Raw genomic sequence first — 115343 nt, forward strand, 5'->3', positions numbered from 1 at the left:
TTTTATTAGTTATACTTTTATTGTCTTTCCAATTTCAATGGATTGCAGTATTGGCAATATTGGCAACACGTTACACCGTTGCGTGGACTGTAATGGGATTTTCGGCTGGAAAACTTAAAGAAAAAGATTTAAAAATTTGGTTTCCTGTTGTAGAGATAGTGCTGATATTCACACAAATTAATATCTTTATATCTAATATCTTTTCAAAACCGGTACATTGGAAATAAATTCTAAAATAGAAAAAGCAAAAAAAGGCGATCAGATCGCCTTTACTTTTTTATTAGATTTTTATTGGAATGAAGTTTACGGCTTTATGCTGAAACGCACCGAAAACGAAACCATTGCTGAAGACATTACAATTGAAACTTTCTCAAAAGCTTTCGACAAAATTGCCACTTACAATTCTGAATTCAAATTCAATACTTGGCTCATCAGTATTGCAAAAAATGTTTACATTGATATTCTTCGAAAAAAGAAATCAAGCCTTTTTATTGAAATTACCGATAGCGAAGATCAACAGGCATACAATATCGCCGACCCTACTCCATCTGCAGAAGATGCATTAATTAAAGAGCAAAATCTATCCCGTTTGCTTTTATGCATCAAAGAATTAAAACCCCACTACCAAGAAGTTATTCAGTTACGTTATTTTCAAGAAATGTCTTATCAGGAAATTGCAACTAAAATCGATGAGCCTTTAAGCAATGTAAAGGTAAAGCTTTTGCGTGCTAAAAAATTATTGGCAGAAATTATCGAACGTAACAGATAATTTATTATCTTTAAGAAAAGATTACAGTATTATCAAACTTTTTCTTAAAAAAATAATTATCTAACACACTAAAACAACAACTTCTACGTTGTTTGCTAAAACCCAAACCCTATTCGCGTATGATTTAAAGTTACTTAACCTTAAAATCCAAAAATCATGTCAAAATCAAGCATCTATGAAAGCAAGTGGACCGATCTTGTTTTCGAAAACAAAAACAAAGAGTACGGAGCGTATCAATTACGCCAAGAAAATCCTAGAACTACAATTAATGCCTTATTTATCGCATTGTTGTTAATAACCGCCTTAGGAAGCGCATCGATGCTGATTAATAAGTTAAAAACACATGAAATCGTCGAACATGAAATACCACCGGGACCTTTAACACCAGTTAAAATCACGCCAGATTTGGTAAAACCTGTACCACCTGCACCAGTTGCACCTCCAGCCCAAAGTGCTCCAGCTGCACCATCGATCAATACGCAGTTGGTAAACCCAGTGGTTACTGTGGCTTCTCAGGCTACACCAGACATTGCAACAAATACTGAAAACCATACAGTTGTAGACAACGCAACACCTGGTGATGGAACAATTTCAAATACACTACCGGGAAGCAACGGTGGAGAAGGAACTATTGCAGATCCTGCTCCGGTAGACAATAGCCCTGTAATTGCAGCAGCATTAGACAAAATGCCAAGTTTTCCTGGAGGAATGGACAAGTTTTACAGCTATGTTGGAAATAATTTTAAGAGACCAGAACTAGATGCCGAAATGACTCTTAAAGTGTATGTTTCTTTTGTAATTGAAAAAGATGGCTCAATAACTGACATCATGGTACAAAAAGATCCAGGTTATGGAATGGGTAAAGAAGCTATCAGAGTTTTAAAATCATTAAAAACAAAATGGACTCCGGGTATTTTAAATGGAAAACCTGTTAGAACAGCATATAATCTTCCGATCACAATTAAAACACAACCGGAATAAAATAATAATCAAAATACTGAAAGCAGAACTTAGGTTCTGCTTTTTTTGTTACTTTTAAAAACAGAACTCTTACATCAACTTAGAATGCCTTTCACTTTTTCGCATCCTGCCATTATTCTTCCGTTTAAGTATTTTCCAAAAAGATGGTTTTCAATGACTGGTCTTGTCATAGGAAGTTTAACTCCGGATTTTGAATATTTTATTCGAATGAAAGTTAAGAGCATTTACAGCCATACTTTTCTGGGTATTCTTTGGTTTGATTTACCTCTTGCAATTGTCTTGGCTTTTATTTTTCACAATATTGTCCGCAATAGCTTATTTATTAATTTGCCAAAACCCTTTCAAAAAAGACTACATTCATTTACAGAATTTAATTGGAATATTCATTTCAAAAAAAGCTGGTTCGTAATACTAATTTCAATACTGATTGGAATTATTTCGCATCTTTTTTGGGATGCTTTTACTCATGAACATGGTTATTTTGTGAGTCACATTCCAGATTTAAGTCATTTTATTCTTCTTTTCGAAAAGAAAATTCCGATTTGGAAAATATTCCAGCATTTGAGCACTTTTATTGGAGGACTTTTTATCCTTTTAGCTTTATTTAAACTTCCTAAAAACTCTATTTATATATCTTCCATCAACAAAAAATATTGGATTATACTTTCCATTTCAACAGTTGCAATTTTAATTGTAAGATTTTCAGTTTCTTTTGATATCAAAGCATTTGGAAATAGAATTGTTTCCTTAATTTCTGCAATTCTAGCTTCCCTGATTTTGACTCCACTTATAATTAAATCAAAAGTCAATTAGAAAAATTAACAAAATCAATTACTTTTGTCCTTCTTAAAAAAGGCAAAACATTTACACTAAAACTAAAAACTAAAAAATGGGAATATTTTCTGCTCTTATGGGCAACGCAGGAACTGTCAGTCAAGAAGATTTGTTTAAAAAATACGGACAGCTTTTAACCGATAACGAAGAAATTGAAATGGGTTTCAAATTGATTCGCGACACTTTTATCTTCACTAATAAAAGATTAATTCTGGTTGATGTTCAAGGAATCACAGGAAGTAAAACCGAATACAAATCAATTGCTTACAAAAGCATCACTCGTTTTAGCATTGAAACTGCCGGAACTTTTGATTTGGATGCCGAATTGAAAATCTGGGTTTCTAGCGAATTAAACCCTAGCATTGTAAAACAATTCAACAAATCTGTAAACGTATATGATGTTCAGAAAGTTTTGGCACATCACGTTTTAAGATAATCTATTTCATAAACAAAAAAGCGGCAAATTTTAAAATTTGCCGCTTTTTTTTATTTTTACAAAACCACTATTTCTTTTTAGTTGTTGTCGTTTTCTTAGTTGTCGTAGTTGCTTTTTTAGTTGTTGTTGTTTTTGCAACTGGAGCCGTATTTACAATTTTTTGTTGCACATAAGGTTTGTATAGACCATCTTTCTCTGCTCTTGCTTTTGCATCATCAGCTCTTTTTTTCGAATCAGGATGCGAACTCATCATTTGATCAATAAACGAAGCTTCACTTCCTTCACTCATTTTAGCCAAAATTCTAAAAGCAGATTCTTCAGCATTTACATTGTAACCGTTTTTCTTTAAGAAATTATACGAAAACAAATCGGCTTCAGCTTCTTGTTTACGGCTGAATTTGCTATCAATAATAGCACTTCCAATTTTCCCCAATTGGCTATCCGTTACAGCTGTAATTTTTGCAGATTGCGAAGATGCACCATCAATTAGCGCTTCTTTTTGATACGCCGCGCGCATTGCATCTCTTGAATCGTTGTTTGCTACGTGACCAATTTCGTGTCCAATAACCGCCAATAATTCATTATCGTCCATGATATCCATCAAACCAGAATACACACGCACACTTCCGTCAGCGGTTGCAAACGCATTTACTTCTTTTAATTTATAAACCTTAAAATTCAGTGTAAATCCTTCTCCTGTACTATGTTTTCCAAAAACTCGGTTTAATCTCAAAGTATAACCATCATTTGGTCCCGCTACTTCATTTGTCGAATCTAATTTACGAACTGCCTCTTTTGACAAAGCCGCGGCATCTGCATTACTCAATGTAAACCCTGTAACACCTTTTTGAAGAGCTCCTAATGCTTTATCACCTAAATTTATTTGCGCATTCATTTTAGTAAAACCCAACGTGGCAAATAAAACTCCAAAAACTAGTAATTTCTTTTTCATGTTTTTATTTATTACAATTTAACAACAAATGTACTACATTATTTTTCCAATTTTATTTCAAAAAATGCTATTTTATAACAATTAAAGGTATAAAATTTAAAGGATTAAGAACCAGTCGCATGTCATATTTATTTTTCTTAATCATAAATGCAAAGAAAAAAGAAGTATTTTGCCATCTAAAACTCAATAAAACCATCTTTTTAACATTTAAAATTCATTAAAATCAAAAGCTAATTAAGTCAATAAAACACCTTGGCATCAAATTAACCCCTAAACAAATCTTCAAATAAACTACATTCCGTATCTTTGTGTTTTGAATTTTGATATATGGAAACAGTCATTGAAAATATACCAACTGGAAAACCTAAATGGTTAAAGGTGAAACTTCCAATTGGACAAAAATATACTGAACTTCGTGGTTTAGTTGATAAATACAGCTTAAATACCATTTGCACCTCTGGAAGTTGCCCAAATATGGGAGAATGTTGGGGTGAAGGAACCGCAACTTTTATGATTCTTGGAAATGTTTGCACTCGTTCATGCGGATTTTGTGGCGTAAAAACAGGAAGACCTGAAACTGTTGATTGGGACGAACCTGAAAAAGTAGCGCGTTCTATAAAAATCATGAACATCAAACACGCTGTAATTACAAGCGTTGACAGAGATGACTTGAAAGATGGCGGATCTATTATCTGGATTGAAACGGTAAAAGCAATCCGAAGAATGAACCCAAATACTACACTAGAAACTTTAATTCCGGATTTTCAAGGAATTGAAAGAAATATAGACCGAATCGTTGAAGCAAATCCTGAAGTGGTTTCGCATAATGTTGAAACGGTTCGCCGATTGACACGTGAAGTTCGTATTCAAGCAAAATACGATCGCAGTCTTGAAGTTTTGCGCTATTTAAAAGAAAAAGGAATCAACAGAACCAAATCTGGTATCATGCTAGGTCTTGGCGAAACTGAAGAAGAAGTTTTTCAGACTATGAGAGATTTGCGCAATGCAAATGTAGATGTTGTTACTATTGGACAATACCTTCAACCAAGTAAAAAACATTTGCCTGTCAAAGAATTTATCACTCCGGAGCAATTTGCGAGATACGAAAAATTCGGACTTGAATTAGGTTTCCGCCATGTGGAGAGCGGTCCTTTAGTTCGTTCTTCATACAAAGCACAAAAACACATTTTATAATAAAAGTTAATCGTTTAATCGTTTAATTGTCAAACCGACTAAACGATTAATCGACTAAACAAATCAACTAAAAATTGAAAACAAGAATTGCTATTAATGGTTTTGGAAGAATTGGAAGAAATTTATTCCGCTTGCTTTTAAACCATCCTGAAATTGAAGTGGTTGCGATCAACGATATTGCCGACAACAAAACGATGGCACATTTGATAAAATACGACAGCATTCATGGTGTTTTGCCTTATACTGTGAGCCACGATGAAGAATCAATTATTGTAGACAACAAAAAGTATTTGTTTTTTCACGAAAAAAGCATTTCAAGTTTAGACTGGAAAAGCCACAATATTGATTTTGTAATAGAATCAACCGGAAAATACAAAACGCACGAAGAATTAAATGCGCATCTGGAAGCTGGAGCAAAAAAAGTGATTCTTTCGGCTCCTTCTGAAGTTGATACAATAAAAACTGTTGTTTTAGGTGTAAACGAAAATATTTTGGACGGAAATGAAAATATAGTTTCAAATGCAAGTTGTACGACAAACAACGCCGCTCCAATGATAAAAATCATTGATGAACTATGTGGCATCGAGCAAGCTTACATTACCACTATACATTCGTACACTACTGACCAAAGTCTCCACGACCAGCCACATAAGGATTTACGTAGAGCGAGAGGCGCAAGTCAATCAATTGTTCCAACAACTACAGGTGCAGCTAAGGCATTAACAAAAATTTTTCCTAAATTGCATCAAAAAATCGGAGGATGTGGCATTCGCGTCCCTGTTCCCGATGGTTCATTAACAGATATTACTTTCAATGTAAAGCGCGCCGTTACTATTGAAGAAATTAATAAAGCTTTTGAAAAAGCCTCAAAAACAAATTTAAAAGGGATATTAGATTACACAGAAGATCCTATCGTTTCTGTTGATATTATTGGCAATACGCATTCGTGTTTATTTGATGCCCAGCTTACTTCGGTAATTGATAAAATGGTAAAAGTTGTGGGTTGGTATGATAATGAAATTGGCTATTCATCAAGATTAATAGATTTGATTTTACTGATAAGAAAAACATAGATTCATTGTAAAAGCATTGCCATACATGAAATACCACATTCTTATTCTTATTTGTTTTTTAAATTCATTTTTGTATTCTCAAACCAAAAAGAATACAGATAGCGTTTCCTATTACAATAAATTAGCCAACTCAAATCTCGATAAACAAAAGTACACACAGGCCGTTTTTTACACCAAAAAATCTATTGATTTTTGCCAAACCAATAATAAAACCGAAAATTTAGCCAATCAGACTTTCAAGCTCGGGAAAATTTATTACAACCAGCAAAAATATGATGAAGCACTAAAAAACTTCCACAAAAGCGTTTCATTATTTGACAAAGTAAAACCAACTTGTACTAAAATTTTGGCACTTCATTATATTGGAGCCTCAAACACTGCACAGGGAAATTTTGAAATTGGCAATATCTATTACAAAAAAGCCGACAGTTTATTAAAAAAACTAAAACTTGTTGATCATGCTGAAATTTTGGATTACCAAAAGGCGATGGCGTTAAAAATTGGTAAAAATCTACCGCTTTCAGCAAAAACTTTTCAAAAAATAGTAAGCAAACCAGACAATCCAAAAATAATCAAAACCAAGGCTGATTCCTATTATCAGCTTGGACTGATCGAAACAATACTGAAAAGAAATGATTCGGCTTTAGTTCATTTTGACAACGCTTTAGATTATAGTGCCAAAAACAACAACTTGGCTCAAAAATCAAAAATTATACTTGCGATTAGCCAGTACTACAAAAAGAATCGAAATTTTGATCTTGCCTATTCCTATCTCGATGAGCATTATCAAATCGAAAACTATATTTTAAAACTGAAAAATGCAAAATTGGATTTCAATGATTTTGAGAAATTCAAAAAAACACAATCTATAAACAATACGCTGAAACGCGAAAGTGATCAAAAAATCCAGCTAAAAACCTACCGTTACTCTAAATTAGTGAGTATTTTGGCAATCGCATTAATTTCGATTTTATCGCTTTTGAGTTTGGCTTTATACAAAAACAACATTATTCGAAATCAGAATAATTTGCTTTTAAGAGAAAAAAACAAAGAATTGATTCTTGCTAAAAACAAAGCAGAAAAAGCATCAAAAGCCAGATCTGAATTTTTGTCGACAGTAAGCCATGAACTCCGGACACCATTGAATGCGATCAACGGAATTACGCATTTACTTTTGGAAGACAATCCAAAAAAGAATCAGCTAAAATACTTGGAATCTTTGAAATTTTCAGGCAACTATTTGACTACATTTATCAATGAGATTTTGGAAATCAATAAAATCGACTCCACAAAAGTCGAAGTTGAATACATCAGTTTCAATTTAAAAGAACTTTTATTCAATATTCAAAGTTCGCTTAAAGAATTGGCTACAGCCAATAAAAACTATTTCAATCTTGAAATCGACGAAGCTATTCCTGATAATTTGATTGGAGACCCAACAAAATTATCTCAAATAATACTTAATTTAATCAACAACGCTTTAAAATTTACCCAAAACGGACATGTAAATGTAATTGCAAAATTGTATGCAATTGAAGAAGAAAATGCAACCGTTTATTTTGAAATTGTTGATACAGGAATTGGAATTCCAGAAGACAAACTACAAACTGTTTTTGAAAGTTTTTCACAAGGTTCTATTGAAGTAAACCGCAAATATGGTGGAACCGGCTTAGGCTTGACTATTGTAAAAAAACTAATTGAGCTCCTTGGAGGCGAAATAAAACTTAAAAGCGAGGTGGGCAAAGGGTCAACTTTTACCTTTAAGCTGAATTTCAATATTAACACCGAGCCATTGGAGGTTGTCGAAGAAACCACCAAACTATACAGTGATACACAATTAGAGCATAAATCGATCTTATTGATTGAAGACAATAAAATCAATCAGATGATTACGCGTAAAATGCTGGAAAACAAAGCAATTTCTTGCGAAATAATCGATAATGGCGAAGAAGCTGTCGAACTTTTAAAAGTAAAGCGTTTTGATATGGTTTTAATGGATGTTCATTTGCCTGGCATTAACGGAACAACTGCCACAAAAATGATTCGAGAGTTTGACAAAACGACTCCAATTATTGCTTTGACTGCAATTTCGCTTGACGAAAACAGAGACATGCTTTTATCTTTTGGAATGAATGACGTGATTACAAAACCGTTTGTTCCAGATGAATTTTATAGCACAATTGCCAAGTTTTTTGATTAACTAAGATGCTAAGTTTTTAAGAAACTAAACTACTTTTTATGTACTCCAAAATTGTCGCATCAAAATTTTGCTGATGGTTTATAAAAGTGCTTTTTATTGGCAAATAATACAATTGAGAAACCAATTTTGAATCCTTCAAACGCACATAATCTTTCTCGGTTGTAATTATTTTTCTTCCTTTTGCTTTTTCTTGAATCGATTCTAAATCAGCATCAGAAAAATGATGATGATCAGGAAAAGTCAGGCATTCGTCATTTTCATTTTTTAAATAATCAAAAAATGGTTTCGGTTTTGCAATACCCGCTAAAAGCACTTTAGATTTGGGCTTAATTTTAGCAACCTCAACTTTTTCATTTTGCCCATAAATTACCTCATCATAATCTATAAAAGTAAAAAAGATTTGTTGCGAACAGCTTAATTTTAGTTTTAAACGAATTTCGGCTTGTTCTTCTTCAGATAAAATTTTAGGGCATTTTGTCACCACAACAACATTGGCTCTCGTTGCGCCGCTCCTGCTTTCGCGCAAATTCCCTGTTGGCAGCATAAAATCATCTACATACAAATCATCGTATGCGCTTAATAAAATATAAAAACCGGCTTTTACTTTTCTGTGCTGATAAGCGTCGTCTAGCAATACGATTTCTGGCTTTTCTTTCTGCGAAAGCAACTGCTGAATTCCATTTGTGCGATTGGCGTCAACTGCCACCATTACATTTGGAAATTTTTGATAAAACTGGAAAGGTTCATCGCCAAGAATTTCGGCAGTAACATTCTCATCGGCTAAAACAAAACCTTCTGATTTTCTTTTATAGCCACGACTTAAAGTTGCGATTTTATATTTATCAGTTAATAACCGAATCAAATATTCAATTTGAGGCGTTTTTCCGGTTCCGCCCACACTTAAATTGCCAACAGCAATTACAGGAATATCAAATGAAGTCGATTTTAAGATTCCTTTGTCAAAAAGAAAATTACGGATTGAAGTTATGAATCCATATATAATAGCGAAAGGGAAAAGTAATTTTCGGAGTAATTTCATTTTACGAAAGTATAATTTTTTTGTGCTATTAATAGAAATTGCTAAAATAAAAAAAATGGCAAAATTGTAAGTAAAAAAGCTTGCTTTAATTTTTCAAAAAGGCCAACAAACACAAGAGCTCACAAAGGAAAATCTGTACTATTTTTCTCAAATACAAACAAAAAAGAGGCATTTTGGCACTTAAAAATACGATAATTCTCATTTTATCATTAATAACATTTTATGATAGCTAAGAAATTAATCCTTAGCTTCTTTCATAAAAACTTAAAAAATTGTCAGAAAAAAATATAAAAACAAAAAATTATTATACTATTTTTAGAACGAATTTTCTTTAAACAATTTAAAACCCCAAGTGCACGTGGCAAAGTTTTAATGGCAAGAAATCAAAAAACCTAAAAACATTTATTAATATCAAAAATCGTAAAAGATGAAAAAATTAAAATTAGAGAACTTAAAAGTTAAAACTCTAACTAAAGAAGAACAAAAAACTGTTAAAGGAGGTCTAGAACAAGAGTTTTTATCTATTGGAGTTACGTGCAGTTTAAGAAATTCTTGCGAAAGAGTTTGCGGACCAATAATTGCTTAATAAAAAATATTTTAGCATTTAGAATAGTTATCTAATAACTGTTCCAACTCACACAAGGGCTATCCATTACAGATAGCCTTTGGTTTTTATTCTTCCAAACCAGCTTATTTAAGTGAATTCTGATTAGAAAACTAATAGATCATGAAATTTTTTTTTACGTTATGTTGCATTTTACTTTTAAATTTTACTTTTTCACAAAATATAATACCAGGCAAATATTCTACAATCAATAATAGCAACTACACTTTTTTAGACACAATTCTTAAAAATAAAAAAATCGTTTTATTGGGAGAGCAATCTCATGGCGACGGGGCTACTTTTGATGAAAAAGTAAATCTCATAAAGTATTTGCATGAAAAACAGAAATACAATAGTATTGTTTTTGAAAGTGGAATGTATGATCAATACAAAGCATTTCAAGAATATTCCAAAAAAAAGACTTCAATAGCAGTTTTCGACCAGAGTATCTTAGATATATGGTCTGATACCAAAGCATTTCAAAATTTGCTTCTTTATATTGAAGAATGCGCCCAAAAAAAAGATACTATAAAAATCTTAGGATTTGATACTCAAGAAGGAGTGTTTTTTTCGAATCATTTTATGAGTGATCTCACTGAATTGATTAAAAACAGAAAAATCAATATTGCAAAAAATAGCTTGACAAGAATAGAAAAAGCTTTTGTTTTTAGAGATTTGGAGCGCATTGCCAATAACAAAAAAGATTCTACTGATTTGTATCAGGATTTTCATTTTCTAGTAAATGCTCTGAAAGAAATAAAAGACCCGACTTTTCATGAAAAAATGATGAAACAGGTTATTATTAGCAAAATTTCGGATGTCGATTTTGAAATCATGCAATTACAAAACCAAAAAATTGCGGTTCAAAATCCAAGAGACGAGCAAATGGCAAAAAATTTGATTTTCTTATCTGAAATGTATCCAAATGAAAAAATGATTTGCTGGGGAGCTTCATATCATTTTTCAAAAAACATCGACCAAACAGAATATACTGAAGTCACTGAAAGCTATTTACAAAAGCAATCGAATATTGAACTTAAAACTACTGGTTTTACAGATTATATTCCCGGCGAAGGAGCGAAACTCCTTGAAGGCGCTTTACCAATGGGTGGCTTTTTAAAGAATTATTTTAAGGATGAAATTTATAGTATTGCGTTTTCTTCTTATGAAGGCTCATATGGACGCGTAGATGGCAAATCGTTCCCTATTCTTACTCCTCCTGAAAATAGCATCGAATTACAAAATGCAAACAAGGGCTATAATAAAACTTTTTTCGAATTTGACAAGAAAGACACGAAGCGATATTATTGCTCCGCATTTGGAAACATTCCTATAAAAGCGAGATGGAATGCTATTTTTGATGGCTTTTTTTTCATTAAAAAATCATATCAGCCTGAAGCAAGATTTTTTGAAAAAGAAAACTATGTACCAACCCTAAAAGATGCATTTGTACTAAATGGAAAAATAAATGATTTTAAAAATCATAAAATCATAGCAAATGCCGACATCATAATGCTTCAAACAAATAAAAGCATTCTAGCAAATAAAGAAGGTGCATTTTCTATCATTGTAGATAAAGCCAAATTTAACAACAAAATTATTGTATCGGCTTTTGGGTATATTTCAGATACGATTTCAATTAAAAATCTTGTTGATGCCAATAAACATTTTATAAAGGTAAAATTAAGACCATTTCAATTTCAAGCTATTAATTTAAATGAAGTTGTGATAAATTCAAACTCAAAATTATTATCTGCAGAAGAAATCGTAGCAAAAGCTCAGCTCAATATTGAACTTAATTACAATCAAAATCCTTACAATCAAACATTTTTCTTTCGCAATCAAGTGATCAAAAACAATGAGGTTATTTCGCAGGACGAATCAATTATAACGACTTATAATTCAATGGGAATGAAAGGCGTCAATAATCCTGATGAAAAAATATTTGGAGAAATATTGCAAACTCGTGAAATTGTAAAAAACACTTCACAAAATAAACTCGGCAGTATGAACACTTTTGCATTTTTGTTTGATCGTGACCTTATATTAAGCAAAGCCAATGTACTTTATAAACCGGAATCCTATACTTTAAAAAAAGAAGGCATTGTCCCTTATAATGACCAGAAAGTTTATAAAATAAGTTTTCAAAACAATGAACCTGGAGCTTATTCTACTGGTTATGGTTATCCGGCACCAAAAAAATCATCGGGCGTTTTATATATAGACACACAAACATTTGCCATATTAAAATATGAACATTGTGTGGCGAGAGAACCGTTTGAAGTAAAAAGCCAAGCGGGCAAAACTGCCCAAATGAATCATAAAATCACAATAACGTATAAATTATCAGAAGGAAAATATTTTATCAATTATCTAAATGTAATAGACAAATCAATCATCACCTCAACAGCTGACAATTCTTTTTTATACGACACTTATAATGTCAACAACTTAATGTCTACGGAAGTAAAAACAACAAATACTCAAAAACTTAATCGACCACTTTTAAAAATTGGTTTAAATAATACTGTTCAGGAAAATTTAGACTTTTGGAAAAATAATAGTTTTATCCTACCTGATGAAAAAATCATTTTCGATTTATGTTATTAACGAAAAATCAGCAAAAGAGCATGAATCCTATAATTACAAGAATAGAAGAAAAAATATGGCAATCTGTTGAAACAGAAAAAAGAATAGGTGCTCTGGATGGTCTGTCTGGAATTGCTTTATTTTATAATTATCTGCTGGAGATTGAATATCAGGAGGAATATCAAAATAAATTGTTTACGATAATTGACAAAATTGGCGATCTAATTTCTGAAGAAAGCTACAATTCATCTTTATGCTCCGGAATAGCTGGATATGCTTGGGTTTTAGCAAAAATGAAAAACAAAAACCTAGAAATTGAAGAAGATTATTTTGAAGCACTAGATGCTCTTTTAGAAGAAAGTCTGACCGAAGAAGCTAACAAGAATTATTATGATTTTTTGCACGGCGCATTTGGCATCGCTTTATATTTTATAGAACGATATAAAACTACAAAGAACAAAGACATCGAACATATTTTAGTCCAGTTTTCAAATAATCTGATAGACAAAATAAAGAACAATCCGAAAGACCTATTTTTAAGCAACTCTGAAAAACCAAATCTTAAATGCTATTATTTTGGCTTAGCACATGGTATATCGGGCATTCTAAATTTTCTGATTCATCTTCAAACAAATCTTGACAAAAATAGTCCAGATGTTCATACGGCAATTTATACCATAATTGAATTCATGGATACTTTTAAAATTTTTGATGAGGAATCTAAACAATATTATCCAAGTCAAATTTTTGAAGATAACTTATCTGTTACAAAAGCGCGACTTGGCTGGTGTCAGGGCGATTTAGGCATAGCAAATGCAATTCTTAATTCAGGATTATTTTTAAACAATTCAAACATACAAGAAGAAGCTGTTGCCTTAATCGATTCAACTAGAAAAATAAAAGTAAAAGAATCTTTAGCAAACGATTTTGCGATTTGTCATGGTTCAGCTGGCATAATATTGCAATATTATTTAGCCATGGCAAAAACAAAAGTACCAACTACGGATACAATGATGATTTGGCATGAAAATCTAAAAAAACAAACTAATGATTTTTCAGATTTTAAAAGTTTTTTTATTGATAAATACATAAATGAAACCAATATTTTGAACGGCGCCGCAGGTCTTGGACTTGCATTATTGACAATAGAAAACAAAATCCAATCAGACTGGACCGAATGTTTAAATTTATATTAGAGACTTTTCTATCCAAATTCAAAAACCAAACCGTGCATTCCATTTAATAGCCAAAACAAAATTTTAAAATGAAGTTTTTTAATACCATTATCAAAAGAACTGCGTCATTCCCTATTGAATCTTATACTGAAAACCGCAATAATATTAAGGCGTTTTTTTTCAACAATGATTTATTTCAATTATCTATTTTATTCGCTTCAAGAAGTTTATATAACGATGTTAAAAAAAACAAATCAGGCAAAACCAATCTTTCGCTAAACAAATATTTCTCGAGAGCTCATTTTAACCCAATTCCGTTCGGACTTTTTACCAGTGTTGGTTCTTCTGAATGGCGCGACAAAACGGTTTTATTAAAATCAAAACTTTTAGAACTTAAAGTAGAATTTGACAATTTATATATTTCTGAAAAAACCAACCTTATAAACGCTGAAGAGTGGAAACAATATAGGTATTTTACAAATCCTTCCGTTCACTTTTTAAGTCCGGAAAAAATTAGTTTTTATAAATCTCAAAAATTACCCATTGGATCTTATGAAACAAAATATGTAGAGCTCGATTATGACGAAGATATTCAGTGGCTGCTTGACCGATTCAAAAACGGAACTAGCATTAAAGATGTGACTAATGATTTACTTGAAAATGAATTCTCATTATCAGAAATTGATGCCTTTTTATTAGAAATTATTAGTGCCGGACTTATCATTAACGAAGTAACATTTCATCCCTATCGAGAAACAATCTATAAAAACTCGGTTCCTTCGACATTAATAAATCTTAGTACATATAAATTAGAATCAAAAAATGATTTCGATTACTTTACGACAAATTATATAGCAGAACAAGATATTTATTTGTCTGAAGAAGGAATACAAAGTAGTTACTCCCATTCTATTTCATTATTTGAAAAAGAATCCGATTATTTAGATTCTAAAATTCAAGAAAAACTATTCAAATACATCCAATTTAATGTAAATTATAATAGCGATTATACACCAATTACAAATTCAGTATTAGAATTTGGCAATAAATTTTATCATAGTTTTAGCGACGGCTACATTCCTTTGAGCAAAGTATTTAATCCTTACTCAGGATTAAAATATAGTACAACTGAATTCAAAAATGAGAACAAACTTCATTCGGATATATTATCGCAAATTTTGACCGCGTCCTCAAAAGAAGTTCTTCTTAAAAATGTAAAAACATCCATAAAAAGCAAAAACCAATTACCGGCAACTTTCAATGTTATTTTCGAAATATTGAATTGCAAAATTACCGGAAAAGAAATTGTGTATTGCAAATCAGTGACTGGAACTTCTGCAATAAACCTATTATCAAGATTCAATCACATTTCTGAAGCTGCATGTCAAGATATTGCAAATTTTGAAAAAGAAATCTATAAGGATAAAATCATTGCCGAAATAAACATGATTGCCAAACCACGAGCTACAAATATTATTTCCTCTCATCAATATTACGATTATAATATTCCTATAAATACGGCACATTCAGAAAATTCAAACCCAATTTACTTAGCTGATCTTTATTTGCGTTTTAATGGATCTGGCTTTGTTCTAGTTTCTAAAAAACATCAGAAAGAAATAATTCCCCGAGTAACATCAGCGATAAACAATGGGTTATCTGATTCTGAAGCGCATCGATTTTTGGCAGATTTACAGTCACAAAATAATGAAATTCATCATATAAACTTCAATCTAAATTATTACAAGAATTTTTATTTACCCTATGTTCCTAGAATTTATCTTGATGATGATCTTTTACTATATCCGGCGCAACTTTTAGTGGCAAACAACAATTATACTTTTGAGCAGTTTAAAAAAGTGTTATTTGAAAATGTAGAAAAAAATGATTTTTCTAAAAGAGTTTCTTTAACAGATAAAAAAGGAGAGATCATTATCGATATTGAAAATGACGAGCATTTGGAAATTTTGTTTTCCAGATTTAGCACATCTAATACTTTCTATATTTCAGAATCATTGTATGAATCTTTTTTTCCTGCAATATCTTCTAACGAGAAACATCATGCTCATGAATTTGTGGCAAGTATCAAAAACACCGAATTTACATCTGTAAAAAACACTTTTAAAATCCCTGAGGAAGATAATTTTGAAACCGTAAATGTTCCAGTATTATCAAATTGGTTATACTTGGATTTAACCTGTAATCCTTATGCCCAAAATGATTTGCTGACCATTATTTATGATGCAATTTTATCTGAGGAAACAGTCGATCAATTCTTTTATGTAAGATATAATTATCCCGAAAATCACTTAAGAGTAAGGTTTAAAACAGAATCCAAAAAATTAAAAGAACATATTATCAGTGAAATCAACAATCTGAAAACTAAAAATTTCATTCTTACTTACAAAATCTTGCCCTATGAACCAGAAACTTATAGATACGGCGGAAAAGAATTATTAAACGTAACTGAATCAATTTTTAGCAAAGACAGCTTCGACACCATTCAAAATATTCTAAAAACAGAACCAAATGACGAAAAAATAATTTGTTTTTCAGTCTTAAAAATACAGTACTATTTTAGTCTTTTTGGCTTCACTTTAGATCAAATGATCATGCTCTGCGATGCCAATATTGAAAGTTTTTCAAATGAATTTACTTTATCGGCAACTTTAAGGAAAGAACTCAATCAAAAGTTTTCAGTCGTAAAAAATAAATTCGACGATATAATTTATGCTAATTTTCTTAACGACGAAAGTTTAAAATCAACCCTGAAAAGTCATTTAGAAAAAAGTGATTTAATTAGATCTAATTATGCTGCCGATTTGATTCATATGAGTCTCAATCGCCTTTTTGATAAAGAGCAACGCTACAATGAATTTAAAAGTTATTATTGGGCAAAGCTTTACTTCAACAGACTAAAGTTTACAAAAAATGCCAATTAACAGCAATCGACATCGTTTCCTTGATTGTAATAGTTTAGAATTTGGATTACTTTTGTTGTTCACCTTAACTTTTTGAAACACGAATGAAAATTAAAGAAATAATAGCGGTTCTTGAAGAAATGTCACCTTTGGCTTACGCCGAGGATTTTGACAACGTTGGGCTTTTAGTTGGCAATTCGGAAGCCGAAAGTACTGGCGTTTTAGTTTGCCATGATGCCTTAGAAAATGTAATGGATGAAGCTATCTCTAAAAACTGTAATTTGGTAGTTTGTTTTCATCCGATATTATTTTCTGGAATTAAAAAAATTACAGGCAAGAATTATGTAGAGCGCGCGATTTTAAAAGCAATTAAAAATGATATTGCCATTTATGCCGTTCATACTGCACTTGATAATCATTCGGCCGGCGTTAATAAAATTTTCTGCGATGCATTAGGTTTGACAAATACCAAAGTTTTGATTCCGAAACAAAATTTCATTCAAAAATTAGTAACTTATACCGTTCCAGAAAACGCTCAAAAAGTACGTCAAGCATTATTTGATGCTGGCGCTGGAACAATTGGAAATTATGACAATTGCAGTTTCAACTCGAATGGAATTGGCACATACAAAGGAAATTCTGAAAGCAATCCGGTAATTGGTGAGCGTTTTGAATTAACAGAAACCGAAGAGATCAAAATCGAAGTTACGTTTGAAAAACATCTTCAATCCCGAATTTTAAAAGCACTTTTTGCAAATCATATTTATGAAGAAGTGGCATACGAGATTTATAATCTTGAAAATTCGCATCAGAATATAGGTTTGGGAATGATTGGCGAATTTGAAAATGAAATGAATGAAAAAGAATTTCTTCATTTTGTAAAAAATAAAATGATTGCAGATGGAATTCGCCATTCTGCTTTTTTAGGAAAAAAAATCAAGAAAGTAGCTGTACTTGGAGGTTCAGGAAGTTTTGCTATAAAAAATGCAATTCAAGCTGGAGCCGATGCTTTTTTGACTGCCGACTTAAAATATCACCAGTTTTATGAAGCCGAAAACAAGTTACTTTTGGCAGATATTGGTCATTTTGAGAGCGAACGCTATACAAAAAATTATATTGTTGATTATCTTCGAAAAAAAATTCTTAATTTTGCAATCATTTTATCGGAAGAAAATACAAATCCAGTTAAGTACTTATAAAATATGACGAATACGAAAGAATTAAGTGTTGAGGACAAGTTAAGAGCAATATACGATTTACAGCTTATTGACTCTAGAATTGACGAAATCAGAAACGTTAGAGGAGAACTTCCTTTAGAGGTTGAAGATTTAGAAGATGAAGTTGCAGGTTTGAGCACTCGTTCAGAGAAACTGAAAGGTGAACTTGAAGTGATTGAGGAGCAAATCAAAGCAAAGAAAATTGCTATTGAGGAGCATAAAGAGGTTATTAAAAAGTACACTAAACAACAAGAATCAGTACGTAACAACAGAGAATTTAATTCTTTGACAAAAGAAGTTGAATTTCAAGAATTAGAAATTCAATTGGCTGAAAAGCAAATCAAAGAAATGAAAGCTTCAATCGAGCACAAAAAAGAAGTTATTTCTAACTTAAAAGAAAAACTTGATGCTAAAAGCTCTCATTTAAAACATAAAAAATCTGAATTAGACGCTATTATGGCTGAAACTCAGAAAGAAGAGGCTTTCTTGACTGAAAAATCTGCTGAATATGCTGCACAAATCGAAGATAGATTATTAGCAGCTTACAACAGAATCAGAAGCAGTGTTCGTAACGGATTGGCTGTAGTATCTATCGAAAGAGGAGCTTCTGCTGGATCTTTCTTTACAATTCCACCTCAAACTCAGGTTGAAATTGCTTCAAGAAAGAAAATCATTACTGATGAGCACTCTGGAAGAATTTTAGTTGACACACAGTTAGCTGAAGAAGAAAAAGAAAAAATGGAACAATTGTTCGCAAAATTCTAAATATCAAGTCCCGATTAAATCGGGACTTTTTTTTGTTAAATATTTTTTTTGCCACTAATTTCACTAATTTCCACTAATTTTTAATTTGTTTCTAAATGGAATAAAAATTCGTGCTAAATTTGTGTAATTCGTGGCGAAACTTTTTTTTAATCGATTCCCGCATATTATTCTACATTTAAATTACTTGTTTTGGGAATTAAAAAAGGCATTCGTTTTATTACATTAAAATCTGTTGGATCTTATATTAACTTTTTGAGTTACGTGCGTCCACAAAAAGCAATGGAGCTTTCTTATGCGCTTTTCAGTCAGCCTCGAATTGGGCGATTAAAAAAAGAAGAGCTTCCGAAAGTTTTGAGAAATACTGAAACAGAAATATTTCATCATAACGAACATCATTTTCAAACTTATATTTGGAAAGGAAACGAAACCAAAATTCTATTGGTCCACGGCTGGGAAAGCAATGCTTCACGCTGGAAAAAAACCTTACCACATCTTCAAAAATCGGGAAGCACTATAATTGCCATTGATGCGCCTGCACACGGACAAAGCAGCGGAAAAGAATTCAACGTGCCGCTTTATGCTGAATTCATCAATAAAGCGGTTGAAAAATATCAACCAGAAATTATTATCGGTCATTCTATCGGCGGTGCGGCATCAGTATATCATCAATATTTATTTCCGAATACGAGTATCAACAAAATGGTGATTCTTGGAGCGCCTTCTGAACTAAAAACTTTGATCGACAATTATGTTTCGATGTTGAGCTTAAATACCAAAATGTTTTCACTTTTAGAAAGCAAATTCATGGATCGCTTCAACTTTAAACTTGAAGATTTTTCTGGACAGAAATTTGCATCAGAATTTAATATTCCGGGATTAATTGCACATGATGTTTCAGATAAAATTGTTGCTTTTGAAGAAGGAAAAAAAATAGCCAGCAACTGGAAAAACAGCCAATTTATTGAAACCAGCGGTTTAGGTCACGGAATGCATGATGATGAATTGTACGATAAAGTGATTGAGTTTTTATTTGAAGGTACAAAGTAACAGAGTCACAAAGGGCCAAAGGTTTTGTCGCATTTTTGTCACCCTGAGCGAAGTCGAAGGGCCACAAGTAGCTCGACAAAGATTGACATTTTCAGGAACAGAGTTTCTTGTATTCCTTCGACTTCACTCAGGATGACAAGCGTTATCTACACAACAATCTTAAAATACCTCAACAACTCCTTTTTTCCTTTTGCAGTGACAATTATCGCTCTGGAGTTTTCAGTTTTCCTGAGCCAATCTTCTCTTATCATTTTATTAAAAAGCAATGTCCCAACTGAGCCGGCAATATGATTTCTGCGTTCACTCCAATCTAAACATGGTTTCAAGAAAATTCGTTTTTGTTTTTGTGCTTCTTCTAAATTAATTCCAAAATCTGAAAACCACTTTTTCCCCTCTGGACTTATTTCAAAAGTATTATTCTGATCTACAATTATTTTTTGTTCCAACAAACTATCCGTTAACGCAACGCCAATTTTTCCTGCCAAATGATCATAGCAAGTTCTGCAAAATTTGATTGGCGGATAAATATCTGTTTTATTTTTTGAAGAAACTTCCGGTTTCGGAACTAGACTTGCCATTGCTTCAAGTGCATACGCAACTTCTTTATTTGAAAATCGGTAATATTTATGACGTCCTTGTTTTTCGACACAAAGCAAATTTGCATCGAGAAGTTTCCCTAAATGCATACTAATGTTTTGTGGCGAAGTGTTGACGCTTACTGCCAATTCTGTAGCCGTGAAAGCTCTTCCGTCCATTAAAGTCCACAAAATTGAGGCACGAGTTGGATCGCCAATTAAAGATGCCGTTTTTATAAATTGATCTTCCATTTCGATAATCATAGTTAAGCACAGAATGAACTGTTGCCTTGTAAAGTTAAATAACTTTGTCAAAAACATTCCAAATGACTTCGACTTTATTCCTTCAATCTGATATCGAAAATCCGTATTTGAACTACAAAACCATGCAACAAAACAATCCCGTTTATTGGGATGAGACAAATAAAATATGGGCGATATATTCTTATGAAGATTGTGTTGCTGTTTTGAAAAATCCAAAAGCCGAGATTCCAACTGTAAATCCAAACAACGAACAAAAATTAAATGAAAGAGCTTTAGAAATTTTAAATAACTTAACACGATTATCAAACGGAATGCAGCATAAAGTTTCGAAAGAAATTGCAATGTTGCTATTCTCAAAAATGAAATCTGTCGATATTAATTCTATTATTTCTCAATTAATAAAAGATGATTTGACTGAAAATAAAATGGATTGGGTAAATTCGGTTTGCAAAAAATTGCCGGTTTTGGTTGTTTTGGAAAGTTTTGATTTTGAGGAAAAAGATTGCGCATTTATTTCAGATCATATTCAATCTTTGATTAAAATAATGCTTCCGCAAAAAACTGAAGCGCAAGTAAAATCTATTAATGAAATTTCAGAAACCATCTTTTCAATTGTAGAAAAACAGCTTTTTCAACTAAATTTTTATGAATCTTTACCAAATGAAATTTCGGAGCCAAATTCTCTTTCGCTTGACGAAATTAAAACAATAAGCATAAGCAATTTAATTGGATTATTTATTCAGAGTTTTGACGCTGGAAGAGGAATTTTAAGCAATTCGCTTTTGCAAATTCTTAATCATAAAACTTTTTCAAATAAAATTGAAATACAAAAATCGGTTATCGAAACTTTACGGTTTGATCCGCCCATTCATAATACCAGACGAATTGCGGCTGAAGATTTATATATTGGCGAAAGCCTAATTAAAAAAAACGATGTGATTTTAATTGTATTTGCATCGGCAAATCGAGACCCTAAGAAGTTTGAAAACGAATCAAAATTTGATATTGAAAGAAATAACAATGCTGAAAATCTGACTTTCGGAATTGGCGGTCATAGGTGTCTTGCAAAACATTTCTCGATTCATTTGGCAACTGAAGCTTTATGTTTTTTATTTGAAAACTATAAAAAGATACAACTTTTAGAAAATAATATTCAATACGACCCCATGATCAATGCCAGATTACCAAAGAATATCTGGATTTCATTACAATAAAAAATAAAAATATGATAGCTGTAATTTTTGAAGTTATTCCTAATGAAGGAAAAAAAGAAGAATATCTGGATATCGCGGCGCGTTTGCGTCCGGAATTAGATAATATTGACGGATTTATTTCAATAGAACGATTTCAAAGTTTTACTGATCCTTCAAAAGTTTTGTCTTTATCTTTTTGGAGAGATGAAGAAAGTATTCAGCAATGGCGAAATCTTGAAATGCATCGTGCCGCTCAAGCCAAAGGCCGAAATGAAGTTTTTAAAGATTATCATTTAAGAATTGCAACTGTTATTCGCGATTACGGAATGTTCGACAGAAAAGAAACTCCAGAAGATAGTTCTCGGTTTCATTCTTAAAAAGGTACAAAGTTGCAGAGGTTCAAAGGGACAAAGATTTTTTTCGAGGTTCTCAGTTTTGCCTATCGAAATCTAAAGTCTAAAATCTGAAATCTAAAATCATTTTTTTGCCTACTTTTGCACTATGGAAGAGAATTTAAAACGTCTGAATAAATTTATTGCCGAAACGGGTTTCTGTTCTCGTCGTGAAGCCGATAAACTTATCGAAGAAGGACGTGTAACAATAAATGGCGTTGTACCGGAAATGGGAACCAAAGTTTCGCCAGATGATGAAATACGCGTAGACGGTAAATTGATCGTTGAGAAAAACGAAAAAATGATTTATTTGGCATTCAACAAACCTGTCGGGATTGAGTGTACGACTAACTTAGAAGTTCGAAATAATATTGTCGATTATATCAATTATCCGAAACGTATTTTCCCGATTGGAAGATTGGATAAAGCCAGTGAAGGTTTGATTTTTATGACTAATGATGGCGATATCGTAAACAAGATTCTTCGCGCCAGAAATAATCACGAAAAAGAATATACGGTTACCGTAAACAAACCGATTACAGAACGCTTTATTCAAAGAATGGGAAATGGAGTTCCGATTTTGGATACCGTTACCAAAAAATGTAAAGTTGAGCAAATCAGCAAATACACTTTTAAAATCATTTTGACGCAAGGTTTAAACCGTCAAATCAGAAGAATGTCTGAATACTTGGGTTATGAAGTTACGGCATTAAAACGTATTAGAATTATTAATATTTCTTTGGATGTTCCGGTTGGGCGTTATCGTGAATTAACCGATGCCGAAATAAAAGAATTAAATCAGCTGATTGAACCTTCAAGCAAAACCGAAGAAGCAAGTTTGCCAAAAGTTGAAGCTCCAGCTCCAACGCGACGAAAGACTTTTATTTCAAAACATGATCCTAGGTTTCGAAAAAGAGGTGACAATTAACCTGAATTCATAAAAAAATCCGAACTTATTGAAGTTCGGATTTTTCGTTTTTACTTTTTCTCAGTTAAAAAGTCATAATATAATGCTTTAGATAAAAATGTAGAATTTTGATAAAAATCGATTAATTCTTCTCTTTGCATTTCAGTTTTACCCCCGTCCAGATGATTTTCTTGAAAATATTCTCTACGAGCATCATCATTAAAATTCAAACTGCTTAAAAATTGTGTCGTTACTCCTTTATTTACAGAGATATTATAGTTAGTAATTAGATTTCCCCAATTAACATAACTGCATAAAAGCACAGTTCCGTAGAAATACCAAACCATTTGATTGACTAAATAAGCGTTTGTTTTTTGTTTTGTGATTTTCATAAAAGTATAAACCAAACCAATAATTGCCAAAACAAGAAAAGCATAAACCCCCAAACGTTTGTATGTCAGTCCAAAAAATGAAACATATTCAGAATTTTTAATGATCGTACTGACAATCAAAATTCCGTTTAGAAAAATCCAGATTTTAGCCAGTGTTTTAAGAAGCGTCGCTTTTTTGTCAAAATTGAATCCGCCTTTGAAATAAAACATAATTACGCCAACCGCCATTAGAATTGAAAGGATAACAGAATTTACTCTTTCATGCGTAGCAGCACTCAATTTAGAAGCCTGCGCCGTAACTACTTCAAAAAACTGCTCGTAGTTGTAGGTTACTATAAAAATTAAAAGCATCAAATTCAGCAATAATAGCGTAATTACACCACTTTTTCTTTCGAAATCCAAATCCAAAAATGAAAATGTATTTTGATTTTTGACTTCGGCAATATTTTTAAATTCATTATCAAGAAGTTCATTTTTTTCATAACAAACTTCAGGAACCCAATAATTCCAAAAACTAAATGAAATATAAAAGCCCGCTATACTCAACAGTAAAAACTGCGGCACATCAATATCTAATTGATAATCTGTAAAAAGAGAAGAAAAATGTTCACTTCCAAAAGAATAAACGACAAAAAACAATCCTAGAAAAATGGCCGGAATTAGAACAAAAGCGACCAATTTTTTAGCAAAATTATTATGGATTTGCTTTTCTGGAAGCCATTGTTTGAAAATCCAAATACGTCCTAAAGAAGCTATTCCGTTTAGGATTACCAACGGAAAAATCTGAATGATTTTTAATTTATTTTCCTGTGTTTTGAATTGTAAAAACAAAATTGAAAGCGCCATTGCAAAGAAAGAAGCGGCATCTCCGTACCATCCAAAAGCGAGAGAAGACAAAACTGATGTCACCACCAAGACTAAATGTGTTCTTTCAGTAAATTTATCTTGAAAGAAATAACAAATAAATCCCGTCAATACAAGTCCAAAAATAGACCAGTTAAGCCCTGGATCTTCTCTATAAAAAAGCAGTAAAAAAATAAAACTGCAAACAAAAATGATGTGATGTTTTTTCATGGGTATTTAATTAAAAGTACTTTGCGTTTCAAAGTTGTTAGACAAAAAAATATAGTTATTAAGATTTCATTAATTTTTCAAGGTAGGAAAGATGCTCTTTAAAAGCCGCACGCCCTAAAGCAGTTACCTGATAAGATGTTTTTGGTTTTTTGCCCACAAATTCCTTTTTAACCTCAATATATTCTGATTTTTCAAGCGCTGAGGCATGACTCGCTAAATTACCGTCGGTGATATTCAAAAGCGTTTTCATCTCGGTAAAATCTACCCAGTCGTTAACCATCAGAACGGACATAATACCCAATCTGACACGGCTTTCAAAATCTTTATTTAGTTTATCAATAATTCCCATTGGGTTATTTGTATTTTTTGAACATCACTAATCCGTATATAATATGCAGAATTCCAAATCCGACGATCCAAAAAATCAAACCATATCCTATATAAAAAAGCGAAATACCTCCTAAAATAAGCTCTAAAAAGCCTAAATATTTAATATCTGAAAATGTATATTTTTCTGCGTTTATAACGGCCAATCCGTAAAATATCAAGGTCGATGGTGCTACTAAACCAAAATATCCGTGATAAATCAATGCCAAACAAAATATCCCTCCTGCAACAAGCGGTACAGCCAAGTTAAACAACATATTTTTTGTTGCCGATGTCCAAATTGGCAAATTGTATTTTTTGCTTTTTCTGATGGTAAAAAAGGCTCCAAATACAAAAGCGCATACTAAAATTACAATTCCGGTAAAAAATAAATGAGAAACCAAATTACCAGACAACAAAATATGATCATCTGTAAAATATTCAATTCCATTTATTTTAAATAATTGATACACATACAAACCACCAATTAGGGCCGAAAGTCCAGCAAAAACTCCTGAAAGTCCGCTTAATGATATAAATCGTGAAGAGCGCTCCATCATGGAACGAATATGTGCTAAATCTTCTTGGTGTTTCTGATTCATAATAAAAGTACTTTGCAGTACAAAGTTATTATTTATTTTGAATTGACAAATAAAAAAAAACATTTTTTTTATTTCAGTTAGACCTAAGAGGTTAAAAAAACCTGTTAGGCCTCTTCATAGAGATGCGTGAGGGATAGGAGCATGCTACCGAAGTAGCGCGGATAGCCCGACCTTGTTTGCGGAAAGGCGCGCATAAAGGCAAAGTTTGGTGCGCCTTTTTGCAAACAAGGTCACGCCCAAAGCATATAAAACAAAAAAACCTGCTCGATTGAACAGGCTTTCATAATATTTAAAAAAATTATTTATTTCTAGCGCTTCTCATTTTGCGAGCTAAAAGTGTATTTTTTAGCAACATTGCAATTGTCATTGGCCCTACTCCACCAGGAACTGGTGTAATAAATGATGCTTTTTTACTTACTCCGTCAAAATCAACATCTCCTTTGATAACATATCCTTTTGCGTTTGAAGCGTCTTCAACACGTGTAATTCCAACATCGATAACGGTTACTCCTTCTTTTACCATATCGGCTTTTAGGAATTCTGGAACTCCTAAAGCTGTGATAATGATATCGGCATTTTTAGTGAATTCAGCCAAATCTTTAGTTCGGCTGTGCGTTAATGTAACTGTTGAATCTCCAGGGTTTCCTTTACGACTCATTAAAATACTCATTGGGCGCCCAACGATGTGGCTTCTTCCAATTACAACGGTATGTTTTCCTGCAGTTTCTACTTTGTAACGCTCAAGCAATTCCATAATTCCAAATGGTGTTGCCGGAATAAAACTTTCCATTTCAAGCGCCATTCTACCAAAGTTTGTTGGGTGGAATCCGTCAACGTCTTTGTCTGGATCGATAGCTAATAAGATTTTTTGCTCATCGATATGCTTTGGCAAAGGCAACTGAACGATATAACCGTCAAGATTGTCATCTTCATTCAATTCTTTGATTTTTGCTAAAAGCTCGTCTTCTGTAATCGTTTCTGGTAAAGCAACCAAAGTTGAATCAAAACCAATTTCCTGGCATGATTTTACTTTACTTCCTACGTAAGTTAAACTTGCTCCGTTGTTTCCCACTAAAACTGCTGCTAAATGAGGCACTTTTCCTCCAGCTGCTTTTATAGATTGAACTTCGGCTGCAATTTCGTTTTTAATGTCGTTAGATGTTTTTTTACCGTCTAGTAGTTGCATTGTGTTGTGTTTATTTTGTTTCAAGTTTAAAGTTTCACGTTACTTGCGAAACTGAATAGTTATGTAATTAAAAAAGTTTCAAGTTTTGGTTTCTTAACTTGAAACCTTAAACTTGAAACTTTTAATTTTATTATCTCGGCATTCCTCCTGGCATTCCTTTCATGCCTCCCATCATTTTCATCAGATTTTTTCCGCCTGGACCTTGCATCATCTTCATCATTTTGCTCATTTGGTCGAATTGCTTCATTAGCTGATTTACTTGCTCGACTTTAGTTCCCGAACCTTTTGCGATTCTGGCTTTTCTTTTTACGTCGATAATGGCTGGTTTACTTCTTTCTCCCGGCGTCATCGAATAAATGATCGCTTCGATATGTTTGAAAGCATCATCTTCAATTTCTACATCTTTCATGGCTTTTGAAGCTCCTGGTATCATTCCTACCAAGTCTTTCATGTTACCCATTTTCTTCACTTGCTGAATCTGCGTTAAAAAGTCATCAAAACCAAATTCGTTTTTAGCGATTTTCTTTTGAAGTTTTCTTGCTTCTTCTTCGTCAAATTGTTCTTGAGCTCTTTCAACAAGAGACACAACGTCTCCCATTCCTAAAATACGCTCTGCCATACGTTCTGGATAGAAAACATCAATTGCTTCCATTTTTTCTCCAGTACCAACAAATTTGATTGGTTTGTTTACAATCGATTTGATTGAAAGCGCAGCTCCACCTCGAGTATCACCATCTAATTTCGTTAAAATAACTCCATCAAAATTCAAGATATCGTTGAAAGCTTTTGCTGTATTAACAGCATCTTGTCCTGTCATAGAGTCTACAACAAACAAAGTTTCTTGTGGCTGAATTGCTTTGTGTACACGAGCAATTTCGTCCATCATTTCCTGATCTACTGCTAAACGTCCTGCTGTATCGACGATAACAACATTGAATCCGTTTGCTTTTGCATGTTTGATTGCGTTTTGAGCAATTTCTACAGGATTTTTATTTTCTGGTTCTGAGTAAACCTCAACACCTATTTGGTCTCCCACAACATGCAACTGATTGATCGCCGCCGGACGGTAGATATCACACGCTACAAGTAATGGTTTCTTATTTTTCTTTGTTTTTAAGAAGTTTGCTAATTTTCCTGAAAAAGTCGTTTTACCAGAACCTTGCAAACCTGACATCAAAATAACAGTTGGATTTCCTGATAAGTTAACACCAGCAACATCTCCACCCATTAATTCTGTCAACTCATCTTTTACCAGTTTTACTAATAATTGTCCTGGTTGTAAGGTTGTCAATACGTCCTGACCAATTGCTTTGTCTTTTACTCTAGCTGTAAAATCTTTAGCTATTTTAAAGTTAACATCGGCATCAAGCAATGCACGACGCACTTCTTTTAAAGTATCGGCAACGTTTACTTCCGTAATTTTACCGTGTCCTTTTAATATATGGAACGCTTTATCTAACTTATCGCTTAAATTATCAAACATATTATTTTCTTTATTTGAAGTGCAAAGATAATCTAATTAGATATTTCAGGCAATTTTTATTTAAGTACAATTTGGGGTTTGCCACGAAGGCACAAAGGCGCGAAGTTTTCTTTTTTAATTACAAAAAACGTGAAATTTTATGTAAAGCAAGCAATATTTTTTGCTCGCAAAGTCGCGAGGTCGCAAAAAATAAAAAAAACTTTGCGACTTCGCGACTTTGCGAGATTAATTACTTCAACTTAGAATTGAAAGTATATGAAAGGTTGTGAGCCTGCAACTGCTGTTGCGTAAACAATCCAGTAAACGAAACCTAGAATTACCGCTTTTATTAACAACGGTGTTTTATCAAAAACAGATTTCATTCCGTTTGTGAATGATTCTGGTAAGAAATGCCAAACGTAACCAAATAACATTAATCCGAATACATTTTTATAACCAATTACAATTGTTTTCCAAAGTTCTGGTTCGAATGTTAATTGCCCAATATTATTAATTACCTGCAAAGCTGTTTCGAAATCTCTTGCTCGGAAGAAAATCCAACAGAAAACCACAAAATGGAATGTAATTAGAATAGAGAAAAATCGCCATAAGAAATTCGGTTTTTTATCTTTTTTGGATGGAAAAAGCTCCACGAAAATTTTATGAATTGCCAAAGCCAATCCGTGTAAAGCTCCCCAAACAATGAACTGTGCTCCTGCTCCATGCCATAATCCTCCTAAAAGCATGGTGGTGAACAAATTCAAATTGGTTACCAAAGTTTGTTTCTTTTTGCTGGAAAGCAAAAAAGACAAACAAAAAAGCAAAATCGAAACACCGGCGATAATCAACGGAATTACACTGGTATTGTAACTTGTGATTCCCCAAAGCAATAATCCGAAGAAGAATAAACTCGGGAATAAATATCCAGCGAAAGAACCTTCACGGTTTCCTCCCATCGAAATATATAAGAAATCTTTCAGCCAAGTCGAAAGCGAAATATGCCATCTTCTCCAAAAATCAGTAATCGAAGTTGATTTATAAGGCGTTCTAAAGTTGACCGGCAATTTGAATCCAAGCAATAAAGCGATTCCGATTGCCATATCTGAATATCCTGAGAAATCACAATAAATCTGGATTGCATATCCATAAGATGCCATTAGATTCTCAAACGAAGTATAACTCAATGGCGTATCGAAAACACGATCTACAAAGTTTACAGAAATATAGTTTGAAATTACCGTTTTCTTGATCAATCCACCAATAATCAAAAACAAGGCATTGTTTACATCTTGTCTTGAAAGATTTAATTTTTGATAAATCTGCGGAAGAAAATCTTTGGCGCGTACGATTGGTCCAGCAACCAATTGCGGGAAAAACGAAACAAAAAACAAATATTCTATATAGTTTTTTGTTGGCTTGATTTCTTCACGATAAATCTCAATAATATAACTCATCGACTGGAAAGTGTAGAACGAAATTCCAACAGGAAGAAAAATATCATGAAGCTGATAATTGCCATGAAACATATCATTGAACGTTGCAATCATGAAATTCATGTATTTGAAATAACCTAACAATCCCAAATTCAGAATTACACTTATAACAAGATATATTTTCTTAGTACTATCTTTTGTAGCTCTAAAGATTATTTGGCTCAAACCATAATCAACTACAGAGGAAAGCAATAAAAGCAAAAAATAAATACCGCTTGACTTGTAATAAAAGAAAAGCGAAAAGAGAATAACGTAGGTCAATCTCAAATAAAATGTTTTGCGCAAAAAGGCATACACAAAATAAAAAACCAGAAATAATCCGAGGAATAAACCCGTATTAAATAATAATTTTTCGTCTGGATTATAAATAAACCAACTTTTAGCTTGCTCTAAGGTTACTGAACCTACATTTTTAACAAACCAATTATTTATACTATCAATTGTGATCAACTTAATTCTTCAATTTAAAATTATCGTATGCTTTTAAAAGTGCCTGCGCAAACAAGTTTCCTTGTTTTTCATATCCTTTTTTAGAATAATGAACCCAATCCGGACCAATTAATCCTTGAGTTTTTAATTTTCGGATTCCATCCATTCCTCCAAATTCATCGTATAAATCCCAAACCGCAAAACCCTCTTTTTGTGCGATTTCTAGAATTTCTTTTGAATAATCTCTAATATATGTATTAGGTTTTCTTCGCAACAAAGATGGCGGCGGCGTCATCACGATTATCGGAACATTGATATTTTGAGCTTTAATATTGCTTATAAATTCTCTCAAGTGTTTGATGTATCCTTCAACTTCTAAATGATCATAACTTTCATTTGTTCCGAGCGAAAAAACCAACAAATCTGGATGCAATGCATTTAGCTGTTCAAAAAACAAAGGATATTTATTATAATCTGAATATTTTGCTCCGTTTACACCAATACTGCTGTAGATTAAACCAGGCGCATCTTTCTCTAAAACAATTCCGTTTAGTTCAAATTTTGAAGCTTCTTTGTTTGGAAGCAAATAAATTCGGTCTAAAGCTTTTTCAGAATAATAATGATGCGAAAATGCATCAGCTTGAATATCCAACGGAACAAATTCTGAACTTTTAATGGTTTTTGGCTTCATTTCGTTAGTCGGAATTTTTAAAGTTCTTCCTGCACGAATATTATTCGATTTCAAACCATTTGCTTTCTTAATGTCCGTCACCGAAACATTATATTTATCGGCAATCGTCGAAATGGCTTCTCCTTTTTTAATTTTATGCGAGATGACTTTTCGCTCGCTAGATTGAATAATATTGGTTTGAGATGAAGTTGCCAAATCAAACATATTTTGATTCTGTGGCGTAATAATACGAATGGTATTAAATTTATAAGCCAAATCTTTCACTTGCAACTGCACTGCAAAACCGCCAGTATCTCTCCAAAGCCCAATACCACAAATGCCAATAGGATCATTTTTTACCGGATAAATATTGCGATAGCTTTCCCACCCGCGATTCGAGTAAAAACGTTCGTTGTATGAACCATTTGTTTTTGCCAATTGATACGGAAAAACCAAACCCCGTCCTCCATTTCCAAACTGCTGTTGCAATTTTTTTCGCACTTCATTAGTCATCAAATCGCCCTGAATATGAGAATCTCCAATATGAACGATATTGATTTTTTGATTTCCATTGTTTTCATTTTCTTTGAATTTCTTGAAAACACTTTCTAATACTTGCGCATTATAAATTTGGCCATCAGAAATAGGTTCCATCACTACTGAATCGACTTTATGAATCATGTTTTTGGGTATTGTTTGTGAATCTGTTTTTGGTGTCTTTTCGTTGGTGGAGAAAAAAAGGCAACAGAAAAAAATAATCAGTTTATTCATTTACGCTATCCTTTATAACAGAAGTTGAATCTGTTTTGGTTTTTCGAGCTGCTTTTTGCTGATTCGCAACAGCTTCACGTTTTTCACGCAATATTTTATATTCTTCGTAGCCTTTATTTAATTGACTGTACAATAAATTCCCGATTGCTTTTGCACCACGTTGGTTAAAGTGCGTGTAATCTTTATTGGCTCTGGCTGGCGTTTCATCTACCCATTTTACCATCGATCCGTCACCGCCCATTAACGTATATAAATTCACAAAACCAGATTCGGTTTCAAGAGCATATCTTTTTTGTGATTTCATCAAAGGCACAACCGCAGAGTCGGTCTTCATTTCCAAATCATATTTCGTCGATTTATCTGCAGTCGAAACAATTAAGATTGAAACTCCAGGAAACGATTCTTTTATTTTGTTTACGGTTTTTGTCATTCCTCTTTCGTACCAATTGTAATTTTTGGTTCCATAATTCAATACGTTTGTTCCATAATGCAAAATAATCAAATCGTATTTCAGATTATTATTAAAACGCTGCATTACATTGGCATTAAACATCGAAATTGGCAATCCCGAATTTCCTCTTTGAGAGAAATTGTCCACGTGAACACCTGTTCCGTTATCAAAATTGAATCCATAAATTGGAATCGAATCTGCGTTTACGAAATTTGCTTTGAAAGCTTTTAAATGTCCTGAACTTACTTTTAAAGTATTGACTAAATTATTCGGAACTAGATTTTTCTTCAAAGTATCTTTGCCGATAATAAAATTGACTTTTCCTTTTTTAGATGCTCTTCCATAGAACAAAGTTGGATTATCTAGTGTAGTCGAAAATTTATTGGTTCCAGCTTCATACTGAACCCAAGTTGGATTTGCTATATCATTGGCAAAAAATACGTGACCGTTTACGCCAAAAGGGCTTGAAGGTTTTTTAACATTCAAATACGATTGTGTTTTCCAGTTTTTAGAATAAGTAGATTTTACTGATCCGCGCGACGCCGCCGATTCTGAAGTAATTGGAACAAAACCAACACCGTTTCCGCCAAAACGTTCTTGATAATTTGTTCTTACATCCTGAACAATCAAATCGCCATCGGTCATTGAATCACCGTAATACGCAATTCTGACATTCGATTCTGGATGTTTTTCTAATTGATATAATTTTTCATAAAACGAAATCAAATATTGATATCCTTTGTAATTGTCAAAAGTTTCAGAAGGAAATTCAATTCCTTCGACATTTTCATAAACAATTTCTTCTTTTGCTTCCGCATCTTCGATTGCATCAAGACTATCATTTGTACCTAATGAATCTTTTGCAACAGCCTCTAAAAGCAAGCTGTCGATCAATACGTTTTTTGAATTCATTTTGCTTTCAGAAAAAATCTTATCGGGCAAAATTTGCTTGAATCCAATAAAAGCAACTAATGCTAAGGCAACAATGGCAAAAGACTGAAAAAAATATGATTTTGTATTCACTTGTAATTTTAAGTTTTGAAGTATGAATTACAAAAATTAAATTATACGAAATTTCTGCTAATTCTTTTTGGAAAAATATGTGCAAAGATAAGATTAAACCTTAATTATTAATTGTTTTTGTCAACAAAGTAAAAAAACAAAAAAGAGACCAGATGAATCTGGCCTCTTTATCAAAAAAAAATAAAAAAAACAAAGCTAATGATTAACTAACAATTAATGTTGTCACATTATATCTGAGAATGAAAAACAATCTTGATGTTCTTTAGATTTTTTCATGTTTTGAAATTATTTTAAAAGAGCATATTGAAATGTTGGGTGGCCTCTTTCTAAATCAGCTTTTGCGCCACCTGTAAATTTTAATTTGTAAACATTTCCAGCAGGATCTTTAATTACAAAGAAACGATCTGTTCTTAAAACAAATTGAGTAACTGGGTCTCCATTAGGACCAACAACACTAGTACTTCTCCAGTTTGAACCAATGTTTCTTTGATCTGCTGTAAATTTAGTATTATCAACATTTGCTAATGTAAATGCCTCATAAGTAAATGCAGAAGTTAGAACCTGATATGCTTTTGCATTACCATTCAAGTTATTAGTAACATAATCTGGGTAGAAATATGGCACCGTGGTTGCTCCATAAGGAATAACGTTTACGAAAGTTGTAAAGTTAAGATCCCATTGATTTTTTTGTGGCTCAACATTTACGACTTTTTTATCGATTAAGCTTAAGAATGTAAAATTATAAGCACTGTTTTTAGAAATTACAATTTCATCGTGAGTAGTTGATGCAATATCAGCATATTGAACTTTGTAATCGCTTCCACTTCTTAAAACTCTAATTTTTTTCCATCCTCTTGTATCTCCTCCAACGGCTCCTTCTTTCCCTAAAACTGGCGCAGTAGTTGCTGGCTTATTACCTAAGTAAAGCAAATAAACTTTGTTTTCAGAATCTGTAGCAGAAATAGCCACAATAGCAGTTTTTGCAATATCTCCTGCTGAATCATCAACTTGATTAGAAAATCCTGCTCCTGTAGAAATAATCATGGTTTTATCAGCAACCTGAACTTCATCAATATTAGTAGTTGTTAATTGTTTTACAGACATTTTTACAGAGCTGTTTAAAACTACTCTAAAATCAGCACCAGAATAAAATCCTAAATCCCAAGAATTTCTAGCAACACTAGTTAATTTTCCACTGCTTAAATCAACGTAAACTTGGTTTGGCTCTAACGGACCACCAACTTCTGGCGCTAAAGCAGTTCCCAAAGATGCTGTTTCATTAAAATTTAACTGAATCGTTTTGTTTCCTGAAATTTGAGCTCCCAAAGAAGTTCCTGAAATAGTAAAAACCACATTTTTAACCTCAGTTCCAGTTGCATTTTTAATTTTATTAAACGTAAACTCAACTGAAGTTGCTCCTTGCGCAAACGGCACAACTATTTTTTTTGAAGCTGCAGCAGGAGTTGTAGTATAATCTGTAGTATAAGTTACTGCAGTTTCTGTAACGTCAAGCGTAACTGTTCCAGCAACAGGAGCAGCCTTAGAGAATTTTATTTGAACTGGTGTAGCGTCACTTGTCAAATTGTACGATGCTTCAGCAAATGCAACAGCAACATCTGAGTGCTGGTCGTCATCACTATTACAAGCTGTAAAAGCCAGCAAAACGAAAGAAAGAATTAAAGCGAAGTTCTTTTTCATGGTATTTAAGGTATTTATATAATTAATTAAAATTTAGGTTATACGTAAGTTTAAGAAAATAAGAGCGTCCGTATCCAAGCATCATCGCTGAGACTCCTCCTCCATGTGCGCCGCCAGTTGATCCGCCTCCGCCTTGTGTAATTTGTACATTTGTGACATTAAACAGGTTACGAGCTCCAACGGTTACTTCGAATTGATTATTGAAGAAGTTTTTTTGAACCGAAGCATCCATCCAGCTGTATGGCTTTATTTCGTTTAAATAAAATTCAGCGTTACCGCTGGTATTAGTTCCCGCTGCAAATTGCTGTTGCTTTCCGTTATATTTGTAATAAAGCGCGAAAAGTGTATTCCATTTCGGAATATTGTATGAAACACTAGAATTTAACTGTAACGAATACAAGTATTTATCATCCGAAGTAATATTCAATTCAGCTAAATCCAATTTTTGAGAAATTCCAACTAAAGCCGCTCCAACTTTTAAATTCCAGTTTTTGTAAGCGAATTGTTCTGTAGTTGAAATATTCCACATTTTATATTTGTTGATATTGATGTATTTGTATTTCGACGGAGTAATTTGAGTCAGCACCATATCGATTCTGTCATCAACATCTAAAAAAGTTATCGCTACATTATTAGCAACCTGTGCACCTGATTTAAAATTGCAAAGTCTTTTAAAACTCACTTCATACGAAGTACTGTTTTCCGGAACCAAGTTTGGATTTCCTTGAACATTATGATTTGAGTCAACAAAATAGGTATATAACTCATCAAAATTTGGTGTACGGTATGATTTACCTAATGAAGCTCTAGCTTCTAAACCTTTTTTGAAAAGATATCTTAACCCAAAAGAACTGGCATATTGATCCTTAAATGCAGTTTGGATTGAATAGCGAAGCCCTGAACGAATTGAAAATTTATCAGTCAAACTAATTTCGGCAACTGTGAAAATATCATAATTTTCTAATCTCTTTCTAACATCAACAGATTGCAATACGTTATCTAAAAACGTTCCTGCAGCACCGCTATAAAAACCATTTTCATTTGTGATCTCATAACCCAATTGAAAATCAACTTTCTTGTTGTTGAAAAAGTTGCTTAAAGTTCCTGTTGAATAAAGAACCTCTTTAGACTGATACGTAAATCTGTTATTGTTTGATTCTTCCCCAGTTTCTAATTGGTAATCAAACAATTCAGCATCACGCTCTTGCTTTTGATGCGATAAAGAAACATTAAAATTTAACTGAGAAAAAAGTTTTCCGTTTGCATTCAAATGATGGTAAAAACGATTTGTCAAATAGCGTTTATCTCTTGCAAAATAAGTTTCTGGAAAAGGATAATTATCTTGAGGGACTAAAATTGGACTATAGTAATCCACATTTTCTCCATAATAATCAAACTTGTAAAAAATCTTGAAATTAGTTTTTTGATATCCTAACATGGCATTTCCAACCCATTGTTCTTTTGGCAACCAGCTGTAGCCTCTTAAACCATCATTAACGCTATAGTCCTTTCCTTGTTTATCATCATAAAAGCCTTTGAAATTATTATGATTTCCGCCAACATTTATAAACCAGTTATCATTAAAATTATGCCCAATTTTTGCAGATTGAATATGTCGGCCTTTATCAGTAAGCGAATATTCATTTCCTACTGTTTCTTCCTGAACTGTTGCGCTGATATCCCATTTATGAGGTCCGCCTTTTTTTGTTATAATATTCAAGATTCCGCTGACAGCATTTGCTCCGTGAGTTACTCCCATTGAACCTTCAATAATCTCGATGCGTTCTACATCATCAAGATTCACCTGCGTCAAATCGACATTAGTTCCCATTCCTGTATCACTTACGAGTGGTATGTTATCTACTAAAATTTTGAAATATTGCGAATCTAACCCAAACATAGAAACTGTCGAACGCCCGTCGCTTCCACTATTCTGAATCGTAATATTCAAGTACTGATTTAAAACATCTGAAAGATTATTTGCTGCTAATTGCTTGATGTCTTCTTTAGAAATTACACGCACATTAAAAACAGATTTCTTAATCGATTGAGGCTCTAATTGTCCCGTTACAACAACTTCAGAAAGTTTTTCCTGAGAGACAATGCTATCTTTTTGCTGCGCAAAAGAATATGTATAAAATAGAAGTCCAGCAAAAAGAGTAATTTTAATTTTCATTATTTTTATTCAGTCTTAATAATAACGCAAATATAGAAACTATTTTTATTTGTTCTAAATAAATTCTATATATTTGCAAAAATTTAAAAACAAAATAATAAGTTATGATTACAAAAAGCCTCTATTTAACGGCCGTAATGGCTTTGACTTGTGGTCTTGGTTTCGCTCAGGACAAAAAACAACAAGACATTAAATCAATAAAATCAATGTGTGGTTGTTATGAAGTAAAATTCAATTTCACAGAAACATTTTCATATCCTAAAGATTCTCTTACTTATAAACCATCTGAAACTAAACACGAATCGGCTTTAGAATGGGTTGAATTGTTAGAAGACACTCCAAACAAAATTGTAATGCAGCATTTATTGATTGTGAGCGATGATATGATTATCAAACACTGGAGACAAGACTGGCTTTATGAAAACACAGACTTATATTCTTTTGACAAAGGCACTTCTTGGAAGTATAAAAAATTAGATAAAAAAGCCGTTAAAGGACAATGGACTCAAAAAGTATATCAAGTAGATGATAGTCCACGTTACGAAGGATCATCAACTTGGGTACACGTTGACGGACAAGATTATTGGGCAAACGTTGCCGATGCACCGCTTCCTAGAAGAGAGCAAACAAAACGCAATGATTATAATGTTTTAAAAAGAAGAAATATTCATGAAATCACCTCAACTGGATGGAATCATGAACAAGATAACGACAAATTAGTTCGTGATGATGCTGGAAAAGATGTTCTTTTAGCGCAAGAAAAAGGATTTGATGTTTACACTAAAGTTCCAGATTCGAAATGTACCGCAGCTCAAAAATGGTGGGCGACAAACAAAATTCTGTGGAAAAACGTTCGCGATAAATGGCAAACTCTTTTTGACAGACACATCGATTTAAACTTAGAGGCTAAAGTTGACCGCAAAGCTTTGTATTCGCTTTTATTTGATTTAAAACCAGATGCAACAAAATCTGAATCTGATGCAATTATTGACAAGTTTGTTAAGTAATTAGAATTAGTTGTTATAAAAAAGCCGGAAGTTTTGAGACTTCCGGCTTTTTTTATTTTCCCCTTCAATTACTGAGCACACTCAGAATAAGTAACAGCATGTTTTGATAAATCCGTCCATTTTGGATCTGCTGAAAATGCAGTGATTAATTTGTCACATCCGCTCCACAATGTTGCAAACTCTTTTTTGTATTCTTTTTTCTTTAATAAAAATGCAGGCGCATCTTTTTTAGCAACATAGTAAGATTTAGCATCTCCTCCTACAAATTTAACACCACCAACTCCTAAAGAAGTAGTTTCTTTTGCATGTGGATCACAGTATATTTTAAATTCTTTACTGAATGCAGGGTTTAAAAGTTGCATTAAAAGTTTTGAAGTTTTTTTCTTAACTTGCACCTCCGCTGTTTCAAAATAAGCATAACCTTCCTTGATGTACTCTTGGTTTAGTTTATCATCGTTCCATTTTTGAAAATCTGTACCAAAATCAATTTTTTTAGTTAAATTGTCAAGTCCACTAGGTGGCAAATACATAAATTTAATATCTTCTGGCTTTAATTTGTGCTTTTTTCCAGCTGCGTCTTGCAATTTAATAAACTCAATTAATCCTTTGTCTCTGTCAATATCACGAATAGTACCACTAATTTCTGTTCCGTCTGCTAGCGTAATGTAAGCTGTTTTACTGTGTGAAAATCCATAAGATGGGTTAATTAAATCTTGAGCTTTAATTGCTGTACATGCTAAAAAAAGCATCATTAAAAGTAAAGTTTTTTTGATCATTTGTTTCTGGGTTTAAAATTTTGCCTACTCTCGCGATTTTCGGCTTCCTCGTATTTATTTTTACACTAGCATCGATTGTTTTTTCCTTTGATTTATTGATACTTTCCACTAAAAAATAACCAACTATTTCTTACTGTAAACATAGGTATAAAAATTACACTTACAAATCTTGTTAATACTTTTTTACACGAAAATTCACCTATAGATTCTTAAAGTTCTCAATGAATTAAGCTTAACAATTATGAGACATTCTATCAAATACATTAATAAACAAAGCGAGCTCCCAAAAAAGAGAGCTCGCTATTTAAATCTTTACTGTATGCTATAAAAATTTACAATTCATTTTGTATAATAAGGGGATTTGCATCAATTTCTGCTTGAAGAATTTGAAAAGTAAATTTATTATCTCCCGTCGGAAAATGTTCGCCATAAACGGCAAACTCTTTTTGACAGACATATCGACTTAAACTTAGAACCTAAAGTTGACCGAAAAGCTTTGTATTCACTTTTATTTGATTTAAACCCAGATGCATCAAAAGTATAGTCTGATGCAATAAGTGACATGTTTATTAAGAAATAAAATTACTTCAAGTAATGTAAAGAAGGGCCGAAAGTCACAATAGACTTCTGGCCCTTTTTTAAAGTCACAATAACAAAAAGGCCGTCTCTATAATGAGACGGCTTCTTTTTCATAAACAATCAAGCTTTCAGATTTTACTTTGCCCAACCAGCGTTTTGATCTATTCCTGGATTAGTATTTATTTCCATTTGTGGTATTGGCCACAAAAATCGATAATCAGAACCTGGAATAGCAGCGACTTCTTTTTTAACAACAAAATCATTCCCTAATATGAAAGCTTCTTTTGCTGGGGGAGCGCCACTAGCGTATTTTGCAGGAATTCCGTCTGTAGCAACAGCTGCTATAGGATCACCTTGCAATCTGTGAATATCAGTCCATCTACGTCCTTCTTGTAAAAACTCAATTCTTCTTTCTTTTAGAATTGCTGCAACCATGTCAGCGTCAGTAGTAAAAGAAGTTGCTGTATAAGATTGCGCAGCTTTATTTGCCAAAGCTCTATCTCTTACAGAATTCAATAAAGTTAAAGCACCAGGCAAGTTAGACAAACGAGCCTCGGCTTCAGCCATATTCAATACCACTTCAGCATATCTAATAACCGGAGCAGGATCATCCTGTTTAGTAACTTCTGGATATTTATTAGTGTATTTAATTCCTAAAGCTGTATAAATGAATTTACCCTCTTCTCTTCTCTTGTCATCAGCTAACCATTGTGGATCTCTCCAAAGAATTGGACTAATACAAACCAAAGCCCTGTTTTTTAAGACACTTGGCAATGATGCATTTACACCAGGATTGATTGTTGAAGAATGTGTGATAGAAAAAATGGACTCCGTATTACTAAGCGAAGTTGTTCCAAAAGGACCATAAGGATCAGCGGTTAAGGTATAAATTCCTTTTAATTTATTTCCTTCGGCAATTACATTTTCCCAATCTCTTTTTTGAAGATAAAGTCTAGTTTTAAAAGCAATTGCGGCCCACTTAGAAGCTTTATTTAAAGTTTTCGTTGCAGGAAGTGTTGCTTCTGCAGCATTTAAATCTGTTAAGATTTTTTCATAACAATCAGCGACCGTATTTCTTGGTTTTGCAATTTCGGATGCAATTTCTTCATTTGTGTTAACGCCAACTTCTCTGTAAGGAATTCCAGGATGCGTAGCGCCAGCTGTAAAATTATAGGGTCTTGCAAAATATGTAAGCAACTCTAAATGAGTAATTGCTCTTAAAAATTTAGCCTGCCCAATATAATTGTCTCCAGTAGCTTTTGTAATTACACCTTTAGCAACTGCTCCAGTCACACCTTCTATCATAAGATTACATCTGTTGATTAGTCTATAACCGTCAACCCAGTAGTAAACATTATTAGCTGTCGTAGGATCATAAGTTGCCTTATAGGTCAACTCATAAAAAGTAGCCATATTTACTATGTCTTCTCCTCTAGCTTCACCTTGTTCTACAAAAGCAGCTCCCCAAACGTAGCCTCTACCACTATTTGGACTAGTTGGTGCAGCATTGTATTGTCCAATTGCTGCCGCGTTATATACACCGTTCATGTACGATTCAATTAAGGTAGGTGTTGTAAAAGCGTCAGGGTCAAGTATATTATTTATCGGCTTTAAATCCAATATTTTTTCTTCTGTACAGGAGTTCATTCCCATTGCTGCTACAAAAAGTAGCATTATTTTTATTATATTTTTCATGTGTCTTTGATTATAAACTTACATTTAATCCAACTGATATCACTTTAGAACGAGGTGTACCATTAATATCTACTCCAGATGTTTCCATTTCAGGATTTAGACCTTTGTACTTAGTAATCAACCAAACATTTTGTCCCTGAACAAAAAATCTAAAGTTATCTACTCCTATTTTGTCCAATAACATTTTAGGCAGTGTGTAACCTAAACTGATATTGTCAAGCGAGATAAAATCGCCTTTTTCAACAAAACGTGTACTAGCACTTCCTGAAAGGTTAGTAAATGTATTTGAACTAGCCCACAGTCTTGGCGTCCATCCATCACCAGGATTATCGACGCTTTGCCATCTTCCTAAAATTTCTGTTGTATTGTTATTTAAATTCTGGTTCATTAACTCTCTTCTGGTAGAGTTGAAAATTTTATTTCCTCCGCTAAATCTAAACATGAAACCTAAATCAAGATTTTTATATTTCATGTTAGAAGACAATGATCCATAGTATTTTGGCAAAGTATTTCCTAAAATTGTTTTATTGGCACTACCTAAAGAAGATATTGTTTCTTTGGTTAAAGCTGCTCCAGGATTAGCTGGATCAAATACATAATAGATTGAATTACTAATATTACCCTGCACTAAACTTCCATCAGCTTTATAATAAACTGGGTTACCATTTGCTTTGTTAACACCCCAATATCTAAAACCGTATAAAGAGTTAATTGATTCGCCCTCAGCGATAATAATATTAGGATTAATATTTGTATCTGTTGAAGAACCTCCTATAATAGGCTGTCCACCATACAAACCTGTAACTACATTTTTAGTAAGTGTTAAATTTGAAGAAAGATCCCATGAAAAATTAGCATTATTAATTGCCTTAAAATTAACCGCAAATTCATATCCTTCATTGTACATTTTTCCAACATTCTGATTTATAGTATTATTAGGAATACCTAAAGATGGCGCAACTGGAGCTGCTAAAACTATTCCATCAATATTATTTTTATAATAATCAAATGCTAGAGTCAAACGATTATTTAAGAAACCGAAATCAACACCTAAATCAATTTTATCACTAGTTTCCCATTGCAACAAGCTATTACCAAATTGATAGTATCCAATACCTGTTGACGCCCCGTAAGGAGAACCAATAGTAAGTCCTTTTGAAGGATAAGAGGTACCATTTAAAATCTCAACATTACCAACTTCAGAATAAGAAGCTCTTAATTTAAAATCAGAAATTACATTATTGATTCCTTGCATGAAATTTTCTTTGGAAACTGTCCAACCAGCTGAAACTCCTGGAAAGTTATGGTATCTAACATCTGATTCAAATTGAGAAATTCCGTCGCGTCTAAGAGATCCTTGAATGAAATACTTCTCTTTGTAATTATATGTAAAACGGCCTAAGTAAGATATAATTCCTTTTTCCGTAACACTTCCTCCGGTATCTTTTGTATTAAATGTATTGCTCACTAAGTTTTTATCAAAAAAGTCACTTAAAATATCTTGTGCTGAACCCCATAATACTTTAGTTCTCGATTTTTGATATTCTGCAACAGCTGTAATACCAATGTTATGATCTTCGGCAAAAGTATGTTTGTAGTTCAAAATATTTTGCCAGTTCCACATTAACTTATTTGTATTGTCCTGATATACATACCCATTATATCCACGTCCGTCACCATGAACCGGATTCCAGTATTGAAAACCATCTGTTGAAGCATTATCACCACTCACTTGTAATTTATAACTCAAATCAGAAGTGATTTTTGCATTTGCAAACGCACTAGCAATAATTCTCGTTGTCGTTGATTGATACTTATTATGATCGAGAATATAAATGATATTGGTAATGTTATCCCCAACAGGAGCCAAGTTATCCCATTGTCCCACAACTGCTCCATTAATATTATAACCCGTAGGACTAGCTGAATTATAAATTGGTGTATTTGGCAATTGTCTGATTGTATTAAAGAAGTTACCTGAAAGGCCATTTGCATTACTATTTACTCCATTATACTCCGTTCTGTTTACATTTAAATTTGTACCCACACTTAGCCATTTGTTGATTTCCTGATCAATATTAGCACGAACTGAATATTTTTTCATGCTATTTGATAGATTAATACCATCTAAATCAGTAACCCCTAATGATAAATAATATTTAGTTTTGTCAGAACCTCCACTAAAATTAAGATTGTGTGTTATTTGAGGAGCATTTCTTAACACTGCACTTTGCCAATCTGTATCAAATGTATTACCAGCAGCCCATGGCGTTTGTCCAGCATTTGTTCTTTTCTCATTAGAAATCGTTAAAAAATCAGCTGTATGTAATACATCATACTTTTTAGCAGCGCTAGCGATACCCAAAACACTTGAATAATTAACTTTCAAAGCTCCTTTCTTACCAGTTTTAGTAGTAATCAAGATAACTCCATTAGCCGCTCTCGACCCGTAGATAGCTGTTGCAGCTCCATCTTTCAACACATCGAATGATTCAATATCTTCCGGATTAATATCAGCTAAACCGTTTGTATTGGAAACACCTCCGATATCTCCTGAAAAAATTGGAATACCATCAACAACAATAAGCGGGTCAGTAACTCCAGATATAGAAGCTACACCTCTAATCCTAATTTTTGGAGCTGCTCCGATAAGTCCTGTATTAGTAACAACCTGAACTCCTGTAGCTCTACCAGCTAAAACGCCCTCAAAAGAAGGAGTAATCAAATTAGAGATATCTTTTCCAGAAATTTTTGAAATTGAACCTGTAACTTCTTTTCTTTTCTGAACACCATAACCAACTACCACAACCTCATTCATTTGTTGTGCTTCAGCATCCAACATTTTCACATTAACAACTGAAGAACTTGCTGTTATTTCTTGAGTCTTCATTCCAAGGTAACTAAATACTAATACCTGATTGGAAGCTGCACTAATAGTATATTTTCCATCAAAATCAGTTTGAGTTCCTGATTTTGTTCCTTTGACCAAAACACTAACACCCGGCAAAGGCATTCCTGTATTGTCTAAGACCGTTCCTGTAATTTTTTTTTGTTGCGCAAAAAGCAATTGCACTCCTGCTAGAAAAAACAACAATACAATTCTTGTAATTTTTTGTTTCATTATTTTGTTTTTTTGAGTTATTTGGGTGCAACTTAAAAATTTAAAACAATTTTAACAAGAATTAACAGCTTTTTTAACATTAAAAAGTAATCTTTTGACTACAATTTTAAAATACAAAATGAGTTTTTTTATGTTAATTAGTAAGAATTTTAGCCTGTATTTTAAAAAGACCAAGCTTAACAAACAAGAATTTACATAAATACATGAATTTTTATGAAAAATGCAAGAAGAAGTTCACTCGATCAGAAATGACAGATATTAAAACAGGAACCGCCCGAAAATTAATTCAGGCGGTCTTAGATTCTCTAATAGAGATTTTCAAAAAACAATTAAAAATATTTTTTTAAATTAATCTTTATCCCAAAACAACTTTGTGTATAATTTATCACCACCAATGGCATTTGCTGCAGCATTATAATTAGTTGCATTCAAAGTCTGTTCTCTAATTGGATACGTCATTCTTGATGGAATTTGCCCGTTTGCTGCTGCATCAGCATTCGGTGGAGGTAAAAGTGCAGGAAAATTTAATCTTCTTGCAAAAGTCCAGCCTTCAAATCCTCTATTATACATGGCATACCATGCCTGCTCACCAATTTTTTGTTGCCAAGTTCCTGTTGCGGTAGCATAAGCTACTGATGGTTGCGATAAATAGTTGTTGGCTTCTATCTCAGAGACACCCCAATCTTCCATAGATGCTTTAATCGCATTGCTATAATGTGACGCTGCACTTCCGGCAATCGCAATCCCTCTTTCAGCTGCTTCAGCAAGTAAAAATTCAACCTCAGCATAATCCAAGTAAGTTCCAGGGAAATTTGGTTCTTGAATTTTATCGCTTATATGTGTAAACTTTCCAAAACTATTTTTGACTCCTATTACCCCTCCTTTATATGGTAACGGATTTCCATTTTCATCCTGCAAATTTTGAGCAAAATATGCTTTAGTTCTAGGATCATTTTTAGCAACTATTGCATCTACAAATGGTTTCGCAGGCACAAAATCGTGTCTTCCCCCAAAAACTAAATCAACATAAAGCGGATTTGTATTCGGCACATTCGATTCATAAGATATTTTTGCATTGTCGGCATTAGATGTAAAGACATTTTTTGAAGCAGAAAGTATTGCTGCATCAGCAATAGCACTTTCTAAACCAGAGGCTTTAAGATTTACTCCTAGCTTCAATTTAACACTATTTGCAAATTTGATCCAAGAAACCATATTATCTCTGTAAACAACGTCAGCACTTCCAAAAGCAGGATATCCAACCTGAATATTTTTAATATTATTATCAAGTCGAACAATCAAATCTTTATAGATATCTACCGCTTTGTCATATTTTGGAAGATAATTCCCAGAACCTTTCAAAGCTTCTGAATAAGGAATATCACCAAATGTATCAACTAAAATCTGATATGTATAAACGGTTAGAATATCAATCAACGCAAGCTGATTTTTCTTGGTAGCAGTCTTTGTTTCAAATTCAGGATCAGAAGCCAAGATCTCTTCTTTTTCTAGGAATGATTTTGCCATTACTAAATCGTATATAGCCCCATCATTAGTTGTTGTACCTGCAAAATAAGCATTCCAGTGATTCCCTGAAATATTTCTCGTGGTCCATTGATAAACTGATTCATCAATATATGTGGTTTCTGTCCATTGCTGATTTACAAGTCTAAATATATTTTTATTAACACTAGTATTTACAACTTGCTCCGCAATACCTTTTTGTGCACTGGTAAAAAGCGAAGATGCTGGAACTTCAGAAGGATTTTTTTCATCCACATTTAAGTCCGTTAAGTCACTACATGAACTTGTAAGTGCCAAAACACTTAAAAAATAAACTATTTTTTTCATGATATTGTATTAAAATTTAAATGTTAAATTGAAGCCTATATCTCCAGTTGTAGGCAATGAACCAATAGAATAACCTCTAGAACTATTTCCAGAAGACAATCCACTCTCAGGATCAGCATAAGGTAAATGTTTGCTTATTATCCATAAATTAGACCCCAACAAACTAAAAGTTGCTGAATTAACGAATGTTCCTTCAAACATTCTTTTAGGGAAATGATACGAAATTGAAACTTCTCTTAATTTTACATAAGAAGCATCGTACACAAATGCCTTCGCAGGCTCTGCTAAATATCCATAATTATTAGAATAAGTTCCTGGATCTTTCGAAATCACTTTATTTGGAGTGCCATCTGGCGCAACTCCCGCTTTTACAACTCCCTTTTCACGAATATCGCCCACAGCAGTTTCTTTGTACAATCCTGTAGCCAAACCATAATACATATCTAAAGAAAAAATATCTCCTCCTTGTTGTGTATCAATTAAAAAACTAAACGAAAGATTTTTATAGGTAAGACGATTTCTTAATCCGCCGATCCAATCTGGAGTAACATTTCCAATTGTATTGTCAGATGTTGTGGTAATCATATATTTACCCGTTGCTTGATCTACCGTTGGTTGCCCATTGGTGTAAACATAATCAGTTCCTTTTATACTTCCATACGCTTCATTAAGAGTTGCATTAGTTGTAACACCTCCTTGAAAACTAGCTAACTGCAAATTTTCAATACCGCCTGGCAATGAAACTACTTTGCTTCTATTATTTGACCAGTTTAATGTTACGTCCCAGCTAAAATCTTTTGTTTTAACAGGAGTTCCTGTGATTTGAACCTCAAGCCCTTTATTTTCGATATTACCTCCGTTTACTATTGCATTTGTATAACCGGAAACAGAAGAAACTGCAGCAGAAACAATTTGATCTACAGAATTTGTTTTATAATAAGTGACATCAAATCCTAAACGCCTGTCAAACATACTTGTTTCCAATCCTACCTCAAAAGATTTGGTTCTTTCTGGTTTTAAATTTGGATTCTTGTTGGTGTTTGGCAAAGTGTACATGGATTGATTATCAAAATTTGAACTTCTAACATAAGTATTGATAAGTCGCAAAGCATCTGCATCATTTCCTACCTCTGCATAATTCATTCTAAATTTCCCTAAATTCAACCACTCTTTTTTCATTAAATTAGAAAACAAAATAGATCCCGAAACAGCAGGATATATGTATGAGTTATCGCCTTTTGGAAGTGTCGAAGATTCATCTCGTCTAATAGAAGCATCTAAAAAATAAGTATCTTTAAATCCTAAAGACGCTTGAGCATAAATTCCGTTTACTTGTTTTGTGAATTTCTCTTCTAATGGAAAAGGCAAAGCGTATCTAGAATTTGACAATGCATATATTCCTGGAGTTACTAATCCTCCGATTGTTGATGAAAGCACACTTTCCTTGTCATCTCTTCTTATATTCGCGCCCAAGATTCCCGTCAAACTAATATCTTCTCCAAATTTTTTATTGAAGTTCAACATGAAATCATAGTTAACTTCTTGAAAATTATTATCATTTCTTTGATAACCAGAATTTTCATCAACGGGAGACAATCCAAATCCAGAAGCGATAGAACCTACCGCTCTTCTTTCTTCTTGAAGTTCTTTATAAGTATCTAATGACACTCGTCCTAAAGCACTTAACCAATCTGTTATTTTGTAATTAAGAGATGCATAACTAAACAAGCGTGTTCTGCTGTCTGAAGAATAATTTTGGTAACGGGTAAAATATGGATTATCCCAATACGCTGGTACTAATCCTTCGGGTGAAGTAGGATCAGCCCAATTCCAAGTAATATTTTTACCGCCTGACGCATTGTAAACATTTTGCAATTCTTTTAAATCAACATTAGTTTGCCACCACTGTCTAAAATTACCAACGATATTATCATTGTATCCGGTTGAGTTTCTACCAATAGTATTTTGCAAAGTCACAGCGGCATACGCATTTGCCGTAAGTTTATCTGTAATATTTTGACTGAATCTAGCACTTAACTGATTTTTTTTCAGTTCACTATTTGGTAAAATACCCGATTGAAGTGTATTCACATAAGACAATGAAAGGCTTGATTTTTCTGTGGCTTTTTCAATAGACAAACTATTTGTAGTTGTTTTCGCAGTTTTGAAAAAAGTAATTGGGCCATTTTTAGTAGCTTGCCAAGGTGTGGCCGTATTATAATTTTTTGAATAAGGAGTAAAAGCATCCCATTGATATACTGGTTGCCCGGTAAATGCATCACCATAAGAAGCATCATTAGAGGTGTCTACAGTAGGAATTTTGCTGTCAGGATCCAAAAACGAACTTCCAATTCCATATCCCGAACCGTATTTATCCTGATACGTAGGAAACGTAGATTTATCAACTGTACCAACTGTAAAATTGCTCGAAAAAGTGAAACCTACATTTTTATCTTCTTTTCTTCCTTTTTTTGTTGTAACCATTACAACTCCATTTGCCGCTCTCGAACCATATAAGGCTGTTGCAGCCGCGCCTTTAAGAATATTAATACTCTCAATGTCTTCTTGATTTATATCAGAGACACTGTTTCCATAATCATAACCACCACGGCCACTTGTTTGAGTAGGAGTATTATTATTTGTGTTGTCTATTGGCACACCATCAATTACCCAAAGCGCTTGATTGTTTCCAGTAAGAGATTTATTTCCACGTATCACAACATTGGTAGATCCTCCAAAATTTGTATTTCTGGAAACTTCAACTCCAGCCGCTTTTCCTGATAAAAGATTAGAGACATTTGCATTTCCTGCACCTCCATCTAAATCTGTCCCCGAGATTTGTTGTGTTGCATACCCTAAGGATTTTTTCTCTCTCTTAATTCCCATTGCTGTAGTTACGACTACACCTTCAAGTTCGACAGAAGCATCAATCATTTTTACATTAATGACCGGAGAACTCGCTGCGATTTCTTGTGTTTTCATTCCGATGTAAGTAAAGACCAAAATTTGATTTGGCGCAGCTTTAATTACATACTTTCCGTCAAAATCAGTCTGCGTTCCTAATTTTGTCCCTTTGACTAAAATGCTTACTCCCGGCAAAGGGATTCCTGCATTATCTGTAATTGTTCCTCTAATATTCTTTTCCTGAGCAAATGACAATTGCATCATAAGAATAAAAAACAGTACAATCACTCTTGTAAATTTTTGTCTCATCTGTTAAATTTTTATTTGAATTGGCATGCAACTTAAAAATTTTAAACAATTTTAACAAGAATTTTAAGTTAATTAACACAGTAAATTGTAGGTATAATATTATAATTATATAAAATAGTGTGTCTTAAGATTTGTTTTTAATGGCTACATTTTTTTTAGAAAAACAAAAAAATGTAAGAATAAAAAAGCCTTTTAAAACAAGAAAAAAAGTTAGAAAATATTTTTTTATCAAAGAAAAAAGCAAATATTACGAACGATTTTCCAAAAAAAAAACCGCCTAAATCATGCCTAGACGGTTTAATTCTCTTAATACTTTATACTAAAAGCGTACTAATTCAAAATAGATAAAAATGACTAAGAGAGTTTTTTGTTGCCGATTTTAATATTTTAACTGAGACAAATTTATATCGGAATTAAACTACAAAAAACCTTTATAAGTCAAAAAAACAATAAAAAAAGCCAATAGTTTTGAACTATTGGCTTTTCTGATTTTATGTAATATGTATAAAACTACATTCGCTCCGGAACTTCAATTCCTAATAATTGGAAAGCAGATTTAATAACTTCGGCAACTTTTTGTGAAAGCTGTACTCTAAAAATCTTTTTAGTGAAATCAACTTCTCCTAAAATATGTACTGACTGGTAAAATGAATTGTATTCTTTCACCAAATCATAAGTATAATTCGCAATTAATGCTGGGCTATGATTTTGAGCCGCATTCTGAATCACTTCTGGAAAAAGCTCGATTTGTTTTACCAATTCTTTTTCTTTTTCGTGAAGTTCTTCAATTTCAATCTTATTAGAAAAATCAAAATCGGCTTTACGGATTATAGATTGGATTCTCGCATACGTATATTGAATAAATGGCCCTGTATTTCCAGCAAAATCAACAGATTCTTCTGGATTGAATAAAATACGTTTTTTAGGATCAACTTTTAAAATGTAATATTTCAAAGCACCAAGACCAATCGTTTTGTATAATTTGGCTTTTTCATCGGCAGAATAACTATCTAATTTTCCTAAATCTTCCGAGATTTGTTTTGCAGTATCAGTCATATCCTGCATCAAATCATCGGCATCTACAACAGTTCCTTCACGGCTTTTCATTTTTCCAGATGGCAAATCAACCATTCCGTACGATAAATGATATAGGCTAGAAGCCCAGTCAAAACCTAATTTTTTTAGGATCAAGAATAAAACTTTGAAGTGATAATCTTGCTCGTTTCCTACAGTGTAAACCATTCCTCCAACATCTGGCATATCTTTTACACGCTGAATGGCAGTTCCAATATCCTGCGTCATGTAAACTGCAGTTCCGTCAGAACGCAAAACAATTTTACGATCAAGTCCTTCATCTGTCAAATCAATCCAAACTGAACCGTCGGGATCTTTTTCAAAAACACCTTTATCTAAACCTACCTGAACAACATCTTTTCCTAATAAATAGGTATTGCTTTCGTAGTAATATTTATCAAAATTAACTCCAAGATTTGTATAAGTTGTTGCGAAACCTTCATAAACCCATTCGTTCATTTTTTTCCAAAGTGCAATCACTTTTTCATCTCCAGCTTCCCACTTTTTAAGCATATCTTGCGCCTCAATAATAATAGGAGCTTGTTTTTTTGCTTCTTCTTCGGTTTTTCCTGTTTCTATTAATTGATTGATTTCAGTTTTGTAGGCTTTATCAAACTCCACATAATATTTACCAACTAATTTATCACCTTTTAAACCTGAAGTTTCAGGAGTTTCTCCGTTTCCGAATTTTTCCCATGCCAACATCGATTTGCAAATATGGATTCCACGATCGTTGATGATTTGAGTTTTGTACACTTTTTTACCTGAAGCTTTTAAAATTTCAGCAACTGAATATCCCAACAAATTGTTACGAACGTGTCCTAAGTGCAAAGGTTTGTTTGTGTTTGGAGAAGAATATTCTACCATAACCGCTTTTTCGGCTGGATTTGGCGCTACATATCCAAACTGTTTTTGGTCTTTAATTCCGTTAAAGAAATTCACATAATAACTATCTGAAATTACAATATTCAAAAAACCCGACACTACATTAAAGCGCGCTACTTCAGAAACATTTTCAACAAGGTAGTTTCCTATTTTATTTCCTAATTCGGCCGGATTGCTTTTGATGACTTTCAGCAATGGAAAAATCACCATTGTAATATCGCCTTCAAACTCTTTTCTAGTAGTTTGAAATTCGATTTTATCAACTGAAACATCAAATAATGCCTGTATTGCTTTTTGTATAGAAGGTGTAAGAATTTGTGATAATGACATGAAACTTATTTTAAAGTGAGCAAAGATACAGCTTATTCATCAATTACAGAAAATGAAAAACATATAAAATCGAACAAAACGTTTAGAATTTCTTAAAAATCAAATGTTCTAGAATGTTAAAATTATCAAAAAATCAAAACGCTAATCTCCTACAAAACAATAGATCACTATTTAAATCAAAAAATATTTCACTTTTTTTTGTAACATATCTAACATAAAAGAGTCTTAATAGTGACTTTGAAATCATTTAAAGCAAAAAAAAATTAACAAAAACAAAAAAACAATCATCATCAATCAAATCAAATAATCAATTATTTATTATGAAATTAAAAATTTTTCTGTTCGCATTATTCAGTTTAGTCGCAACAGCTCAGGCCCAGAATTCCGGGACGGTCACCGGAAAAATTATCGAGAAATCGAATAGCGCTCCTATTTCGTATGCAACGGTTTCTATCAAAGACAACGGAAAAGTAGTTTCTGGCGTTAATACAGATGATAATGGAGATTTTACGATCAAAAATTTAGCTTTAAAAAGCTATACTATCGAAATTCAATATATTGGTTTCAAAAAATATGTTGGTTCCTTAATTTTAAGCGAAAACAGAAAAACAGCAACTGTAAATGTTTCTCTTGAAGAAGAAGCAACGCAATTGAAAGGTGTAAATATTGTTGCTGAACGCTCGACTATTGAACAAAAAATTGACCGTAAAGTAATCACTGTTGGTAAAGATTTGACAACAGCTGGAGCATCTGCTTCTGATATTATGAGCAATATTCCTTCTGTTAATGTTGACCAAGACGGAAAACTTTCGCTTCGCGGCAATGATAATGTACGTGTGTTAATCGACGGACGTCCATCGAACATTGATCCAGCTCAATTATTGAAACAAATTCCATCAACTTCTATCAAAAAAATTGAGTTGATTACAAATCCAAGTGCTAAATACAATCCAGAAGGAATGTCTGGAATCATCAACATTGTATTGCATAAAAGTGCCAACACTGGTTTCAACGGAAGCTACAGTGGAGGTATAACTTTTGGAGAAACTGCAAAATACAATCAGTCGCTAGATTTGAACTACAAAACTGGAAAAGTAAACTTTTTTGGAAACGGAGGTCAAAACTTTGGTACGTATTACAATAAAGGAAGAATCCAAAGATTAGATCAAGATGTAGAGCAAAATTTGAAAATTTCTAACGAAAACGACAATTACCTGTACAAATTAGGAATGGATTATTTGATCGATGACAAAAACACTTTGTCATTCTACACGAATCAAAACAAATCTACTGGAAACGGAAATGTAATTACAGATATTGATTACAATAACGCTGATCCAAACATTTTTAATATTTACCAAGATTCACATTACAAAGGACCAACAAAAACGGGAACTTATAATTTAGCATACAAACATATTTTCAAAAAAGAAGGACATACTTTAGATTTTGAAGGGAACTATAGCGATACTAAAGCAGATCAAAATGCAAGTTTTAATACAACAACAACAAGACCTAATAACACTTCAAATAGTGTAATTTATAGCGACCAAATTGGCGATCAAAGAAAATTGAGCACAATAAACGTTGATTATGTAAATCCGTTGAACGACAAAACTACGCTTGAAGCTGGTGCCGAAGCTAGACTTACAAGAACAAACAACGATTACAACACTGGTAATCCACTAGTTCCTGTTGATGAAAGAGTTTCAAACTATACTTATGACACTGATATTTATTCAGCTTATGTGACTTTTGGCCAAAAATTCAAAAAGTTCAGTTACCAATTAGGGACTCGTTTTGAAAGCTATAAAGTTCAAGCTAATTTAAATCACGGTCAGGACAAATTCAATGATGATTATATTACCTTGTATCCATCAGCTTATTTGACGTATAATTTGAATGAGAAAAATGTTCTTCAATTTAGCTACAGCCGTCGTGTTGACCGTCCGAGTATTGAGCAGACAAAACCTATTCGTGAGTTCTCGACTCCGTTAGTAACTTCATACGGAAATCCTGAATTAAGACCTCAGTTTACAAATTCTGTTGAAGTAAATTATACTAAAACTCTTGATAAAGGAAGCGTGACAGCTGGTGTTTTTGTAAGAAGCATCAACGATCAAATTAGCCGAACTTTAAGTCCAGATCCAAATGATCCATCTGGATACAAACAAATTTTGAGTTATACAAACTACGACCACAACAGCGCTTATGGTTTTGATGTTTCGTTGAATTACAAGCTTACAAAATGGTGGGATATCCAACCATCTATTGATTTCTCAAGCATCAAACAGCAAGGTGTTGTATTTGAATTTGATCCTACAACAAACACAAGTGCACCTCTTGAGCGTAGTGTAACAACTACAGCATTCAACGCGCGTATGAACTCTAACTTTAAACCGACAAAACGTTTAAGCTTTTTGTTATTTGGTTTTTACAGAGGACCAGTTGAAGATGTGCAGCAAAACAGACACGAAATGTATAAAATGGACATTGGTTCACGTTATACATTATTAGACAACAAAATGAATATCAGCGTACGTTTTAATGATGTTTTCAAAACAATGAAATATGCTTTTGATGGAATTTATCCTTATCCACAAACAGGTCAGTTTTCTTGGGAAAGCAGAACAGTTTATTTAGGTTTGACTTACAACTTTGGAGGTGGAAAAATCAAAAACTTACAACGTAAACAAAGAGAAGATAACACTAATAAAGGTGGTGGCGGAATGTTTTAATCCCACTTTGATTAGTAGATTTTAATAGTTCTTGTAGAAAAGAAAAGCCTGGAGCATGCCAACTCCAGGCTTTTTTATTTTTAGGTTATAAAAAATTCTTCAATTCTTTAATTTCTTCCGGATTTGCAATTTCAGAATTATCTGTGATTGCAGATGAATGATAAAACGTTGGACTTAATTTATCCTGCAATAACTTAATATTTGAAGATCGTAAACCTCCTCCCGGCATGATTTCGATTCGGTCTTTGGCTAATTTTTGAATATGTTCTAAATCAAAAATTCCTTCTTCAACATTTTTTCCTGTTCCTGAAGTCAAAATAGTTTGAAAACCACATCCAATTACATCTTCAAGTCCTTTTTCAATAGAATCTACAACATCAAAAGCACGATGGAAAGTGCATGATAACGGATGCGCTAAATGAACCAATTCTTTATTTTGCTTTTTATTGACTTTTCCGTTTGGTTTCAAAATTCCGAAAACAAAACCATCAACTCCTAGTTTTTTATACTGCTTGATATCTTGTTTCATTTCTGTAAGTTCTTCATCAGAATAAACAAAATCACCGCCACGAGGCCTTATAATGACATGCATTTTTATTTTTACGCTTTCGCGGACTTTCACTACTAAAATCGAATTGGGCGTTGTACCTCCAAGTTTCATGTTTTCACAGAGTTCAATTCTGTCCGCACCGCTTTCCTGAGCAATCAATGCTGATTCATAATTGAAACACGCTATTTCTAGTTGATTTTTTTTCATTTTGATTTTATTAAAGGGCTCCATTTCGCTCAGCCTTACAAACTTCAAAACAATTATGTTCAATCTTTGTCACCCTGAGCGGAGTCGAAGGGCGCTCCTATTGGAACGTGGGCTTCGACTCCGCTCAGCCTGACAAGTCGCTTATATTCTACTGAGCAAAATCGACTGCTAATTTACTACTAAACATCCTTTTTATTAAAATTTTCATGAGTTGTTTTATTCAAACATTGAGAAAGTTTTTTCAAATCTTCCCATTTATCAATTATTATTGCCTCTTTCTTTTTTCTGCTCCAGCCTTTTACTTGCTTTTCAAATGCGATGGCTTGCGTTACATCATTGAACTCTGTGCAAAATACCAACTCTAAAGGCCTTTTATTAAATGTATAGCTTTCTTTGTTTAAACCATAATTATGTTCATTTAATCTTCTATTTATATCATTCGTCATTCCTGTATAATAACTTCCATCAGAACATTTCAAAATGTATACATAATATATTTTCATAATTTCTATTTTCAAAAAAATAAAAGTAAGAAAATTAATTCAAATAAATAATAAAAGTGGGTAATTGGGACGAGGGCTTCGACTCCGCTCAGCCTGACAAACCACAAAACAATATGCCCTACCTTTATCTCCCTGAGCGGAGTCGAAGGGCGCTCCTATTGGCACGTGGGCTTCGACTCCGCTCAGCCTGACAATACAACCTAACTTATCAACGAGATATAAAAAAACCTGCTCCAAAAATGAAGCAGGTTTCAAAAAATATAATGTAAGATGATTATTTTACCATTTAATAATAGCACTCGCCCAAGTGAATCCACTTCCAAAAGCAGCTAAAACGACAGTGTCGCCCGATTTTATTTTTCCTTGTTCCCAAGCTTCTGTCAAAGCGATTGGAATAGAAGCGGCAGTTGTATTACCGTATTTCTGAATATTATTGTGAGCTTGATCGTCAGACAATTTGAATTTATTTTGAATGAATTGCGAAATTCTCAAATTCGCCTGATGCGGAATCAGCATATCAATATCTGAAACTTGCAAACCGTTTGCCTCCAAGCCTTCGTTGATTACTTCGGCAAAACGAACAACTGCGTTTTTAAACACAAATTGTCCATTCATATAAGGATAATAACTTTCGTCATTTGGGTCATTATCTGCAATAATATCGGTTACCCAACGCGCGCCCATTCCTGGTGCTTGCAATGCCAATTCTTCAGCATGTTGTCCTTCTGAATGCAAGTGTGTTGACAAAATTCCTTTAGTCAAATCTTCTTCACGGCTTAAAACCGCTGCTCCTGCACCATCTCCAAAAATCACCGAAACACCACGCCCGCGTGTTGTCATGTCTAATCCTGTAGAGTGAACTTCAGAACCAATAACCAAAATATTTTTATACATTCCGGTTTTAATATATTGATCAGCAACAGAAATTGCATAAACAAAACCTGAACATTGGTTTCTAACATCTAAAGCTCCAACCGTTCTCAATCCCAAATCTCTCTGAACCAAAACTCCAGGTCCTGGAAAATAGTAATCTGGACTTAATGTAGCAAAAACTACAAAATCAATATCTTCTTTGGCTACGCCAGAACGTTCTATTGCAATTTTAGCTGCTTTTACTCCCATTGAAGTTGTAGTGTCTTCTCCACGAATGATATGTCTGCGCTCCTGAATTCCAGTTCTTTCCTGAATCCATTCGTCGTTAGTATCCATAATCTTAGACAAATCATCGTTGGTTACAACATTTGAAGGAACATAATATCCTAAGCCTGCTATTTTTGAATGATACATATTCTTATTGTTTGTTAAAAATTGGAATGCAAATTTACGTATAGTTTAAAACATAAGCATCCAAATTACTATTTTTTTCGTTATTGGCAATTTAATATACTTTAATTCTAAAGTTCTATAAAACTTTTTCTTTTAAGAAAAATCAGTGTTTCATCAAAAATGATGAAAACTATTGAAAATATGCTTTAAAATGTAACAAGATTAAAGTACTTTAGTCAAACATTACGAATACCATTTTTTAAACCCCTAAAATTCAAATTATGAAATTAAAGGTTACACTACTCTTATTTCTGAACATAGGTTTTGTTGCTTTTGCCCAAGAAAACTTAACGTACCAAAAACCATCAAAATCTATTTTAGATTTAGCCGATTATGAGCGTGCTCCTACTGTATCAATGGATACTAAAAAAGAGTATATGCTATTAATGTACAGAAGCACTTATAAAACATTAGACGACTTAAATCAAGAAGAACTTCGTTTGGGAGGCTTGAGAATAAACCCAATTACTAACATTTCAAGTACAGCAACCTATTTAAACAACTTAAAAGTTCGCAAAATAAATAGCACTGCCGAAGTACAAGTAACAGGCTTGCCGGCAAATCCTAAAATCAGCAACATTCTTTGGTCACCAAATGACAAAAAAATATTGTTTTCCCACACTACAGCAACAGGAGTTGAACTTTGGGTTCTAGATGTTGCAACTGCCAGCGCTACAAAACTTACTGATGCTACTGTAAATGCCAATCTTGGAAATCCGTTTAACTGGTTTTTAGACAATGAAACCATTTTGGTTAAAATGCTTCCTAAAAACAGACCGGCATTATTAGACGCTAAAAAAGATTTGCCAACTGGACCAATTATTTCAAATACTTCTGGAGAAAAATCTCAAAACAGAACGTATCCTGATATGTTGAAAAACAAAAACGACGAAGTTAATTTCGAAAATATAGTAACTTCTGAATTGTATAAAGTAAACCTAAAAGGAGATGCTGTTTTGTTTAAAGATGCTGCAATGTATTCTGGAGAGCGAATTTCACCAGATGGAAACTACATCATGCTGACAACAATTCAAAAACCATTTTCATATGTAGTTCCGCTTTACAGATTTCCATCTAAAACCATTGTTTATGATGCAAGAGGAAAAGAAATCAAAACAGTAAATGAAGTTCCGTTAAGCGAAATAATGCCTAAAGGTTTTATGGCTGTTCGAAAAGGAAAACGCGAAATGGCTTGGCGAAACGACAAACCTGCTACGTTATCCTATGTTACAGCATTAGACGAAGGAGATCCTGCAAACAAAGTTGAATTTAGAGATGAAATTTTCCTATGGGAAGCGCCATTCACAAACAATCCAACTTCATTAGCAAAAACACCACAACGTTTTAGTGATGTTATTTGGGGAAATGACAATGTCGCTGTGATCTCTGACGAATGGTATGACACCAGAAATACAAAAACGTATTTGATCAATCCTTCAAATCCAAGCGAACAACCAAAATTAATTACTGATAGAAATGCGCAAGATGTCTATTCTGATCCAGGTGCTTTTGAAACAAAGAAAAACGAATACAACAAATATGTTTTAGCGATTGAAAACGACAATGCTTTCCGTATCGGAGACGGATTTACAAAAGCGGGGCAGTTTCCTTTTATAGATGAATTCAATTTGAAAACATTAAAATCTAAACGCCTTTACACTTCTTCATACAAAGACAAAAAAGAAGACTTATTGGAAATAGAAGATTTTAAATCAGGTAAAGTTTTAGTTCAGATTCAATCTAAAAGCGAATATCCGAATTATTATTTCAGAAACATTAAAAAACAAAACAGTCTGACTCCAATTACGGCATTTAAAAATCCTTTCGAAAGTATTAAAGACGTAAGCAAAGAAGTGATCAAATACAAACGTAAAGACGGCGTTGAGCTTTCTGGAACTTTATATTTGCCTGCTGGTTACGACAAAGTCAAAAAAGAGAAGTTGCCATTACTAATCTGGGCATATCCTGCAGAATACAAAGACAAAAACAGTGCTGGACAAGTGACTCAAAATTCAAATGAATTTACAGTTCCTTATTATGGATCATTTGTATATTGGGTAACAAAAGGATATGCTGTTTTAGATGATGCCGCTTTCCCAATTATTGGAGAAGGTACAACGGAGCCAAATGACAATTTCATTTCGCAATTAGTTGACAATGCCGAAGCAGCAATTAATGCAGTTGATGCTTTGGGCTATATTAACCGCAAAAAAGTAGCTGTTGGCGGACACTCTTATGGCGCTTTTATGACCGCTAACTTATTGACACATTCTAATCTTTTTGCCTGCGGAATTGCCAGAAGTGGCGCTTACAACAGAACATTGACTCCTTTTGGATTTCAAACTGAACAAAGAAATTATTGGGAAGTTCCGGAAGTTTACAATACAATGTCGCCTTTTATGAATGCCGACAAAATGAAAACTCCAATTTTATTGGTTCACGGTGAAGCCGATAATAATCCTGGAACTTTTACTTTACAAACAGAACGTTATTTCCAAGCTTTAAAAGGATTAGGAGCTAATGCTAGAATGGTGATTTTACCAAAAGAAGCACACAGTTATGTTGCTAAAGAAAACATTTTACACTTGCTTTGGGAACAAGATCAGTTTCTAGAAAAGTATTTGAAAAATTAAATTCATAATTTGATTCTGAGTTGTCCTGAAAAAGGTTGACTCGATTAGTAATATAAAATTAATTAAATCGGAACAGAATTATTTTTGTTCCGATTTGTTTTTTTCCATCTTTTGAGTTTGATTTGATTTTGTAAATGTGCTTGATTTGGAGTCAGCATATTTATTGATAAATGCACTCTTATTTGATTATAAAATAAAATAGATTCTAGAGCTTGCTTTTTCAGATTTTCAAAATCTTCAAAGATTTCAGATAATCCAAATTCTTCTTTTAAAATACCATTTACTCTTTCTGCAACTGCATTTTCATATGGATCATAGTTTTGTGTCATACTTATCAGAATCTTGCTTTGAGATAAATATTCCGTGTACTCTTTGCTGCAATATTGAAGACCTCTATCTGAATGATGTATGAGATTTCTGCTGTATTTCCTATTACCGACAGCCATCTTTAAAGCTTCTAATGTAGAAGAAGCCATTAAATTATCCGATAAATTATAACCTACAATTTTCTTCGAGTATGCATCTGTTATCAAATGCAGGTAATATGTTTGTTCTTTAGTTCTTAGATAAGTAATATCAGCAACCCAAACCTGCTCAGGCTCATTGAGCTTGATTTCTTTTATTAAATTTGGATATTTACGCATCCAATGTCTTGAATTTGTTGTCTTGTAATATCTTCTAGCTTTAGGGACTAATAAATATTCATCACGTAAAAAATCAAACAATTTATCTCTGCCAATCTTTATTTGATGTCTTTTTAAATCATCTTTCAGCATATAATGCAGTTTTCTGCCACCGGTTTTTGGCAGCTTTTGACGAACCGACATTACCAAAGATTTGAGATGTACTTTGTCGGGAATTGACTTTAATAGATGTGATTTTCGTTTGTAATAAGCTTGTTTACTGTATCCAAACAATCGACATATTTCACAAGGACTAACCCTGTATATACGATTTATTTCTTGGACTGCTTGGAACCAGACTTTTTTACAATCTCGATTTTTAGCTCGCGTTCGGCTATTTCAATAAACTTTTTAAAGACCAATAATTCTTGCTCTTTCTTAGCTAATTGAGCTTCGAGTTCTTTGATGCGTTGAGATTGAGGATCTTTCATAGGTCGTCCCAGTGTTAGTTTTTCCAGATATGTAAATTTACCATATTTTCTTAACCAACTGTCGATACAGCTATGACTTCTGATTTGGTAACGACGGCGAAGATCTGCCTTGCAAAATAATCCCAGTTCAAATTCTTTTACAACCTGTTTTTTGAATGCCTCACTGTAAGTGCAATCAGGCACAATTCTTTTAAATACTTCTCTTGTTAGTGACATAATTAAGTTAATTATAGTCAACTTTTTTCAGGACGAGACATTCCAAAATTAAACCCGACAGGTTTTTGAAACCTGTCGGGTTTATTATTTTTTTCAGAATTTTCTAATTTCCTAATTATCTAATTGGCACATTTTCTAATTTACAAATAATTTAAGCCAAGAAAAATTTCCTGTTCGAGAGGCAAATCAATTTCGCTTTCAAAAAAGATCAATTGTCTTTTGTAAACGGTTTCGATCAAATAATGATTTCCTCTAAAATAAGTCCTTCTGATTTTTACCGGAAGCTTTGATTCGGAAACCATTTTAAACTGATGCGGATACACTAATGTTTTGTGGCTTTCATCTTCATAATCCAACAATAAATGTGTTGCAACCTCGTTCACTTCACCAAATAATGAAGCCACATATTTAGTTTGAGGATCTTCATAAATTTTTGTTGGATCTCCTTTAGTAATCAATTCGCCATTTCGCATTACAATTGCCTCATCTGCAAATGATAAAGCATCTGTACTGTCGTGAGTTGCAATGATACACGTAATGCCTTTTTGTTTTAGATATCGAAACAAATTTCGGCGTAAAGCATTTTTTCTAAAAGCATCAATTTGGCTGAAAGGTTCATCCAGCAAAATTACCTCTGGCTCAAGCGCTAAAACTCTCACGAGCGCAACCCTTTGCTGCTGGCCTCCACTTAAAAACTTCGTTTTTACATTCGCAAAATTTTCCATTTCGACCATTTCCAATAGTTCCTGAACACGTAATTTTTTCATATTAGCAAATCCATTCGACAAGAATTTACCAACATTCTCTGCAACCGTTTCATAAGGAGACAAATCAAAATCCTGAGCCAGATATTTCATATACGGCATTCCGGGAATCAAATTGAACTTTGGCCCCAAAACTGGTTTTTCATCATAAAAGATTTTGCCTTCATCTAAATCATACAAACCATAAATAAGTTTAAGCAATGTGCTTTTACCACAGCCACTCTCGCCAATAATGGCAATATTTTCACCTTTATTTACAGTAAAAGAAACGTTATTGATAACGGGTTTGTCGGTGTACGAAAAAGAAATATTTTGAATGTCGAGCATGAGTTGAATTTGAGAGTTCAAATTTACAATGTTTAATTTCTAAAGTCAAAAAAAAAGCTGCTTCAATTATTGAAACAGCTTTTAAGATTTTTTATTGTCTTTTGAAACTATTTTCCAGCTTCAGCTTTAGCATCATTTACCATTTTGTCATTTGCAGTAATAGCAAACTCTACACGACGATTTTGGCTTCTTCCTTCTGGCGTATCATTTGTTGCAATTGGATCAGCAATTCCTAAACCTGAAGTTTTGAAACGGCTAGATTTTAATCCTTTTGAAACTAAATAAGCTTGAACAGAAGCTGCTCTTTGTCCTGATAAAGTCAAATTATAATCTGGTTTTCCTGTATTATCAGTATATCCGAAAATTTCAATATTAGTATCTCCGTATTCATTAAAAACAGGAACTAATTTATCCAAATTTGCTTTTGCAGTAGCTGTCAAAGTCGATTTATTTGTATCAAAACGAACCGCATTTTCGTTCAAAGTCAAGTGAATTCCTTCACCAACTCTTTCAACATCTGCACCTGGAAGCGCTTGGTCTATTTCACGTGCTTGTTTGTCCATTTTATTTCCAATAAGAGCTCCAGTTCCACCCCCTACAGCGGCTCCAATTGCAGCTCCTAAGGCAGCATTACCTCCATGCCCCAAATTATTTCCTAAAATACCACCAATAACACCACCTGCAACTGCACCAATTCCAGCTCCTTTTTGTGTGTTGTTTGCATTTTGTACAGATTCACAGCTAGTAAAAAAACTAGCTACAACCATTAAACAGCTTATACCTAAAACAGTTATCTTTTTCATTTTCTATATCTTTAAAATATTAATTAGCTCTTTGAAATTGGTACACCACATCTTTAGTCTGTCCCCCAACATTAATGTTGTCGACTAGCTGAAAAGAATTATCAGTCACTCCGGCAACTTTAAGTAAATAACCGTCTCTTACTTTCTTAGCTTTTTCACCTGCATTTAGAATTTTAAGAATAAACATACCCTGATTATTGATACTCCAAACAATTGGCGAATTAAATGCTGTACAGCTTGGAGAATTCAAAGCCATTGTTCCTTTGTTGTTATTAGAAATAAAGCTCCAAGTACTGCCTACAAAACATTTTGAATCGGCAAGGTCAAATGAGTTTACTTTAATATAATCAGAACCTGGATAAGATACATTAGTTAATACCCAATTTCCCTTAAGTGCTACTTGAGTCGATTTGTCAAGTTTAGTTGAAAGTGTTGGCGATTGTGCTTCAGTTGAAGCAGTTGTAGACGAAGCCGATTTACACGCAAAAAACATCGTGGCGATCATGCAAATGAAAATTATTTTCTTCATTTTGTACATTATTTAAGTTAATACTTACACGTTTAACAATTATTATACCACAAATATACGATTCGTTAAGATAAATTCTCTTCCAAAATCTATTTATTTTCTTTCAAAATTAACACTTCCGACATTTTGTCACCCAAAAAACAATTGGTATTCTATTTGAATAAATGAAAATCATCACATTAAACTCAAAAATTAAAAAAATATGACAACAGGTAAAATTAATGTTTCAGTAGAAAACATCTTTCCCTTAATCAAAAAGTTCTTATACAGCGATCACGAAATCTTTTTGCGTGAGCTGGTTTCAAACGGAACTGACGCTACTTTAAAATTAAAACACCTTATCAGCATTGGCGAAGCTAAAGTTGAATACGGAAATCCGATTATCGAGATCAAAATCGATAAAGAGGGCAAAAAAATCCATATTATCGACCAAGGTTTAGGTATGACGGCTGACGAAGTAGAAAAGTACATCAACCAAGTTGCTTTTTCGGGAGCTGAAGAATTTTTGGACAAATACAAGGATTCTGCTAAAGATTCTGGAATTATCGGGCACTTTGGTCTTGGTTTCTATTCGGCATTTATGGTTGCGGAAAAAGTTGAGATCATTACAAAATCATACAAAGATGAGCCTGCAGCACACTGGACATGTGACGGAAGCCCTGAATTTACTTTAGAGCCTGCTGACAAAACTTCACGCGGAACAGAAATTATTCTTCATATTGCTGAAGATTCTTTAGAATTCTTAGACGATTCTAAAATCAGTGGCTTGTTGAGCAAATACAATAAGTTCATGCCTATTCCGATTAAATTTGGAACAAGAACTGAAACGCTTCCAAAACCAGAAGATGCTCCAGAGGATTACGTGAATGAAACTGTTGAAATCGACAACATCATCAACAATCCAAATCCGGCTTGGACAAAACAACCATCTGAATTATCTGATGAAGACTACAAAAACTTCTACAGAGAATTGTATCCAATGCAATTTGAAGAGCCACTATTCAACATTCATTTAAATGTAGATTATCCGTTCAACTTGACTGGTATTTTGTATTTCCCAAAATTGGGTACCGATATGCAAATCCAAAAAGACAAAATTCAGTTGTACCAAAACCAAGTTTACGTTACAGATAACGTAGAAGGAATTGTTCCTGAATTCTTGACGATGTTAAAAGGTGTAATTGACTCTCCAGACATTCCATTGAACGTTTCTCGTTCTGGTTTACAAGCTGATGGAGCGGTTAAGAAAATTTCAAACTACATTACTCGTAAAGTTGCCGATAAATTAAAATCATTATTCAACGAAAACCGTGCTGATTTTGAAGCAAAATGGAACGATATTAAAATTGTTTTAGAATACGGAATGCTTTCTGAAGAGAAGTTCTACGAAAAAGCCGGAGCATTTGTTTTATATCCAACTGTAGATGATACTTATTTCACTTTAGAAGAATTAAAAGAAAAACTAAAAGAAAACCAAACTGATAAAGATGGCAAATTAGTTGTTCTTTATGCAGGAAACAAAGATGCGCAACACTCATACATTGAGGCAGCAAAAGAAAAAGGTTATGAAGTATTACTTTTAGATTCTCCTATTATTTCGCATTTGATTCAAAAAATTGAAAACGATAATAGCGGCTTGACTTTTGTTCGTGTTGATTCTGATCACATCGACAACTTAATCAAAAAAGAAGAAAATGCAATTTCGAAATTATCTGATGACGAAAAAGCAGCTTTAAAAACTTCTTTAGAAGCTTATATTCCAAAAGCATACAGCGTTCAGCTAGAAGCTATGGATTCGCAAGCAGCTCCATTCATTATTACGCAACCAGAATTTATGCGAAGAATGAAAGAAATGAGCCAAACTGGCGGTGGCGGAATGTTCGGAATGGGAAATATGCCAGAAATGTACAATTTGGTTGTAAATACAAATTCTGATTTGGCTTCAAGCATTTTGAATACTGAAGATAAAACACATCAAGAGCACTTGGTAAAACAAGCTTTGGATCTAGCTAAATTATCACAAAATCTTTTAAAAGGCGAAGCCTTGACTGCTTTTGTAAAAAGAAGTTTCGAGATGATCAAATAAGATTTATATCTTTAAAAAAAAACTCAAAAATCCTGTAAGTTCTGCTTACAGGATTTTTTTATTGTAATTCATTTTTTTTGTTACATTTGAAGACCTTTAAAATCTAATCTTAAACAAAACTACTATGAAAAAAATTGCCATTTTAGTCACAACTGTTTGTGCAACAGCACTAACTTACATTTCATGTTCTGGCGGTGACGACATCGCTAATCAAACAGACACTACAGCTGTTGGCGCTTCAATTTCTATCGACGCTGCAAACGAAATGGATGTCAACACAGGATTATCTGTAACTAACAGTTCAGGAACATCAAAACCTGCAGCGGCCGTTTGCGCAACAATTACGGTTTCTGGCACAACTTATCCTAAAGTGTACACCGTAGATTATGGAACTACTGGCTGTATCGACAATCAGCTTACAAGAAAAGGAAAACTAAAACTTACACTTACCGGACCAGTAACTACTACAGGAAGCAAATTGACAATTGAAAGAATCGATTATTCAATCAACGGAATTAAGCTTGAAGGAACAATTGAATACACAAATACTACAACAGTTCCTACTGTACCACAATTTACCAGAAAAGTTACCAATGGAAAATTTACCGATTTATTAGGTAGAGTGTACACAAATTCTGGAACCTATACTGTAAAACAAACTGCAGGTGTGGATACTCCATTTGTCCTTGAAGACAACGTTTACGAAATGACTGAAGGAACTCACACAGTAACAACAGAAAAAGGTGCAACATTGACCTTGACAGTACAAGAATCTTTGGTTAAAAAATATTCTTGTCAATATATTTCAAAAGGAAAATTAAAAATCGAAGGCGGATTCCTAAAAGGCGTTATCGACTACGGAAACAATGACTGCGACAGCAAATTCACGTATACGCACGAAAGCGGCGTGAGCTACAATTTGCAAATGTAAAAGTCTCATTTTTATAAAAATACAGCAATCCCAATTTAGAAATAGATTGGGATTTATTTTTCACTAAAATTTTAATCACATCTGCTACATTCAAACTATTTTCTTTATTTTGCACCAAAATCTAAAAACTAATGAAAAAATCGATTATTGCCTTTGTTGCAATTGCCCTACTCGCATCATGCAGCAAAAAAGAAACACCTACTGACCACCTACACCTTACAGGAAACATTAAAGGATTAAAAGAAGGAACTTTATATATTCAAAGAATTGTTGACACATCACTTGTGGCAATCGACAGTGTCAAAATTGACGGAAGCTCGGCTTTTGAAAGAGATATCAAATTAGAATCTCCAGAAATGCTTTATTTGTTTTTAGACAGAGGAGTTAGCAACTCAATGGATAATAATATTTTATTTTTCGCAGAACCTGGAAACATCAATATCGACACCAATTTAGACAACTTTATTTATAGTGCCAAAATTACAGGGTCAAAAAACCAAGAATTATACGAAGAGTATAAAAAAATAAACAACCGTTTTAATGACGAAACCCTAGCATTGGTTGAGCCAAGATTTAAGGCGATGAAAAGAAATGATCAAAAAGCTTTAGACAGCATTAACGCAAAAGACGATTCAAATACTAAAAGAAAATACTTATTTGCTACAAACTTTGCTCTTAACAACAAAGACCACGAAATTGCGCCTTATATCGCTTTAGCGGAGATTTACGACATCAACATCAAATTTTTAGATACCATTCAAAAGTCGATGACACCAAAAGTAGCTCAATCGCTTTACGGAAAGAAGCTGACCAAATATATTGCTGACATCAAAAAGCAGGAACAGAAACAATAAAACAAAAAAAAACGTCCTTTCGGACGTTTTTTTTATGCTATTATTTTTTTTTAGATAAATCTTATTTCTAGAAGTTATCTTCCTAATATGCCTCCAAGCATTGCAAGCACAAATATAAGCGCGTAAAGCGACAATATAGTCACCATCAAAATGCCTATGAATTTATAATGCGATTTTAAATATCCTAAAGAAGATGTCAATGCCTCAGAATCGTTTTCTCTAAAAGCTCTTTTCGCGTTAGAACCGAATCTGAACAAATAATATACTGGGAAGAAATAAAGAGCCGCAAATGCCAAATAAATAAAGCTCATAAATGCTCCCACAGAACCTGCAAAAAGACCCGCTCCCATTGTATTACCTAATGATGCAAAAATCGCTCCCGCGAAAATCGCAAAAACAACAAAAAGCCCAACTCCAATAAATCCAAGAATTGACAAAAAGTAAGCCCACTTTGCGGTTTCTTTTAAAAAATCTTTTGCAGATTGATCGAGCTGCATCTCGAAATTTTCAAACACTGAAGTTTCTTCCATTATTAGTATGTTTTTTGGTTAAAAAACAAACATAAGAAATTTATTGTTTAAAAAAACCAAAAAAATACATTCTGAAATTAAATAAATATCAAGATTTAAATTCCAAAGAAAACAAATTCCAAATTCCAACCTGAAACTTGAAACTTGAAAAATCAAACCTTTCAGTTTTGAGCAAAAAAAAACCACCACATTTCTGTGATGGTTTTTGAGCCGATAGAGGGACTCGAACCCACGACCTGCTGATTACAAATCAGCTGCTCTAGCCAGCTGAGCTACATCGGCCTATTTTGCGAGTGCAAAGATATAAATGTTTTTTAATATTCCAAAAAAAATTTCGCACCACTCTCTATAATTAAAAAAACCACCACATTTCTGTGATGGTTTCCGTTGAGCCGATAGAGGGACTCGAACCCACGACCTGCTGATTACAAATCAGCTGCTCTAGCCAGCTGAGCTACATCGGCCTCATTACGGGTGCAAATATAAAGCGGTTTTTCAATTTCCCAAAATAAATTTGCACTTTTTTACACTTTTTTTTGCTTAAAGTGCGTTGATTTTTTCAATCAATTGATTAGCAGTTTGTTCTAATTCAACATTGATTTGTTTGAAATGTGCTTTTTTATTTTCAACGTTCTTAGCGTTCACTTTTGTAATCAAAGTATCAAATGCAGCGATAGCTTCATCGATTAAAGCATTCGTTTCTGGAGTAGGATTTCCTGTTGTAGACATCTCAAACAAGTAAACTGCCTCAATAATATCTCCTAATACGAAATTGATGTCTTTCTTTAAATTTTTAACGTTTGCCATTTTTATTATAATTTTAATTTGCGTCTGCAAAAATACACATATTCTTTATATTAAGCGCTATGAAATGTAAATTTCTAAAATTGAAGCTTTTCCGCTCAAAGTAAATGAATTTATCGCAGCTGGAACCAACACCGTATCTCCTTTTATATAGGCATGTTTAAAACCGTCATATTCGATTTCAAAACTTCCTTCCACACACATATACACTGTAAATGTTTCTCCAGATTTAGAAACTTCTATTTTATCTTCTAGAGGAATCAAATTAGTTGTGAAATAAGGGCAATCGACAACTGTATTCGAAACGTTTTCTTTTGTTTCGTATTTCTTTTGAGTATCAACTTTATTATAGTTAATTGCATCAAGTGCTAAATCTACGTGCAGTTCTCTTTTATTTCCTTGCGCATCTACACGATCAAAATCGTATAATCTATAAGTAATATCAGAAGTTTGTTGAATTTCGGCAACAACTAATCCAGCTCCAATTGCGTGAACTGTTCCTGTTTCTAAAAAGAAAACATCTCCAGCTTTTGCTTTTACTCCATCTAAAATCGAAACCAATGTATTATCATGCAAATGTTTTAAATATTCCTCTTTGCTTGAGTTTTCTTTAAATCCCACAATGATTCTTGCATCAGCATCAGCCTGCATAACGTACCACATTTCAGTTTTTCCGAAAGAATTATGACGCTCTTTTGCCAATTTATCATTTGGATGAACCTGAATTGAAAGATCTTCGCGAGCATCAAGATATTTAAAAAGCAACGGAAATTGTTTTCCAAAACGCTCGTAAACTCTGATTCCAAGAATTTCATTTGGAGTTTCATCAATCAATTCCATTAATGATTTTCCTTTCAAAGCACCATTTGAAACTACGCTAACATCGCCTTCTACTGTTGAAAGCTCCCAGCTTTCGCCAGTAATTTTAGAAGTAATTGGTTTATTCAATAAAGTCTTAAGTTTTTCTCCTCCCCAGATTCTTTCTTTTAAAATAGGCTCAAATTGTAATGGATAAAATTGCATGTTTCTTATTTGTTTTGTTTTAGCTAATATCTTTATTATTTAAATATCGAAATAATACTATTTTCTTAAATTATAATACTAATTCTTTAATCGTTTCTAATGCTTTCGGAATGTGTTTTGCTGCATTCATACTATCAAAAATCAAGATTACGACACCATTGCGATCTACGATATAAGTCACTCTTCCTGGCAAAAGTCCAAAAAGATTATTTCGCACTCCGAACAATTGTCTCAATCTTTTATCTTGATCTGACAGCAAAATAAAAGGCAACTTGTGTTTATTGGCAAATTTGTGATGTGATTTGACACTATCACTGCTGATACCAATAACTTCGGCGCCTAAATCTTTAAAATCTTCATATTGATCGCGAAAACTACACGCTTCGGTCGTACAACCAGGCGTATTATCTTTCGGATAAAAATAAATTACGAGTGGCTTTCTCCCTAAAACGCTTTTGCTTTCAAAAAGTTCCCCATGACTATCTTTTGCAGTAAAATTCGGAACTATATCTCCTATTTTTAATGACATTTATTATTCTCCTTTATAAGTTACAAAATTGCGGTCTGTTTCATAAAGCACGATTTCAAGATCAAAATCGGGCTGAATTCTTTTTTTAATTTTATTCCATATCACAACAGCAATATTTTCGGCTGTTGGATTCAAATCCTGAAATTCTGGAACATCCAGATTTAGGTTTTTGTGATCAAACGGAATCTCAACTTCTTCGCGTATGATATCCGCTAATACTTTCACATCTAAAACAAAACCAGTTTCCGGGTCAATTTTTCCTGTAACACTAACTGTCAAACCATAATTGTGACCATGAAAATTGGGATTATTACATTTTCCAAAAACAGCATTGTTTTTTTCATCTGTCCAATCTTTTCTGTATAATCGATGTGCAGCATTAAAATGTGCTTTTCTTGATATGGTTACTCTCATCTAGGTTTTTGGTTGCTTTGGTTATAATTTATGGTCCTCTAGATAATGATCAAATTCATCAAAAATTATCTTAAACCATACGGTATAAATTTCGGGCTGTTTTTCAATATCAGCTTTTACATCTTCAATGCTCATCCATTTCCAAGCTTCGACCTCATCTGGATTTATGTTTGGCTCGTCATCATAATAACCAATCATAACGTGGTCGAGTTCATGCTCGGTTAAACCGTTATCAAAGGGCGCTTTATAAATAAAATGAAAAAGCTCTTTCAATTCGGCTTTAAATCCCATTTCTTCAAACAATCTTCGGCTTCCTGCTTCAATATTGTTTTCACCTTCTCTTTGATGACTGCAACAAGTGTTTGTCCAAAGCAAAGGCGAATGATATTTATGATGCGCACGCTGTTGCAGCATGATTTCGTTTTTACTATTTAAAATAAAAACCGAAAAGGCACGGTGCAAAAGCGCTTTTTCATGTGCTTCTAATTTTGGCATTAAGCCAATTTGTTCATCGTTTTGATTAACTAATATTACGTTTTCTTCTGTCATAAGGCTTCTTAAGCAAACAAAAATACGAAAAAAGAAATGGCTTAAAAATGCTAATTACGCTACTCAAAATCTAAGCTCAAGACCAAATTTATATTTTACTGATTTACAATATTATAACCAACGTTAAAAATTAAAAGCTGTTAAAATTAAGACATAAAAACTACATTGCCCTATTTTACGTAACTAATAAAAAGTTAAAACACACTTAAAAAAATCTCAATACTCACTCCAACTGTAATTTGAAGCTAAATCTCGACGTATCTTTGAAATACAGATTAAAGCACCAAGAACTCATGAAATCTAAAAATCTAATTTTAAGTCTTTGTTTTTTATTGCCACTTTTCATTCTACAAGCCTGCGGTCAAAACACAAAAAAGCAACCCGCTAAAACAATTGCTATGGAAAACAAAATCAGCAAACCAGGAATTCCATATTATTCGAATACCGATACAACCAAATTAAACGTCAGCAACGCCGAATGGAAAAAAGTTCTCCCAGAAGATGTTTATGCCGTCATGCGAGAAGCAGACACCGAAAGACCTTTTACAGGAAAATATTGGAATACTGATGAAAAGGGAACCTATTATTGTGCTTCTTGTGGCAATAAACTTTTTAGATCGACCGCTAAATTTTCGAGCAGTTGCGGCTGGCCAAGTTTCTTTGAACAAGAAAACAAAACCAGCATAATTTTCAAAAATGACAATTCATACGGAATGGAACGCATCGAAGCGCTTTGCGGAAGATGTGGCGGGCATTTAGGCCATTTATTTGACGACGGTCCTGAACCAACTGGAAAACGTTATTGCATGAACTCAATCGCTTTAGATTTTATTCCCGATTCTAAATAATTTATTCTATGAAAAATATACTCTTAATTTGCCTGTTTGCTTTATCGCTAAACGGGTTTTCTCAAAACAAAAAACCTTCAAATCTTGAAACCATTACACTCGGTGGCGGATGCTACTGGTGCGTTGAAGCAGTTTATGAAAATTTAGACGGAGTAAAATCTGTGGTTTCTGGATTTTCTGGAGGAAATGTCCCAAATCCTACTTATGAAGAAGTTTGCACTGGAGAAACCGGTCATGCCGAAGTAGTTCAAATTACTTACGACAAAAACGTAACGGATATCAATGAAATCTTCAAAGTCTTTTTCACCGTTCACGATCCCACAACTTTAAATCGTCAAGGTGCAGATGTTGGAACGCAATACCGCTCAGTGATTTTTTATAAAAACGAAGAACAAAAAAAGGCTGCGCAAAGCATTATTGCCGAACTTAATAAAGCAAAAGTGTATAATAATCCGATTGTGACCAAATTGGAACCTTTCAAAGTTTTTTACAAAGCCGAGGATTATCATCAAAACTATTATGCCAACAATAAAAGTCAGCCGTATTGCAAAATGGTCATTCAGCCAAAAATCGAAAAATTCGAAAAAGTCTTTAAAGACAAACTGAAAAAGAAATCCTAAATAAAAGGGGAAATGAATCGATTCATTTCCCCTTTTTTATAAATCTGAACTTTCACAAAGTTTGAAACTTTTACAAATGTGAATAAGCTTACATTATTGTTTCGCTACTTTTTTAAATCGCATTTTTGCTACATCGCCTTCATTCAAAATCAATTTTCCATCTTTATCAATAGAATAGCTTGTAATTTTTTTCATTTGTTGCAAAAATTGCTGTTCTCCTCCTCCATCGCAAAACATCATTGTGGTTGGCCCAGGTTCTCCAAAAGTCAAAGAATTCCCTTTTAAAGTATAAGGTGCGCTGTATCCGTTGCATCCATTATTCCCAAATACTTTTGTTTCTTTTTGATCAAAAGTAATTTGTGGTTTTTTGTTTGGATACAAACCTTCGAAAGCAATTCTTGGTCCAGAAATATACTCTAATTCCCAAGTTGTATCATAAATGTTCGCTATGCTTTTATCTTTTGAAGCCATACAAGAGTTAAGTAATAAAGTTAAAACCGAAACGACAGCAAGTGTATATTTTTTCATAAAATGCATTTTTAAAGATTAATAAAATTTGTTTTTTTAAGATTAAAATTCTGTTATAAACATTCCATTCTCAAGATTCATGCCTTTCTGAGCTTAAATTTCACTACAAATTGAAATTTTCCAATCTCTAAGTTACGTCATTTTATTCAAAACAATCTCAATCAAATACTTAAATTACAATTTGCTAATCTATTTTTTTCGTAATTTGCAATGATAAAAACTAAGAAACCTCAACAAAAAATCAAAAAAATGAAGCAATTAGTAGCATTCTTTGCATTCTTAATTACAATCAACCAAATACAATCACAGGAAAATCTTCCTACGGATTATCTTTCAAAAGAATTTCACAAAGGGCGTCGTGAAGCTTTCAGAGCTTTGATGCCTGCCAATTCTGTTGCAGTAATTTTTTCATATCCTGAAAGAGTTTTTTCAAAAGACGTCAATTACAATTATCATGCAAACCCAGATATGTATTATTTATCAGGCTACAAAGAAGCTGATGGCGTTTTATTGATTTTTAAAGAACCGCAAGGAGATGAAAAATACAACGAAATCCTTTTTGTGAGAGAAAGAAATGCGAATCGCGAAATGTGGACAGGAAGGCGTTTGGGCGTTGAAGGCGCCAAATCAAAACTTGGTTTCTCAACCGCTTACAACGGAAAAGATTTTAATGCTTTTCAAATTGATTTTCAAAAGTTCGACAAAATAATTTATGATAAGATTCCGACAGATCTAGCCAACGACAAAAGCGGATTCGATCTTTTTGGCTTAATTCAGATTTTCAAATCCAAAGCTTCAATTACTCAAGAAAATGAATCTTCTACAGATTTATTTAACAACATCACCAATTCGCTTCGCGAAATAAAAACTCCCGAAGAACTTGATTTGATGCGTAAAACCGTAAAACTTTCCTGCATTGCGCATAATGAAGTTATGAAAGCAGTTGGCCCAGATATGAGCGAAAATGAAGCCGATGGAATTCACTCGTACATTCACAGACATTACGGTGCCGAAGACGAAGGTTATCCGCCAATTGTGGGAGCTGGCGCAAACGGATGCATTTTGCATTATGGTGAAAACAACGCGACAAAAATTGACAATCAATTACTATTGATGGATGTCGGTTCTGAATATCACGGTTATTCTGCAGATGTTACTAGAACGATTCCGGCAAACGGAAAATTCACCGAAGAACAAAAAGCCATTTACCAAATTGTTTATGAAGCGCAAGAAGAAGTTTTTAAACTTTGTAAAGAAGGAACTCCAATTCAGGATTTGAACAAAAGATCCAGAGAAGTAGTTGCTGCAGGACTCATTAAATTAGGAATTATTACAGACCCAAAAGATGCCCGAATTTATTATCCGCACGGATGTTCACATTTTCTTGGATTAGATGTTCATGACAAAGGAAATTACATGGGAACTTTAAAAGAAAACATGATTCTTACTGTTGAACCCGGAATTTACATTCCAGCAAACAGCAAATGCGATAAAAAATGGTGGAACATTGGCGTTCGTATCGAAGATGACATTTTAATGTTAAAAGATTCATACGAAAATCTTTCTGCAGAAGCTCCAAGAAAATGGCAAGATATCGAGGCTATGGCCAAACAAAAAAGCACTTTTAATGAAATGAAATTGCCTAAAATATAAAACCGAAAAGTTTTTAAAAGCAACCTAAAAACAAAGCCATTTGTAAATAAAAAGTATTTACTAATGGCTTTGTTGTTGTATAATTTCACGAATATTCGGATTAAAACAAATACAAATAACTAAAAACAAATACATTACAGGCAAGAGTAAGACTAATAATTTGATTTTAAAACATTCCACATCTCTTTTTTTTGTAAATTAGTAGTCCCAAAATAGACACTATTTATCGCACTTCAATTTCCCAAACCAGTGAAGATAAGCCGAAAAAAAAATGACGGATTCAAACAAGCGACATGGAGATCTGCATTACCGAAATCCGAAGATCCCACATCTGCAAAATGAAATCCAATTTTTCTAGCTGAATATCCTAACCGTAATTTTTCGAATCAGGAAAAATCTGCCTCTTCGCATTAATTAAAAAAAATGCACTGCAAGAGAACTTTGTCTTTTTCACAAAATGCAACCGTGACAAAGTTTTCAAAAAGAACACGTAATAAACAATTCTAGGAAAATTTAACCAATAAAAAAGAAATGAAATGAAAACAATTAAAAAGAATTTAATGCCTCTGTTCCTACTATTACTTTTGATATTAAGTGCAAATATCTATGCACAAGATCCCTTAAAAGTAGCGCCTAATGCATATAAAAAGGTACTTCTTGAGAATGAAAGAGTAAGAATATTGCAAGTTGAGATTAATCCTGGAGAAACAATTCCATGGCATCATCATCCTGATCACACCATCTATGCATTGGCTGATGGAAAAATTGAAATAACCGATAAAGGCAAAGCTCCCATTGTTATGGATATTAAAGCCGGAGATGCCATGTATATACCAGCTGTTACACATATGGCAAAAAATTTAGGAGATACAACTGTTAATTTGATTGTAACAGAAATAAAAACTAAAAAATAAACCATGACCGATATCCCAACCTTTTTAATTTAACTCAAAGTAACAACCTGAATTCAAGTTGTTACTTTTTTTTTAAAGATTATTTTTAAAATGGAGCCAATATATTTTCCGTTCTTTGTAAACTTAAAAAAACTAAAAATGAAAGCACTTACTTTCTCCACTTTTGGGGATTCAAATGTTTTAGAATATATCGAAATTCCAAATCCTCAATTAAAATCTGATGAAATTTTAGTCGAAATGAAAGCCATCGGATTAAACTTTGCCGATGTTTACAGACGAAAAGGAAATTATCATTTAAAAGGAAATCCTCCTTTTATTGCCGGTTATGAAGGTGCCGGAATCGTTGTTGACGCAAACAATCACCCCAAATATAAAGTGGGTGACCGAGTGGCTTTCGCCGATGTTCCCTTCGCAAATGCAGAATTGGTTGCAGTTAATATAAATCATGTCTTGCCTTTGCCTGAAGCAATTTCTTTCGAAACTGCCGCTTCGGTTTTATTGCAAGGTTTAACGGCACATTATTTAGCAACCGACAGCCATAAAACTCAAAAAGGAGAAACGGTATTAATTCACGCTGTTGCCGGCGGAGTTGGACAAATTCTGACTCAAATCAGCAAACTTTTAGGCGCGAATGTTATTGGCTTGACCTCTTCTTCAGAAAAAGCGAAAGTTGGTTTTGAACAAGGCGCAGATCATGTTTTTCTTTACAATGAAAATTGGAAATCACAGGTTTTCGAAATTGCCCCAAAAGGTGTTGACGTGGTTTACGACAGTATCGGAAGTACTTTAGCAGAAAGTTTCGAAGTCACAAAAGAATGTGGGCAAGTGGTTTTCTTCGGAATGGCCGGAGGAGATCCTGCGCCTGTAGATCCAAGAATGTTAATGGACGGTTCAAAAACTTTAACCGGAGGCGATTTATGGAGTTACTTAAATTCTAAAGAAGAACGCATCAAACGCGCAACACAATTATTCAATTGGATTATCGAGGGAAAAATCAAACTTTCTGAGCCAACTTCTTTCAAATTATCAGAAGGAAAACTGGCACACGATTATCTGGAAAGCAGAAAAAGTACCGGGAAAATTATTTTGATTCCGTAATTTTTTCGCCACAAATTACACAAATTTTCACTAATTTTTTCTCTAAGACTAAAATTTGATTCGTGTAAATTCGTGTAATTCGTGGCTATTATTTTTATCTCAAAGCCTCCGCAATCATTAAAGCACATTTTTCGCCATCAATTGCCGCAGAAATAATTCCGCCAGCATAACCTGCTCCTTCTCCGCATGGATACAATCCTTTTATCTGCAAATGTTCTAAAGTCAAAGGATCTCTCGGAATTCTTACCGGCGATGAAGTTCGGCTTTCTGGCGCATGCAAAATCGCTTCATTGGTTAAATAACCTCGCATTGATTTCCCAAATTCCTGAAATCCTTGACGCATAATCTGCGTCAAAAACCCTGGAAAAACTTGACCCAATTCAACCGAAGTGGTTCCTGGAACGTATGATGTTTTTGGAATATCTGCCGAAACTTTGCTTTGCGTAAAATCGATCATTCGCTGCGCTGGAGCTTTTTGAGTTTGTCCGGCCAAATGCCATGCTTTTTGCTCGATGCTTTTTTGAAATTCCATTCCCGCTAAAGCACCAAATTTGGCAAAAGGTTTAAAATCTTCTAATTTTAACTCGACAACAATTCCTGAGTTTGCAGTACTCTGATCGCGTTTTGATGGTGACCAACCGTTTGTAACCACTTCCCCCGGACTTGTTGCGCAAGGCGCAATTACACCACCCGGACACATACAGAATGAGTACATTCCGCGTCCGTTAACTTGTTTCACGATTGAATATGGCGCTGGTGGCAAATGTTCTCCACGGAAATCACAACTGTATTGAATGCTATCAATTAATTCTTGCGCATGTTCTGCACGAACACCCAAAGCAAAAGGTTTTGCTTCTATTAAAATTTTCTTTTTATCTAATAATTCAAAAATATCACGCGCCGAATGTCCTGTTGCCAAGATTAATTTATTGGCATGAATTTTATCTCCGTTTTGAGTTACAACTCCTTCAACTTCGTTATTTTTTACGAGAATATCACTAACTCGGGTTTCAAACAAAACCTGACCGCCAAATTCCCTGATTTTATTGCGGATATCTTCAATAATTTTAGGCAATTTATTGGTTCCAATATGTGGATGCGCTTCAACCAAAATATCTTCGGAAGCACCAAAACCTACCAAAAGCTCTAAAATTCGGGTTACATCACCGCGTTTTTTAGAACGTGTATATAATTTTCCGTCAGAATACGTTCCAGCTCCACCTTCACCAAAACAATAATTTGAATCTTCGTTAACGATATGTTCTCTGTTTATTGCTTTTAAATCGCGTCGGCGCCCGCGTACGTCTTTTCCGCGCTCGAGAACAATTGGCTTTAAGCCTAATTCAATTAATTGCAAAGCGGCAAAAAGTCCAGCCGGACCAGCACCAACTACAATTACTTCTTGTGCATTTGAAACATCTTTATATATAGGAAGTTCAATTTTAGTTTCCTGAAAAGGCTCTCCTTTTAAATAAATTAGAACTTTCAAATTGATTTTAATCGCTTTCTGGCGCGCATCAATTGAGCGTTTTAAAATGGAAATATGCTGAATTTCGTTTGGAGAAACTTTTATTTGTTTGGACAAATAATCTTTAAGCAACACGTCGTTTGCAGCAGTTTCTGGAGTTACCTGAAGTAAAAGTTCTCTTGGCATTGTATCTTATGTATTAGCTTTTCTTTCTATGAAAAGAAGATGCAAAAATACAATTTTGTAATGAGATTTTATCTTTAATGAAAAATTTGCACACAGATTAAAACAGATCAAAGCAGATTTTATGATTAATGCATCTTTCACAAAACCTATATTATTTCTTTTTGGCCACAGATTATTATGAATAAAAAGATTTCTTTTCAGAACGATTAGACGCACTGCAGTGCGCCTCTACAGAAAAACTTAGAACCTTAGCATCTGAGAATCTTAGAACCTTAAAAAAGACTTTGTACCTTTGTCACTTTGAACCTTTGCACCTTTTAAAAAAAATGTCTAGAAAAATAAAACTGATTTGGGATTTCCGCGGTCCGGCTTCTGCAAAAACAGCAGAACATCACGAAATTCATTTAAAAGAATATATCGCTATTGAAAAACTCCCTTTAAATATTACAGGATTTAAAGTTATCGATGATATGTACGCCATAGCTTTTATGGTCGTAACCGATGAAAATATGATTCAGGTAAGAGATGCTCTGAAACCGCATCGTGGAGAACTATTTGAAGAATAAATTTCAATGCTTTAAATTCCAATAAAAAAATCCAAATTCCAACTGCATAATAGCTTTGGAATTTGGATTTTTTATGAGAGTCTTTATCTGTTTATTTCAGATCAAGTTTATAATCGCTAAATGTATAGGTATCATTATTTTTCCCTAATAATTTGACACTTTTAAATTGAACTTCTTCTTCATTTTTGACTTCGTATTTGTAAACATCAATGTCTTTGCTACTTTCCGAAGCTTCATAAAACTTGCCGTCTTCAGTCCACCACTTTCCTTTTTCTGTAAAAGTTTCTATTTCGCAGTTTTCTTTTGCAGTAAACATTATCATATAGGTACCGTCAGCAAATCTTTGTTGTATCCAGTGTTTTTCGACACCATCAATTTGTGCATCTTTCTCAAAGCCTTTCCAAATACCGACTAATTTAGAATCCTGTTCTTTTTTATCGATCGAAAAACTATAAATTAAAACTGAAAATAGCGCCAAAACCACTATTTTAACTAACGGAGAGATTTTTTTCATAAAGTTTATTTAGTTGGAATTTCTATTGTTTTTATATAATCATTTAAAAAAAGAAACATAAACGAGTCAATTTGCTTTTCGAGTTTAAACTCTTCTTCTTTTTTCTTGAGTGACTTATTTTCTCTTCCAGTTCCGGGATTCTCAATTAAAAACGAACTGTTAGAAGAACCAGTTTGAAATCCCATTTCTTTAAATTCTTTAAACTGGCTTTTATATTCTTCTGTATGTTTAAAATATCGGAAATAATCAATTTTAAATTTTTGAAATTCCTCTGCATTAAATTTTTTCGATTTAATATTGACGCCATTTTTTATTTCTATAAGCTCATAATTTTCATAAAGCGAACTATAACCCATATGAACGTACTGCAACATTTTTCCCGAAGGACAAATCAGCAATCCAGAATAAAAATTGCATTCAAAATTTTTCTGCTTGCCAAAAATCTCCTTATAAATAGAAACCAAAGAAGAACTCGAGTTGCCATTTTCTTTCTCGACATAGTCTTCTTTATAGATATTCTCTACAACTAATTTTCCGTTCAAAAATTTAAAATAGGCAATATAACCTCTCCAATTAGCACTAGAAACACTTGTTATTAAATTTTCTGGAATTGGATGGTCCTTAAGATATCCTTCTAGTGGGTTGGATTGAATCCTTAAAGTATCTTTACCGACAATCAAATAATCTGGAACTTGAGCAGTTGCAAAAGATTTGAATGAAAACAATAAAAAGAAAACAAAAAACAGTCTATAAAATTTCATGAAACATTTTTAATTCGCAACTTCGCTGATAAACTTAATACGCATTAAACGCAATTCATCAATATCGTAATCGCCATCGAATTCTTTTAAGGCATCTTCAATTTTATCTGATTCTGATTCCATGAAGTAATCGTGAATTTCTTCCTGCTGGTCATCATCTAACATATCGTCAAGCCAATATTTGATATTCAGCTTTGTTCCGGAATACACAATTTGTTCCATTTCTTTGATCAAAGCATCCATCGAAAGTCCTTTTGCAGAAGCAATATCACTTAAAGGCAGTTTTCTGTCAATATTTTGAATAATATAAAGTTTATTTGCTGAGTTGACACCTGTAGATTTTACAACCAAATCGTCTGGGCGAATAATATCATTATCTTCGACATAACGACTAATTAAAGCCACAAACTCACTTCCGTATTTTTTTGCTTTTCCTTCACCAACACCGTGAATATTATATAATTCCTGTATAGTTATCGGATATTTTAAAGCCATATCTTCAAGAGAAGGATCCTGGAAAACTACAAATGGAGGCACTCCCAGTTTTTTGGCTACTTTTTTGCGAAGTTCACGAAGCATTCCGGTTAAAACTTCATCTGCGGTACCAGAAGATTTGCCTCCAGTAACAATTGTTTCATCATCTGCCTCTGTGTATTCATGATCTTCAGACATCATAAACGAAACTGGATTTTTGATAAAATCCAAACCTTCTTTCGTAATTTTTATAACGCCGTAAGTCTCAATATCTTTTGACAAATAACCTGAAACTAAAACTTGTCGCAATAATGCCATCCAGTATTTTTCATCATGATCTGAACCCGATCCGAAGAAAGACTGTGTATCTGTTTTGTGTGCTTTGATTACAGCATTTACGCGCCCGATCAAAGTAAACACAATTTCTTTTGATTTGTAAATATGTTTGGTGTCGCGGACAATTTCAAGCAATTTGACCACTTGATCTTTGGCTTCGACTTTATGTTTCGGATTTCGAACATTGTCATCCATATCCGCACCTTCGCCTGTTTCGCTGTCAAATTCTTCTCCGAAATAATGAAGAAGAAACTTTCTACGCGACATCGAAGTTTCGGCGTAAGCCACAACTTCCTGCAAAAGCGCAAAACCAATTTCCTGTTCCGCAACTGGTTTTCCAGACATGAATTTTTCCAGCTTTTCTACATCTTTATAAGAGTAATAAGCAAGACAATGCCCTTCTCCACCATCACGTCCGGCACGTCCGGTTTCTTGATAATAACTTTCTAGCGATTTTGGAATATCGTGGTGAATTACAAAACGAACATCTGGCTTATCGATTCCCATTCCGAAGGCGATTGTTGCTACAACAACATCCACATCTTCCATCAAAAACATATCTTGATGTTTGGCTCGTGTTTTTGCATCTAAACCTGCGTGATAAGGAACAGCACTGATTCCGTTTACTTGTAAAACTTCGGCAATCGATTCAACTTTTTTACGGCTTAAGCAGTAAATAATTCCAGATTTGCCTTTATGTTGTTTGATAAATCGAATAATATCCGACTCAATATTTTTCGTTTTTGTGCGAACTTCATAAAATAAGTTCGGTCTGTTGAATGATGCTTTAAAAGTATTTGCATCAGACATATCAAGGTTTTTCAGAATATCTTCCTGAACTTTTGGGGTTGCAGTTGCGGTAAGTCCAATAATTGGCACTTTTCCTAATTGCTTAATTATACTTCTAAGATTCCTGTACTCTGGCCTAAAATCATGTCCCCATTCTGAGATACAGTGCGCTTCGTCAATCGCAACAAAAGAAATTGGCACACTTTGCAAAAAGGCAACATACTCTTCTTTTGTCAACGATTCTGGGGCTACATATAAAAGCTTGGTCAAACCGGAGCTTATATCTTTTTTAACCTGGGCAATTTCAGTTTTAGTAAGCGAGGAATTTAAAACGTGGGCAATTCCGTTTTCTGAAGAAAGGCTTCGAATCGCATCAACCTGATTTTTCATCAAAGCAATTAAGGGTGAAACAACAATTGCCGTTCCGTCCTGAATTAAAGCGGGTAATTGATAACAAAGAGACTTTCCACCGCCCGTAGGCATAATTACAAAAGTATTCTTCTTACCTAAAATACTCGTAATGACTTGCTCCTGCAAGCCCTTAAATTGGCTAAAGCCGAAATACTTCTTTAATTCCTTGTGTATTTCAATTTCGTTTGAATTCATTCTTTATTTTAATGGATATTTTTGTATAAATTTGCAACACATAAAGATACAACTTTCTTTTATACATACAAATTTTAAATATTCTGTTTTGATCTCAAAAGAAAATATATTGGCGATTGCCAAAAAAACAATACTATCTGAAAGTGAGGCAATTACAAAATTAATTGATTTTCTTGATGAAAATTTCTACGAAGCCGTTCAGCGTATTTACGAATGCAAAGGCCGTTTGATCGTTACAGGAATCGGAAAAAGCGCCATTATTGCGCAAAAAATGGTTGCTACTTTTAACTCTACCGGAACTCCATCGATGTTTTTGCATGCTTCAGAAGCCATTCACGGCGATTTGGGAATGATTCAAAATGACGACATAATAATCTGTATTTCAAAAAGCGGGAACAGTCCTGAAATTAAGGTCTTAGTTCCGTTATTAAAACGATTTGGAAATACCTTAATTGCAATAACAGGAAACATCACTTCATTTCTGGCAAAAGGCTCTGATTTTGTTCTCAACACAACTGTTGAAATTGAAGCTTGCCCAATAAATCTTGCACCAACTAACAGTACAACAGCACAGCTTGTCATGGGCGATGCACTTGCAGTTTGTTTAATGGAAATGCGTGATTTTAAACCCGAAGATTTTGCAATTTATCATCCAGGTGGTGCTTTAGGCAAAAAATTGTTGCTTCGAGTTAAAGATATGATTGAGCACTCGTTGAAGCCTCAAGTTACTCCGGAAACATCTGTTAAAAAGGTAATTTTTGAAATTTCAGAAAAAAGATTAGGTGTAACAGCTGTTATAGAAGACAACAAAATTATCGGAATTATTACTGACGGAGACATCCGAAGAATGCTAAATGACGTAGATACTATTGCTAACTTAACTGCAAAAGACATTATGTCAAAAAACCCAAAATTAGTTTCGTCAGAAACTATGGCTGTCGATGCTTTGAACATTTTAGAAGACTTTTCGATTACGCAATTGATCGTTGCAGATAACGGAGAATATAAAGGAGTTTTACATTTACATGACATTTTAAAAGAAGGAATCGTATAATGGCAAAGAAAAATCTTGGCGAAATGTCATTTTTGGATCATCTTGAAGAACTAAGATGGTTATTGGTTAGAAGTACACTTGCAACATGTATTATGGCATTTGTTACTTATTTTATTAGTGATTATTTATTTGATCAAATTATTTTAGGTCCAATTCGGCCAACATTCTTTACGTATGTTTGGTTTTGTGACTTATCGCATTCATTAGGATTTGCAGACAGCATTTGTATTACAGAGCTGAATTTCATTATTCAGAATACCGAAATGGAAGGGCAAGTAAATATCTTTGTATGGATGTGTCTTTTGGCAGGATTCATATTAAGTTTCCCTTATATTTTATGGGAAATCTGGAAATTTATCAGCCCTGCACTTTATGAGAAAGAAAGAAAAAATGCGAAATTATTCATATTCGTTTCATCATTGCTTTTCTTTTTAGGAGTATTGTTTGGCTATTTTGTAGTAATACCTATGTCAGTGAATTTCGTAGCCACTTTCTCAGTGAGTGATATTGTAAAAAATCAATTTACCTTGGAATCTTATATGGGAATGGTCAAAACGAGTATTCTCGGAAGTGCCATCTTTTTTGAATTGCCAATCGCTATTTATTTCTTAACCAAATTAGGATTAGTAACTCCTACTTTCTTAAGAAAATATTGGAAATATGCTGTAGTAATCATTTTGATTATCGCCGCAATCGTAACACCACCGGATGTTGTAAGCCAAACCATTGTGGCAATTCCGATGTTGCTTATCTACGAAGTAAGTATTCTTATTTCAAAAATTGTTTATCGAAATAAATTAAAAGAAAATGTCTGATATAGTTCAAGAATTTAACGACTATCGTTCTAAAATGAACGAAAAATTACTAGCTGACAATAACAAAATTGTGAAGCGAATTTTCAACCTTGACACCAATGCGTATGCAGAAGGCGCTCTTGATGTAAAAACAAAAGAACTTTTAGGCTTAGTTGCTTCAACAGTTTTACGTTGTGACGACTGTGTAAAATACCATTTAGAAACAAGCTATAAAGAAGGTGTTTCTAAAGAAGAAATGATGGAAGCAATGGGAATCGCAACTCTTGTTGGCGGAACAATCGTTATTCCTCATTTAAGAAGAGCTTACGAATTCTGGGAAGCGCTTGAAGAGAGTGGCAAATAATTAGATAATGTGCCGATTTGATAATTAGATAATTTCTCTTGAAATGTGCTAATTATTTAATTTTGAAGTACAAATTCTAAATTTTGAAAACGCAATAATTTGTTAATTGATTTACCCGATTGATTATTTTACATTTATTTTGCCTTTTCAAATCAATTATAAAATTGAATTTCAGATAGTTTTTTCAATTATCTAATTTTCTAATTATCTAATTTTCTAATTAAAAAAATGAAGCTAAGAGCCGATAATTTAATCAAAACCTACAAAGGACGAAGTGTTGTAAAAGGAATTTCTGTTGAGGTAAATCAAGGAGAAATTGTGGGACTTTTGGGTCCGAATGGTGCTGGAAAAACCACTTCTTTCTATATGATTGTTGGATTGGTAAAACCAAATCAGGGAAATATTTATCTTGATGATTTGAATATTACCGATTATCCGATGTACAAACGTGCACAGCAAGGAATTGGTTATTTGGCACAAGAAGCTTCGGTTTTTAGAAAATTAAGTATTGAAGACAACATTCTGAGCGTTTTGCAATTGACAAAACTTTCTAAAGAAGCACAAATTGCAAAAATGGAAAGTTTGATTGAAGAATTCAGCTTAGAACATATTCGTACTAACCGAGGTGATTTACTTTCCGGAGGAGAGCGCCGTCGAACTGAAATCGCTCGTGCATTGGCAACCGACCCAAAATTTATTTTATTGGATGAGCCTTTTGCCGGAGTTGACCCTGTTGCGGTTGAAGATATCCAAAGAATTGTGGCGCAATTAAAAAACAAAAACATCGGAATCTTGATTACCGATCACAACGTTCAGGAAACCTTGGCAATTACCGATAAAACATACCTAATGTTTGAAGGAGGAATCCTGAAAGCCGGAGTTCCAGAAGAATTAGTCGAAGATGAAATGGTTCGCCGTGTGTATCTCGGACAAAACTTCGAACTTCGTAAAAAGAAACTTGAGTTTTAAAAAAGTATTCAGTCGCAGTTTTCAGTCTCAGAAAATACTGAAAACTGCAACTAAAAATTCTTTATAAAAATACTGAAAACTGCGACTGTGACTGCAAACTTATTCCACGGCAATAAACTGCAACTGTTCTAAGTCGCCATTGTAAATATTAACATCAACTCGATGTTTAATTCCAGGCAAAGAAGCTTTTTCTGTAAACTGCCAAAACAGCCAATCATCTTCAATTTTTTCTCTGTAGAAATTGTAATTGGCAATCCAGAATAAATATTCGCTAAATTCTTCTTTTAGAAAATCTGTATAATATCTTTCCCCAGAATAAATAATTGGGCGAACCTGATAATGTTTTTCGACTTTCGTCAGCCAACGTTTCAAACCTTTTTTCAAACTGTCTAAAGGCTGATTTTTTGGCAATTTTTCAATATCCAAAACCGGCGGAAGATCGCCTTTCTGCAGTTTTACAGTTTTAATAAAAAGATTCGCCTGTTCAATTGAATTTTCATTTGGACGATAATAATGATAAGCGCCACGCATGATTTTATTTTCTTTTGCTCCTTCCCAATTTCTTTTAAATTGTCTGTCTACATAATCATTTCCGGCAGTTGCTCGAATGAAAACAAATTGCACTGGGTATTTTTCATCCAAAATTTCAACTTCTTCCCAATCTACTTTTCCTTGAAATTCAGACACATCAAATCCGACAACTTTTCCTTTGTGATTTTCGAGAACTCTAATATTTCGAACATCAGAAAGGTGCTTGTCTACCTCATTTTCATCTAAAACCTTACCTGATCTGAATCCGAGATAATAAGCTAATCCGGCTCGATAATGGTAAATTGTGCCAATGAAAAGCACTGCTAAAAAAGCAAACACGATAAAACGGATTAACTTACTGAAAAAAGATCTTCCAGCCGGTTTTCTTGCATAGGTTTTACGATAAGTTGTTTTTCTTGCCATTCGGATACAACTACTTTTTCAAAAACATATTGTTTATGATTGACAGCAATACATAAAAAGCAATAATAACAGGAATAGCTCCAAATTGAAGCAATAAAAGCAAAACAAGGGAAATTGCTAAAAATACAATCTGCAATACATTATCCTTGAAAGTAAATTTTTTAATTTTTAAAGCAAAAAGCGGAATTTCAGCATTTAAAATATAAGCGCTACACAAAGTTATTGCTAATAAAATCCACTCATTGGTTAAAATTTCCAGCAATAAAAGTGATGAACCTGCATAAATATCCAGAACTACTTTCAAACTAATTATAAAGAGCGCATTTGCAGGCGTTGGCAATCCAATAAATGAATCCGTCTGACGTGTATCAATATTAAAATTGGCCAAACGATAACAAGAACCCAAAGTAATGATGAATCCCAAAAGAGGAATAAATTCGTTTGTTCCTAATTGATGGCCGCTATTGGCAAACATCGTGTACATTACGTAACCTGGCGCAACACCACTGGTAACCATATCTGCCAAAGAATCCAACTGCAGACCAAGCGGACTTGAAACTTTAAATAATCTGGCAAAAAAACCATCAAAAAAATCAAAAAAGATTCCTAGACAAACCATATAAAAAGCCATTTCATATTTGGCTTCAGAAATAAAAACAACGGCTACACAGCCACAGAAAAGGTTTATTAAAGTGATTAAATTAGGAATGTGTTTTTTAATATTCATCTTTGTAAATTTTGATAATGGTAAGGAACAAATTTCGGATAAAATAAAATGACATCGACATGATTTGTATAAATAATTTTCACAATTTGTTACAAATTACTTATACCCAAAAAAAAACAAGTCCGTTAAAAATAAATTTTAAAATTACAACTTTTCGATATTTATCAGAAGGACAGAAATTAGCTGAGTAAAATATTCTATTTTTGGAAAAAATTAAAAACAGGCCTCAGTCTGCAAATAAATAGCCGTTGAAAAAACTTTTTGCGTTTTTATTGTTTTGGAGTTTCGCTTCACAGTATGCACAAACCGTTCGAAAATATTCGAATGAGTTTATGAATATTGGTGTTGATGCGGCCGCATTAGGAATGTCGAGTGCTGTTGTCGCTTCAACAAACGATGTCAATGCTGTTTACTGGAATCCTGCAGGATTAACACATCTTGAAGATCATCAAATTTCATTAATGCACGCGAATTATTTCGCCAATATCGCGCAATACGATTACATTGGTTATGCTAGCCCGATTGACGATCGAAGCGCTTGGGGAATTTCGATGATTCGTTTTGGTGTTGATGATATTATGGACACGACTCAATTAATCGACAACCAAGGAAATATCGATTATAACCGAATCAACTTATTTTCGACTGCTGATTATGGTTTCACATTTTCTTATGCAAGAAAACTTCCTGTTGAAGGTTTTCAATATGGCGTAAATGCAAAAGTGATTCGAAGAATTATTGGGAAATTTGCCAATTCCTGGGGTTTTGGTTTTGATTTCGGCTTGCAATTTGAGCGAAATGACTGGAAATTCGGATTGATGCTTCGCGACATTACGACTACTTATAATATCTGGAATATTGATGAGGAAGAATATGCAAAAATCGCCAATGCAATTCCCGGAGAAAACAACGAATTACCCGAAAGTACTGAAATTACCTTGCCAAAAGCACAATTAGGAGTTTCACGAAGATTTGATTTTCACAATGATTACAGCCTTATGACTGCTGTAAATTTGAATATGCGATTTGAGCAAACAAATGATATTATTTCTTCAAAAGCCGTAAGTATTGATCCCGCTATTGGTTTTGAATTTGGCTATACCGATCTTGTATTTTTAAGAGCAGGAGCAGGAAACTTCCAGAATGTAATGCAATTGGACAATACCGAAAAAGTAAATTTTCAACCCAATATTGGCCTTGGCTTTAAATACAAAGGCATTCAGGTCGATTATGCTTTGACCGATTTAGGAAATCAAAGCGCAGCATTGTATTCGAATATTTTTTCCTTAAAAGTAGATTTAGGTATCTTTAGATGATTTTTGCAACTCAATAAAACTTCTTAAAAATTTTAAATTATGAAAAATGTCCTTTTCAAAAAAACACTTTTTTGTTTACTATTCTTAATGAGTTTCATTGGCTACAGCCAAAATGTGTCTTTATCTAAAGATGCTAAAATAAGCGTTCTAACCTGCGGACTTGGAAATGAGACTTATTCTTATTTTGGTCATACTGCAATTCGCGTTGCTGATCCTATAAATAATATTGACTACGTTTATAATTATGGCGCTTTTGATTTTAGAACGCCAAATTTCGTAGCCAAATTTGCAAAAGGGGATTTACAGTATTTTGTAATTACTCATCCATTTATTGATTTTATGAATGAATATAATTACGAGAAGAGAAGTGTTTTTGAGCAAGAATTGATTATTCCGCAAGAATCAAAACAAAAACTTTTTGACAATTTGAATGCTACTTTGCTTTCTGAAGATCGTTATTATACCTATAAATTCATTGATAAAAACTGCACTTCGATGGTTGTCGATATTATCAATAAAAGTTTAAACGGAAATATAATCACTAAAAAAGGTGATACAGACAAAACATATCGTTCGATATTATTCCCGTATTTTGACGGACATTTTTATGACAAACTAGGAACCAGCATTATTTTCGGCACTAAAGTAGATCAATTAGGAACAAAAATATTTCTGCCTTTTGAATTGAAAAACAGTTTAGCAAAAACTACTTTTCAAAATCATCCTTTAGCAAAAGAAAGTCAAACCCTTTTGAGTTTTGAGAAAGAAACGCCTTCATCATGGTGGAATAATGTTTATACGTATCTTTTTATACTTGGCTTTGTAGTTTTGGCAAAAAACAAAGTAGTCGATAAAATCTATCTTTTGATTTTATCTTTAATGGGAGTATTTTTTGTGGCAGTTGGGTTTTATTCTTTTCACCACGAATTAGCAATGAATTACAATGTCCTTTTGTTTAGTCCGTTACTGTTGATTTTGCTTGTTTTCTCAATTGTAAAAAACAAAAAATGGACGTATCGATTTGCCGTTTTACATTTAATGTTTTTACTGATTTATACGTTGTTTCTAATCAACAAAGCGCACTTTTTCATTGTTTTGCCAATGATTATTACCAGCGGATTTGTTTTAGTAAGAGTAGCAATCAGAAACAAAAAAAGAATTCCGATTATTATCTAAAAATTTATTGTCCGCGGTAAAACAAAACTGTTGTAATGGTTTTGAAGGTAATGCTTAAATCTAAAAAAATACTTCGGTGTTTAATATAATATAAATCGTACTGAAGTTTTACCAAGCTTTCATTGATTGATTCTCCATACGAATAATTTACTTGCGCCCAGCCTGTCAAGCCAGGTTTTATGACGTGACGAGTTTCATAAAAAGGCATTATTTTAGCAATTTCATTGACAAAATAAGGACGTTCAGGACGTGGCCCAATTACGCCCATATCACCAATCAAAACATTGAAAAACTGTGGCAATTCATCTAATCTTGATTTGCGCATAAATCTTCCAAATGGTGTAACTCTTCGATCATTTGATTGTGCAAACGGACCATTCACATCACTATTTTCGATCATTGTTCTAAACTTATAAATCTTAAAAACAGCTCCATTCTTACCTACTCTTTCTTGCGTGTAAAACAAACTTCCTTTATTTGCAATAAGATTTCCAATAAAAACAATCGGAATAAAAACAATGCAAAATATCAGACCTACAAAAGAGAGGGCAAACTCTATTAAACGAGTCGTAACTAAATACAATTTATTACTGTTACTTCGGCTGAAAGGGAAAAAGCGATAAAAATCACGCTCAATATAATGCACAGGAATACGTTGCGTTTTACTTTCATAAACGTGCGTATATTCTTTTATAATATTTCCAGACTCTAGTAAATGAAGCAACTGCTGATAGAGATCAGCAGTAATACCATCTGTTTTTTGGGCAGCAATTACAATTTCTGAAACATTATGATGAAGCACAAAATTTTCTAAATCCTGTTTGTTGATTTCCTTAACATAATTAAAATCATTAGTTTCATCAGTAGATGAATCAGAACTCACAAAACCAATTATATTATAATGCGGATCAACATTTTCAAGATCTGAAACTAATCCTTCAACTTGATCCTTGTCGCATACTAAAACAACATTTTGTGAGAAACGGTGTGAGGCTAAAAAAATAGCATAAAAAAATCTCCATGCTAATAATGAGCCGAGCACTGTAAAATAAAAAACCAGAATTACCAAACGTTTCTTTGGAAGTTCTGGCGATAAAATAGGTGTAAATAAATATACAATAATTGAAGCGGTAACAGTTAGAATAACACTTCGAAGTATTTGTACTTGATTGCTCGAAACTTGGAGATTATACATTTCGAAGATTAATCCGAAAATAAAGATATAGGCAACTAATAATATTGGTCTATAAAAATAATTCCAATCTAAAATGTAATAGCGGTTATCAAACAAAAAATGCAATACATACAAGCCTGTTAAAATAAAAGCAGCATCAAAAATTCGCAATAATATTTTCCGTTCCGAAATCTCGAAATGCATTTTTTTTTGTGCCATGATAAGTTGTAAGTTTTAAAGTTGGGGACTTTTTCTTCAACGCAAATGTATTATAAAAATTATAATTTAAGCATCTGATTTCTCCGCTTTTTCAGGTAATATAATTCGTACCGAAAGCAACGATAAGGCATAAACAAATGCAGGTGCGGCGATTCGCATTGCAGCATGATTTATGGTTAATAACCAAAAGAGATAAAAAGACAGACAATAGATATGTTGTCTATTATTCAGAAAATGAATCAGTGGGGTTATAAACAATATCATCAAGCAAAAAACACCAAACATTCCATGCTCTGCTAGCATTCTGGTTATTTCATTGTGAGAGGCGATTACGGTTCCAGATTCTTTTCGTATTTCTTTACCCATTCCAGCACCTACACCTAAAATCGGATTATCTAAAAAAAGCTTAATTTCTGAGTCCATAATTTCTTCACGACCGCTTAATTTACTTTTTTTATCTCTTCCTAGAGCATCTTTGTTTGCATAACGTTTCTCTATAAGCCCACTGGTTTGAATCGAACTATAGGTCCAAATTCCAATTCCCATTAATGCTGTTAAAACAGCCACCAGAACAAATTTCCCCTTTCCTTTTGCATTAGAAAATTGATACACCAAAAACAAAAGGCAAATAATCATTACAATTCCAGTTATCACTCCTCCTCTTGAAAAAGTCACAATTCCACGATAACTTACAAATATTAATAAAAACGTATTTAAAACTATTTCTTTGATGGATTTTGAAAACAATACCAATTGTGTAAAAAAAATAAAAATTCCTAAACCTAAAATTGTTGAAACCTGATTCGGACCAAATCCCCCGGAAGTTTCAAAATTAGATTCTGTTCCTGTAACTACATCTCTCACACTCGGGTTATAAAGAAACAGATAAACTGTCGTGGTTAAAATTGGTAATCCCATCACAGAAAGAATCTTCTGGACACTAGAGAACTGAATTCGTCTACTAAAAGCATATATGGAACAAATGCCCAAACAAACTGGTCCAGAAAGATTAAAAAACAATAATTTCTTTATATCAAAATTATAACCTTCTGCGGTCGATGTCACTAGTATACATGGAATAAGGAAAATAAGGAAAACCCAATAAACAAATGAATTTGAAGAGAAACCTTTATAAACCATACCTAAAAACATAAAAAAAACAAGATTAAACTTGACATACTCATTATTAAGGTTCCCTCCTGTCATTCTTAAAAAAACTTCTGCTCCAACCAAATATGCACAAACCAGCAAAACTTCATTATTATTGTTTTTTGTTGTTAAGACGATAAAAAAACCTATTATAGGAATTAATAAAGCATAAACCTTAGAAAGAAAAGGCATTATAAAAATTGTCACTGCAATAAATGCATGAATTAAGACAAGAAAAAAATATGAAAGTTTGGTATTTTTCATCAAAACAATTAAATTGAAATTTTGAGAGCAAAATTAGTCAAAGAATTCAACCATATTAAGTATTTCCTAATAATTGATTTTTGAGAATATTCTGACTCAATAACATTATACAAATTCAATCCCATTTCTGCTCTTTCCTCGCTATTTTTGATCAGTCTAATGATTGATTCTGAAAATTGTTTTATATCATTAGATTCAACAAGTAACCCTTTCTTTTCAGAAGTTATTATTTTTGAAATTTGACCAACATTTGTCGCTATCACTGCTTTTTTATACAATCCATATTCTAAAATTGCTAAAGGAAGACCTTCTGATAACGAGGGCAAGACGGCAATATCACATTGTTTCAATACAAAACCAACATTATTGACCGTACCATAAAGGAAAATAGATTGCTCTAATTTCAAATCATCAATTAATTTCTTGATTTTTTCAGAATGATCATCTTCAAAATCTTTTCCAAAGAAATGAAAAGTCCATTCAGGGTATCTTTCTTTGATTAAATGCGCGACGTTAATTAATAATTCATGATTTTTTTGCGGACGAAGATTGGCTACACAGACAATTCTTTTACCATCATTTCCTTTTAAAATTGGAATTTCATTTGAATAGATAACGTCTTCAATAAAATTTGGAAGAAAAACAACATTTTTACACCATAAATAAGACTCTGCCCATTTTTTCAATGACGAATTAACCGCAATAGAACCGGTAAAAAAGAGTGATCCTATTTTCAAACCAAGATTTTTTCTCATCTCTAAATCCTGCGAAATTCCGTAGTGATCATGCCAGATTATTTTAACTCTTGGTACAAGACATTTAACGAGCATAGCTAAAAAAAACGAAGAACTATGTGCATGCATAAGATCAATTTTATGCTTTTTAATATAGGATCTTGTTTTGAATAAAGCTTTTAAATCAATTAATTTCTTTTTATTTAAAAACTGATAAGCAACATTTTTATCGAGCTGGTTCTTTAATAGCCCTTCTCTTCTAGTAGCAATCAAACCTGAAAATTCGATTTTTCTTGACAATGCATTAGCATAATTAACTGCCATACGCTCAGCTCCACCAGCTTCCAAAGAATCAATCAGTTGTACAATTCTCATGATTTAAAGCAAATTTTTTATTTCTTTTTCAAAAAAATCAGTTGTATAGATTTGAGACCACTCTTGTGAATGCTTACTTTTCATTATAAAAATTTCATGATTTTTAAGAAGTGTATTTATTTGTGTAAAATCTTTTTCCAAATCCATTTCGAGCATAACACCTCTAGCCCCATAATCAAGCATAAATGGCACGCACGAAACTTTAGTGGCAAGAGGAACACAACCCCAAAACATTCCTTCAGCAATTGCTTTTGGCCAACCTTCGCTTTTTGAGGGTAATATTACAAAGTGGCTTTTTTGATAAGCTTTTTTTACTATTTCCTTATCTTGATTTCCATGCAAAAAAATATTCTTCTCTAGTTTATTTTCTTTAATATAAATCTCTATATTATTTTTCTCAACACCATCACCATACAAATTCAAATTTGCACTTTTCCCACTTTTAAGTAATTTTTGAACTAATTTAATAGCATAAAGAGGATTTTTACCAATAACTAAACTTCCAACGAAAATAAATTCAAGTGTTTCATCTAAATCATTCTTTAAAATTACTTCTTTTTCAATTTCAGAATAAGTTGCTGTAAAAAATGGTTTTATATTTTTAGATTGATTTTTCCATTCCCCATAAATCAATACCTTCATATTTCGTGTCAAAAAGGTATTGTTTAAAATGTATTTTTGTAATTTATATGTCCAGGGTTGTTTACTTTTTGAATCCCAATTTCCAGCATATTTAGCGGTTTTTTGTTTTCTTGGAAAAAAAATCTGAACTATACACCCTATCAAGCCTACATTGCCTGGGCAACGTAAGTGAATATGGTCTGCATTTTTTATCGCCCAAAATATTCTCCAAAAAATTATTGGTAATTTAAATGCAGATATCAGAATATTCGTAAAATTAGTAAAATTGAAACCAGGTATTTTCCTAAAATCTATCTTTTGATGCTGATAAGCAAGATCAATCGCCGTAGGTTTGTTTTTAAATAAAGGCCCAACAATAATCACCTCATCTATATATTTGAACCAAATATTCATTTCGCGAACATACGGAGCGTAACCAAAATAATGATTACCTTCTTTAAGATGTTCTACATGTGTAATTATTAAAAATTTCATTTATAGAGACTAGTCAAGATCTTTAACTTTCGAAAGTATTCTTTGGATATAATTTTTTGGATGTAAGTATTCTTCGCTCCATTTCAAATTATTGCTTCCCATTTCCAGATATTTTTTTCCGGTGAGCAAATAATCTATCTTCTCAGGCAACTCTAAATAAGAATTGCGAGTGCTTAATTTCTCATAATTTATGTGTTTTTCGAATTTATCGATAACAACATTTATTGGAGTTGTTATAATCGCTTTTCCAAATAAAAGATATTCTCCGATTTTCCATCCCGGAGTATCTTTAAGACCATCATCAGCAATACAAATATCATAGTTATTTAACATTTTTAAATAATTATTTTTATTTGAATGTTTTGCATCTAATATCAAATCAGGAGCTAATTGATTAGAAAGTTCATCGGAGGATAACCCGACTGAAGCATTTTTAAATGTTTTCTTTATCACACGACAAGCATTAATCCTAAAGTCATTTTGATTCCTTCTACGCTCCTTCTCATCTTCATCTGAGTGATTATCTGGATTCCATAATCTGGTATGAAAAATTATATTCCCACCAGAATCAACAGTTTCTCTTGGATATCTTTTAATATCCAAAACTGAATGCGATGAATTTGTAAATAGTGAAAACTTGTCCAATGCTCTTATGAGCTCTGTTCTATTTCTTTTATCAAATAAAAAATCAGATTTCAAGTTCATAAGCAAGCCAAGACTTTTATAAGTCATTGGAACATTAAAATTTAATGGAAAGATGTTTGCTTTTTTATGATCTGCCAACAAAGATCTTTTAAAATAATAGTCAAAATTATGAGGAATATCTATGAAATTAATATCATCAGAATAATCAAAAAAGATTGTTTTATTATCTATATGCAATATAGCACCATTAAATTTTACAGCGCTGTTTCGAACTATATTAACATTAATTTTTTCAATTTTACAGAAGTAAAAATAAGAATAAATTAGTTGATTCAGATGGTGTGTCCATGATGACAATTCTAATTTCACAATTGCAGTTTTTTTTATTAAGGTAAATTATGACAATAAAGACGGCTTATTAAAAAGCAAACTCCACCAGCCAATGGTTCTGCCCAAAGCTTCTGTAAAAGCTGCTTTTTTATTCGTATCAGTAAGAACATTACTAAAACGGATTGTAGCCAGTAAAATAGTTATAGCATTCCATTTCAAGCGATCTTTAGCTTTCGGATTAGGATTTTTTACATGCCAGACATACCAGCCATTTCGCACCACCATTTTACCATAATGGTATTGATTTGGCCGACCTGAATTAGCATGAAAATGAGCGAGTTTTGCTCTGGTGTTCAAATATAATTTTCCTGTTTTTGCAACTCTTAATGTAAAATCTGCATCTTCGTACAAACCATACCCTTCAAAATAAGTTGAAAACGAAAATTTTTCAAAAACAGATTTTCTAAAAGACGAAACTCCTCCCATTAATTGTTCGACCTGATATATTTTATCTGATGGAGGTAAAAAACCAACACTTCTCCCGTGTGAATACAAAGGAGAAAACCCTGGTGGACAATTGCTGTCTAAATTAAGTTTTTTTCGGAGAATAAACCGACTTCCGTCTGAGCGTTTCCAACCATCAAAATAAAATTCATTATTTTTTGGCATATAATTCTCAGAAGTTTTTTCCCATTTTACTTCATTGCATATATAACCTCCAACTCCAAGAGCTTCAGGAAATATTTCATAGGTTTCTAATAGTTTTTCAAAATAATCAGACTCCAAAATCGTATCATCATCTAAAAAGCAAACTATTTCAATATTTTCATTAACATTTTTAATACCGAAATTTCTTTGTTTCGTAAGGCCTCGATTTGAATCATTGACTAAAAAATATTTTAATTTTTTGAATTGATTTTCCTCTAAAACAATTTTAGTTTTATTGTTTGTAGATCCATCAATTATTAAAATTTCATCAGGATAAATACTTTGTTTCTGGACCGATTGCAAAAGCTTAAGCAATGGTTCAGGGCGCATATATGTACAGATAATTAAGGAAAATTTCATGTCTTATTTGTGTCTAATTCCTAAATCGTTTAATTTTTTAGCATAAAAAAGTGATTTCTTAAACTGAAGGTTTTTGTACGGAATTCGTAAAAACCGATATACAAAACCTTTTTTTGATCCTTTAAATAGATAAAGAAAAAAATACTTGTACTTATATTCTAATACTTGCTGTTCAGAAAAATGCTTCACTATGCCATACATAATAGTTGGGCTCGGTACTGGCCGAATATTTTTTACAGGAGTATCTAACTCCCATGGCTGTGGTTTTCTCTTTTTCCCCAAAATCTTTGATTGAGTTCCCCAAAATCGATAACCTCCTGCTGGCGGTTTTAAATGCAAATTGGGTGAAAAAGGGTTATAAAGAACAATTTGCCCTAACTTAAATAATGACAATCCAAAATCACTGTCTTCTCCATAACCTCCATCAAAATTAATATCGTTCCCCACTAACTCTTTAACATATTCTGTTTTTACGCAAGAATTTGCATTACTAAAAAAAGGACTCGCTCCAGCTTTCCATCTTGTTCCATCTACTTTTTTCAGTTTTTCTTGCAAATCCATCAAAGTTTGTTCCTGATTATCTGCTTGTATGTCTAAGCCATTACAGGCGTTCACTTTATAAGTCTGCAAAATTTTTATATGATTTTCAATAAAATCTGGAAGCACTCGAACATCATCATCTCCAAAAACAATATAATCTCCTGTGCATAATTCAATTGCTTCATTTCGTGCTCTACAACTTCCTTTAGTTTCTTGCCATTTTACAATTAATTCAAATGGAAAATCTTCTGACAGATATACCTTTTCATCTCTTACATTTACTGGAGTTGCATCAACAATAACAACTTGAGAAAGCGGATAGGTTTGAACAGCTAAATCTTGTAGCAACTGCAAAGTAAAATCCTGACGCATCATTGTAGGAATAATATAACTTACGCTCGGTTTTCCTTCTATAGGCAATAATGCACGAGGCATGATAAGCGGCTTTTGAGCAGATTTTTTATAACCTTTTTTTGCATAAAAAAAAGCATTCCATTCTTTCCATTTCCAAAATCCTTCTCTATACAACATAAAAATGGAGTGATCTATTTTGAAATTTTTTCTAAAAAAAACGTATCTATCTTTTGTAGTTATATTAATTTCTTCTTTCAAGTTATTATCAAAAAGCCCTTTTACATAAAGTGGAATTGCTGCTGAATTACGTAAGGCATTATATCCAAAATCTAATGCTTGCAATTGAACATTTTTATATTCTGCATCAAAACCATGTAATTGATCCCAAACTGATTTACGAACTGCAAACTGATTTGGATTGACTCTCCAGCTTACGCACTCATTGAGATTATCAAAATCATTAATGAACATAAAAAAAACAGCTGTTTGATACACAAGTTCTGGAAAAGCATTTTTATATCCTTGCTCAAATGAACTATGCCAAATATCTCCTGCACCTGAGGCTAAAACTTCTAGTTTAGCAAAATCTGGCTGACCATTATAAAATATAATTTCTTCGGTACTTGTTATAAATTCCTTTAAATGCATTTTTATTTCAATTATACTTTTATCGTTTTATAAAACTCAATATTTTTCTTAACCAGAATTTCTATATCAAAAAAATCTTCAACTTTTTTTCTTGCTTCTTTTCCTGCTTTTAAACATAAATTATCATCTTCCAAAAACTCAATTATTCGTTCTGCGTATAAACTATGTTTTTGAGGATTCACTAAAAAGCCACTTTTGCCATCATCAATCATTTCATTTGCCCAACCAATATTTGATGCAACTATTGGTTTTTCTAACGCCATAGCTTCTAGCCAAGAAACCGGAAAGGCCTCAGCAAAAGACGGAAAAATGCATATCTTTGATTGCTGAATTTTTTGTTTTATTTCATTATGAGGAATACTACCTAGATATTCTACATTTTTTAAAGCCTGATTTGAAAGAAGCTCTTGCATCATTTTCCATGTTGATGAATTTCCGGAAATAATATCTGACACATCTTTCCCTATAAGGATTAATTTAGCGTCAGGCTTTTTTTCGACAACTTTATTAAATATAAAGGGCAATTCTAAAAGCCCCTTTTTTCTAATAAGACTTCCAAAATATAAGATAGTTTGTTCTGATTCATTATTTATAACATTTTTATTGTCAAATAATTGAGAATCAATTAAATTTGGAACAATCTCAAATTTCTTAGTTATGCCGAAAACAAAATTCGTTTTATCAGCTGTAAACTGGCTTACGGACAATAATGCATCAGCATTTTGTAAAGCTCTTTTTTCATGAAACTTATTTTTCCATTTTACAGAGCGATTATCCAAATGACAAAAATAGGTATCTGAGCCATGTAGCCGTATTATTATTGGGCATTTATTTGGCTTAATAAACGAAGTTATTCCTGTCCAATCTGGCGCTTCTACTAAATCAATTTCTTTATTAGAATATAATTCATTGATAATTCGCTCCAATTTCTTCCTAGTAAACCACCACGACAATCCTTTGATTTTTACGTTTTTAACTTGCTGAATTAAAACGCCACTATCATCAAAAGAAGCATCTTTTTCTTGACCATAAACAATTACTCGCACTGGAATACCATGTGCTACAAGCCCAATGGCTAAATTTTTGATACTGGTTCCGATACCTCCTGAACTGCCTGTTTTAGCATGCGGATATTCTGGAGTTAAAAAAGCTATTTTCATAATTTATTTATCAAAAAAGTCTCTTAAAATTCGAGCTGTGAAAAGCTTTGCTCCTTCATCTGTCATATGCCCGCAAGACGAAAAATATTTATTTTCAACAACTACATTTTCGTAATTATGAATTTCAGGATAAGCTTTTTCTACCTTTTCAAAATAATTCATTCCAACTACATTTTCGCACATTGGAGTCATTACCGGAATAAAATTGATATTATTCGCCTTACAGATATTCTTTATTTCTTCATAATATTTATTGTGAGGAAGCGGATTTAAATTGACAATATTATTTTTCATATTGCCATTTTTATGTTTCTCTAATGGGTAATATCCTAAATTGTCTAATATTCTGGTCTTTTTATGAATTGCAGTAAAAAATGTTTCTCTAAATCCTATTTTAGAATCATATTTTATATACCTATAAAAAGGAATATAGTATAGCTCGTTAAAATTTGGTTGCGTCGAAAAATGGTCTTTAATTAGAGTTGAATTATGGATATAAGGCAAAAACATAGCAGAAATACCATCGGCCATATGATCATTAGCTAAATTTAAATCGGCCTCCAGAATCACATTTTTAATTGAATATTTTCGTTCTATCATTAATTTCAACATCAATGACGCTTCAAACAAATGCCCTCCACTCATTCCATAATTGAAGGCCTTTAATCCTTTATCTTCAAACATCTGTGCCACAAAATGGTTATTTGCTCTTGAAGACCCTAGGATTACTACATCATATTTTTGAGCTTTTGAATTAACAACAGTTTCAATTTTTCCTCTATTTCGTGATTGCAGAAAAATATAGGTGTAAAGTCCGTCAAGCGCAATAGCAACTACAAAAACAATTGCTACAAGTTTTGCTGTATAAATTAAAAACTTCTTCATTAAAACTGAAAATATATAAATTCTTTATAATCTGAATAAGTCCCGAAAGCCATAATTGCAGTAATTGCCAAGGCTACTTTTAACAAACTTCTTTTTCCAGAAATTGGCTCTGCTTTTGTACGATTAAACCATTCTACTAAAACAAAAATTCCAATTAATAGCAATAGTTCATAACTATATCTTTCATTATCCAAATACTGAAAACCGAAATCTCGATTAGTCACAATTCGTTTTAAATATAAAACAGCATCCGTAATTGTGTTAGCTCTAAAAAACACCCAAGCAATACAAGTCAATCCAAACGTATAGAGAATACTAAGTAGAATTTTTGCTGAATCAAAATTAAATTTAAGCTGAAAAACATCCATATTGTTCCGATTGCTATTTGATAACAGCAAAGGCAAAAAATAAACCGCATTAATAAGTCCCCAAATCACATACGTCCAATTAGCACCGTGCCAAAATCCGCTCACAAGAAAAATAATAAAAGTATTTCTAATTTTCATCCAAAGCCCACCTTTGCTGCCACCTAATGGAATGTATAGATAATCTCGAAACCAAGAGGAAAGCGAAATATGCCAGCGACGCCAAAACTCGGCAATATCTCTCGAAAAATAAGGATAATTGAAGTTTCGTAATAAATCTAATCCGAACAATTTTGAAACCCCTAATGCAATATCTGAATAACCAGAAAAGTCTCCATAGATTTGAAATGCAAAATAAATTGCCCCCATAATTAATGAAAATGAATTCATTGAAGTATAATGGTCAAATATAGCATTTGCATAAGTTGCACAGGTATCGGCAATAACTACTTTTTTAACCAGACCCCAAATAATTTGATAAATTCCCTCTTTTGCTATTTGAAAATCGAATTCTCGTTTTATTTTTACTTGAGGCAATAAATGTGTTGCTCGTTCAATTGGACCAGCGACCAAAAGTGGAAAATAACTTACGAAAAGAGAATAATCTACAAAATTATATTCGGCTTTAATTCTTTTGTAATAAATATCTATGACATACGAAAGTCCGTGAAAGGTGTAAAATGAAATTCCGACAGGGAGAATCACTTTCAATAAAATTGGGCTCGCCTTAAAGCCAACTGTATTTAGCAAATCTGAAAATGAAGTGGCAAAAAAGTTATAGTATTTAAAAATCCCTAAAAAACCCAGATTAACTATGATACTTAGCCAAAACCAAAATTTGCGACTATTTTCAGATTTCCCTTTTTCAATTTGAATTCCGGTGTAATAATCTAAGAAAGTAGAAAAAACAAGCAAAAACAAAAACCTCCAATCCCAACAAGAATAGAAATAATAACTAGCAACAATTAATAAAGCATTTTGTGTGCTTTTGTTTTTATTGAAAACAAACCAATACAAGAAAAAAACGATTGGCAAAAAAATAGCAAATGCTAATGAGTTAAAAAACATTTATGTATTTATAAAATTGTAAACTTATTGTTATTTAAGCAATTCAAAATGGTCATTTACCATTTTCGGCAAAGAAAAGGAATTGCAAATTAATTCTCTCGTATTAATTGATATCTTTTTGTTTCCTAAATAAATATCTTCAATAATTTTAGTTAAGGCTTTGACATTTTTTGCTTCAAAAATATATCCATTTTCTTCATTTGTAATTACCTCAGAATTTCCACCTACATCTGTTGTAACAACAGGTACATTTGCTGCGAGACTTTCTAAAATAGATAAACTAAAACACTCCATGTGTGTTGGTTGCAACATATAATCGTAGCAAAAAAAAATCTCATTCAAGTTTGGCATACTACCTTTAAAACAGAAGCAATTATGAAGTGAATATTCTTCAATTTTCTTTATTAATTGATTTTCAAAAGGTCCATCGCCATAAATATCAATTTTAATTTCTTTCTGTATTTCATTAGGAAGAAACGAAACAGATTGAATCAAATCTTGTATTCCTTTCGATTCCCTCAAGTGCGAGGCTACTAAAAAAGTGGGTTTAGAAACATTTCTGTTCTCTCGAACTAAAATTTTATCGATAATTACTCCATTATAAATCACTTTAGTTTTAGATTTCAAATGTGATCCAAAATCCTTTAAAATCTCTTTTTTTGTATAATCAGATACACCTATAAACAGATTTATATATTTTGAAAAAAGCAACCCTTTGAGTTTTTTATTCATTCTTTTCTTAAACGGATATCCGTTCAAGGGCCTTGGGTTATGATCGATGGCAATAATTTCTGCTGCTGAAAATTGTTTTACTTTTTTAAAAAAAGGCATACATAATTCTACAAAATGAGTTATAATGTGAGAATACTGCGGTTGGTTTTCTTCAAGAAATTTTAGAAAACCATTTTCGACATTCGTTGCTGAACTGTAAATCTTCAATTCTGAATATTTCCCGTGATTTGAGTAATTTGGAAAAAACCAATCAACTTCAATTTCATTTTCTTTGCATTTTTTATCAAACTGCCAAAAAAAATAGTCCATTCCTCCAACTCTTTCCGGAAGTAATTCATAATTGCAGATAATTGCTATTCTTTTAAGCATAATTAGATGTAATTTATGAGAGCATTTGATTAAAAACTTCCCACATTTTTTTTGAAGCCAATTCAGGTTCTTTTCCAGCCACTGTACTAAGCCATTTTTTACATTCTGCTACATTAGAAATTTCATTACTAATAACTTTTTTAACTTGTTCTTTTAATTGTTCTTTACTAGTACAAAAAACAGCTGCTTCCTTGCTTGGCATCGATCTAAAATGTACATAATCATAATTTTGCCCTATATCTCGAATTCCTTTTTTTAATTGTGGCTGTTCATAATTCAAGTAAATACAAGGCTTATTATGCATAACAAAATCAAAAATGGTAGTCGAACAAATATTTACAACCATTTCACTATGCTCACAAATATTATACAGTAATTGCGCATCTTCTGGAAGAGGCATTAAATCGCCAACACCATCAATTTTTTCCCATAATGGATCAATTACGGCTACTACATCTTTATTTTGCTCTAAAACGAGATTATATCTATCAGAACTGTCAAAAGGGCATCTTCTATAAATCACTCCTAGATTTTCTCCCTCGAGATTTAGACTTCTTACTGCATTAATCAAATCTTCTAAATAATACTGATCCAAAGGAGAGGTAGTGAAATCATCTCCAGAGTAGCAAACGTATCTTTTAGTCAAATCCAAACTATGTTCTTTAAAAAAAGCTTCTCTAGATAAAGATAAACTTTCATCAAAATGAGGTTCAAATTGGGGAGTTCCTGTAACAAAAACCTGATTTTCTGCTATTGTTGGATAGTACTTTAGTAACTCATTTTTCATCAAGTCACTCCATACCATATAATAATCAGCCTCATAAACATTCATGGCCTTAGGAACATTATCCCAGGATTGTATAAAACAAACTGTTTTGATCCCTAAATCTCTTGCTGCCAGAATCGCACTAATTGCTTGTGAATTTCTTTGGTTAGAGCAAAATACAATTTCTGGCTTATTTTCCAACAATTGTTTCTGGTAAGACTCATAACGAGAATTTTTTCGTTCTTGATTATTAATTTTTTTTATTAATCGAGTCAACCCTTTTCGCGAAGCATAAAGTTGAATTAATAAAAGTATAAAAAGACTTGTAAGTGATTTTTTTACTCCTTTAAAACTGAAAGGAAATTTGTATTTATCATAAACTGAGTCATTAAATTCTTTTTTCCAAAGGTTTAATTCAATATGTTTTTTTGCTCTTAAAAAAAGAGGTGTTAGTGGTCGAACCTTTCCACTCTGAATTTTCAATTCTTTAAACCCTAAATTTTCTTGAATCTGGAAATTACTTGCATTCCAATAAATTATCTCAAAGCCCGATTCATCACCTATTTCCTTAAATGAAGAATAGGCAAAATTTCTTAATCCTCCTCCATCAGGAAAGAAAACCATTATTTTTTTTGAAGACATGTAAAACCTTTAACTCTAAAATTTAAACTTTTTGATTTTTTAATTTTTCTCTTTGTACTTGTTCAATAGGCAAAACATCTTGTGTTTTAAAGGTTAAGGCTTTATTAACAGCTTTCAAGTCGCGAACAAGTTTACGCAAACCTTCTGGCTCTAGTGAGGCTGCATGATCAGTACCTTTCCATGTTCGATCTAGGGTGTAATGTCTTTCAATGATATTTGCTCCTAAAGTGTATGCGGCTACATCTACTGCGATTCCTAAATGATGTCCAGAAAAACCAATATGCTTTACATTTTCTTCGTATTTTGCCTTTAGTAAATTAATATCCAACAAACATACATCTTCGAATGGAACAGGATAGCCTGAAGTACAGTTATACAGAACTAGATCTTGATTACGATTTTTCTCAACAAAAAAGTTTACTAAATCGTCTGTTTCAGATTTTGTTGTCATTCCTGTTGAAATATGAATTTCGCCGCGGTAGTTTTCACACAACCAAGACAACATATCGTAATTATTATTACATGCCGATGGAATTTTAATAAAATCTGGCTGTAAAGAGGCTATTTCCTTTGCTGAAGTCAAATCCCATACGGAAGTAGAATATGTAATTTCTAAAGATTCACAATATTCTTTCAACTCAGCATGTTGCTCAAGGTTAAATTCTAAATATTCGCGATGTTCTCCATAAGTGTGTCCGTATGAATTTGCTGGATTAGGATGCGGTGCATTATATTGCGCTTCTGTTAACAATTCAACATTGTTTCGTTTCTGAAATTTTACTGCATCAGCTTGACAATAAATTTTTGCCATGCGAATCAATTCTTTTGCAATCTCTAAATCTCCTTTATGATTACATCCAATTTCTGCAATTACATATGGGGCTTTGTAATTTTTCATTTCTTTATTTTATTTAAATTTTTATTTTTTAATTTTTATTTTTTTTAATTTTCAAATGAGAAAATTAATTAATACCTGACGTTGTATTTCATAATCCATTCGCATACTTCTCGAATTGCTCCTGCGCCTGAAATATTGGTTAATACTAAATCAGCGTTTTGTTTTATGGCATCAACGGCATTAGCAGGAGCAAATGACCATCCCACGCTACACATATTAGCCATATCATTTACATCATCACCCACATAGGCTAGTGCGCCTCTTGGAATTTCTCCCATCTGCAAATAATGCTGTAAAAAACTATATTTATCTTTTACTCCTAAAAATGTGTCTTCAATTTGTAACTTTCTCATACGTTGTGCCACTAATTCAGAATTTTCTGAAGTCAAAACGATTACTTTAACATTATTTTGACGAAGTATTTCTAATCCCATACCATCTCGCATGTCAAACACCTTAAAGTCTTCACCATTTTTATCGTAAGCTACACGTCCATCAGTAAATACGCCATCAACATCCAAAACTAAATAGTCAATACGTTTTTGTTGTTTCTCGCGTTTCAAGCGTTGCACTAGTAAATTTTCAACAATAAACCAATCTGTCATTGAGTCTATTTCAGTTAAACTATCTTCAGACATCTCCAGAAGGCCAATACTGCCACTCACTCGATTTTTTGTTTCTAAAAAAGCTTTTTTGGTCGTCGCATAAATAGCGCCATTTTCTATTAACAATCCTTCAAAATCCTGACGTCTTGGTCGTTCAAAGACATTGTAGTTTTGAGGTGTTCCATTTGCATTCCAAGTAAATCGATGTGTATTCACTACTGTTAAAGCTGAGTCTCGGCCAGCAATCACTTCTTTCAAAACAGCATTGATATCCGTAGAACGAGTAAAAGGAGATGTTGCTTGCAATAAACATAGAATTTCAAAATCAGTTGTTAGATTTTCAACAAACTCAATCATTGCACTTTCTGTAGAAGCAGTATCATTTGCATTTTTTTCCGAACGCAAAACTGTTTTTACTTTTGAACTCCAAGCGTATTCCCGATTGACATAATTAATAATTTCGACATCATCAGTAAATACAAAAACCTCATCTAAATTGGAAAAAATAGCCTCAGAAAGCACCCAAGAAAATAAAGGGCGCCCAACTAATTTCTTTTTATTTTTTCCTGGTATTCCCTTTGATCCTTTACGAAGCGGAATGATGGCAATTTTTTTCATTGGCAAATTCTATATGTTTTTTCAAAAGCAAAATTAAACTTTAATTGCATATTTTTTCATGTTCAGGCCTCCAATACAATTTTGTATCAGATAATTTCATAAATTCATCAAATTCTGTTCTAGTTAGTCTATTACTCTGCTTAACTAATCTTACCAAATTATAAATCAAATCTAACAATGCTCTTAAAATAGCATACAAAGCTTTAAAATCGCCTTTAAATACTTTTGTTTTAAACTGTATCCATAAAGTATATAAAAAACGTTTAGGAATTTCATCTAGAGGATAAAATAAAAAATATAAATACCAACCTGCTCGCAGAGATCTTCTCAAACGGGTACTGTAATCTTTATTTTTTTTTCTCCCACTCACATCGACTCTATGATTAACCAAAACTTCTGGCAGGTAGTCAACTTCCCAGTTTTTTTTAAACAATTGATATGATGCAAAATCTTCTTCTCCATAAAAAACAAACCATTCTGGATAATTTGGAATTTCTTGCCAAGCTTGCATCCGCCATACATGTGCACATCCTACAAAACTTTTCATCCTAACCGTTTCTTCATTAGTATAAGCAGAAATTGGACTTAATTTAGACCAAAAAACTCGAAATCCTAATACCCCAGCTTTCTCATTTTTGGCAAAATAATCCTCAATTAGTTCCAGTGGTTTTTCTGTAACAAAATGGGCGTCATCATCTAATGAAATAGCAAAATCAGCTGTTGTTTCGTTTAGCATTTTGTTCCGGCAATATAAATATCCTTTAGATATTTTATTTGTATGCAAAATGATCTGCGGAAAATTCTCTTTTATGAATTCTGTAGTTCCATCAGTAGATCCATCATCAAAAACAACACAAGTAACATCCTCCCGATCTAATAAATACTTAATTTTTTGGAGTGTAAAACCTAAATCATCTTTACGATTCTTGGTACTAATAAGGATTGAAAAGGTAATTTTAGTCATTAATTCAATAATTTATTAATCGTTTCTTTAAGATGCGCAACAGAAACATATTCTTCCAAATCTTTTCGGTTTAAAGCTAGATTACTTTGGTCTTGTTTCCATAACTGATATAATTTCTCTATTAAAGATGATATTCTATGTATATCATCGACTTCTGACCAATATTCATAATCATTGCCAAGTAGTCTTCTGGTTTCACTATAATAGGGAGCCAACGAAAGAATAATTTTGTTTGCTTCTATACAGTGCGGGAATTTAGCTGGAAGAAATGGACTAATTTCTCCCTTTGCCTCAAGAATTATATTAACAGACACATTTTTTTGCAAATAATATACCTCATCAAATAGTTTATTTCCGTTATAGATATATATTTCGGGACTATTTTTTGCATAATCTTCGAGCATATCAGCATGATACGATGCATTACCTAACAAAAGGAGTTTAGCATCTTTTTTTGCCTCTGAATTTTGCTCTAAAAACATTTTGAAACCTTCTATTAAACCTCTTGGTGAACGCTGCTTCATTAAATTACCTGCGTGAAGCAGATTGAATTTTTCTGGATCAAAATAAGATGGGAAATTTTCGTTTTGGACTTTATATTTTTCATTTTGATGAGGAATTAGTATACCTGTTTTAGAAAACTCAGGAAAATAGCTGCTCATCCATTCCTGCAACAACTGACTTGGGAAAGCGCTATATACTGCTTTTTGTGCAAGTTCTTTAAAAAATAATTCTTTTCGAGCATAATTAGGTTCGACCCAATTGTAAGGTCTTGGATAAAAATGGAAAGGGTACGGATCATGAATATAAGCCATCCATTTATTATGTAGCTCTGGAACTTTTAAAATTGCATAATGAGGCCTAAAACTAGCTCCTTTACTTAATGTTATTACTAGATCAGAATTAAACTTATTATTTCTTAAAGCTTTTGCAATACTATTTGTATCGTTAAAAAAAGTAAATGAAAAACCAAATAATCGCTCTAAAAAAGGAGCTAAATTAATTTTAAAATTTCGGCTAATAACGCGTTGAAATCTGCTTAAAAAATAATTAATGCTTGTTTTTATTTCAGGAATTGCATAGGTGTTGACATTATTTAGCTTAATGTTTTTTAGTGTATAATGATAAACCATCACCTCAAATCCAGCATCTACTAAGTTATTAACTAATGCTACATTTGCTTTAGATCCACTGCTATCTTCAATATTGATAGATTCGGCTATTACTAATATCCTCATTTTAATGTTGCTTTAGCAAAAAACTCACAATTTCACTCGATGCATTCCCATTCCCATAAGGATTCCTCATATTATCAAAGCCAGTAAAATTGTCTAAAATGCCTTGAATTGTATTCACAATTTTTTTTGGATCAGTACCAACCAATCTCGAGAATCCTGCAGTGATTCCTTCAGGCCTTTCAGAAACAGTTCTTGTAACTACTACTGGTTTCCCTAAAGATGGAGCTTCTTCTTGTATTCCTCCAGAATCTGTGACTATTAAAAAAGATTGTTTCATTAACCATACAAAAGCAGGATAAGATACTGGTTTTACAAGCAAAATATTTTCTTTATCCGATAATAGCTGATTCACAACATCTTTTACATTTGGGTTCAAATGTACGGGATACAAAACAATGACATCTTCTCGTTTAGATATTGTCAATAATGCTTCACAAAGATTCTTCATCCCGTCTCCGAAATTTTCCCTACGATGACCTGTTACTAATACAATTTTTTTATTTGTCGGAATTATGTTTTTTAATTCTTCAATTTCAGGATGGGTATAATTTTCTTTTTCAATTTTATTTATAGTCCAAAACAAAGCATCAACAACGGTATTTCCCGTTTGAATAATAGCTTCTTGAGGTATACCTTCTTTTATTAAATTATTAGTTGCTTCATTTGTTGGTGTAAAATGAATATCGGCCAGCTTTCCTGTTAACTGTCTATTAATTTCTTCTGGAAAAGGAGATTGTTTATTGTAAGTTCTGAGTCCGGCCTCAACGTGAGCAACTTTTATTCCGCGATGAAATGCAGTCAAGGCAACCATTGAAGAAGTTGTTGTATCTCCATGCACAGAAACCAAATCTGGGTTAACTTCCAAAAGCACCTCGTCCATTTTGCTTAAAATGAGAGCACTCAAATTATTTAAAGTTTGGTTTGGCTGCATTAAGTCTAAATCAAATTCAGGCTTAATTTCAAAAAAATCTAAAACTTGGTCCAGCATTTCACGATGCTGTGCTGTAACGCATACAAGAACTTCTATATTATTATTTTTAAGTTCATGATATAGCGGAGCCATTTTTATGGCTTCTGGGCGCGTTCCAAAACAAAGGAGAATTTTCATTTTTTGAAGTTTTTTTTCATTTTATAAATTGGCGAACGCAAAAAATATGATCTGTAATAGATTTGCCATTTTATTTCTTGAGTTAAGGGCAAATTTAGAATTTTTAGAATTTGGCCAAATAAATCATATTCTTTATAATCTAATGAAGCCGAAATAAAATAACGAATTAACGAATTGGTAGCTAATCGCTTTTCTTTAAGATTTTTGACTACTAATAGTATAGCATCACAATGCGATTTCCTTCTGATAGGATTATGAGCAAAGAATTCACCCGTATTTGATTGTAAATGTTTTCTACCGTAGAACAGACTCTTTTTTATAGAAATCCCTTTAATTCCTGATGATAATATTCTTGAATATAGCTCCCATTCTTCTGCATACATAAGGTGTTCCATAAATCGATTATTTATAAAACATTCTTTTTTCCACATAACTGCACATGAATTGAAGGGCAAATTATTTTTTAACATTTTTTCTAAATCATTAACATCGATGAAAAAAGACGAATATTCTCTTGAATAATCAAAGTCATAATTAAAGTTTCCAGTAAAGACTTCTCGTTCATATCTGCAAAAAAATATTTCTGTTTCCTCTAATTCATTTACACACAATTCCAGATTCTGAGGATGCACTATATCATCATCATCAAAAAAAATAATTCTCGATCCTTTAGCTAGATCTAGTCCATAATTTCTGCATCCAGGCAAGCCTTTTTGGTAAGTATCTGGGCGTTTTAAGAATTTAAAACGTAAATCTTCATTTAAGATTTGATTGATAACTTCGCTGGTATTATCATTCCCGCCGTCATCAATGATTAAACATTCCCAATTTAAATAGGTTTGTTTTTGTATTGATTGTAATGTTTCAACAATAAAATGCGCCCTATTGTAGGTCGCCATAATAATGGTTACTTTTGGTTGCATTTATTTAAAAAATGATTTTATAATTCTAAAAGGTTTGAGTACAAAAGTCCCTATTTTGTAATCTATTGAATTCATTTTCTTTTTTTTCTCAATCTCCTCTTTTTGAACTAACTTTAGAAGATAATCGGTATATAATTCAAAATTCTCTATATATAAAGTTTTATTTTTATTAAAAACATACGTTAATAATTCATATTTTTTTGAATTTGCTATACTTGTTGTCGAATAATTTCTTTTCCTATATGTGTATAATGGCTCTGGAATTACCACTGCCTGACCACCATTTTTTAAAAGTCGAATGAAAAATTCCCAATCCTCAAAGCCATTACGCATTTCTTCATCATAACCACCACATGCATTCCAATCTGCCTTTTTAAACATTGATGTCCCTAAGGCACTATTTCCAAATATAAAATCAGTTATCCCCCCTCCTTTTGGAGTGAATATTCTTGACGATCCATCTTTGAAAAGCAAATTAGCTTGACAGGTTACCAATTTAACATCTTCATTACTTAAAAAGATTTCCATTGCTTTTTGGCAAAAACTCAGGTCAAAAAAATCATCACTATCTAATACCAGAATGTATTGACCCTTTGAAGCTTCGATTCCTATATTTCTTGCTTTACTTTGTCCCTGATTTTCTTGGGTAATCAGCTTTGTGATTTTTGGTTCAAGTCTTTTTAAAACCTCTTTAGTTTTTAAGTCTGAACCATCATCAACAACTATAACTTCTTTATTTAAATGTGTTTGATTTAATGCTGAATTTATAGCTTGCTCGATATATTGATAGTCGTTGTAACAAGGGATTATTATAGAAATTAAAGAACTATTTTTTTGCATAAGTTATAAATCAATTTTTCATCTTTTTGCTTATTATTTTTTCAAGTTTATGCACATATGATTCTACATCGTACTTTTTTATTTTCAGTAAATTTAAATCTCCTTCGATCTTTCTTAAACTATCTGAAGCAATTAATTTATTTAGTTTTTCAAATAATATTTCCTCATTGTTATCAATTAAGAATTCAGATTCCCCTAATAATTCGACACAGCCCGGATGGTTTGTAGTTATTACCGGCAATCCGTATAACATATATTCCATAACTGCATTTGGCATACCTTCAATCCTTGAAACTAAGACGCCTATGTCAATACAACTTAATATATCAGTAACCTTTTCTTCTGACAATAAAGAGACATTATTTTCTAAGCAATTGTTTTTAACAATATTTAATAGATTATCAAATTTTGTCTGTGTTGCGCTTGTATTAAATCGATTACCTAAAAAAACTAAATGAATATTTTTATGAATTTCATTTAATTTAACAAACGACTGTAATAAAAGTTCATGAAATTTTTCTTCGCGATAATGTGCAACCATTCCAATTACAATTGCATTTTCTTGAATATTATATTTTCTGCGTAATAATTTTTTGTCTCCAATTTCTTTTGTCAAAGATAGATATTGAGGAAGTATATTTAATTTTTCCCTATTTATAGAATAAGGTGAGGTAAACATCTCTAAACAATTTGATGCATTACCAATCACAAGCGGTATATTATTAACAGCAATTTTTTCAAAAATGTCTAAACTTAGGGTATCTAAACCCAATTGGTGCCAAAAAGTAAATTTAACAGAGGGCACAAGTTTGTATAAGTAATAAGAAATTTTTGAAGGAAAATTTAAAAAAGGAATAATAATTTCAGGATTGTATTTTTTTATTTCTTTTCTCAGGCGCATTAAATATTCTACTGACCATTTTAGTCGCTTTATATTTAATATTGAAAACTCCCTTTTAAAAATAAGATAGGGTGGACCAAAGTACAAAACATTATTAATGCCACATTCTTTTACATAATCATCAAATTCAGTTGTTGTTTCGCTGGAAAAAGTTAAAAGCAAATCGACATTACAATTACATTCCTTTGAGAGATATTTTCCTAATCCTAAAGCCTGCCTTTCAGCTCCGCCTAATGCACCTTGATGAAGAACCAATAATATTCTTTTACCTGCTAATCGCATCCAACTTCAATTTATTCCTTTATTATTAAAACCTAGTATATTGTGATATCTAAGTTATTTTATCACTAAATTATTTTTTTTAAACAATTAAGTATCCATATTTTAATTGTTTTAAACAAAAGGTTACCACACTGCAGACAGAAAAACATACAAATGTGACCGTCAAAATACTTATAATCGGACTAGCTATATATACATTAAAACCGATTAAATTAAACTGATTTAAAACTAATGGATGAATTAAATAAATACCAAAACATAATTGATTTAATCGTCCTACAAATAAATGAATATTTTTCTTTGAACTATTTGCTTTATTAAAAAGCATAAATAGTCCTGAACTAACCAAAAATGTATTTAAAGACAAATACTCATAAAAATAATAATAGGGTTCAGAATTTAAAACTGTAAAATGACATGTTCCTATAAATGTAATGGCAAGACCTAAAATAATAAACAAAATAGGAACTGCTTTTTTAAATTTAAACATCGATAAATAATAACCTAAAATGAAATAACCTATATAACCAGAAAAATAGGCCAAATCAATTTTCGGAAAATAAATTTTCAAATTCGGTATTGTAAGAGTCAGAGTAAGTAACCAAATAATCAATACATATTGTATCTCCTTATTAGACGCATTTTTTATCCATTTTCTCAAAATTGGTACCATTAAATAAACCCCTAATAAAGCAAATATAAACCATAAATGATACTTTGAACCATAAAAAACATCTTTCACAACTTTAACTAAATTGAACGAGTCTTCTCCAAATAAATAACGATTTAAAAGACTATAAATCGTTGACCAAATTATAAATGGCGGAAGTATCTTACCCAATCTTTTCTTTAAAAAATCAATTAGTTCATAATCTCTGCCCAATAATAAAGCACCGCTGATCATAAAAAACATAGGGACAGAATATCTGCTGATACTGTCAAAAAAATTAGCAACATTCCAATCAAAAAAGGAAATTTGACCATATTTTGTAACTAAAGATGCTGAAACATGAATAAGTATAACGGAGAAAGTTGCCATTATTCTTAAAAAAGACAATCCAAATTGTGTTTCGAAAGAAACATTTTCATTCTTCATTTTAATAATTTTGTTTTTAAATACTCTCTAGATTTAATTTTTAAAACATATGAGATATCCTGTAAAGACAATTCAAATAAAGCCTTTGTTCTCCATTTTTTTGTAATTCCGATTGAAGTCTTTTTAAAATAAAGAGAGAACAGAATCGATCTCTTTAAAATTTTCAAAACTTTCTCTAGTTCGATTGGAGAATAAATTTGAGTTTTTTTGTTTAAAAATTTTAAATTGTTTAGCCATTTTAAAAACAATTTCAAGTCTTTTAATTCAATAGGTTTATCCAATAATAACATTTTTACTATTACAGCATCACTAAACAATTTAGTGTCGTATTGCAATTTTTTAAATAAAAACAATTTTATACCTATATCGCCTTGTATTTGTATTGATTTATAACGAGTAGATACTTGTGACTCATGAACTCTATAATTATACAACACCTCCTGTATATTATAAAATTTTCCTGACCAAGCCATATTTGCCCAGAAATCATAATCCTCAACATGTAATTTTGTTTTATCAAAAATATAATCTTTACACCACGATCTTTCAAGCATAACACTGCATAAAGACATTGAACATGATAAAAGAAGTCTGGAAACTATTTCGTCATGACTTTTTTTATACTTTATTATCTTATTTGAACAATCAAACTCTTGAAGCCAGCCGCCACATGCTTTAATATCATGATTATTTTCTAAAATTTCTAATTGTTTTTGAAATCTATCAGGCCAACTAATATCATCACCGTCCATACGCGCAATATATTTTCCTTTAGCTTCTCTAAAACCAATATTAAGACTATCAATAAGTCCTTTATTTTGCTGCTTAAGTATAAGCTTAATCCTTTTATCTCCAATGCTATCAATTATTTTAACGGTATCATCAATAGAATGGTCATCAATAATAATTATCTCAAAATCCTGAATGGTTTGAGTCAAAATAGAATTAACAGCATCTTCAATATACATTGCACAGTTGTATACTGGTAGAACTACTGATATTAAAGGTCCTCCACTCATATTCGTCCAAGTATTAATAATAATAAACTTTTAAATTTTAATTTAAACTCATGAAATGGATCTGCTAAAAAAGCTTTTATTAAAAAATAAAACTTTGATTTATATTTCGTTGAGAATTTTAATTTAACAAATCTTGACAGATAATAATTGGAACGATATAACCTAATATATTCGCTTGTAAAATTATCTATTTCCATTTTTTGTTTTTTTCTTCTTTTATAAGCCTTATTTATAGCATAAAAATGCCAATATTCTGCTTTATATAAATTATCATTACAGGATATACTGTTTTTGTGGACCCTATAGCTATACAATACTTTATCAACAAAGGAATGACTCCCTGTCTCTTCAAGTTTATAATATAAATCTTGATCGACCGCCCTTTTCATCTTGCTATCTATACCGGGGGAATCTAAATAAAAACTTTTTTTGAATGTTGCAAAATGTGTTAATGCTCCTTTAGCATAAGTAAGATATGATTTATTTGAAGGCACAAAAGATCCATATTTACTAGCTTCTTTAAAATTCATTTCTAAGTCTACGAACTCGTATTTTGAAGTAATAATAGCTGCTTTTAAAATTTTTATATGCTCTGACACCATAACTTCTAGAGCATTTTCTTTCAATGCATCATCAGGATCTAAAAATCCTA

At 32.7% G+C, this 115343-nt stretch carries 98 protein-coding genes and 2 tRNA genes (2 of these 100 cut by a window edge); 36 read left to right on the forward strand and 64 right to left on the reverse strand.

Features of this window, described 5'->3' with window-relative positions; genetic code table 11:
* The 5 genes from SCB73_RS03270 to SCB73_RS03290 all read left to right on the forward strand — a co-directional run.
* Positions 1-227 carry the end of a glycosyltransferase gene (locus SCB73_RS03270; RefSeq protein ID WP_320568727.1) on the forward strand. 880 nt of this gene lie to the left of the window's left edge, so only the last 227 of its 1107 coding nucleotides appear in the window; its start codon lies off the left edge, out of view; the stop codon is at positions 225-227.
* Positions 218-769 (forward strand): RNA polymerase sigma factor, encoded by a 552-nt coding sequence (locus tag SCB73_RS03275; protein WP_320568728.1) that lies wholly within the window; start codon positions 218-220, stop codon positions 767-769. The genes SCB73_RS03270 and SCB73_RS03275 overlap by 10 nt, the downstream gene beginning before the upstream one ends.
* Before the next feature lie 156 nt (positions 770-925).
* Positions 926-1750 carry an energy transducer TonB gene (locus SCB73_RS03280; protein WP_320568729.1) on the forward strand — a complete coding sequence of 275 codons (825 nt, stop codon included), beginning with the start codon at positions 926-928 and terminating at the stop codon, positions 1748-1750.
* A gap of 84 nt (positions 1751-1834) precedes the next feature.
* Complete coding sequence (locus tag SCB73_RS03285; RefSeq protein ID WP_320568730.1) at positions 1835-2563, forward strand: DUF4184 family protein; 729 nt, start codon at positions 1835-1837, stop codon at positions 2561-2563.
* Between the two features lie 76 nt (positions 2564-2639).
* A complete protein-coding gene (locus tag SCB73_RS03290; RefSeq protein ID WP_320568731.1) occupies positions 2640-3020 on the forward strand; it encodes a PH domain-containing protein in 381 nt (126 codons plus the stop codon).
* A 67-nt stretch (positions 3021-3087) separates the two neighbouring features.
* Here SCB73_RS03290 and SCB73_RS03295 read toward each other — a convergent pair whose 3' ends face one another.
* Complete coding sequence (locus tag SCB73_RS03295; protein WP_320568732.1) at positions 3088-3972, reverse strand: M48 family metalloprotease; 885 nt, start codon at positions 3970-3972, stop codon at positions 3088-3090.
* Between the two features lie 327 nt (positions 3973-4299).
* Here SCB73_RS03295 and lipA point away from each other — a divergent pair, with 327 nt between their 5' ends.
* The 3 genes from lipA to SCB73_RS03310 all read left to right on the forward strand — a co-directional run bounded on the left by lipA (position 4300) and on the right by SCB73_RS03310 (position 8439).
* Entirely contained in the window at positions 4300-5166 is an 867-nt protein-coding gene (gene lipA, locus SCB73_RS03300; protein WP_320568733.1) for a lipoyl synthase, read from the forward strand.
* Positions 5167-5240: 74 nt separating this feature from the next.
* Complete coding sequence (gap, locus tag SCB73_RS03305) at positions 5241-6239, forward strand: type I glyceraldehyde-3-phosphate dehydrogenase (protein ID WP_320568734.1); 999 nt, start codon at positions 5241-5243, stop codon at positions 6237-6239.
* Between the two features lie 25 nt (positions 6240-6264).
* Complete coding sequence (locus SCB73_RS03310) at positions 6265-8439, forward strand: tetratricopeptide repeat-containing hybrid sensor histidine kinase/response regulator (RefSeq protein ID WP_320568735.1); 2175 nt, start codon at positions 6265-6267, stop codon at positions 8437-8439.
* 16 nt (positions 8440-8455) lie between these two features.
* Here SCB73_RS03310 and lpxK read toward each other — a convergent pair whose 3' ends face one another.
* Positions 8456-9478 (reverse strand): tetraacyldisaccharide 4'-kinase, encoded by a 1023-nt coding sequence (gene lpxK / locus SCB73_RS03315; RefSeq protein ID WP_320568736.1) that lies wholly within the window; start codon positions 9476-9478, stop codon positions 8456-8458.
* Between the two features lie 427 nt (positions 9479-9905).
* On the opposite strand from lpxK, the gene SCB73_RS03320 reads away from it, so the two are divergent.
* From SCB73_RS03320 to SCB73_RS03350, 7 genes are all read left to right on the forward strand, one after another.
* A complete protein-coding gene (locus SCB73_RS03320) occupies positions 9906-10064 on the forward strand; it encodes a hypothetical protein (protein ID WP_320568737.1) in 159 nt (52 codons plus the stop codon).
* A 141-nt stretch (positions 10065-10205) separates the two neighbouring features.
* Complete coding sequence (locus SCB73_RS03325) at positions 10206-12692, forward strand: erythromycin esterase family protein (protein ID WP_320568738.1); 2487 nt, start codon at positions 10206-10208, stop codon at positions 12690-12692.
* A 20-nt stretch (positions 12693-12712) separates the two neighbouring features.
* Positions 12713-13867 carry a lanthionine synthetase LanC family protein gene (locus SCB73_RS03330; RefSeq protein ID WP_320568739.1) on the forward strand — a complete coding sequence of 385 codons (1155 nt, stop codon included), beginning with the start codon at positions 12713-12715 and terminating at the stop codon, positions 13865-13867.
* 68 nt (positions 13868-13935) lie between these two features.
* The gene (locus SCB73_RS03335; RefSeq protein WP_320568740.1) at positions 13936-16788 is read left to right on the forward strand and encodes a lantibiotic dehydratase; all 2853 of its coding nucleotides are present in this window, start codon (positions 13936-13938) and stop codon (positions 16786-16788) included.
* Positions 16789-16871: 83 nt separating this feature from the next.
* On the forward strand, positions 16872-17966 hold the full coding sequence (locus tag SCB73_RS03340; RefSeq protein ID WP_320568741.1) for a Nif3-like dinuclear metal center hexameric protein: 1095 nt from the start codon (positions 16872-16874) through the stop codon (positions 17964-17966).
* Positions 17967-17969: 3 nt separating this feature from the next.
* The gene (locus SCB73_RS03345) at positions 17970-18749 is read left to right on the forward strand and encodes a zinc ribbon domain-containing protein (protein WP_223708607.1); all 780 of its coding nucleotides are present in this window, start codon (positions 17970-17972) and stop codon (positions 18747-18749) included.
* 189 nt (positions 18750-18938) lie between these two features.
* Complete coding sequence (locus tag SCB73_RS03350; protein ID WP_320568742.1) at positions 18939-19796, forward strand: alpha/beta fold hydrolase; 858 nt, start codon at positions 18939-18941, stop codon at positions 19794-19796.
* Between the two features lie 146 nt (positions 19797-19942).
* Here the strand turns inward: SCB73_RS03350 and SCB73_RS03355 are convergent, their stop codons facing one another.
* The gene (locus tag SCB73_RS03355; protein ID WP_320568743.1) at positions 19943-20635 is read right to left on the reverse strand and encodes an ArsR/SmtB family transcription factor; all 693 of its coding nucleotides are present in this window, start codon (positions 20633-20635) and stop codon (positions 19943-19945) included.
* A 62-nt stretch (positions 20636-20697) separates the two neighbouring features.
* Here SCB73_RS03355 and SCB73_RS03360 point away from each other — a divergent pair, with 62 nt between their 5' ends.
* The 3 genes from SCB73_RS03360 to rluF all read left to right on the forward strand — a co-directional run bounded on the left by SCB73_RS03360 (position 20698) and on the right by rluF (position 23148).
* Entirely contained in the window at positions 20698-21849 is a 1152-nt protein-coding gene (locus SCB73_RS03360; protein ID WP_320568744.1) for a cytochrome P450, read from the forward strand.
* A gap of 11 nt (positions 21850-21860) precedes the next feature.
* Positions 21861-22205: an antibiotic biosynthesis monooxygenase family protein gene (locus SCB73_RS03365; protein WP_320568745.1), complete on the forward strand. Its 345-nt coding sequence runs from the start codon at positions 21861-21863 to the stop codon at positions 22203-22205.
* Between the two features lie 124 nt (positions 22206-22329).
* Positions 22330-23148 carry a 23S rRNA pseudouridine(2604) synthase RluF gene (gene rluF, locus SCB73_RS03370; protein WP_320568746.1) on the forward strand — a complete coding sequence of 273 codons (819 nt, stop codon included), beginning with the start codon at positions 22330-22332 and terminating at the stop codon, positions 23146-23148.
* Between the two features lie 50 nt (positions 23149-23198).
* On the opposite strand, the gene SCB73_RS03375 is transcribed toward rluF, so the two are convergent.
* The 10 genes from SCB73_RS03375 to SCB73_RS03420 form a co-directional block, all read right to left on the reverse strand.
* On the reverse strand, positions 23199-24593 hold the full coding sequence (locus tag SCB73_RS03375) for a DUF4153 domain-containing protein (RefSeq protein WP_320568747.1): 1395 nt from the start codon (positions 24591-24593) through the stop codon (positions 23199-23201).
* 58 nt (positions 24594-24651) lie between these two features.
* Positions 24652-24942, reverse strand: a complete 291-nt coding sequence (locus tag SCB73_RS03380) for a winged helix-turn-helix domain-containing protein (protein ID WP_132989222.1) — start codon at positions 24940-24942, stop codon at positions 24652-24654.
* Positions 24943-24946: 4 nt separating this feature from the next.
* The gene (locus SCB73_RS03385; protein ID WP_320568748.1) at positions 24947-25561 is read right to left on the reverse strand and encodes a hypothetical protein; all 615 of its coding nucleotides are present in this window, start codon (positions 25559-25561) and stop codon (positions 24947-24949) included.
* Between the two features lie 298 nt (positions 25562-25859).
* Entirely contained in the window at positions 25860-26747 is an 888-nt protein-coding gene (locus tag SCB73_RS03390; protein WP_320568749.1) for a bifunctional 5,10-methylenetetrahydrofolate dehydrogenase/5,10-methenyltetrahydrofolate cyclohydrolase, read from the reverse strand.
* A 130-nt stretch (positions 26748-26877) separates the two neighbouring features.
* The gene (gene ffh, locus SCB73_RS03395) at positions 26878-28230 is read right to left on the reverse strand and encodes a signal recognition particle protein (RefSeq protein WP_026727748.1); all 1353 of its coding nucleotides are present in this window, start codon (positions 28228-28230) and stop codon (positions 26878-26880) included.
* A 239-nt stretch (positions 28231-28469) separates the two neighbouring features.
* Positions 28470-30152 (reverse strand): MBOAT family O-acyltransferase, encoded by a 1683-nt coding sequence (locus SCB73_RS03400; RefSeq protein WP_320568750.1) that lies wholly within the window; start codon positions 30150-30152, stop codon positions 28470-28472.
* 1 nt (position 30153) lies between these two features.
* Positions 30154-31482: a GDSL-type esterase/lipase family protein gene (locus SCB73_RS03405; RefSeq protein WP_320568751.1), complete on the reverse strand. Its 1329-nt coding sequence runs from the start codon at positions 31480-31482 to the stop codon at positions 30154-30156.
* An 82-nt stretch (positions 31483-31564) separates the two neighbouring features.
* Entirely contained in the window at positions 31565-33046 is a 1482-nt protein-coding gene (locus tag SCB73_RS03410) for an SGNH/GDSL hydrolase family protein (RefSeq protein WP_320568752.1), read from the reverse strand.
* 285 nt (positions 33047-33331) lie between these two features.
* Positions 33332-34744 carry an HmuY family protein gene (locus SCB73_RS03415; RefSeq protein WP_320568753.1) on the reverse strand — a complete coding sequence of 471 codons (1413 nt, stop codon included), beginning with the start codon at positions 34742-34744 and terminating at the stop codon, positions 33332-33334.
* A 22-nt stretch (positions 34745-34766) separates the two neighbouring features.
* Complete coding sequence (locus SCB73_RS03420) at positions 34767-36920, reverse strand: TonB-dependent receptor plug domain-containing protein (RefSeq protein ID WP_320568754.1); 2154 nt, start codon at positions 36918-36920, stop codon at positions 34767-34769.
* 104 nt (positions 36921-37024) lie between these two features.
* Between SCB73_RS03420 and SCB73_RS03425 the strand changes: the two genes are divergently transcribed.
* Entirely contained in the window at positions 37025-37927 is a 903-nt protein-coding gene (locus SCB73_RS03425) for a DUF6607 family protein (RefSeq protein ID WP_320568755.1), read from the forward strand.
* 68 nt (positions 37928-37995) lie between these two features.
* On the opposite strand, the gene SCB73_RS03430 is transcribed toward SCB73_RS03425, so the two are convergent.
* The 6 genes from SCB73_RS03430 to argS form a co-directional block, all read right to left on the reverse strand.
* A complete protein-coding gene (locus tag SCB73_RS03430; RefSeq protein ID WP_320568756.1) occupies positions 37996-38703 on the reverse strand; it encodes a hypothetical protein in 708 nt (235 codons plus the stop codon).
* Between the two features lie 714 nt (positions 38704-39417).
* Positions 39418-40977 (reverse strand): RagB/SusD family nutrient uptake outer membrane protein, encoded by a 1560-nt coding sequence (locus tag SCB73_RS03435; protein ID WP_320568757.1) that lies wholly within the window; start codon positions 40975-40977, stop codon positions 39418-39420.
* Between the two features lie 10 nt (positions 40978-40987).
* Positions 40988-44098, reverse strand: a complete 3111-nt coding sequence (locus SCB73_RS03440) for a SusC/RagA family TonB-linked outer membrane protein (RefSeq protein ID WP_320568758.1) — start codon at positions 44096-44098, stop codon at positions 40988-40990.
* A gap of 348 nt (positions 44099-44446) precedes the next feature.
* The gene (locus tag SCB73_RS03445) at positions 44447-45949 is read right to left on the reverse strand and encodes a SusD/RagB family nutrient-binding outer membrane lipoprotein (protein ID WP_320568759.1); all 1503 of its coding nucleotides are present in this window, start codon (positions 45947-45949) and stop codon (positions 44447-44449) included.
* 9 nt (positions 45950-45958) lie between these two features.
* On the reverse strand, positions 45959-49162 hold the full coding sequence (locus SCB73_RS03450) for a SusC/RagA family TonB-linked outer membrane protein (RefSeq protein WP_320568760.1): 3204 nt from the start codon (positions 49160-49162) through the stop codon (positions 45959-45961).
* Positions 49163-49672: 510 nt separating this feature from the next.
* On the reverse strand, positions 49673-51451 hold the full coding sequence (gene argS, locus SCB73_RS03455) for an arginine--tRNA ligase (protein WP_320568761.1): 1779 nt from the start codon (positions 51449-51451) through the stop codon (positions 49673-49675).
* Positions 51452-51771: 320 nt separating this feature from the next.
* Here argS and SCB73_RS03460 point away from each other — a divergent pair, with 320 nt between their 5' ends.
* Positions 51772-54189, forward strand: coding sequence for a TonB-dependent receptor (locus tag SCB73_RS03460; RefSeq protein ID WP_320568762.1), 2418 nt, complete (start codon positions 51772-51774; stop codon positions 54187-54189).
* 85 nt (positions 54190-54274) lie between these two features.
* Here the strand turns inward: SCB73_RS03460 and SCB73_RS03465 are convergent, their stop codons facing one another.
* The 3 genes from SCB73_RS03465 to SCB73_RS03475 form a co-directional block, all read right to left on the reverse strand.
* Complete coding sequence (locus SCB73_RS03465) at positions 54275-54946, reverse strand: copper homeostasis protein CutC (protein WP_320568763.1); 672 nt, start codon at positions 54944-54946, stop codon at positions 54275-54277.
* A 179-nt stretch (positions 54947-55125) separates the two neighbouring features.
* Positions 55126-55449 carry a GIY-YIG nuclease family protein gene (locus tag SCB73_RS03470; RefSeq protein WP_320568764.1) on the reverse strand — a complete coding sequence of 108 codons (324 nt, stop codon included), beginning with the start codon at positions 55447-55449 and terminating at the stop codon, positions 55126-55128.
* 279 nt (positions 55450-55728) lie between these two features.
* A complete protein-coding gene (locus SCB73_RS03475) occupies positions 55729-56736 on the reverse strand; it encodes a 3-oxoacyl-ACP synthase III family protein (RefSeq protein WP_320568765.1) in 1008 nt (335 codons plus the stop codon).
* Between the two features lie 260 nt (positions 56737-56996).
* Here SCB73_RS03475 and SCB73_RS03480 point away from each other — a divergent pair, with 260 nt between their 5' ends.
* On the forward strand, positions 56997-59408 hold the full coding sequence (locus SCB73_RS03480) for a S9 family peptidase (RefSeq protein ID WP_320568766.1): 2412 nt from the start codon (positions 56997-56999) through the stop codon (positions 59406-59408).
* A gap of 62 nt (positions 59409-59470) precedes the next feature.
* Here the strand turns inward: SCB73_RS03480 and SCB73_RS03485 are convergent.
* The 4 genes from SCB73_RS03485 to SCB73_RS03500 all read right to left on the reverse strand — a co-directional run bounded on the left by SCB73_RS03485 (position 59471) and on the right by SCB73_RS03500 (position 63161).
* Positions 59471-60738 (reverse strand): IS3 family transposase gene (locus tag SCB73_RS03485; RefSeq protein WP_320566433.1). Its coding sequence is split into 2 segments (ribosomal slippage): positions 59471-60399 and positions 60399-60738, totalling 1269 coding nucleotides; the frame shifts between segments, so codons are not numbered across the junction.
* 140 nt (positions 60739-60878) lie between these two features.
* The gene (locus SCB73_RS03490) at positions 60879-61829 is read right to left on the reverse strand and encodes an ABC transporter ATP-binding protein (RefSeq protein ID WP_320568767.1); all 951 of its coding nucleotides are present in this window, start codon (positions 61827-61829) and stop codon (positions 60879-60881) included.
* Positions 61830-61936: 107 nt separating this feature from the next.
* Complete coding sequence (locus tag SCB73_RS03495; RefSeq protein WP_320568768.1) at positions 61937-62632, reverse strand: YiaD family glycine zipper/OmpA-like lipoprotein; 696 nt, start codon at positions 62630-62632, stop codon at positions 61937-61939.
* Positions 62633-62651: 19 nt separating this feature from the next.
* On the reverse strand, positions 62652-63161 hold the full coding sequence (locus SCB73_RS03500; RefSeq protein WP_320568769.1) for a lipocalin family protein: 510 nt from the start codon (positions 63159-63161) through the stop codon (positions 62652-62654).
* A gap of 202 nt (positions 63162-63363) precedes the next feature.
* On the opposite strand from SCB73_RS03500, the gene htpG reads away from it, so the two are divergent.
* The 3 genes from htpG to SCB73_RS03515 all read left to right on the forward strand — a co-directional run bounded on the left by htpG (position 63364) and on the right by SCB73_RS03515 (position 67032).
* Positions 63364-65247 (forward strand): molecular chaperone HtpG, encoded by a 1884-nt coding sequence (htpG, locus tag SCB73_RS03505; protein ID WP_320568770.1) that lies wholly within the window; start codon positions 63364-63366, stop codon positions 65245-65247.
* Between the two features lie 124 nt (positions 65248-65371).
* The gene (locus tag SCB73_RS03510) at positions 65372-66178 is read left to right on the forward strand and encodes a hypothetical protein (RefSeq protein WP_320568771.1); all 807 of its coding nucleotides are present in this window, start codon (positions 65372-65374) and stop codon (positions 66176-66178) included.
* A 131-nt stretch (positions 66179-66309) separates the two neighbouring features.
* The gene (locus SCB73_RS03515) at positions 66310-67032 is read left to right on the forward strand and encodes a DUF4369 domain-containing protein (RefSeq protein WP_320568772.1); all 723 of its coding nucleotides are present in this window, start codon (positions 66310-66312) and stop codon (positions 67030-67032) included.
* 74 nt (positions 67033-67106) lie between these two features.
* Here SCB73_RS03515 and SCB73_RS03520 read toward each other — a convergent pair whose 3' ends face one another.
* The 8 genes from SCB73_RS03520 to idi form a co-directional block, all read right to left on the reverse strand.
* The gene (locus SCB73_RS03520) at positions 67107-67562 is read right to left on the reverse strand and encodes a hypothetical protein (protein ID WP_320568773.1); all 456 of its coding nucleotides are present in this window, start codon (positions 67560-67562) and stop codon (positions 67107-67109) included.
* A 208-nt stretch (positions 67563-67770) separates the two neighbouring features.
* Positions 67771-67844 (reverse strand) — tRNA-Thr (locus SCB73_RS03525).
* A 108-nt stretch (positions 67845-67952) separates the two neighbouring features.
* Positions 67953-68026 (reverse strand) — tRNA-Thr (locus tag SCB73_RS03530).
* Between the two features lie 76 nt (positions 68027-68102).
* Positions 68103-68369 carry a hypothetical protein gene (locus SCB73_RS03535; RefSeq protein WP_012022371.1) on the reverse strand — a complete coding sequence of 89 codons (267 nt, stop codon included), beginning with the start codon at positions 68367-68369 and terminating at the stop codon, positions 68103-68105.
* 57 nt (positions 68370-68426) lie between these two features.
* On the reverse strand, positions 68427-69389 hold the full coding sequence (locus SCB73_RS03540) for a type I phosphomannose isomerase catalytic subunit (protein ID WP_320568774.1): 963 nt from the start codon (positions 69387-69389) through the stop codon (positions 68427-68429).
* A gap of 70 nt (positions 69390-69459) precedes the next feature.
* Positions 69460-69918 (reverse strand): peroxiredoxin, encoded by a 459-nt coding sequence (locus SCB73_RS03545; protein ID WP_320568775.1) that lies wholly within the window; start codon positions 69916-69918, stop codon positions 69460-69462.
* Positions 69919-69921: 3 nt separating this feature from the next.
* A complete protein-coding gene (locus tag SCB73_RS03550; protein ID WP_320568776.1) occupies positions 69922-70332 on the reverse strand; it encodes a 6-carboxytetrahydropterin synthase in 411 nt (136 codons plus the stop codon).
* 21 nt (positions 70333-70353) lie between these two features.
* Complete coding sequence (gene idi, locus SCB73_RS03555; RefSeq protein ID WP_320568777.1) at positions 70354-70881, reverse strand: isopentenyl-diphosphate Delta-isomerase; 528 nt, start codon at positions 70879-70881, stop codon at positions 70354-70356.
* 293 nt (positions 70882-71174) lie between these two features.
* Between idi and msrB the strand changes: the two genes are divergently transcribed.
* Together msrB and msrA are read left to right on the forward strand one after the other, a co-directional pair.
* Positions 71175-71729: a peptide-methionine (R)-S-oxide reductase MsrB gene (msrB, locus tag SCB73_RS03560; RefSeq protein ID WP_320568778.1), complete on the forward strand. Its 555-nt coding sequence runs from the start codon at positions 71175-71177 to the stop codon at positions 71727-71729.
* Between the two features lie 8 nt (positions 71730-71737).
* A complete protein-coding gene (msrA, locus tag SCB73_RS03565; protein WP_320568779.1) occupies positions 71738-72349 on the forward strand; it encodes a peptide-methionine (S)-S-oxide reductase MsrA in 612 nt (203 codons plus the stop codon).
* Between the two features lie 93 nt (positions 72350-72442).
* On the opposite strand, the gene SCB73_RS03570 is transcribed toward msrA, so the two are convergent.
* Positions 72443-72877 carry an META domain-containing protein gene (locus SCB73_RS03570; RefSeq protein ID WP_320568780.1) on the reverse strand — a complete coding sequence of 145 codons (435 nt, stop codon included), beginning with the start codon at positions 72875-72877 and terminating at the stop codon, positions 72443-72445.
* Positions 72878-73126: 249 nt separating this feature from the next.
* Between SCB73_RS03570 and SCB73_RS03575 the strand changes: the two genes are divergently transcribed.
* The 3 genes from SCB73_RS03575 to SCB73_RS03585 all read left to right on the forward strand — a co-directional run bounded on the left by SCB73_RS03575 (position 73127) and on the right by SCB73_RS03585 (position 76542).
* A complete protein-coding gene (locus SCB73_RS03575) occupies positions 73127-74530 on the forward strand; it encodes an aminopeptidase P N-terminal domain-containing protein (protein ID WP_320568781.1) in 1404 nt (467 codons plus the stop codon).
* 536 nt (positions 74531-75066) lie between these two features.
* Positions 75067-75444, forward strand: a complete 378-nt coding sequence (locus SCB73_RS03580) for a cupin domain-containing protein (protein ID WP_320568782.1) — start codon at positions 75067-75069, stop codon at positions 75442-75444.
* A gap of 138 nt (positions 75445-75582) precedes the next feature.
* Complete coding sequence (locus SCB73_RS03585) at positions 75583-76542, forward strand: quinone oxidoreductase family protein (RefSeq protein ID WP_320568783.1); 960 nt, start codon at positions 75583-75585, stop codon at positions 76540-76542.
* Positions 76543-76636: 94 nt separating this feature from the next.
* Here the strand turns inward: SCB73_RS03585 and SCB73_RS03590 are convergent, their stop codons facing one another.
* Entirely contained in the window at positions 76637-78196 is a 1560-nt protein-coding gene (locus SCB73_RS03590; RefSeq protein WP_320568784.1) for an NAD(P)/FAD-dependent oxidoreductase, read from the reverse strand.
* Between the two features lie 326 nt (positions 78197-78522).
* Here SCB73_RS03590 and SCB73_RS03595 point away from each other — a divergent pair, with 326 nt between their 5' ends.
* Positions 78523-78762 (forward strand): hypothetical protein, encoded by a 240-nt coding sequence (locus SCB73_RS03595; RefSeq protein WP_320568785.1) that lies wholly within the window; start codon positions 78523-78525, stop codon positions 78760-78762.
* A 91-nt stretch (positions 78763-78853) separates the two neighbouring features.
* Here SCB73_RS03595 and SCB73_RS03600 read toward each other — a convergent pair whose 3' ends face one another.
* From SCB73_RS03600 to recQ, 3 genes are read right to left on the reverse strand one after another with little or no spacing between them, the layout of a single operon-like run.
* Positions 78854-79276 (reverse strand): hypothetical protein, encoded by a 423-nt coding sequence (locus tag SCB73_RS03600; RefSeq protein WP_320568786.1) that lies wholly within the window; start codon positions 79274-79276, stop codon positions 78854-78856.
* A gap of 5 nt (positions 79277-79281) precedes the next feature.
* Complete coding sequence (locus SCB73_RS03605) at positions 79282-80037, reverse strand: hypothetical protein (protein WP_320568787.1); 756 nt, start codon at positions 80035-80037, stop codon at positions 79282-79284.
* Between the two features lie 9 nt (positions 80038-80046).
* Positions 80047-82242: a DNA helicase RecQ gene (gene recQ / locus SCB73_RS03610; RefSeq protein ID WP_320568788.1), complete on the reverse strand. Its 2196-nt coding sequence runs from the start codon at positions 82240-82242 to the stop codon at positions 80047-80049.
* Positions 82243-82330: 88 nt separating this feature from the next.
* Here recQ and SCB73_RS03615 point away from each other — a divergent pair, with 88 nt between their 5' ends.
* The 4 genes from SCB73_RS03615 (at position 82331) to lptB (ending at position 85423) form a co-directional block, all read left to right on the forward strand.
* Positions 82331-83296: a KpsF/GutQ family sugar-phosphate isomerase gene (locus tag SCB73_RS03615; RefSeq protein ID WP_320568789.1), complete on the forward strand. Its 966-nt coding sequence runs from the start codon at positions 82331-82333 to the stop codon at positions 83294-83296.
* Positions 83296-84111 (forward strand): twin-arginine translocase subunit TatC, encoded by an 816-nt coding sequence (tatC, locus tag SCB73_RS03620; protein WP_320568790.1) that lies wholly within the window; start codon positions 83296-83298, stop codon positions 84109-84111. The genes SCB73_RS03615 and tatC overlap by 1 nt, the downstream gene beginning before the upstream one ends.
* Positions 84104-84454: a carboxymuconolactone decarboxylase family protein gene (locus SCB73_RS03625; RefSeq protein WP_320568791.1), complete on the forward strand. Its 351-nt coding sequence runs from the start codon at positions 84104-84106 to the stop codon at positions 84452-84454. Before tatC ends, SCB73_RS03625 begins: the two co-directional genes overlap by 8 nt.
* A 228-nt stretch (positions 84455-84682) precedes the next feature.
* A complete protein-coding gene (gene lptB, locus SCB73_RS03630) occupies positions 84683-85423 on the forward strand; it encodes an LPS export ABC transporter ATP-binding protein (protein WP_012022391.1) in 741 nt (246 codons plus the stop codon).
* 99 nt (positions 85424-85522) lie between these two features.
* Here lptB and SCB73_RS03635 read toward each other — a convergent pair whose 3' ends face one another.
* Together SCB73_RS03635 and SCB73_RS03640 are read right to left on the reverse strand one after the other, a co-directional pair.
* Positions 85523-86377: a glycoside hydrolase family 25 protein gene (locus tag SCB73_RS03635; RefSeq protein ID WP_320568792.1), complete on the reverse strand. Its 855-nt coding sequence runs from the start codon at positions 86375-86377 to the stop codon at positions 85523-85525.
* Positions 86378-86387: 10 nt separating this feature from the next.
* Positions 86388-87104, reverse strand: a complete 717-nt coding sequence (locus SCB73_RS03640; protein WP_035650284.1) for a CDP-alcohol phosphatidyltransferase family protein — start codon at positions 87102-87104, stop codon at positions 86388-86390.
* A gap of 248 nt (positions 87105-87352) precedes the next feature.
* Between SCB73_RS03640 and SCB73_RS03645 the strand changes: the two genes are divergently transcribed.
* Together SCB73_RS03645 and SCB73_RS03650 are read left to right on the forward strand one after the other, a co-directional pair.
* Positions 87353-88420, forward strand: coding sequence for a putative type IX sorting system protein PorV2 (locus SCB73_RS03645; RefSeq protein ID WP_465221494.1), 1068 nt, complete (start codon positions 87353-87355; stop codon positions 88418-88420).
* 39 nt (positions 88421-88459) lie between these two features.
* The gene (locus SCB73_RS03650; protein WP_320568793.1) at positions 88460-89596 is read left to right on the forward strand and encodes a lipoprotein N-acyltransferase Lnb domain-containing protein; all 1137 of its coding nucleotides are present in this window, start codon (positions 88460-88462) and stop codon (positions 89594-89596) included.
* A 4-nt stretch (positions 89597-89600) separates the two neighbouring features.
* Here the strand turns inward: SCB73_RS03650 and SCB73_RS03655 are convergent, their stop codons facing one another.
* From SCB73_RS03655 to SCB73_RS03765, 23 genes are all read right to left on the reverse strand, one after another.
* Positions 89601-90992, reverse strand: a complete 1392-nt coding sequence (locus SCB73_RS03655; protein WP_320570071.1) for a sugar transferase — start codon at positions 90990-90992, stop codon at positions 89601-89603.
* A 63-nt stretch (positions 90993-91055) separates the two neighbouring features.
* Entirely contained in the window at positions 91056-92402 is a 1347-nt protein-coding gene (locus tag SCB73_RS03660) for an O-antigen ligase family protein (RefSeq protein WP_320568794.1), read from the reverse strand.
* A gap of 8 nt (positions 92403-92410) precedes the next feature.
* Positions 92411-93484 (reverse strand): glycosyltransferase family 4 protein, encoded by a 1074-nt coding sequence (locus tag SCB73_RS03665; protein WP_320568795.1) that lies wholly within the window; start codon positions 93482-93484, stop codon positions 92411-92413.
* 30 nt (positions 93485-93514) lie between these two features.
* On the reverse strand, positions 93515-94627 hold the full coding sequence (locus SCB73_RS03670) for a glycosyltransferase (RefSeq protein WP_320568796.1): 1113 nt from the start codon (positions 94625-94627) through the stop codon (positions 93515-93517).
* A gap of 9 nt (positions 94628-94636) precedes the next feature.
* Positions 94637-95641, reverse strand: a complete 1005-nt coding sequence (locus tag SCB73_RS03675; protein ID WP_320568797.1) for a hypothetical protein — start codon at positions 95639-95641, stop codon at positions 94637-94639.
* A gap of 27 nt (positions 95642-95668) precedes the next feature.
* Positions 95669-96670, reverse strand: a complete 1002-nt coding sequence (locus SCB73_RS03680) for a glycosyltransferase family 2 protein (protein ID WP_320568798.1) — start codon at positions 96668-96670, stop codon at positions 95669-95671.
* A gap of 3 nt (positions 96671-96673) precedes the next feature.
* Entirely contained in the window at positions 96674-98212 is a 1539-nt protein-coding gene (locus tag SCB73_RS03685; protein ID WP_320568799.1) for a glycosyltransferase family 2 protein, read from the reverse strand.
* 11 nt (positions 98213-98223) lie between these two features.
* Entirely contained in the window at positions 98224-99372 is a 1149-nt protein-coding gene (locus SCB73_RS03690; protein WP_320568800.1) for a glycosyltransferase family 4 protein, read from the reverse strand.
* 3 nt (positions 99373-99375) lie between these two features.
* Positions 99376-100257, reverse strand: coding sequence for a hypothetical protein (locus SCB73_RS03695; protein ID WP_320568801.1), 882 nt, complete (start codon positions 100255-100257; stop codon positions 99376-99378).
* Positions 100257-101690, reverse strand: coding sequence for an MBOAT family O-acyltransferase (locus tag SCB73_RS03700; protein WP_320568802.1), 1434 nt, complete (start codon positions 101688-101690; stop codon positions 100257-100259). Before SCB73_RS03700 ends, SCB73_RS03695 begins: the two co-directional genes overlap by 1 nt.
* 30 nt (positions 101691-101720) lie before the next feature.
* Positions 101721-102791 carry a glycosyltransferase family 4 protein gene (locus tag SCB73_RS03705; RefSeq protein WP_320568803.1) on the reverse strand — a complete coding sequence of 357 codons (1071 nt, stop codon included), beginning with the start codon at positions 102789-102791 and terminating at the stop codon, positions 101721-101723.
* Between the two features lie 13 nt (positions 102792-102804).
* Entirely contained in the window at positions 102805-104199 is a 1395-nt protein-coding gene (locus SCB73_RS03710) for a glycosyltransferase family protein (RefSeq protein ID WP_320568804.1), read from the reverse strand.
* A 22-nt stretch (positions 104200-104221) separates the two neighbouring features.
* A complete protein-coding gene (locus SCB73_RS03715) occupies positions 104222-105097 on the reverse strand; it encodes an N-acetylneuraminate synthase family protein (RefSeq protein WP_320568805.1) in 876 nt (291 codons plus the stop codon).
* A 68-nt stretch (positions 105098-105165) separates the two neighbouring features.
* Positions 105166-106320 (reverse strand): cytidylyltransferase domain-containing protein, encoded by a 1155-nt coding sequence (locus tag SCB73_RS03720; RefSeq protein WP_320568806.1) that lies wholly within the window; start codon positions 106318-106320, stop codon positions 105166-105168.
* Between the two features lie 40 nt (positions 106321-106360).
* On the reverse strand, positions 106361-107284 hold the full coding sequence (locus tag SCB73_RS03725) for a glycosyltransferase family 2 protein (RefSeq protein ID WP_320568807.1): 924 nt from the start codon (positions 107282-107284) through the stop codon (positions 106361-106363).
* A complete protein-coding gene (locus tag SCB73_RS03730) occupies positions 107284-108522 on the reverse strand; it encodes a glycosyltransferase family protein (protein WP_320568808.1) in 1239 nt (412 codons plus the stop codon). Before SCB73_RS03730 ends, SCB73_RS03725 begins: the two co-directional genes overlap by 1 nt.
* Before the next feature lies 1 nt (position 108523).
* Complete coding sequence (wecB, locus tag SCB73_RS03735; RefSeq protein ID WP_320568809.1) at positions 108524-109630, reverse strand: non-hydrolyzing UDP-N-acetylglucosamine 2-epimerase; 1107 nt, start codon at positions 109628-109630, stop codon at positions 108524-108526.
* Positions 109627-110553, reverse strand: coding sequence for a glycosyltransferase family 2 protein (locus SCB73_RS03740; protein WP_320568810.1), 927 nt, complete (start codon positions 110551-110553; stop codon positions 109627-109629). Before SCB73_RS03740 ends, wecB begins: the two co-directional genes overlap by 4 nt.
* Positions 110554-111393: a glycosyltransferase family A protein gene (locus SCB73_RS03745; RefSeq protein WP_320568811.1), complete on the reverse strand. Its 840-nt coding sequence runs from the start codon at positions 111391-111393 to the stop codon at positions 110554-110556.
* Positions 111394-111403: 10 nt separating this feature from the next.
* On the reverse strand, positions 111404-112576 hold the full coding sequence (locus tag SCB73_RS03750; protein WP_320568812.1) for a glycosyltransferase: 1173 nt from the start codon (positions 112574-112576) through the stop codon (positions 111404-111406).
* Positions 112577-112655: 79 nt separating this feature from the next.
* Positions 112656-113672 (reverse strand): acyltransferase, encoded by a 1017-nt coding sequence (locus tag SCB73_RS03755; protein WP_320568813.1) that lies wholly within the window; start codon positions 113670-113672, stop codon positions 112656-112658.
* The gene (locus SCB73_RS03760) at positions 113669-114691 is read right to left on the reverse strand and encodes a glycosyltransferase family 2 protein (RefSeq protein ID WP_320568814.1); all 1023 of its coding nucleotides are present in this window, start codon (positions 114689-114691) and stop codon (positions 113669-113671) included. Before SCB73_RS03760 ends, SCB73_RS03755 begins: the two co-directional genes overlap by 4 nt.
* Positions 114688-115343, reverse strand: partial view of a glycosyltransferase family 2 protein gene (locus SCB73_RS03765; RefSeq protein ID WP_320568815.1) — the 3' portion only. Its footprint extends 262 nt past the window's final position; the window shows 656 of its 918 coding nt (coding positions 263-918); its start codon lies off the right edge, out of view — the gene reads right to left on this strand; it ends in the stop codon at positions 114688-114690. Before SCB73_RS03765 ends, SCB73_RS03760 begins: the two co-directional genes overlap by 4 nt.

It is taken from the genome of Flavobacterium sp. KACC 22761, from assembly GCF_034058155.1.
Classification (GTDB): domain Bacteria; phylum Bacteroidota; class Bacteroidia; order Flavobacteriales; family Flavobacteriaceae; genus Flavobacterium.

What these genes read in the sequence shown, in the direction of transcription:
- SCB73_RS03280 (WP_320568729.1), top strand. Translation starts at nt 926, where the DNA reads ATGTCAAAATCAAGCATCTATGAAAGCAAGTGGACCGATCTTGTTTTC.
- SCB73_RS03285 (WP_320568730.1), top strand. Translation starts at nt 1,835, where the DNA reads ATGCCTTTCACTTTTTCGCATCCTGCCATTATTCTTCCGTTTAAGTAT.
- SCB73_RS03290 (WP_320568731.1), top strand. Translation starts at nt 2,640, where the DNA reads ATGGGAATATTTTCTGCTCTTATGGGCAACGCAGGAACTGTCAGTCAA.
- SCB73_RS03295 (WP_320568732.1), bottom strand. Translation starts at nt 3,972, where the DNA reads ATGAAAAAGAAATTACTAGTTTTTGGAGTTTTATTTGCCACGTTGGGT.
- lipA (WP_320568733.1), top strand. Translation starts at nt 4,300, where the DNA reads ATGGAAACAGTCATTGAAAATATACCAACTGGAAAACCTAAATGGTTA.
- SCB73_RS03310 (WP_320568735.1), top strand. Translation starts at nt 6,265, where the DNA reads ATGAAATACCACATTCTTATTCTTATTTGTTTTTTAAATTCATTTTTG.
- lpxK (WP_320568736.1), bottom strand. Translation starts at nt 9,478, where the DNA reads ATGAAATTACTCCGAAAATTACTTTTCCCTTTCGCTATTATATATGGA.
- SCB73_RS03320 (WP_320568737.1), top strand. Translation starts at nt 9,906, where the DNA reads ATGAAAAAATTAAAATTAGAGAACTTAAAAGTTAAAACTCTAACTAAA.
- SCB73_RS03325 (WP_320568738.1), top strand. Translation starts at nt 10,206, where the DNA reads ATGAAATTTTTTTTTACGTTATGTTGCATTTTACTTTTAAATTTTACT.
- SCB73_RS03330 (WP_320568739.1), top strand. Translation starts at nt 12,713, where the DNA reads ATGAATCCTATAATTACAAGAATAGAAGAAAAAATATGGCAATCTGTT.
- SCB73_RS03335 (WP_320568740.1), top strand. Translation starts at nt 13,936, where the DNA reads ATGAAGTTTTTTAATACCATTATCAAAAGAACTGCGTCATTCCCTATT.
- SCB73_RS03340 (WP_320568741.1), top strand. Translation starts at nt 16,872, where the DNA reads ATGAAAATTAAAGAAATAATAGCGGTTCTTGAAGAAATGTCACCTTTG.
- SCB73_RS03345 (WP_223708607.1), top strand. Translation starts at nt 17,970, where the DNA reads ATGACGAATACGAAAGAATTAAGTGTTGAGGACAAGTTAAGAGCAATA.
- SCB73_RS03355 (WP_320568743.1), bottom strand. Translation starts at nt 20,635, where the DNA reads ATGATTATCGAAATGGAAGATCAATTTATAAAAACGGCATCTTTAATT.
- SCB73_RS03360 (WP_320568744.1), top strand. Translation starts at nt 20,698, where the DNA reads ATGACTTCGACTTTATTCCTTCAATCTGATATCGAAAATCCGTATTTG.
- SCB73_RS03365 (WP_320568745.1), top strand. Translation starts at nt 21,861, where the DNA reads ATGATAGCTGTAATTTTTGAAGTTATTCCTAATGAAGGAAAAAAAGAA.
- rluF (WP_320568746.1), top strand. Translation starts at nt 22,330, where the DNA reads ATGGAAGAGAATTTAAAACGTCTGAATAAATTTATTGCCGAAACGGGT.
- SCB73_RS03375 (WP_320568747.1), bottom strand. Translation starts at nt 24,593, where the DNA reads ATGAAAAAACATCACATCATTTTTGTTTGCAGTTTTATTTTTTTACTG.
- SCB73_RS03380 (WP_132989222.1), bottom strand. Translation starts at nt 24,942, where the DNA reads ATGGGAATTATTGATAAACTAAATAAAGATTTTGAAAGCCGTGTCAGA.
- SCB73_RS03385 (WP_320568748.1), bottom strand. Translation starts at nt 25,561, where the DNA reads ATGAATCAGAAACACCAAGAAGATTTAGCACATATTCGTTCCATGATG.
- SCB73_RS03390 (WP_320568749.1), bottom strand. Translation starts at nt 26,747, where the DNA reads ATGCAACTACTAGACGGTAAAAAAACATCTAACGACATTAAAAACGAA.
- ffh (WP_026727748.1), bottom strand. Translation starts at nt 28,230, where the DNA reads ATGTTTGATAATTTAAGCGATAAGTTAGATAAAGCGTTCCATATATTA.
- SCB73_RS03405 (WP_320568751.1), bottom strand. Translation starts at nt 31,482, where the DNA reads ATGATTCATAAAGTCGATTCAGTAGTGATGGAACCTATTTCTGATGGC.
- SCB73_RS03415 (WP_320568753.1), bottom strand. Translation starts at nt 34,744, where the DNA reads ATGAAAAAGAACTTCGCTTTAATTCTTTCTTTCGTTTTGCTGGCTTTT.
- SCB73_RS03420 (WP_320568754.1), bottom strand. Translation starts at nt 36,920, where the DNA reads ATGAAAATTAAAATTACTCTTTTTGCTGGACTTCTATTTTATACATAT.
- SCB73_RS03425 (WP_320568755.1), top strand. Translation starts at nt 37,025, where the DNA reads ATGATTACAAAAAGCCTCTATTTAACGGCCGTAATGGCTTTGACTTGT.
- SCB73_RS03430 (WP_320568756.1), bottom strand. Translation starts at nt 38,703, where the DNA reads ATGATCAAAAAAACTTTACTTTTAATGATGCTTTTTTTAGCATGTACA.
- SCB73_RS03435 (WP_320568757.1), bottom strand. Translation starts at nt 40,977, where the DNA reads ATGAAAAATATAATAAAAATAATGCTACTTTTTGTAGCAGCAATGGGA.
- SCB73_RS03440 (WP_320568758.1), bottom strand. Translation starts at nt 44,098, where the DNA reads ATGAAACAAAAAATTACAAGAATTGTATTGTTGTTTTTTCTAGCAGGA.
- SCB73_RS03445 (WP_320568759.1), bottom strand. Translation starts at nt 45,949, where the DNA reads ATGAAAAAAATAGTTTATTTTTTAAGTGTTTTGGCACTTACAAGTTCA.
- SCB73_RS03450 (WP_320568760.1), bottom strand. Translation starts at nt 49,162, where the DNA reads ATGAGACAAAAATTTACAAGAGTGATTGTACTGTTTTTTATTCTTATG.
- argS (WP_320568761.1), bottom strand. Translation starts at nt 51,451, where the DNA reads ATGTCATTATCACAAATTCTTACACCTTCTATACAAAAAGCAATACAG.
- SCB73_RS03460 (WP_320568762.1), top strand. Translation starts at nt 51,772, where the DNA reads ATGAAATTAAAAATTTTTCTGTTCGCATTATTCAGTTTAGTCGCAACA.
- SCB73_RS03465 (WP_320568763.1), bottom strand. Translation starts at nt 54,946, where the DNA reads ATGAAAAAAAATCAACTAGAAATAGCGTGTTTCAATTATGAATCAGCA.
- SCB73_RS03470 (WP_320568764.1), bottom strand. Translation starts at nt 55,449, where the DNA reads ATGAAAATATATTATGTATACATTTTGAAATGTTCTGATGGAAGTTAT.
- SCB73_RS03475 (WP_320568765.1), bottom strand. Translation starts at nt 56,736, where the DNA reads ATGTATCATTCAAAAATAGCAGGCTTAGGATATTATGTTCCTTCAAAT.
- SCB73_RS03480 (WP_320568766.1), top strand. Translation starts at nt 56,997, where the DNA reads ATGAAATTAAAGGTTACACTACTCTTATTTCTGAACATAGGTTTTGTT.
- SCB73_RS03490 (WP_320568767.1), bottom strand. Translation starts at nt 61,829, where the DNA reads ATGCTCGACATTCAAAATATTTCTTTTTCGTACACCGACAAACCCGTT.
- SCB73_RS03495 (WP_320568768.1), bottom strand. Translation starts at nt 62,632, where the DNA reads ATGAAAAAGATAACTGTTTTAGGTATAAGCTGTTTAATGGTTGTAGCT.
- SCB73_RS03500 (WP_320568769.1), bottom strand. Translation starts at nt 63,161, where the DNA reads ATGAAGAAAATAATTTTCATTTGCATGATCGCCACGATGTTTTTTGCG.
- htpG (WP_320568770.1), top strand. Translation starts at nt 63,364, where the DNA reads ATGACAACAGGTAAAATTAATGTTTCAGTAGAAAACATCTTTCCCTTA.
- SCB73_RS03510 (WP_320568771.1), top strand. Translation starts at nt 65,372, where the DNA reads ATGAAAAAAATTGCCATTTTAGTCACAACTGTTTGTGCAACAGCACTA.
- SCB73_RS03515 (WP_320568772.1), top strand. Translation starts at nt 66,310, where the DNA reads ATGAAAAAATCGATTATTGCCTTTGTTGCAATTGCCCTACTCGCATCA.
- SCB73_RS03520 (WP_320568773.1), bottom strand. Translation starts at nt 67,562, where the DNA reads ATGGAAGAAACTTCAGTGTTTGAAAATTTCGAGATGCAGCTCGATCAA.
- SCB73_RS03535 (WP_012022371.1), bottom strand. Translation starts at nt 68,369, where the DNA reads ATGGCAAACGTTAAAAATTTAAAGAAAGACATCAATTTCGTATTAGGA.
- SCB73_RS03540 (WP_320568774.1), bottom strand. Translation starts at nt 69,389, where the DNA reads ATGCAATTTTATCCATTACAATTTGAGCCTATTTTAAAAGAAAGAATC.
- SCB73_RS03545 (WP_320568775.1), bottom strand. Translation starts at nt 69,918, where the DNA reads ATGTCATTAAAAATAGGAGATATAGTTCCGAATTTTACTGCAAAAGAT.
- SCB73_RS03550 (WP_320568776.1), bottom strand. Translation starts at nt 70,332, where the DNA reads ATGAGAGTAACCATATCAAGAAAAGCACATTTTAATGCTGCACATCGA.
- idi (WP_320568777.1), bottom strand. Translation starts at nt 70,881, where the DNA reads ATGACAGAAGAAAACGTAATATTAGTTAATCAAAACGATGAACAAATT.
- msrB (WP_320568778.1), top strand. Translation starts at nt 71,175, where the DNA reads ATGAAATCTAAAAATCTAATTTTAAGTCTTTGTTTTTTATTGCCACTT.
- msrA (WP_320568779.1), top strand. Translation starts at nt 71,738, where the DNA reads ATGAAAAATATACTCTTAATTTGCCTGTTTGCTTTATCGCTAAACGGG.
- SCB73_RS03570 (WP_320568780.1), bottom strand. Translation starts at nt 72,877, where the DNA reads ATGAAAAAATATACACTTGCTGTCGTTTCGGTTTTAACTTTATTACTT.
- SCB73_RS03575 (WP_320568781.1), top strand. Translation starts at nt 73,127, where the DNA reads ATGAAGCAATTAGTAGCATTCTTTGCATTCTTAATTACAATCAACCAA.
- SCB73_RS03580 (WP_320568782.1), top strand. Translation starts at nt 75,067, where the DNA reads ATGAAAACAATTAAAAAGAATTTAATGCCTCTGTTCCTACTATTACTT.
- SCB73_RS03585 (WP_320568783.1), top strand. Translation starts at nt 75,583, where the DNA reads ATGAAAGCACTTACTTTCTCCACTTTTGGGGATTCAAATGTTTTAGAA.
- SCB73_RS03590 (WP_320568784.1), bottom strand. Translation starts at nt 78,196, where the DNA reads ATGCCAAGAGAACTTTTACTTCAGGTAACTCCAGAAACTGCTGCAAAC.
- SCB73_RS03595 (WP_320568785.1), top strand. Translation starts at nt 78,523, where the DNA reads ATGTCTAGAAAAATAAAACTGATTTGGGATTTCCGCGGTCCGGCTTCT.
- SCB73_RS03600 (WP_320568786.1), bottom strand. Translation starts at nt 79,276, where the DNA reads ATGAAAAAAATCTCTCCGTTAGTTAAAATAGTGGTTTTGGCGCTATTT.
- SCB73_RS03605 (WP_320568787.1), bottom strand. Translation starts at nt 80,037, where the DNA reads ATGAAATTTTATAGACTGTTTTTTGTTTTCTTTTTATTGTTTTCATTC.
- recQ (WP_320568788.1), bottom strand. Translation starts at nt 82,242, where the DNA reads ATGAATTCAAACGAAATTGAAATACACAAGGAATTAAAGAAGTATTTC.
- tatC (WP_320568790.1), top strand. Translation starts at nt 83,296, where the DNA reads ATGGCAAAGAAAAATCTTGGCGAAATGTCATTTTTGGATCATCTTGAA.
- SCB73_RS03625 (WP_320568791.1), top strand. Translation starts at nt 84,104, where the DNA reads ATGTCTGATATAGTTCAAGAATTTAACGACTATCGTTCTAAAATGAAC.
- lptB (WP_012022391.1), top strand. Translation starts at nt 84,683, where the DNA reads ATGAAGCTAAGAGCCGATAATTTAATCAAAACCTACAAAGGACGAAGT.
- SCB73_RS03635 (WP_320568792.1), bottom strand. Translation starts at nt 86,377, where the DNA reads ATGGCAAGAAAAACAACTTATCGTAAAACCTATGCAAGAAAACCGGCT.
- SCB73_RS03640 (WP_035650284.1), bottom strand. Translation starts at nt 87,104, where the DNA reads ATGAATATTAAAAAACACATTCCTAATTTAATCACTTTAATAAACCTT.
- SCB73_RS03650 (WP_320568793.1), top strand. Translation starts at nt 88,460, where the DNA reads ATGAAAAATGTCCTTTTCAAAAAAACACTTTTTTGTTTACTATTCTTA.
- SCB73_RS03660 (WP_320568794.1), bottom strand. Translation starts at nt 92,402, where the DNA reads ATGAAAAATACCAAACTTTCATATTTTTTTCTTGTCTTAATTCATGCA.
- SCB73_RS03670 (WP_320568796.1), bottom strand. Translation starts at nt 94,627, where the DNA reads ATGAAATTTTTAATAATTACACATGTAGAACATCTTAAAGAAGGTAAT.
- SCB73_RS03680 (WP_320568798.1), bottom strand. Translation starts at nt 96,670, where the DNA reads ATGAAATTTTCCTTAATTATCTGTACATATATGCGCCCTGAACCATTG.
- SCB73_RS03685 (WP_320568799.1), bottom strand. Translation starts at nt 98,212, where the DNA reads ATGCATTTAAAGGAATTTATAACAAGTACCGAAGAAATTATATTTTAT.
- SCB73_RS03690 (WP_320568800.1), bottom strand. Translation starts at nt 99,372, where the DNA reads ATGAAAATAGCTTTTTTAACTCCAGAATATCCGCATGCTAAAACAGGC.
- SCB73_RS03695 (WP_320568801.1), bottom strand. Translation starts at nt 100,257, where the DNA reads ATGAAGAAGTTTTTAATTTATACAGCAAAACTTGTAGCAATTGTTTTT.
- SCB73_RS03700 (WP_320568802.1), bottom strand. Translation starts at nt 101,690, where the DNA reads ATGTTTTTTAACTCATTAGCATTTGCTATTTTTTTGCCAATCGTTTTT.
- SCB73_RS03705 (WP_320568803.1), bottom strand. Translation starts at nt 102,791, where the DNA reads ATGCTTAAAAGAATAGCAATTATCTGCAATTATGAATTACTTCCGGAA.
- SCB73_RS03710 (WP_320568804.1), bottom strand. Translation starts at nt 104,199, where the DNA reads ATGTCTTCAAAAAAAATAATGGTTTTCTTTCCTGATGGAGGAGGATTA.
- SCB73_RS03715 (WP_320568805.1), bottom strand. Translation starts at nt 105,097, where the DNA reads ATGAAAAATTACAAAGCCCCATATGTAATTGCAGAAATTGGATGTAAT.
- SCB73_RS03720 (WP_320568806.1), bottom strand. Translation starts at nt 106,320, where the DNA reads ATGAAAAAAATTGCCATCATTCCGCTTCGTAAAGGATCAAAGGGAATA.
- SCB73_RS03725 (WP_320568807.1), bottom strand. Translation starts at nt 107,284, where the DNA reads ATGACTAAAATTACCTTTTCAATCCTTATTAGTACCAAGAATCGTAAA.
- SCB73_RS03730 (WP_320568808.1), bottom strand. Translation starts at nt 108,522, where the DNA reads ATGAGGATATTAGTAATAGCCGAATCTATCAATATTGAAGATAGCAGT.
- wecB (WP_320568809.1), bottom strand. Translation starts at nt 109,630, where the DNA reads ATGAAAATTCTCCTTTGTTTTGGAACGCGCCCAGAAGCCATAAAAATG.
- SCB73_RS03740 (WP_320568810.1), bottom strand. Translation starts at nt 110,553, where the DNA reads ATGCAACCAAAAGTAACCATTATTATGGCGACCTACAATAGGGCGCAT.
- SCB73_RS03745 (WP_320568811.1), bottom strand. Translation starts at nt 111,393, where the DNA reads ATGCAAAAAAATAGTTCTTTAATTTCTATAATAATCCCTTGTTACAAC.
- SCB73_RS03750 (WP_320568812.1), bottom strand. Translation starts at nt 112,576, where the DNA reads ATGCGATTAGCAGGTAAAAGAATATTATTGGTTCTTCATCAAGGTGCA.
- SCB73_RS03755 (WP_320568813.1), bottom strand. Translation starts at nt 113,672, where the DNA reads ATGAAGAATGAAAATGTTTCTTTCGAAACACAATTTGGATTGTCTTTT.
- SCB73_RS03760 (WP_320568814.1), bottom strand. Translation starts at nt 114,691, where the DNA reads ATGAGTGGAGGACCTTTAATATCAGTAGTTCTACCAGTATACAACTGT.